General features: G+C 48.9%; 106 protein-coding genes, 1 other RNA gene, 2 pseudogenes and 1 other annotated feature (1 of these 110 running past the window's edge). Of the genes and pseudogenes, 22 read left to right on the top strand and 87 right to left on the bottom strand.

The features are described from left to right. The 4 genes from lgt to ACKTSF_RS04795 all read right to left on the bottom strand — a co-directional run. Window positions 1-428, bottom strand: partial view of a prolipoprotein diacylglyceryl transferase gene (gene lgt / locus ACKTSF_RS04810; RefSeq protein ID WP_407887125.1) — the beginning only. It extends 436 nt beyond the left edge of the window; the window shows 428 of its 864 coding nt (coding positions 1-428); it begins with the start codon at window positions 426-428; its stop codon lies beyond the left edge, outside the window. Window positions 429-433: 5 nt separating this feature from the next. Then, entirely contained in the window at window positions 434-1,369 is a 936-nt protein-coding gene (gene hprK, locus ACKTSF_RS04805; RefSeq protein ID WP_407887123.1) for an HPr(Ser) kinase/phosphatase, read from the bottom strand. 89 nt (window positions 1,370-1,458) lie between these two features. Beyond that, entirely contained in the window at window positions 1,459-1,830 is a 372-nt protein-coding gene (locus tag ACKTSF_RS04800; RefSeq protein WP_407887121.1) for a phage holin family protein, read from the bottom strand. A gap of 1 nt (window position 1,831) precedes the next feature. Next, the gene (locus ACKTSF_RS04795; RefSeq protein WP_407887119.1) at window positions 1,832-2,170 is read right to left on the bottom strand and encodes a PspC domain-containing protein; all 339 of its coding nucleotides are present in this window, start codon (window positions 2,168-2,170) and stop codon (window positions 1,832-1,834) included. 548 nt (window positions 2,171-2,718) lie between these two features. Here ACKTSF_RS04795 and ACKTSF_RS04790 point away from each other — a divergent pair. After that, window positions 2,719-2,886, top strand: coding sequence for a hypothetical protein (locus ACKTSF_RS04790; RefSeq protein ID WP_407887118.1), 168 nt, complete (start codon window positions 2,719-2,721; stop codon window positions 2,884-2,886). Window positions 2,887-3,064: 178 nt separating this feature from the next. Here the strand turns inward: ACKTSF_RS04790 and phoU are convergent, their stop codons facing one another. The 15 genes from phoU to ACKTSF_RS04715 all read right to left on the bottom strand — a co-directional run bounded on the left by phoU (window position 3,065) and on the right by ACKTSF_RS04715 (window position 21,159). Further along, on the bottom strand, window positions 3,065-3,742 hold the full coding sequence (gene phoU / locus ACKTSF_RS04785; protein ID WP_407887116.1) for a phosphate signaling complex protein PhoU: 678 nt from the start codon (window positions 3,740-3,742) through the stop codon (window positions 3,065-3,067). Window positions 3,743-3,753: 11 nt separating this feature from the next. Continuing rightward, a complete protein-coding gene (gene pstB, locus ACKTSF_RS04780) occupies window positions 3,754-4,512 on the bottom strand; it encodes a phosphate ABC transporter ATP-binding protein PstB (RefSeq protein WP_407887114.1) in 759 nt (252 codons plus the stop codon). Window positions 4,513-4,529: 17 nt separating this feature from the next. Beyond that, the gene (pstB, locus tag ACKTSF_RS04775; RefSeq protein ID WP_407887244.1) at window positions 4,530-5,318 is read right to left on the bottom strand and encodes a phosphate ABC transporter ATP-binding protein PstB; all 789 of its coding nucleotides are present in this window, start codon (window positions 5,316-5,318) and stop codon (window positions 4,530-4,532) included. Window positions 5,319-5,367: 49 nt separating this feature from the next. Then, window positions 5,368-6,252 (bottom strand): phosphate ABC transporter permease PstA, encoded by an 885-nt coding sequence (gene pstA, locus ACKTSF_RS04770; protein WP_407887242.1) that lies wholly within the window; start codon window positions 6,250-6,252, stop codon window positions 5,368-5,370. A gap of 2 nt (window positions 6,253-6,254) precedes the next feature. Then, on the bottom strand, window positions 6,255-7,184 hold the full coding sequence (pstC, locus tag ACKTSF_RS04765; RefSeq protein WP_407887240.1) for a phosphate ABC transporter permease subunit PstC: 930 nt from the start codon (window positions 7,182-7,184) through the stop codon (window positions 6,255-6,257). Then, window positions 7,184-8,068 (bottom strand): phosphate ABC transporter substrate-binding protein, encoded by an 885-nt coding sequence (locus ACKTSF_RS04760; RefSeq protein WP_407887112.1) that lies wholly within the window; start codon window positions 8,066-8,068, stop codon window positions 7,184-7,186. Before ACKTSF_RS04760 ends, pstC begins: the two co-directional genes overlap by 1 nt. 389 nt (window positions 8,069-8,457) lie before the next feature. Further along, window positions 8,458-10,293, bottom strand: coding sequence for a DUF5776 domain-containing protein (locus ACKTSF_RS04755; protein ID WP_407887110.1), 1,836 nt, complete (start codon window positions 10,291-10,293; stop codon window positions 8,458-8,460). Window positions 10,294-10,587: 294 nt separating this feature from the next. Then, complete coding sequence (locus ACKTSF_RS04750) at window positions 10,588-11,937, bottom strand: sensor histidine kinase (protein ID WP_407887109.1); 1,350 nt, start codon at window positions 11,935-11,937, stop codon at window positions 10,588-10,590. After that, complete coding sequence (locus ACKTSF_RS04745; protein WP_407887107.1) at window positions 11,934-12,641, bottom strand: response regulator; 708 nt, start codon at window positions 12,639-12,641, stop codon at window positions 11,934-11,936. The genes ACKTSF_RS04750 and ACKTSF_RS04745 overlap by 4 nt, the downstream gene beginning before the upstream one ends. Window positions 12,642-12,644: 3 nt before the next feature. Further along, window positions 12,645-13,814, bottom strand: a complete 1,170-nt coding sequence (locus tag ACKTSF_RS04740; RefSeq protein WP_407887105.1) for a PDZ domain-containing protein — start codon at window positions 13,812-13,814, stop codon at window positions 12,645-12,647. Window positions 13,815-13,968: 154 nt separating this feature from the next. Further along, window positions 13,969-15,085, bottom strand: a protein-coding gene (gene prfB, locus ACKTSF_RS04735; protein ID WP_407887103.1) for a peptide chain release factor 2 whose coding sequence is annotated in 2 segments (ribosomal slippage) — window positions 13,969-15,012 and window positions 15,014-15,085 — 1,116 coding nt in all. Because the reading frame shifts where the segments join, the coding sequence is not laid out codon by codon here. Between the two features lie 252 nt (window positions 15,086-15,337). Beyond that, the gene (gene secA, locus ACKTSF_RS04730; RefSeq protein ID WP_407887101.1) at window positions 15,338-17,701 is read right to left on the bottom strand and encodes a preprotein translocase subunit SecA; all 2,364 of its coding nucleotides are present in this window, start codon (window positions 17,699-17,701) and stop codon (window positions 15,338-15,340) included. A gap of 774 nt (window positions 17,702-18,475) precedes the next feature. Further along, a complete protein-coding gene (gene hpf, locus ACKTSF_RS04725) occupies window positions 18,476-19,030 on the bottom strand; it encodes a ribosome hibernation-promoting factor, HPF/YfiA family (protein WP_020088190.1) in 555 nt (184 codons plus the stop codon). A gap of 138 nt (window positions 19,031-19,168) precedes the next feature. Further along, a complete protein-coding gene (locus ACKTSF_RS04720; protein WP_407887098.1) occupies window positions 19,169-19,846 on the bottom strand; it encodes a ComF family protein in 678 nt (225 codons plus the stop codon). Continuing rightward, a complete protein-coding gene (locus ACKTSF_RS04715) occupies window positions 19,843-21,159 on the bottom strand; it encodes an ATP-dependent helicase ComFA (protein WP_407887097.1) in 1,317 nt (438 codons plus the stop codon). Before ACKTSF_RS04715 ends, ACKTSF_RS04720 begins: the two co-directional genes overlap by 4 nt. Before the next feature lie 78 nt (window positions 21,160-21,237). Between ACKTSF_RS04715 and ACKTSF_RS04710 the strand changes: the two genes are divergently transcribed. Beyond that, window positions 21,238-21,900, top strand: coding sequence for a YigZ family protein (locus ACKTSF_RS04710; RefSeq protein WP_407887095.1), 663 nt, complete (start codon window positions 21,238-21,240; stop codon window positions 21,898-21,900). A 199-nt stretch (window positions 21,901-22,099) separates the two neighbouring features. On the opposite strand, the gene ACKTSF_RS04705 is transcribed toward ACKTSF_RS04710, so the two are convergent. Then, window positions 22,100-23,194 (bottom strand): glycosyltransferase family 4 protein, encoded by a 1,095-nt coding sequence (locus ACKTSF_RS04705; RefSeq protein ID WP_407887093.1) that lies wholly within the window; start codon window positions 23,192-23,194, stop codon window positions 22,100-22,102. Window positions 23,195-23,595: 401 nt separating this feature from the next. Between ACKTSF_RS04705 and ACKTSF_RS04700 the strand changes: the two genes are divergently transcribed. The 4 genes from ACKTSF_RS04700 to lrgB all read left to right on the top strand — a co-directional run bounded on the left by ACKTSF_RS04700 (window position 23,596) and on the right by lrgB (window position 26,547). Then, on the top strand, window positions 23,596-24,036 hold the full coding sequence (locus ACKTSF_RS04700; protein WP_407887091.1) for a CidA/LrgA family protein: 441 nt from the start codon (window positions 23,596-23,598) through the stop codon (window positions 24,034-24,036). 88 nt (window positions 24,037-24,124) lie between these two features. Then, entirely contained in the window at window positions 24,125-24,931 is an 807-nt protein-coding gene (locus ACKTSF_RS04695) for an LrgB family protein (RefSeq protein ID WP_407887089.1), read from the top strand. Window positions 24,932-25,266: 335 nt separating this feature from the next. Then, entirely contained in the window at window positions 25,267-25,716 is a 450-nt protein-coding gene (locus tag ACKTSF_RS04690; RefSeq protein WP_407887087.1) for a CidA/LrgA family protein, read from the top strand. A 24-nt stretch (window positions 25,717-25,740) separates the two neighbouring features. Further along, entirely contained in the window at window positions 25,741-26,547 is an 807-nt protein-coding gene (gene lrgB / locus ACKTSF_RS04685) for an antiholin-like protein LrgB (RefSeq protein WP_407887085.1), read from the top strand. A 193-nt stretch (window positions 26,548-26,740) separates the two neighbouring features. Here the strand turns inward: lrgB and ACKTSF_RS04680 are convergent, their stop codons facing one another. After that, entirely contained in the window at window positions 26,741-27,343 is a 603-nt protein-coding gene (locus ACKTSF_RS04680; protein ID WP_407887083.1) for a helix-turn-helix domain-containing protein, read from the bottom strand. 270 nt (window positions 27,344-27,613) lie between these two features. After that, window positions 27,614-29,449 carry an APC family permease gene (locus ACKTSF_RS04675; RefSeq protein WP_407887081.1) on the bottom strand — a complete coding sequence of 612 codons (1,836 nt, stop codon included), beginning with the start codon at window positions 29,447-29,449 and terminating at the stop codon, window positions 27,614-27,616. 439 nt (window positions 29,450-29,888) lie between these two features. Here ACKTSF_RS04675 and ACKTSF_RS04670 point away from each other — a divergent pair, with 439 nt between their 5' ends. Continuing rightward, window positions 29,889-30,731, top strand: a complete 843-nt coding sequence (locus ACKTSF_RS04670) for a CatB-related O-acetyltransferase (RefSeq protein ID WP_407887080.1) — start codon at window positions 29,889-29,891, stop codon at window positions 30,729-30,731. A gap of 87 nt (window positions 30,732-30,818) precedes the next feature. On the opposite strand, the gene groL is transcribed toward ACKTSF_RS04670, so the two are convergent. The 3 genes from groL to ACKTSF_RS04655 form a co-directional block, all read right to left on the bottom strand. Beyond that, window positions 30,819-32,441 carry a chaperonin GroEL gene (groL, locus tag ACKTSF_RS04665; RefSeq protein ID WP_407887078.1) on the bottom strand — a complete coding sequence of 541 codons (1,623 nt, stop codon included), beginning with the start codon at window positions 32,439-32,441 and terminating at the stop codon, window positions 30,819-30,821. Between the two features lie 67 nt (window positions 32,442-32,508). Next, a complete protein-coding gene (gene groES, locus ACKTSF_RS04660) occupies window positions 32,509-32,793 on the bottom strand; it encodes a co-chaperone GroES (protein WP_407887076.1) in 285 nt (94 codons plus the stop codon). Window positions 32,794-33,060: 267 nt separating this feature from the next. Continuing rightward, window positions 33,061-33,699, bottom strand: a complete 639-nt coding sequence (locus ACKTSF_RS04655) for a redox-sensing transcriptional repressor Rex (protein ID WP_168900013.1) — start codon at window positions 33,697-33,699, stop codon at window positions 33,061-33,063. A gap of 392 nt (window positions 33,700-34,091) precedes the next feature. Here ACKTSF_RS04655 and ACKTSF_RS04650 point away from each other — a divergent pair, with 392 nt between their 5' ends. Further along, complete coding sequence (locus tag ACKTSF_RS04650) at window positions 34,092-36,044, top strand: ABC-F family ATP-binding cassette domain-containing protein (protein WP_407887074.1); 1,953 nt, start codon at window positions 34,092-34,094, stop codon at window positions 36,042-36,044. 308 nt (window positions 36,045-36,352) lie between these two features. On the opposite strand, the gene ACKTSF_RS04645 is transcribed toward ACKTSF_RS04650, so the two are convergent. From ACKTSF_RS04645 to ACKTSF_RS04535, 23 genes are all read right to left on the bottom strand, one after another. Further along, window positions 36,353-37,423, bottom strand: coding sequence for a winged helix DNA-binding domain-containing protein (locus tag ACKTSF_RS04645; protein ID WP_407887072.1), 1,071 nt, complete (start codon window positions 37,421-37,423; stop codon window positions 36,353-36,355). 26 nt (window positions 37,424-37,449) lie between these two features. Beyond that, complete coding sequence (gene tsaD, locus ACKTSF_RS04640) at window positions 37,450-38,493, bottom strand: tRNA (adenosine(37)-N6)-threonylcarbamoyltransferase complex transferase subunit TsaD (protein WP_407887070.1); 1,044 nt, start codon at window positions 38,491-38,493, stop codon at window positions 37,450-37,452. Between the two features lie 305 nt (window positions 38,494-38,798). After that, window positions 38,799-39,440: a ribosomal protein S18-alanine N-acetyltransferase gene (gene rimI, locus ACKTSF_RS04635; RefSeq protein WP_407887068.1), complete on the bottom strand. Its 642-nt coding sequence runs from the start codon at window positions 39,438-39,440 to the stop codon at window positions 38,799-38,801. Further along, window positions 39,424-40,146 (bottom strand): tRNA (adenosine(37)-N6)-threonylcarbamoyltransferase complex dimerization subunit type 1 TsaB, encoded by a 723-nt coding sequence (gene tsaB / locus ACKTSF_RS04630; protein ID WP_407887066.1) that lies wholly within the window; start codon window positions 40,144-40,146, stop codon window positions 39,424-39,426. Before tsaB ends, rimI begins: the two co-directional genes overlap by 17 nt. A gap of 452 nt (window positions 40,147-40,598) precedes the next feature. Next, the gene (locus ACKTSF_RS04625; RefSeq protein WP_407887064.1) at window positions 40,599-41,342 is read right to left on the bottom strand and encodes an acyl-[acyl-carrier-protein] thioesterase; all 744 of its coding nucleotides are present in this window, start codon (window positions 41,340-41,342) and stop codon (window positions 40,599-40,601) included. Window positions 41,343-41,347: 5 nt separating this feature from the next. Beyond that, a complete protein-coding gene (gene rsmI / locus ACKTSF_RS04620; RefSeq protein WP_407887062.1) occupies window positions 41,348-42,229 on the bottom strand; it encodes a 16S rRNA (cytidine(1402)-2'-O)-methyltransferase in 882 nt (293 codons plus the stop codon). Window positions 42,230-42,245: 16 nt separating this feature from the next. Next, the gene (locus tag ACKTSF_RS04615; RefSeq protein WP_407887060.1) at window positions 42,246-42,584 is read right to left on the bottom strand and encodes a DNA replication initiation control protein YabA; all 339 of its coding nucleotides are present in this window, start codon (window positions 42,582-42,584) and stop codon (window positions 42,246-42,248) included. A 26-nt stretch (window positions 42,585-42,610) separates the two neighbouring features. Then, window positions 42,611-43,627, bottom strand: coding sequence for a DNA polymerase III subunit delta' (gene holB / locus ACKTSF_RS04610; RefSeq protein ID WP_407887059.1), 1,017 nt, complete (start codon window positions 43,625-43,627; stop codon window positions 42,611-42,613). Window positions 43,628-43,636: 9 nt separating this feature from the next. Continuing rightward, window positions 43,637-43,966, bottom strand: a complete 330-nt coding sequence (gene darA / locus ACKTSF_RS04605; protein WP_407887057.1) for a cyclic di-AMP receptor DarA — start codon at window positions 43,964-43,966, stop codon at window positions 43,637-43,639. A 25-nt stretch (window positions 43,967-43,991) separates the two neighbouring features. Next, window positions 43,992-44,636 carry a dTMP kinase gene (gene tmk, locus ACKTSF_RS04600; RefSeq protein WP_407887055.1) on the bottom strand — a complete coding sequence of 215 codons (645 nt, stop codon included), beginning with the start codon at window positions 44,634-44,636 and terminating at the stop codon, window positions 43,992-43,994. A gap of 560 nt (window positions 44,637-45,196) precedes the next feature. Next, on the bottom strand, window positions 45,197-46,066 hold the full coding sequence (locus tag ACKTSF_RS04595) for a GGDEF domain-containing protein (RefSeq protein ID WP_407887053.1): 870 nt from the start codon (window positions 46,064-46,066) through the stop codon (window positions 45,197-45,199). Continuing rightward, window positions 46,059-48,209: a cellulose biosynthesis cyclic di-GMP-binding regulatory protein BcsB gene (locus ACKTSF_RS04590; protein WP_407887238.1), complete on the bottom strand. Its 2,151-nt coding sequence runs from the start codon at window positions 48,207-48,209 to the stop codon at window positions 46,059-46,061. The genes ACKTSF_RS04595 and ACKTSF_RS04590 overlap by 8 nt, the downstream gene beginning before the upstream one ends. After that, window positions 48,148-49,401, bottom strand: a complete 1,254-nt coding sequence (locus tag ACKTSF_RS04585) for a glycosyltransferase family 2 protein (RefSeq protein WP_407887051.1) — start codon at window positions 49,399-49,401, stop codon at window positions 48,148-48,150. Before ACKTSF_RS04585 ends, ACKTSF_RS04590 begins: the two co-directional genes overlap by 62 nt. Before the next feature lie 192 nt (window positions 49,402-49,593). Then, window positions 49,594-51,156, bottom strand: a complete 1,563-nt coding sequence (locus ACKTSF_RS04580; RefSeq protein WP_407887049.1) for a hypothetical protein — start codon at window positions 51,154-51,156, stop codon at window positions 49,594-49,596. Beyond that, the gene (wsfD, locus tag ACKTSF_RS04575) at window positions 51,153-52,652 is read right to left on the bottom strand and encodes a glycan biosynthesis hexose transferase WsfD (protein ID WP_407887047.1); all 1,500 of its coding nucleotides are present in this window, start codon (window positions 52,650-52,652) and stop codon (window positions 51,153-51,155) included. The genes ACKTSF_RS04580 and wsfD overlap by 4 nt, the downstream gene beginning before the upstream one ends. 27 nt (window positions 52,653-52,679) lie before the next feature. Further along, a complete protein-coding gene (locus ACKTSF_RS04570; RefSeq protein WP_407887045.1) occupies window positions 52,680-53,816 on the bottom strand; it encodes a glycosyl hydrolase family 8 in 1,137 nt (378 codons plus the stop codon). 952 nt (window positions 53,817-54,768) lie between these two features. Further along, window positions 54,769-55,020, bottom strand: a complete 252-nt coding sequence (locus ACKTSF_RS04565) for a YaaL family protein (RefSeq protein ID WP_407887043.1) — start codon at window positions 55,018-55,020, stop codon at window positions 54,769-54,771. Between the two features lie 10 nt (window positions 55,021-55,030). Continuing rightward, window positions 55,031-55,630 (bottom strand): recombination mediator RecR, encoded by a 600-nt coding sequence (recR, locus tag ACKTSF_RS04560; protein WP_407887041.1) that lies wholly within the window; start codon window positions 55,628-55,630, stop codon window positions 55,031-55,033. A gap of 20 nt (window positions 55,631-55,650) precedes the next feature. Beyond that, on the bottom strand, window positions 55,651-55,968 hold the full coding sequence (locus ACKTSF_RS04555; protein WP_407887039.1) for a YbaB/EbfC family nucleoid-associated protein: 318 nt from the start codon (window positions 55,966-55,968) through the stop codon (window positions 55,651-55,653). Window positions 55,969-55,988: 20 nt separating this feature from the next. Further along, complete coding sequence (gene dnaX / locus ACKTSF_RS04550) at window positions 55,989-57,749, bottom strand: DNA polymerase III subunit gamma/tau (protein WP_407887037.1); 1,761 nt, start codon at window positions 57,747-57,749, stop codon at window positions 55,989-55,991. A 213-nt stretch (window positions 57,750-57,962) separates the two neighbouring features. Next, an RNA gene (gene ffs / locus ACKTSF_RS04545) (signal recognition particle sRNA small type) lies at window positions 57,963-58,049 on the bottom strand. Window positions 58,050-58,152: 103 nt separating this feature from the next. Next, complete coding sequence (locus tag ACKTSF_RS04540) at window positions 58,153-58,683, bottom strand: nucleoside deaminase (RefSeq protein WP_407887035.1); 531 nt, start codon at window positions 58,681-58,683, stop codon at window positions 58,153-58,155. Between the two features lie 27 nt (window positions 58,684-58,710). After that, window positions 58,711-59,313, bottom strand: coding sequence for a class I SAM-dependent methyltransferase (locus ACKTSF_RS04535; RefSeq protein ID WP_407887033.1), 603 nt, complete (start codon window positions 59,311-59,313; stop codon window positions 58,711-58,713). Between the two features lie 199 nt (window positions 59,314-59,512). Here ACKTSF_RS04535 and nrdH point away from each other — a divergent pair, with 199 nt between their 5' ends. From nrdH to nrdF, 3 genes are all read left to right on the top strand, one after another. Beyond that, window positions 59,513-59,740, top strand: coding sequence for a glutaredoxin-like protein NrdH (gene nrdH / locus ACKTSF_RS04530; protein WP_407887031.1), 228 nt, complete (start codon window positions 59,513-59,515; stop codon window positions 59,738-59,740). 224 nt (window positions 59,741-59,964) lie between these two features. Beyond that, the gene (gene nrdE / locus ACKTSF_RS04525; protein WP_407887029.1) at window positions 59,965-62,130 is read left to right on the top strand and encodes a class 1b ribonucleoside-diphosphate reductase subunit alpha; all 2,166 of its coding nucleotides are present in this window, start codon (window positions 59,965-59,967) and stop codon (window positions 62,128-62,130) included. A 183-nt stretch (window positions 62,131-62,313) separates the two neighbouring features. Further along, the gene (nrdF, locus tag ACKTSF_RS04520; protein ID WP_407887027.1) at window positions 62,314-63,309 is read left to right on the top strand and encodes a class 1b ribonucleoside-diphosphate reductase subunit beta; all 996 of its coding nucleotides are present in this window, start codon (window positions 62,314-62,316) and stop codon (window positions 63,307-63,309) included. A gap of 135 nt (window positions 63,310-63,444) precedes the next feature. Here the strand turns inward: nrdF and ACKTSF_RS04515 are convergent, their stop codons facing one another. Together ACKTSF_RS04515 and ACKTSF_RS04510 are read right to left on the bottom strand one after the other, a co-directional pair. Next, window positions 63,445-64,083: a Vat family streptogramin A O-acetyltransferase gene (locus ACKTSF_RS04515; protein WP_407887025.1), complete on the bottom strand. Its 639-nt coding sequence runs from the start codon at window positions 64,081-64,083 to the stop codon at window positions 63,445-63,447. A gap of 106 nt (window positions 64,084-64,189) precedes the next feature. Next, on the bottom strand, window positions 64,190-65,092 hold the full coding sequence (locus ACKTSF_RS04510; RefSeq protein WP_407887023.1) for a 3-hydroxyacyl-CoA dehydrogenase: 903 nt from the start codon (window positions 65,090-65,092) through the stop codon (window positions 64,190-64,192). Window positions 65,093-65,274: 182 nt separating this feature from the next. On the opposite strand from ACKTSF_RS04510, the gene ACKTSF_RS04505 reads away from it, so the two are divergent. Continuing rightward, entirely contained in the window at window positions 65,275-65,853 is a 579-nt protein-coding gene (locus tag ACKTSF_RS04505) for an LOG family protein (RefSeq protein ID WP_407887021.1), read from the top strand. A gap of 205 nt (window positions 65,854-66,058) precedes the next feature. Here ACKTSF_RS04505 and ACKTSF_RS04500 read toward each other — a convergent pair. The 27 genes and pseudogenes from ACKTSF_RS04500 to ACKTSF_RS04370 all read right to left on the bottom strand — a co-directional run. Then, window positions 66,059-66,214: pseudogene (locus ACKTSF_RS04500) on the bottom strand (transposase); the annotation flags it as partial. A gap of 410 nt (window positions 66,215-66,624) precedes the next feature. Continuing rightward, window positions 66,625-69,234 carry a bifunctional lysylphosphatidylglycerol flippase/synthetase MprF gene (gene mprF / locus ACKTSF_RS04495; protein WP_407887019.1) on the bottom strand — a complete coding sequence of 870 codons (2,610 nt, stop codon included), beginning with the start codon at window positions 69,232-69,234 and terminating at the stop codon, window positions 66,625-66,627. Window positions 69,235-69,720: 486 nt separating this feature from the next. Then, entirely contained in the window at window positions 69,721-71,100 is a 1,380-nt protein-coding gene (locus ACKTSF_RS04490; protein WP_407887017.1) for a sensor histidine kinase, read from the bottom strand. A 7-nt stretch (window positions 71,101-71,107) separates the two neighbouring features. Beyond that, complete coding sequence (locus ACKTSF_RS04485) at window positions 71,108-71,803, bottom strand: response regulator transcription factor (RefSeq protein WP_407887015.1); 696 nt, start codon at window positions 71,801-71,803, stop codon at window positions 71,108-71,110. A 390-nt stretch (window positions 71,804-72,193) separates the two neighbouring features. Next, window positions 72,194-72,340, bottom strand: coding sequence for a hypothetical protein (locus tag ACKTSF_RS04480; protein WP_407887013.1), 147 nt, complete (start codon window positions 72,338-72,340; stop codon window positions 72,194-72,196). Window positions 72,341-72,519: 179 nt separating this feature from the next. Further along, the gene (locus ACKTSF_RS04475; RefSeq protein ID WP_407887011.1) at window positions 72,520-75,162 is read right to left on the bottom strand and encodes a YfhO family protein; all 2,643 of its coding nucleotides are present in this window, start codon (window positions 75,160-75,162) and stop codon (window positions 72,520-72,522) included. Window positions 75,163-75,175: 13 nt separating this feature from the next. After that, entirely contained in the window at window positions 75,176-75,823 is a 648-nt protein-coding gene (locus ACKTSF_RS04470) for a phosphatase PAP2 family protein (RefSeq protein ID WP_407887009.1), read from the bottom strand. A 13-nt stretch (window positions 75,824-75,836) separates the two neighbouring features. Beyond that, window positions 75,837-76,778: a glycosyltransferase family 2 protein gene (locus tag ACKTSF_RS04465; protein WP_407887007.1), complete on the bottom strand. Its 942-nt coding sequence runs from the start codon at window positions 76,776-76,778 to the stop codon at window positions 75,837-75,839. 105 nt (window positions 76,779-76,883) lie between these two features. Beyond that, a complete protein-coding gene (locus ACKTSF_RS04460) occupies window positions 76,884-78,278 on the bottom strand; it encodes a sensor histidine kinase (RefSeq protein WP_407887006.1) in 1,395 nt (464 codons plus the stop codon). A 4-nt stretch (window positions 78,279-78,282) separates the two neighbouring features. Then, entirely contained in the window at window positions 78,283-78,981 is a 699-nt protein-coding gene (locus ACKTSF_RS04455; RefSeq protein ID WP_407887004.1) for a response regulator transcription factor, read from the bottom strand. Window positions 78,982-79,123: 142 nt separating this feature from the next. Next, complete coding sequence (locus tag ACKTSF_RS04450; RefSeq protein ID WP_407887002.1) at window positions 79,124-79,744, bottom strand: hypothetical protein; 621 nt, start codon at window positions 79,742-79,744, stop codon at window positions 79,124-79,126. 244 nt (window positions 79,745-79,988) lie between these two features. Then, entirely contained in the window at window positions 79,989-80,354 is a 366-nt protein-coding gene (rplL, locus tag ACKTSF_RS04445; protein WP_407887000.1) for a 50S ribosomal protein L7/L12, read from the bottom strand. A gap of 57 nt (window positions 80,355-80,411) precedes the next feature. Further along, a complete protein-coding gene (rplJ, locus tag ACKTSF_RS04440; protein ID WP_407886998.1) occupies window positions 80,412-80,918 on the bottom strand; it encodes a 50S ribosomal protein L10 in 507 nt (168 codons plus the stop codon). A gap of 25 nt (window positions 80,919-80,943) precedes the next feature. Beyond that, window positions 80,944-81,068: a sequence feature (ribosomal protein L10 leader region), on the bottom strand. Window positions 81,069-81,141: 73 nt separating this feature from the next. Further along, window positions 81,142-81,840 carry a 50S ribosomal protein L1 gene (gene rplA, locus ACKTSF_RS04435; protein ID WP_407886996.1) on the bottom strand — a complete coding sequence of 233 codons (699 nt, stop codon included), beginning with the start codon at window positions 81,838-81,840 and terminating at the stop codon, window positions 81,142-81,144. 97 nt (window positions 81,841-81,937) lie between these two features. Next, window positions 81,938-82,363, bottom strand: coding sequence for a 50S ribosomal protein L11 (gene rplK, locus ACKTSF_RS04430; RefSeq protein ID WP_057732912.1), 426 nt, complete (start codon window positions 82,361-82,363; stop codon window positions 81,938-81,940). A 142-nt stretch (window positions 82,364-82,505) separates the two neighbouring features. Then, complete coding sequence (nusG, locus tag ACKTSF_RS04425; protein WP_020088138.1) at window positions 82,506-83,057, bottom strand: transcription termination/antitermination protein NusG; 552 nt, start codon at window positions 83,055-83,057, stop codon at window positions 82,506-82,508. A 122-nt stretch (window positions 83,058-83,179) separates the two neighbouring features. Then, entirely contained in the window at window positions 83,180-83,356 is a 177-nt protein-coding gene (gene secE, locus ACKTSF_RS04420) for a preprotein translocase subunit SecE (protein ID WP_407886994.1), read from the bottom strand. Between the two features lie 51 nt (window positions 83,357-83,407). Then, on the bottom strand, window positions 83,408-83,557 hold the full coding sequence (gene rpmG / locus ACKTSF_RS04415; protein ID WP_011667355.1) for a 50S ribosomal protein L33: 150 nt from the start codon (window positions 83,555-83,557) through the stop codon (window positions 83,408-83,410). A gap of 74 nt (window positions 83,558-83,631) precedes the next feature. Beyond that, complete coding sequence (locus tag ACKTSF_RS04410; RefSeq protein ID WP_407886992.1) at window positions 83,632-84,201, bottom strand: sigma factor; 570 nt, start codon at window positions 84,199-84,201, stop codon at window positions 83,632-83,634. Between the two features lie 428 nt (window positions 84,202-84,629). Next, window positions 84,630-85,181, bottom strand: coding sequence for an NYN domain-containing protein (locus ACKTSF_RS04405; RefSeq protein WP_407886990.1), 552 nt, complete (start codon window positions 85,179-85,181; stop codon window positions 84,630-84,632). Window positions 85,182-85,203: 22 nt separating this feature from the next. Further along, window positions 85,204-85,974, bottom strand: a complete 771-nt coding sequence (gene rlmB, locus ACKTSF_RS04400; protein ID WP_407886988.1) for a 23S rRNA (guanosine(2251)-2'-O)-methyltransferase RlmB — start codon at window positions 85,972-85,974, stop codon at window positions 85,204-85,206. Further along, on the bottom strand, window positions 85,974-86,390 hold the full coding sequence (locus ACKTSF_RS04395; RefSeq protein WP_407886986.1) for a Mini-ribonuclease 3: 417 nt from the start codon (window positions 86,388-86,390) through the stop codon (window positions 85,974-85,976). Before ACKTSF_RS04395 ends, rlmB begins: the two co-directional genes overlap by 1 nt. Continuing rightward, window positions 86,390-87,802 carry a cysteine--tRNA ligase gene (gene cysS, locus ACKTSF_RS04390; protein WP_407886984.1) on the bottom strand — a complete coding sequence of 471 codons (1,413 nt, stop codon included), beginning with the start codon at window positions 87,800-87,802 and terminating at the stop codon, window positions 86,390-86,392. Before cysS ends, ACKTSF_RS04395 begins: the two co-directional genes overlap by 1 nt. 325 nt (window positions 87,803-88,127) lie before the next feature. After that, on the bottom strand, window positions 88,128-89,618 hold the full coding sequence (gltX, locus tag ACKTSF_RS04385; RefSeq protein ID WP_407886982.1) for a glutamate--tRNA ligase: 1,491 nt from the start codon (window positions 89,616-89,618) through the stop codon (window positions 88,128-88,130). A 150-nt stretch (window positions 89,619-89,768) separates the two neighbouring features. After that, window positions 89,769-90,935, bottom strand: coding sequence for a PIN/TRAM domain-containing protein (locus tag ACKTSF_RS04380; RefSeq protein WP_407886980.1), 1,167 nt, complete (start codon window positions 90,933-90,935; stop codon window positions 89,769-89,771). A gap of 257 nt (window positions 90,936-91,192) precedes the next feature. Next, on the bottom strand, window positions 91,193-92,569 hold the full coding sequence (gene radA / locus ACKTSF_RS04375; RefSeq protein ID WP_407886978.1) for a DNA repair protein RadA: 1,377 nt from the start codon (window positions 92,567-92,569) through the stop codon (window positions 91,193-91,195). Between the two features lie 94 nt (window positions 92,570-92,663). Further along, window positions 92,664-93,206, bottom strand: coding sequence for a dCTP deaminase/dUTPase family protein (locus tag ACKTSF_RS04370; protein WP_407886976.1), 543 nt, complete (start codon window positions 93,204-93,206; stop codon window positions 92,664-92,666). 268 nt (window positions 93,207-93,474) lie between these two features. Here ACKTSF_RS04370 and ACKTSF_RS04365 point away from each other — a divergent pair, with 268 nt between their 5' ends. From ACKTSF_RS04365 to ACKTSF_RS04350, 4 genes are all read left to right on the top strand, one after another. Next, window positions 93,475-93,813 carry a GNAT family protein gene (locus tag ACKTSF_RS04365; protein ID WP_407886974.1) on the top strand — a complete coding sequence of 113 codons (339 nt, stop codon included), beginning with the start codon at window positions 93,475-93,477 and terminating at the stop codon, window positions 93,811-93,813. Window positions 93,814-93,818: 5 nt separating this feature from the next. Beyond that, window positions 93,819-94,505 carry a ribose-5-phosphate isomerase RpiA gene (gene rpiA / locus ACKTSF_RS04360; RefSeq protein ID WP_407886972.1) on the top strand — a complete coding sequence of 229 codons (687 nt, stop codon included), beginning with the start codon at window positions 93,819-93,821 and terminating at the stop codon, window positions 94,503-94,505. A gap of 174 nt (window positions 94,506-94,679) precedes the next feature. Beyond that, a complete protein-coding gene (locus ACKTSF_RS04355; protein ID WP_407886970.1) occupies window positions 94,680-95,486 on the top strand; it encodes an aldo/keto reductase in 807 nt (268 codons plus the stop codon). A gap of 270 nt (window positions 95,487-95,756) precedes the next feature. Next, window positions 95,757-97,091, top strand: coding sequence for a C1 family peptidase (locus ACKTSF_RS04350; RefSeq protein ID WP_407886968.1), 1,335 nt, complete (start codon window positions 95,757-95,759; stop codon window positions 97,089-97,091). 129 nt (window positions 97,092-97,220) lie between these two features. On the opposite strand, the gene ACKTSF_RS04345 is transcribed toward ACKTSF_RS04350, so the two are convergent. From ACKTSF_RS04345 to ACKTSF_RS04315, 7 genes are all read right to left on the bottom strand, one after another. Beyond that, complete coding sequence (locus ACKTSF_RS04345) at window positions 97,221-98,369, bottom strand: hypothetical protein (protein WP_407886966.1); 1,149 nt, start codon at window positions 98,367-98,369, stop codon at window positions 97,221-97,223. 243 nt (window positions 98,370-98,612) lie between these two features. Continuing rightward, entirely contained in the window at window positions 98,613-99,743 is a 1,131-nt protein-coding gene (locus ACKTSF_RS04340) for a glycerate kinase family protein (RefSeq protein WP_407886965.1), read from the bottom strand. Between the two features lie 111 nt (window positions 99,744-99,854). Beyond that, window positions 99,855-101,081 carry a serine hydrolase domain-containing protein gene (locus ACKTSF_RS04335; protein ID WP_407886963.1) on the bottom strand — a complete coding sequence of 409 codons (1,227 nt, stop codon included), beginning with the start codon at window positions 101,079-101,081 and terminating at the stop codon, window positions 99,855-99,857. 247 nt (window positions 101,082-101,328) lie between these two features. Next, window positions 101,329-102,000: a 2,3-bisphosphoglycerate-dependent phosphoglycerate mutase gene (locus ACKTSF_RS04330; protein ID WP_407886961.1), complete on the bottom strand. Its 672-nt coding sequence runs from the start codon at window positions 101,998-102,000 to the stop codon at window positions 101,329-101,331. A gap of 275 nt (window positions 102,001-102,275) precedes the next feature. Beyond that, window positions 102,276-102,635, bottom strand: a complete 360-nt coding sequence (locus tag ACKTSF_RS04325; protein ID WP_407886959.1) for a hypothetical protein — start codon at window positions 102,633-102,635, stop codon at window positions 102,276-102,278. Window positions 102,636-102,908: 273 nt separating this feature from the next. Then, window positions 102,909-103,925 carry a DMT family transporter gene (locus ACKTSF_RS04320; RefSeq protein WP_407887236.1) on the bottom strand — a complete coding sequence of 339 codons (1,017 nt, stop codon included), beginning with the start codon at window positions 103,923-103,925 and terminating at the stop codon, window positions 102,909-102,911. Window positions 103,926-104,012: 87 nt separating this feature from the next. Next, on the bottom strand, window positions 104,013-104,960 hold the full coding sequence (locus ACKTSF_RS04315) for an AEC family transporter (RefSeq protein WP_407886957.1): 948 nt from the start codon (window positions 104,958-104,960) through the stop codon (window positions 104,013-104,015). Window positions 104,961-105,328: 368 nt separating this feature from the next. On the opposite strand from ACKTSF_RS04315, the gene ACKTSF_RS04310 reads away from it, so the two are divergent. The 5 genes from ACKTSF_RS04310 (at window position 105,329) to ACKTSF_RS04290 (ending at window position 110,911) form a co-directional block, all read left to right on the top strand. Then, window positions 105,329-106,486, top strand: a complete 1,158-nt coding sequence (locus tag ACKTSF_RS04310) for an LCP family glycopolymer transferase (RefSeq protein WP_407886955.1) — start codon at window positions 105,329-105,331, stop codon at window positions 106,484-106,486. Between the two features lie 119 nt (window positions 106,487-106,605). Next, window positions 106,606-107,106, top strand: coding sequence for a GNAT family N-acetyltransferase (locus tag ACKTSF_RS04305; protein ID WP_407886953.1), 501 nt, complete (start codon window positions 106,606-106,608; stop codon window positions 107,104-107,106). 611 nt (window positions 107,107-107,717) lie between these two features. Beyond that, window positions 107,718-108,365, top strand: a complete 648-nt coding sequence (locus ACKTSF_RS04300) for an EAL domain-containing protein (protein WP_407886951.1) — start codon at window positions 107,718-107,720, stop codon at window positions 108,363-108,365. A 148-nt stretch (window positions 108,366-108,513) separates the two neighbouring features. Further along, the gene (locus ACKTSF_RS04295) at window positions 108,514-109,644 is read left to right on the top strand and encodes a GGDEF domain-containing protein (RefSeq protein WP_407886949.1); all 1,131 of its coding nucleotides are present in this window, start codon (window positions 108,514-108,516) and stop codon (window positions 109,642-109,644) included. 217 nt (window positions 109,645-109,861) lie between these two features. Next, the gene (locus ACKTSF_RS04290) at window positions 109,862-110,911 is read left to right on the top strand and encodes a diguanylate cyclase (RefSeq protein ID WP_407886947.1); all 1,050 of its coding nucleotides are present in this window, start codon (window positions 109,862-109,864) and stop codon (window positions 110,909-110,911) included. Window positions 110,912-111,520: 609 nt separating this feature from the next. Here the strand turns inward: ACKTSF_RS04290 and ACKTSF_RS04285 are convergent. The 3 genes from ACKTSF_RS04285 to ACKTSF_RS04275 all read right to left on the bottom strand — a co-directional run bounded on the left by ACKTSF_RS04285 (window position 111,521) and on the right by ACKTSF_RS04275 (window position 114,227). Continuing rightward, the gene (locus ACKTSF_RS04285; RefSeq protein WP_407886945.1) at window positions 111,521-111,934 is read right to left on the bottom strand and encodes a PTS sugar transporter subunit IIA; all 414 of its coding nucleotides are present in this window, start codon (window positions 111,932-111,934) and stop codon (window positions 111,521-111,523) included. Window positions 111,935-112,022: 88 nt separating this feature from the next. Then, complete coding sequence (locus ACKTSF_RS04280; RefSeq protein ID WP_407886943.1) at window positions 112,023-112,634, bottom strand: HAD family hydrolase; 612 nt, start codon at window positions 112,632-112,634, stop codon at window positions 112,023-112,025. Window positions 112,635-112,784: 150 nt separating this feature from the next. After that, window positions 112,785-114,227, bottom strand: a complete 1,443-nt coding sequence (locus ACKTSF_RS04275; RefSeq protein WP_407886941.1) for an MATE family efflux transporter — start codon at window positions 114,225-114,227, stop codon at window positions 112,785-112,787. A 629-nt stretch (window positions 114,228-114,856) separates the two neighbouring features. Here ACKTSF_RS04275 and ACKTSF_RS04270 point away from each other — a divergent pair. Further along, a pseudogene (locus ACKTSF_RS04270) lies at window positions 114,857-115,343 on the top strand (RNA-guided endonuclease TnpB family protein); the annotation flags it as partial.

Here is a 115,343-nt window from a genome sequence, read left to right as displayed (position 1 = left end):
CCCCAGCGACCGATACCTTGCCCCATAATAACAGTGGGTGCAGCCACATCGAGCATTAGCCAGACGGGAATGAACCGTGACCGACAGAAAAAGAACACGACGAGCCCAGCTCCAATCAGGGAACCGTAAATGGCAATCCCCCCATCCCAAATGGCAATGATCTCACCAGGATGTTCGGCATAATACGACCACTGGAAGACCACATAATACGTACGGGCCGCAATCAGTGCCGCTGGTAACGCCCACAGAATCATATCGTAAATGTCGTCAGGATTAATTCCCCGTCGACGACCTTCGCGCACCGCTAGAATGACAGCAATGACGACCCCAGTAGCGATGATCACGCCGTACCAGTGTACAGCGATAGGGCCTAAGTGAATGGCGATGGGATTAAGCGCCGCCATGATTGGTGAAAAAATAACGCCCATCTCCCCTATTTATTTTGTGAGTTTTGCTTGATCAAACGATTCAAATTTTCATCGAATACTTTGGTAGCATCGTAGCCCATGGAACGGGCCCGGAAGTTCATAGCCGCGGCTTCAACGATAATGGCCAAGTTACGCCCAGTACGCACTGGAATGGTAATCTTTGGCACGACAACGTCGAAAAACTTCTGTGATTCACTGTTATTCCCTAACCGGTCGAAATGATTGTCATCTTTCCAGGCCTGTAAGTGTACAATGAGATCAATATCCGTTTCAGAACGGACTGCCCCGGCACCGAACAGGTTCATCACGTCGATGATCCCAATTCCCCGAATTTCCAAAAGGTGACTGAGGATGGCGGGTGCTGCCCCGACCAAGGTCTGTTCATCCTGTTGATAGACTTCGACCCGGTCGTCAGCAATCAACCGGTGGCCCCGCTTAACTAATTCCAAAGCGGTTTCACTTTTACCAACGCCGGAATCCCCGGTGATCATGACCCCGACACCATAGATGTCGACCAGGACCCCGTGAACTGACTGACGTTCGGCCAACTTACCTTCAAGAAAGTTCGTCATGTTACTCAAAACCCGCGAGGTCGTCAGCTTTGTTCCCAAGATCGGAATTTCAGCTTCCTCAGCGGATTGCTTGAGTTCTTCTGGTGGATCCAATTGGGTGGAAATCACGAACGCTGGCGTCTCGGGTTGACACATTTTCCGCATGACGTCGAGCATCTTCTCGTGGGTCATCCCTTTGGCAAAGGACGTTTCCGTAATCCCCAGCAATTGAATTCGTTTTGCTGGATAGTAGTTAAAGTACCCGGTTAATTCCAAACCGGGACGTGAAATATCACTGGTTGTAATCAACCGATCCAAGTGCTCTTCACCGGAATAAACATCCAAGCGATTCGCTTTCACAAGATCGGCCACTGTAACACTCTCTGGCATAGGAGTTCCTCCTTATTGCATAGTGAACTACCTTTAATTTTAGCACTTTACCTGGTTGACTCCTACCAAATTCGCCCGTATTGGGTAACTTAATTACGGATGAAATGATCACTGATGATTGCGTTAAATATTGACATAATTATGGCCACAAGTAATGTGACCCCAAATGAAGCGAAGGCAAAACTACTACCCACAAACCAAGACGTTAGTTCCAGCATGATGGCATTAATCACCACACTGAACAATCCCAGCGTCAGTACCGTGATTGGTAGCGACAAGACGAATAGAATCGGTCTAACCACGGCATTGAGTAGAGCTAGCACAAAGCTGGCCACGAGTGCGATCCAGATGCTCGAGACGTAAAAATCATTCTGAAAACCACCGGCGAGTGAACTTTGAAAGAACCCAGCGAGGGCCAGAAAAATGACGGCATTGACCAAAATACGTGTCCAAAAGCGCACATTAATCACCGTCCTTGTGAGAGTCCTTAACATCTTGCTCTGTCACATCGTGAATCACTTTACGCCCGCTATCCTTGGGTGCAGGACTCGCACCACGGAAGAGATCCCGAAAGTTTGGTCCCTCGCCTTCTGCACGTTCCTCTAACGGCATAAATGTGTATAAGATCACGTAAATCGCAAGGCCCAAGATACCGTGAACGAAGGGAATAGCGATGGTGACCAAGACATAGATCAACCGTAAGATATTTGCATTCCAACCAAAATGTTCGGCGATTCCACCCAACACACCGCCCAGTAGGCGATTAGTCCGTGAACGTGTAAATCTTTTTTTTGCTGCCATTGACGGCCACTCCTTTTTTTTAAATCATTAGATTTCCTTTTATGGCAAGAATAACGAAAGCGGCCACTGAAAGCAAGTTTCCAGTGACCGTTCCGTTAAATCTTCATCTTAGGTTAAGCTTTGGAGAGATACAGATGCTGGCTGACCGGGTAGGGGCAATCGGTGAGCGAATGTCCAAAGCCAAGGAACGGTCTCTGAACTTGCTTTGAGCCTCTATAAGCCGAGTTTCAAACCTCTCTAAGTGGTAAAGTTCACCACTTAGAGAACGTTCAACGCTGCGTTGATTGTCCCTACCCTCACAAATCGCTCGGTATCCCCGGTATCGTCAGCTTAGTCCCAGTATACTAATTAGACCTCTGAAGGTTGAAAGTCCCAATGCACCTAGAAAGGCCCAGCTAACAGAGATTTAATCCACAAAATTAGTCGAAAACTACCACCTGCGACTGCCAGAGATTCCGGTTATGATTTGTTTTTTAACATAACATCGAGGTGACAATTGCCGGACTGGCAACGTTAGTCCACGATAGTTGGTCACTGTCTACGTAGGCGTGAGTGAGCCAAATTTAGGCTCAGCCGTGGGATTTTCCAAGCGGGTTAACTTGGAAAATGGCGACTTTGAAACGCGGGTTGGGCGGTTCAAAGCGAGCTGGCAGACCGCTTCTCAGGCTGGCGGCGTCCTGCCCACAGCGTTCCAGCCTAAGTTTGGTGAACGGTAAGCCGGCTGGTTTAGACGACGCTGCCTAATTTTGGTCTCACTATCGTTGTTGCAACAGCCATGATGCATATTTTAGACCTTTTAACCTTCAGTTAAGCCTGTAATACCAAAACAGCAGTCCAATTGACTGCTGCTAAACGTGCTTCTATTGGGTGACTCAGATAAGAATGATTCGTCAGCTAGTTGGGACTGTCTGAATTAGCAGGATTAAGTTCGATGATCTCGCCAGACTTCAGGTAGACAATCCACTCACATACATTTGTCACGTAATCCCCGATTCGACTCAGGTCTTGCGCCACATTGAGATAGATGGAGGCCCCAGTCTCGAAGGCCGGATCCAGTCGCATTTGTTGATAACTATCTGCTCGAATCTGATGGTTCAACTGATCTAGCTTGCGATCGACTTCCGCAAGCTCACGCGCGCCATGCTCATCCTTGTTAACGTAAGCGGCCAGAACATCACGAATCATTTGCGTTGTGATCTGACTCATCTCACCGATCAATTGCTCGAGAACCGGAATCTTTTGCTTACTCCCAAATTTAATCGCAGAATGGGCAACATTTCTCGCATGGTCCGCTGCTCTCTCTAATTCCGAGACTGCTTTCAGGATCGTCACAATTTCCCGTAAGTCGGTGGTTACCGGTTGATACAACGCAATCATTTCAAAGGTCTTCTGTTCCAATGCAATTTCTCGTTGATTGATCTCGTGATCGTGGTCAATTAACTTCTGGGCCGCAACAGCATCGCGGTTCATAAAGGCGTCAACCGCCTGCTGCACGACCTCGCTGACCAACATGCCCATTTCCGTGAAGTCAGCGTCTAGCTCTGCCAACTCATCATCAAACAATCTGCGCATAACTTGCCTCCTTAACCGAATCGGCCGCTGATATAGTCTTCCGTCTGCTTTTCAGCGGGATTCATGAAAATATTTTTGGTTTGGTCCACTTCCACCAACTCACCGTTCATAAAGAAAGCGGTACGATCCGCAATTCGGGAGGCTTGTTGGAGATTATGGGTTACTATAATAATCGTATAATCGTGGCGTAAATTCAAGAGGGTTGTTTCAATTTGGCTACTGGAAACAGGATCCAAGGCGCTGGTTGGCTCATCCAAGAGGATAATTTCCGGTGACACGGCGAGGACACGTGCAATGCAGACCCGCTGCTGTTGTCCACCAGACAGGGCCAATGCACTCTCGTGGAGGTGATCCTTGACTTCGTCCCACACGGCAGCCTGCCGCAAGGATTTTTCAACGACCGCATCCAACTTTTCCTTGTCCTTTTCACCGGCGATCCGCAGACCGTAGATGACGTTATCGTAAATGGAGAACGGAAACGGGTTAGGCTGCTGGAACACCATGCCGATTTCCTTACGAATCTGAACGGTATCGGCACTCGGTGCGTAGAGATCCTGATCCTTAAACTTAATGGTCCCAGTAATCGTAACGTTCGGAATCAGATCATTCATGCGGTTGAGCGTCCGTAAATAAGTGGACTTCCCGCACCCCGATGGTCCAATCAGTGCCGTGATCCCCTTGGCATCAAAATTCAGATTGATGCCCTTCAAAGCTTCTTTATCACCGTAGTATAAATGTAGATCTTGGGTCGTTAAAATTTCCTTACTCATTTTCAATTTTCCTCCTCTTAACCGAAGTTCCCCGAAACGTAATCACTCGTGATCTGGACCTGTGGATTAGTAAATATATGGCTCGTGGTATCGTATTCCAATACCCGCCCCTGATTAAAAAATGCCGTATATTCACTGATCCGTCCAGCCTGTTGCATGTTGTGCGTGACAATAATGATACTGTAATTCTGCTTAAGTTCTAACAACGTATCTTCTAACTGACTGGTTGACACTGGATCCAAGGCACTTGCCGGCTCATCCAACAACAGAATGTCTGGCTTGACCGCGATGGCTCTGGCAATGCAGAGTCGCTGCGCCTGCCCCCCCGACAACGCCAGCGCGCTCTTATTCAAGTCATCCTTGACCTGATTCCAAAGGGCTGCCTGCTTCAGGGAGGTCTCAACGATCTCGTCAAGCTCATGCTTGTCGGTCGTCCCTCGCAGCTGTAATGCAAAGGCGATGTTATCGTAAATGGATTTGGCAAACGGGTTCGGTCGTTGGAAAACCATCCCCACGCGCCGCCGCATCTCGTAAACATCGATGCTTGGCTGATTGACATCGACACCACGGTACATGATACGTCCCGTCACCGTGGCAATTCGATCGTTCATCCGATTCAAAGACCGCAAGAACGTCGACTTTCCGGACCCGGACGGCCCAATCAACGCCGTAATTTGATTGCTGGCGAACCGCAAGTCCCCCTCGGAGATTGCTTCTTTCTTACCGTAATAAACGTGAAGATCCTCCGTGGACAAAATCGTCGGGTGTTCCGCATCTGCTGGCTGCACAATGTGGCGTTCCAACATTTCCGTGGTGCCCTGAACATCGTTACTTAAAAACATGGCTGACCCTCCTTTACGCTGACGTCAAACGCTTGTATAACCGCTTGCCTAAGTACCGGGCGGCAAAGTTGAACAGTAAGATGGCGAGGACCAACACTGCCGAGGAACCGGATGAAATTGCCTTGGCATCTGGCATGATCCCCTCGGAGTTGATCTTCCAGATGTGAACCGCCAACGTTTCGGCCGGCCGCATTGGATTCAATGGGCTGGAAATATTGAACGGATTCCAGTCGGTGAAGTCCAACGCCGGGGCGCTCTGCCCCGCAGTGTAGATTAAGGCGGCAGCCTCACCGAAGACCCGCCCAGCACTCAAGATGACCCCAGTCAGGATACTGGGGACAGCTGCGGGTAAAATGACGCGGGTGACCGTTTCCCACCGCGATAATCCCAGAGCCAGTCCCCCCTCACGCTGTGTTGTATCAATCGTCCGTAAGGAATCCTCGATGCTCCGCGTCAACAGTGGCAAGTTGAAGAAAGTCAGGGCAAATGCTCCCGAGAGAATCGAGAACCCCAATCTCAACTTAACGACGAAGAACAAGAAGCCGAAGAGACCAACCACCACGGATGGCAGTGAACTCAAAATTTCGATTGCCGTTCGGATCGTCGTCGTGACCCAATTATCTTTCGCATATTCATAGAGATAGATGGCTGCTCCCAACGCAATCGGAAAGGAGATCAGCATGGCCAAGATCAAGAGATAAAATGAATTATACAATTGAACGCCAACCCCACCGCCTTTTAGAAAGGCCTTTGCGGGGGCCGTCAGAAAGTGCCAGCTCAACTGTGGCAGGCCACTGACCAGAATATAGCCGAGGAGTGCCAACAAAATCAAGACAACTAACCCGGCAATGCCGTATAACGTCCCAATTGCCACTTTATTTTGCGTTTTTGGATTCATCACTATTGGAGACGCCCCTTTCGACCGATCAAGCGAACGATCAGGTTAAAGACTAATGACATGAGCAGCAGTACCAACGCTAATGACCATAGAGCGTTGTTCTGCAGGGAACCCATGACGGTATTTCCGATTCCCGTAGTCAATACGGAGGTCAGCGTAGATGACGGGTCAACTAAACTCCCTGGCATCAGTGCAGCGTTCCCAATCACCATTTGAACGGCTAGCGCTTCACCAAAGGCCCGAGCCATCCCGAAGACCACTGCCGTCATCAACCCAGGGGTCGCTGCACGGAGGACCACTTTATAAATGGTCTGCCACTGCGTTGCCCCCAGAGCCAGTGAGGCCTCCCGGTAATAGCGTGGAACCGCACGTAACGCATCGACGCTCATTGACGTCACCGTTGGTAGAATCATGACGAACAGGACACAGGTTCCGGAGAGAATCCCAAACCCGCTTCCACCGAAGATGGCCCGCGTCGCCGGAACGACAACGGAAAGTCCAATGAACCCGTAAACGACGGATGGGATTCCCACCAAAAGTTCAGTGACTGGTTGTAGAATCTTGGCGCCCTTATTCGGCGATATTTCATTCATGAAGACTGCCGTGCCAATCGCAAATGGTGTCGCCACGATCGCTGAAAGTACCGTAATCAGGAATGACCCCATAATCATCGGCAACGCTCCAACTTCTGGTTTTCCATTAGCGTCCGTCACGCCAGGATTCCAGTTCTTGCCAGACAGGAAATCCCAGAGACTGACGTGGTTGGTAAAGAAGGTTGCGAGTCCCTTGGAGGCGACAAACCCAATGATACCGACCACGACCGCGACAATTAGGATCAGTGCCGAAAAGCTGACGACCTTACCCCAGATTTCTAACTTGGCTGCCTTGGAATGGCGCTTGAGCTGTTGCTCCAGTTGCTGGGTGGACTTCATCATTTGGCACCTCCTAACTGCTTAATTTGGCCGTTAACGTTACGCTCGACCTTCATCTGATCCGGTGACAAATAACCTAACTGTCGAACCAGCGTTTTTTGAATGGCTGGTGACTGCACGTAACGAATGAAATCCTTCGTTAAGCCTGTCGGTTGCCCTTTGGTGTAGAGATGTTCATATGACCAAATTCTCCAGGCGTTGGTCTTGACATTGGCCTCCGTTGGGGAAACCTTGTTCAGAGAAACGTCTTGAACCGTATTATCCACGTAGGAAAAAGCCACGTAACTGATGGCTCCCGGCGTAGTCGCCACAATTTGGCGCACCATACCGGATGAGTCTTGTTCTTGTGAGGTTTTCGATTGATGACCAGCGAGGCCGAATTGTTCAAAGGTCGCCCGAGTGCCACTTCCTTGCGCGCGGTTGATCAATACAATAGGGACATCGGCGCCACCAACCTGTTCCCAGTTGGTGACCTTACCCGTGAAGACCTGAATCAACTGGGCTGTCGTCAGATTGGTGACCCCGACTTTCTTATTCACAATCGGCGTAATGCCCACAACAGCCACCCGATGGTCGACTAACTCGTTCGCCCGGATACTCTTCTGTTCGCCCGCGAAGAGGTCAGAGTTCCCTATCTGGACGGCGCCCTCTTGAATCTGGCTCAGCCCCGTCCCGGTTCCACCACCTTGAACGTTGATGAACGTTCCGAGATGATCATTTGTATACTCTTCACCAGCTGCCTCTACTAAAGGTTGTAAGGCCGTGGACCCTACCGCCGTGATAGATTCACCCGCGTGACTGACCTCGCGCGTTTGGTAAGCAAAGAGGCCTAGACCTACGATGACCAATAGGCCCAGCCCCTGCCACCAGCGTTTCTTCGACATACCGCTACCTCCTATCGGCCGGATGTCGCCACCCGACCCTTTCGAAAATAAGTATACCGAACGAATGTAAATGTCATGTAGACGTATTGTAAAGGTTGTGTAAATATAGCCCAATCATGCAACTTTTTTTGGGCAAATGGGTGTCTGCCCCTGACAACTGGTATGGTTAACTACTGATTGGCTAAATTTTATTGTCTGAGACCGTCATAGGTTCCACCTGCTGTGGCAGCCACCGGTAACAATGCCCCACTAGTTAAATCGTCTCATAAATCTCTTACATCAGCCTTTTTATGCCACAAAAATAGCCTGGGGAAAACACCCCAGACTCTTTTTTGGCTCTCCAAAGCTATATTGCTGAAACGTGGGACAGAAGCCAGCTGTCCTCACACTTACTTAATCGTCTTCACCAACCGTGGATTCCCAGTGATGTATCCACCAGTCACCTGATAGCGTAATGTGTCACCCTTGCTAAAGTTGTTGGCATTAGAATAGTCCCAGCCTTGAACTTTGAAAACGGCCTGTGTTTTCTTGGTATAGTGACGATTACGACTCGTTAAGTTTACGTTTTGGTAGCGGTTCAAGGCTTGTTTGGCCTGAACCCGCTTGGGCATCGTCTTTTTTCCAGCTTGGACCAACGTCTTGTTAGTCGATACGTAGCGGCCATTGCTGAGAACGAATCGCGTTGTCAGATTGTGTTTCACAACTTTTTTAACCGTTAAGGCCTGCCCTTGACGATAGTGCGTGGCCTTTCCCGTCAGATTTTTCTTATTATATGCATTGATTCCTCGTGGATTGATGACCGTCATCTGCTTGTGTTTTGTCCCATAATAAACGGGCGCCGTATACTTACGGTTAGTCGTCACGTAACCGGTCTTCCCCGCTGTCTTGCTGTGGTGATTGACGTCCTTAACCTTATATCGAGCTACGCCATTCTTAGACTCTGCGTATCCCTTCACAACGAACATCGGCCGATTCAAACGTGACTTTCGCTGGTACCACTGCTTGCGGGCTTGCTTCGTAAAGGTTGCCTGCCGGTAAAGGCCAATCTTCTTTGTGGCGTAGATGACCGTTCCCTCGGGTACCACCTTGTCACCATCCCCGCCGGTCTGCAGGTCAGCACGATAAACGTAGGTCACAGTCTGTGCTGTACTAGTGAATTCCCCAGTAGCGTTAGCCGGTGTCTTAATCAACGTATACCCTTTAACTTTAGCTACCTCGGCCTGGTAAGCACTGCCGAGACTTCCGGTCAACGTCTGACTCGGTGCCACCTGAGTGCCGTCTTCAGCCACGTAATGGACCGTAACTGGCTGACTGGTCACAGGAGTCGGATCGGGACCGGGCTCAGGCGTCACCACATCCTCATACCAGGAACTAAACGACCTGAAGTCCGTTGAAAGCAGGCCATCATATTCATATGTCCCATCAGCCTGCAAATGCAGGTAATCCGTCATCGGTTTAGTAGCCAAGGCCGTAAACTGGCGCTCGGTGGCAGCTGGATCAATCGCCTCTGCCTGCTCTTCCGTGAAGCCAGTTAAATGATAATCTCTGAGATACGACTTATAGTTTCCAGTCATAATTTGGCGAAAAATTTCTGGATTGGTGGCTAATGTCCGTTCGACTGTCTTCATGACAGTCGTACCTAGGGCGATTTCGGCCAGTTTGGGCTTGAGATTAGTCTCATAATCCGTTTGAACTTCCGACTGCGTTATTTTGCCGAGACTAACCTTTGCTCCGGTGCTAAAGTCCCAGGCAAAGTAATAGGCCATGACCGCATTCGTCTTGACACGCTCTGCTCCAGTCGTCCCCTCTTCACTTCCGCCATCTCTGATTATATAATCATAAAAACTTTCCCCGGGGAGCAGCGAAATCTGTGCACTCGCAATATCCGAAAAGCTATTGGCAAACTCTGCCGCCTTATCGTCATTAGGATACTTAGCAATCATTTCCTTAATAAATCCCGGCTGCTCTATCTGAGCCCGGGTCACACTGTTTCCCCAATCAGGGTACCAATAGAATTTTTGGGTTCCCTCCTTGCCACTGATCAGCGTGTAGGGCATCCCTACAGAGCCAATCTGATAAGTTTTTTCAGCAGCGGTTGTTTTGGCAATCGGTTGTGTGCCGGTTACCGTCGTCGTATCTGCCAGTGCAATACTGGGGCTCACAATCCCCCCTAGTAAGAGTAATGTTAATCCTGAAACTGTAAGACGCTTCATCGTCTTATTCATTTAGCTCACCCCATAAACTTTATACTAGTCTATCCAGGGGTAGTATATCATGGTTAGCTTAATTAGTCGCGCTAATTTCTCTGTTAAAATAGCATTCGTCGTCTTTCTACAACGTCATTTAGAGCAATGATATACTTTCTAAAAAGCTTGCACACTATTTTATATCTGTGCAATAATCATGAAAGCACATCATCACAATCCCGATAGCGTCCAGGAGGCCAACAAAAAAAGCGGACGCATCACTATCGATGAGAACCGCCATGATATTTGCATAAGGCTTTCAATGATTATCGTTTAACTCGGGGCACTCACCGGAAAGGTCATCGTCACCGTAGTTCCCTCGTCCAATTGACTTTGCAGGTCAATCTTGCCGTTCAAAGATTCCACTAATTCACGGACAATTGCCAAGCCTAAACCACTACCGCTGACCCGTTGATTGGAATGGGACACTTCGGCTCGGTAGAACCGCTCGAATACCCGTAGCTGATCCTGCTGTGAAATACCCACGCCAGTATCTGCAATCCGCAACGACCACGTTTTAGCCGTTACAGCTGCGGTGAGGGTGACGCTACCCCCAGCCCGATTGTATTTGATGGCGTTGCCCAACACATTTTTCAAGATCTGATCGAACTTGTGCTGGTCGGTCACCGCGATCAAATCAGCTGGTACTTGATTAACCAAGGTCACCTGATTGACGGCAGCCAGTGGTTTCAACAGAGATGCCTGCATCTCAACCTGCTGACCCACGGGTACCTTGGCGGCTTCCACGGCATTCCCTGATTCCAAGTGTGAAATCGTCAAAACATCGTTGATCAGCTCCACCAAGCGTTCACTCTGCTGGTCGATAATCTCCAGAAATTCAGTAAGCTTTTCAGGATCATCTTTAGCCCCAGCTAAGAGTGTCTTGGCAAAGCCTGAAATAGCAGTCACCGGTGTCTTCAATTCATGTGATGCATTGGACACAAAGTCCACCTGCATTTGTTCAACAGCGTAGACCTCGGTCACATCATAGAGCAACACCAAAACTTGAAAATAATCCTGTGAGGTCTCCGTATAGATCGCCTGGGCATCAACCGTCCGCTCATTCGGGGTTCCAGGCAGCTTTAAAATGCGATGCTTTGTCGTTGCCTCACTCAATGCCGAATTGATCAGACTAGCCAATTCGAACTGCCGGACATCCTGCGTAAAAGGATGTCGTCGTGGCGAAATCTGCTGCTGTAGGAATTGTTCCATCGCGGGATTCGCCAACTCGACCTTGCGGTAACGGTCAATAACCATCACGCCAATTGGAAGGTAATCCAAAAGCGTCGCAAATTCCTGATTCTGCCCGGCTATCTTGCGTTGAATCTTACGCTGGTGGGTCTGTAAATAATTAATTTGCAAAGCTAACTGATAGAAGGGATCGTGGGGCGACAGTAAAACATGTGCAGGCGTCTCCTCGTGCCGAATACCCTCAACCTTTTTGGTGAGAATGCTGATACGCTGGTCACCCCAGCGCAGGAGGTAACTGACACCCCCCATCTCAATCAGTGCCAACGACCACGCAATCAGAAGAGCGACCCCCAATTGTGAGGGCCGCACACACCAAACAAGTAAGCTGTTCAGGCTCCCACAAATCACCAGCACGGCGAGTAGCCGTCTCATGACTGCACCTCAAAGGTGTAACCAAAGCCCCGGACTGTCTTCAGGAGAACGGGATGCTTCGGGTCAATTTCAATTTTTTCGCGTAAATGAGACACGTGGATATCAACCATCCGCGTTTGCCCACTGTAATCGAATCCCCAGACACCTTCAAGCAACTGTTCACGACTCCACACCTTTCCTGGCCGTTTGGCAAAGAAGAGTAAGAGTTCGAATTCCTTAGGGGTCAGGTCAATCGACTGGTCGCCACGTTTGACCTGGAACTTATCCTGATCGATGGTCAGATCAGCCACTTGTAAGCGACTTGTAGCTGGCTTGGTAGGTTTCTCCTCCGGCTCATCCTCGTGATAACGGCGCATGACCGCTTTCATTCGGGCAATCACCTCACGAGGGCTGAAAGGCTTGGTGATGTAATCATCAGCCCCCAGTTCGAGTCCAAACACGGTGTCGAACTCACTGGCCTTAGCCGTAATCATGATGATGGGTGTGCTGATTTTTTCCTGCCGCAACCGTTTGGTTACTTCAACACCATCTAACTTCGGTAGCATTAAATCTAACAGAATGACATCAAACTTCTCGTGCAATGCCAAATTCAACGCCTGCTCACCATCAATTGCCGTAACCACCTGGTAATCTGCTTGTTCCAAGTTGTACTGCAGCAACGTCACGATTGCCGGCTCGTCATCGACGACTAGGACTCTGCTCATGGGTTATTCCTCCTGATCTCTGAATAGAACGATACCGATTTCGTGTGGCGCGCCGGCATAGATCGCCGTCTCCGTCACCTTCAACTCACCCGCCATGTTCCGAACTTTTAGATGACAGTAAGTTGGATTAATCAGTAACGCCTCGTAAAAGGATGTTTCACTGTCGATTGGCTGGTGATTACATTCAAGAATAATATCACCAGCAGCCAGATCAAGTTTTACTGCCGGCGTCTGCGGTCGAATTGCGAGAACCCGAACCCCATCGTCAACTTGAGAATACCAGAATTGTTGGTGTTCGTCATAACGTTTCGCCCGCCATAGGACGATGGCGTAACCAACTAACAATAAGACCAATAGTGCTGGAAAATCTTGTGGACGCGCGGTTGTCCAGCCAAAGAAGCCCATAGCAATGACTGCCAACCAAATGAGTTGCTTGGCAAGTTTTTGATAAACTTCTCGTGGCACCTGCCGAAAGACGGTAAACCGTAATCCAACGAGTAGTGGCACCACTAAAATGGCAAAGGAATGACCATGAATGGTCAAGAGTGGCCAAAAGGCCCAGTGACTGGCAAACCAATCCCCTGGAACCAGCGTCACCATTGGCAATACCAGAAACTCGCGCCACGGATACCCAGCGATTCGTTTTCCACGCTGCTTCGCATAGATTCGCGGTGCGGTGAACCGACCGCCGTAATGGGATAACCAGTGCCCGAGAAAGAGAAAGAAGAATGCTGCCAACCACAAGTAATTCTGGACTGGAATTTGACTAGCTTCGCCATTTCCCCAGATCAATCCGGTTGGCGCCAAACTCGGCCAATCGGTTATGTAAGCTCCCCCAAAGTAAGTGACAAGCGAACTCACCACGATTAACGTTAACGGCAATACCGTCGTTGGTAAGATAAGCAACGTCACGGTCGCCAAAATTTCATAAATCACGATCCACAACAGTGGCAGACTAAATCCCACCGCCAAATTTATCACTGAAAGGCCCAGGCCCAAAACAACACCCTGAGTCAAAAAGTGACGTAATTCAAAATGATCACTGTAGACGGCACTCCCGAAGTTCCGCCGTTCGTGTTTGATTCGTGAGCGACTCGTCACCCACAATCGCAGCACCGCGACCCATACCATGAGTTGTAGAAGGTAACTGCCACACGCTATAAATATCCGCATGTCATCGACACCTTTCTTGAAAAAAATAACTGTCCCCAGTATAGCATGAAAGAAAAGCGGGCCGCACGACATTCGTGTTACCCGCCTAATGATTTTGACTTAAGACAACTATCGCTTGCGATCACCAGTCGTTACTGGCCATTCATCACGCGTCCTAGTCTGGATTTTTCTGACTGAGTTGCCATTGCAGGTAAGCATCAATAAAGGGATCGAGGTCCCCATCCATGACGGCCTGCCCATTCCCCGTTTCGTAATCCGTCCGGTGATCTTTAACCATCGTGTACGGGTGGAAAACGTAAGATCGAATCTGCGACCCCCAACCAATATCCATCTGTTCGCCTTCGATAGCCGCCTTTTCCTGCGCCTTCTTTTCCTCTTCACGTTCATACAACTTAGCCCGTAACATCCCCAATGCCGTTTGTCGGTTTTGTAGTTGTGACCGTTGAGCCTGACTCTGCGTGACAATTCCGGTTGGTATATGGGTAATCCGCACGGCTGATGAGGTCTTGTTAACATGTTGCCCACCGGCACCGGAAGCCCGGTAAACATCGACTTTCAAGTCGGCAGGGTTGATGTCTACGTCCACGGTATCATCCAACTCTGGTAAGATATCCACGGAGGCAAAGGACGTGTGACGCCGACCTGCTGAATCAAATGGTGAGATTCGAACGAGGCGGTGAACCCCCTTCTCGGACCGCAAATAACCGTAAGCGTTGTGACCGGCAATCAGCAGTGTCGCACTGCTTAAGCCAGCAACTTCACCCGGTTGGTAATCCAGCACCGTGACCGTGAAGGCGTGCTGATCCGCCCACCGCGTATACATCCGCATGAGCATTTCGCCCCAGTCCTGGGATTCAGTGCCTCCCGCACCCGGATGAATTTCCAGAATCGCATTGTTTCGATCATACTTCTGATTCAACAATTGATTCAGGCTGTACTGATGTAAGGCATCCTGAGCAACCTTGAAATTCTGTTCGAACTCCGCTTGCATATCCGCGTCGGGTTCTTCTTGCAGCAGTTCAACGGCAACTTCGAGATCATCAATCTGAGCATCGAGGCTTTCAAACTCCTCGACCTTCTTCTTCATTTCATTGGTTTCATCAATCAACTTCTGGGCAGACTGAGCGTCATTCCAAAAATCGGGTTGCGTCATCTTGCTTTCATTGATACTGATGCTCTCACTCAGGGCATCAAAGTCAAAGCGACCCCCTAAAGCCGGCAAGTTGTTCCTTCATGGTCGCAATGTTACGTTTAGCATCGCTAAGTTCCATAGTGGTTGGCTCCTTTTTTAATGATTTTGTGCTTTGTACTTTTGTGTTTTGTGTTTTGTGTTTTGTGATTTCTCGGCTACATTGCCGAAACGTGGTCTCCGAGGCAGCCGATTCCGCTTAACCCCGCTAAGCCAAAAATCCAGGCCCGGGATTTTCACCTTAGCGACGTTAATGCTCGTCGGCTAACCAGCCTTGGAGACCACTCTTTTCTAAAAAACGAGGCCGGAATCTCTCCCCGCCTCGTCTCCCGTACTAACGGGTAATATTTTGTCGAATTTCTGACTTCATGAATAATCGGGTGGCATCGTAATCGATGTCAGAGATCATTTCACCGAACATCCGGAATCCTTCTTGTTGATATTCAACTAATGGGTTCAATTGACCATAGCCCCGCAGACCAATCGATTGACGCAATTGATCCATGGTGTCGATGTGGTCCGTCCAGTGGGAGTCCACACAACGTAAAAGCACAACCTTTTCGAATTCCAACATTTGTGCTGGATCATAGAGTTGCTTTTGCTTTTCGTCGTAAACATCTTCGGCTAAGCCCATGAAGTAGGCCTTGATCTCATCAGCAGACTTATCCTTCAATGCATCCAGACTGATCTTTTCTGGTGAAACCATCGCGGAGATTCCGAAGTCGAGTAACGTGTCCAAATCCCAATCGGCCTGGTCGCCTTGCGTGTGCAAGTTAACCACCCGGTCAACGGTCCGTTGGATCATTGGCATCAAGACCCATTTGAGGGACTTGTCTTGGTTAATGACTTGGTTCCGTTCGCCATAGATCACATCACGTTGTTGACGCATAACGTCATCGTATTGCAGCACGTTCTTCCGGGAATCGTAGTTATTCCCTTCAACCCGCTTTTGTGCGGATTCCACTTGCCGCGTGATCATCCGGCTACGAATAACCGCATCTTCACCATCAACGTTCATCCGTTCCAGGAAGCTCTTAACCCGTTCGGAACCGAACCGGCGCATTAAATCATCTTCCAGAGACAGGTAGAACTGCGTCATACCAGGGTCACCTTGACGACCGGAACGGCCACGAAGCTGGTTATCAATCCGCCGTGACTCGTGTCGTTCAGTCCCAATAACGGCTAAACCACCAATTTCAACGACGCCGGGTCCCAATTTAATATCGGTCCCCCGCCCAGCCATGTTGGTCGCAATGGTAACAGCGCCACGTTGGCCAGCGTTCTGAATGATGTCGGCTTCTCTCGCATGATTCTTAGCGTTCAAGACCACGTGCGGAATGTTTTCGTCATCCAACCGCTGAGAAATGTATTCAGACGTTTCAACGGCAACGGTCCCAATCAACATCGGTTGGCCCTTTTCGTGTAACATCTTAATCTCAGTAACGACAGCATCAAACTTGGATTCCAAGGTTGGGTACAACAGATCAGGTTCGTCGACCCGGACAACCGGCTTGTTGGTTGGCACAGAGATAACATCCATGTTGTAGATTTCTCGGAATTCTTCCACTTCGGTCTTCGCAGTACCCGTCATCCCGGCAAGCTTCTTGTACATCCGGAATAAGTTTTGGTACGTGATGTTGGCCATCGTCTTGGTTTCTTCTTGAATCTCGACGCCTTCCTTGGCTTCAATGGCTTGGTGCAGCCCGTCGGAGTACCGACGACCTTCCATAACCCGCCCAGTAAAGGAATCAACAATCAGAACTTCGCCGTCTTGGACCACATAATCCTTGTCCCGCAGCATGATGAAGTTCGCCCGTAAGGCTTGGTCCATATGGTGGGTCAAGGCGGTGTTGTCCGTGTCGTATAAGTTCTTCAGGTTAAAGTACTTTTCAGCCTTTTCAATTCCAGTGTCGGTCAAAGCCACCGTCTTGGATTCAAGGTCGATCTTAAAGTCTTCTTTTTCATGCAACGTCTTGGCGAAACGGTCGACCCGCTTGTAGAGGGCACTCGTTCCTTCAGACTGACCCGAAATGATCAATGGCGTCCGCGCTTCATCAATTAAGATGGAGTCAACTTCATCGACAATCGCAAAACTCAAGGGACGTTGCACCATGTCTTCCTTGTAGACAACCATGTTGTCCCGGAGGTAATCGAAACCAATTTCTCCGTTGGTGGAATACGTGATATCAGCCTTGTAGGCCTCACGCTTTTCTTCAGGAGACTTTTCAGCAGAGTTCAACCCTACAGAAAGACCCATCCAGTTATAAAGTTCACCCATTTCAGTGGCATCACGAGCGGATAAGTATTCGTTAACCGTCACAACGTGAACCCCTTCGCCAGCTAAGGCGTTCAGGTAAACGGGCATGGTTGCGGTCAAGGTTTTCCCTTCACCGGTCTTCATTTCGGCAATGTTACCTTCGTGAAGCACAATTCCCCCCATAATTTGGACGTGGAATGGATAGAGGCCGAGGACCCGCTTTGCGCCTTCACGAACAGCAGCGAAGGCCTCAGGCAATAAATCGTCCAAGGTTTCGCCGTCTTGATAGCGTTGCTTTAATTCTGGCGTTTTTGCTTGCAGATCTGCATCTGGAAGCTTTGCGTACTCATCAGCGTAAGCACCGACTTCATCCGCTAATTTACTGAGGCGTCGTAAAGTCCGTCGATCACTTTCGACCCATCGTTTCAAAATATTTGCCATGTGAGAATTCCCTTCAGTACATTTTAATAAGTCTGCGTCAACCACTCCCGGCTTACACCGGCAGTTTGTGGATCCAACGCCGAACAGCGCTGCCACCACAATTACGCCAAATCAGACTGGGTGATATCCCCAATCCTAAGGAGCATTGCTGCCCACAGGTTGCTGGGCGGACAGCTGAATAATCTTAATAAAATCACGCATTCTTTTGCAAGAATAGTTCCCGTCGCCTTCAAGTTAAACTCGCCGCGCACGGGACAGTGATTTCAAACGTTTATTTTGGCAATAAATCAATCTACATTTTAACACTAACCCAGCCAATATGAAACTTTTCTAATCATGTAAATACCGTAAAACCGCTTTCTTTCGCACGATTATTGACTAAAATAGTCACTAAACTATCACCCTTATTGACGCCAGACCTGAAACGACTTCCGCCCTATTGGGAATCGTATCGTTTCAGCAAGCTTGCACCTCAGAGTAATCCTATTAATTTTACCAGATTAACCGCGGAATGTATCGCTTTTTGCATAACAGTTGCTTAACAATCCCATGACAGGTAGGCATATGGATTAGCCCCCTTAACGGTTCGGCAATATCGGCAACACGGGGCAAACCTGCCGGCTTACCGTTCACCAAATTTAGGCTGGAACGCTGTGGGCAGGACGCCGCTACAGTTAGATCTACGTCCACAAGCAAAGGCGCATTAACGTTCTCGGTGCAAACTAAAAAGCACCACACGAGGCGGTGCTTCATTAGTTTAATTAACATTATTGGTTATTGGTCATCGGCTTCGATCAAACCGTAGCGGCCGTCATTACGACGGTACACAATGCTGATGCCGTTCGTTTCAGCATCTTCATAGATAAAGAAGTCATGGCCTAACATGTCCATTTGCAGAACAGCCTCTTCATTATCCATTGGCTTCAACGAAACGCGCTTGGTCCGAACAACCTCTAACTCCTTACCTTCAGCTGGTTCTGGCTCCGCAGCTTCGGGTGCGAAATCAAGGTTTTTGTAACCTTTTTCCCGGGACTTACGGTTAACTTTGGTCTTGTACTTGCGAATTTGCCGTTCCAGCTTATCGGTAACCAAATCAACACTTGCATATAAGTCCGGAGAAGTTTCCTCTGCCCGTAATGTCAAGTATGGGAGTGGGATTGTTACTTCAACCTTCGCTGTCTTGTTTTGGTAGACCTTCAGGTTGACATGCGCAATTGCCTCAACTTTGTTGTCGAAATATTTCTCCAACTTGCTGATACGCTTTTCAACGTAATCCCGTATTGCGTCAGTAACTTCGATGTTTTCACCACGAATATTAAATGTGAGCATAAAACTTCTCTCCCTTCAACCAAGAAACACTTGGCTTGCTCAGCATCAGAAGGACCACTCTTCTAATATGCTTTGCTTACTATTATTATAATAGAAAGCCCTATCAGAAACAATTATTCTCACGAAATTTAATGTCGCTCAACGTGCTAAAGTCAAGCTAGTAACCGCTTTCGCACCTCCCAAATAAATTTGGCTCGCTGCATGGCGCAAGGTTCTCCCAGTCGTATAGACATCATCTAGCAATAGCACCCGTTGATTCACAATGATTTTCGCCGCAGCAGCGTCCAGCATAAATGGCTGGGGCGTCACTAGTCGTTCTTCCCGAGTCTTAGCCGATTGGGGTTGAGATTTGTGATCTGCCTTCACACGTAGCACCTGCTGATAAGGCTGGCCACGCAGCCATCCCGTAACCTGATTAAAGCCCCGGGTCAGCCATGTCTGCTGATCCACCGGAATCGGAACCAAAACATCATAGGCCTGCTGAGCTAGCGCCTGATACAGGGGGGCCTGCAGTACTTTTCGCAAAGCGTAATCCCCTTGAAACTTATACTGTTGCATATAGGCCTTCATCCCCGCATCGTACTGAAATAGCGCCCGATTCGTTAACGTTTCTGATCCCCATCGCTCGCAGTCATGACAACGAATCGTCGTCGCCTGCTGACGGCCACACGCTGGGCAATGCGCACCCGTAATCGGTGTCAAGCGATCCTGACAGCTGGGGCACAGCGCTGGAACTGGCAAAGGCCGCCACCGTAGCAGATCCTGCAGCGTTACGGGTGACTCGAAAGTTCGCGTACACCACACACAGGCTGTCACGGTCGTCTTCCTCCCCGTTGCTTGCCCTGTCGATTGAGTCGTGCAATCATGCTCTGTGCATGCCGGACAACCCGGGTCTGCGTTTGGACGTAACAGGTCACCTCGCCACCTGGAAAATCCGCGCTTCGACCAGCCCGACCAGCAATCTGGACCAAAGCTGCCGTTGAAAAAATAGCATCGTCACCCCCTAGAATGACCACCGCAATATCAGGAAAGGTCACCCCGCGCTCCAGAATTGTGGTGGTCACCAGAAAGGAGACCTTCTGATCACGTAGCGCTTGAACCTTGGTCGTCCGTTCTGGATCGGCAGCGTGAACGCTGACCCCACCACGAATTCCCTGCTGGGTCAATGCGCCCATAATTTCAGGCAGATCCCGCACATGCGGAACAAAAAGTAAGAAACGTTGTCCTTGTCGTAAATAAGCCAAAAGTTGTCGGATAAGTCGTCGTGGCAGTAGTCCTTTACGCAGCTGCTCTCGCCAGTGCCACGCCAGTTGTACCTGCAATTGTGGCAAAAGGTAACCGTGGTAGCGTAACGGTAAATACGTCGTGACCAGTGTCCGCTGACGAATCTGGCGTTGCAACTTTTCTCCGGGCGTGGCGGTGAGATAGAGGTGGTGGCCCGTGGGCTTTTCAGCACGGGTGATCGCCAGCTGCAGCAGCGGACTCGTCGCCAGTGGAAAGGCATCGACCTCATCGATAATAATCCAATCGAAAGCGCGTTCAAACCGCAACAACTGATGCGTCGTACAGATCGTCAATTGGCTATACTGATAGGGTACCGTCTGCTCACCATACAGGAGGCACTGGCTGACCGCTGCAAACGCTGCTTGAATTCGCGGGGCTAGCTCCAAACAAACATCCACTCTGGGCGAGGCCCAGGCAATCCGCCAGCCTTGAGCCACCGCCCATGCCAATGCCGGGTAGACGATCTCGGTCTTTCCGGCACCGGTCACAGCCCACAGTAGTTGATCCTGGCTGCGTTGAACGTGCCACCGAATACTTTCGGCGGCCTGTTGCTGGTCCGGACTCAACTGGCCAACCCAAGTCAACGGTGACTCTGGTAGTGAGAACCGATTTGGCTCTGGAATAGTGTATAATTTAGTGCGTGAGGTCACCCGTCCCAGCTGCAAGCATTGACGACAGTACCACGCGCCGTTCGGCAACTGGTTCGAGTCTGCTAGCCATTGCTGACACCGTTGGCACTGATAGTGCTGTCCGACTTGCTGAATAGCCAGCTTCCCGGTTCCCAATTTGGCTGTAGATGTGTTAGCTGGTAAGCGGCGGCCAAAGTATTCTGATAAATCAATCATAGCGTTCCTCCCATCTGGTGGTACAGGAACTAACTCCGTAAAAAGCGGCGAAATATTTTTCGAGAAAGGTGTTTTTTTATGGAAACCGACTACTTAACGATTCAAACGACCGGCCGACACGCCTTAGAAATCAAAAAATCCCGATTCATCACCGACATTGCCCGTATTTCGACTGAGGACGAGGCCAAGGCATTTCTGGACACCGTCAGCAAGCGCGAACCCAAGGCCAACCATCATTGTTGGGCCTACGTTTTGGGTGAACACGATGAGATTCAACGGGAAAGTGATAACGGTGAGCCTTCAGGAACCGCTGGTGTTCCCATTCTAACGGTGCTACAACGCAATCAGCTCCACAACGTGATTGCCGTCGTCACCCGGTATTTTGGCGGTATCAAGCTGGGTGCTGGCGGTCTAATCCGTGCCTACAGTAACGCCACTTCAACGGCAATCGAAGCCGTTGGCGTGGTTAAACGCGTGCGGCAACGTGCCCTGACCCTGACGGTTGATTACGCCAATTACGACCGACTGAGTCATTACCTGACCGAAGAAAAAATTACCACGCTCGATACCACCTACACAGATGCCGTGGCGGTAACTATTGCTGTTGATCTGGATAAAGTTGAGGCCACGCAACAGGCGATCACGGACCTCCTCAGTAATCGGCTGACGGTTACCATAGGTGAGATCGACTACCACGAGGTCCCGGTCGAAATCCACGCCAGCAATCGGGAAACGGACTAAGTTCACCTCAAAATTGTCGGTTGCTACCTACGATGGCCACAGATTCTGCCACCGCGGAGGCTGAACGACCAAGAGTCAGCATCCCTAAACGTCAAAAAAAGTCTGGGTCAAAACCCCAGACTTTTTTGGCTCTCCAAAGCTATATTGATGAAACGTGCGACAGAAGGCAGCTAACCGTCTTTTATCCCACTCTATTCGTTTAATCTGAATTTTTAGACGTCAATTGCTTCACAATTCGCTTGATCCAGTGCAATAACGGCTGGCGATTCGATCCCACTAACCCAATTGCCTCAACGAACAGTTCCAAACCTATCAGAATGGCAATCGTCAAGAGGACCGAACCCACAATCGTCGATAACGGATACAGCAGTGAAATAAAGGAGAAAATCAGGGCAATTCCGTAAATCACCAGCACCGTTTGCCGGTGTGTTAGTCCCAGTTGCATCAAGCGGTGATGCAGATGGTGTTTGTCAGCATGTGAAATGGGCTGCTTGTTTAAAATCCGCCGAATCATCGCGTACACGGTATCCGTAATGGGAACCCCCAAAATGATCACGGGGATGATTACGGAAATAAAGGTAACATTCTTCAAGCCATACAGTGAGAAACAGGCAATCATGAACCCAATAAATTGGGCCCCGGTGTCCCCCAAGTATATGCGGGCTGGAAAGAAATTATAGGGTAAGAAACCCACCATCGCAGCAACCAAGGCAAAGATCATAATAGCAACCCAAGTATTCGCCACGTTGAGGAAGAAGAGACCAATGATCCCGGTCGTCGTCAGCGCAATAATGGAAACCCCCGTTGCCAGCCCGTCGAGTCCGTCGATCAGGTTAATGGCATTGACAATAGCCACAATCCACAGCAACGTGATAGGCAAAGCCAACCAGCCAAAATGCCAGACACCAATAAAGGGCAACGTCAGGTAGCGCATTCGAACGCCCGCCACAAAGTAGACTTCCAACGCAGCGGCTAATTGGAACATCACTTTCTGACGTGGCTTTAATTCAAAAACATCATCAATCATACCACCCGCGATGATAATACACTCACCGCCGAACAGGCCCCACAACTGTTGCGTCGGCATTTGATCGCGCAAGAGAAACATGGTTGAGAAGGTAAACGCAATGAAGATGGCCAGACCACCCAGTGTCGGCATTGGCACCTTGTTGACCCGTCGTTGATTCGGTTTATCCACCGCACCAATTTGAAACGCAAAGCGGCGTACAAACGGCGTTAGGACTGCGGAGATAATCATGGTAGCAAATAAGCTAACAATAATCTCAAATCTCATAAAGTGTCCTCTTTCTTTTCTACATATCTTTTGCTAATTATACAAATCTCCTAAATTAAACACAACCGCCATTTTAAGAATGTTCAGAAAAGTTAAGGTTTACAAGTGCCCTCAACACTTTTCACAAGCACAACTACACTATTCAGAGCTTAGTTAGTTCAGCGAAAAACCAATGAAAACAAATGCCTAGTAGCATCCGTTAATTATAAGTATATAAATATCCAACAATCGCCGAAACGGCGGAGATTAAGCTTGTGTATTCGGAGCTAGCCCCATATAATGTGGTTAGTTCAGGAGCAATTAAGTTCTTATTGATATTTTTATAATTGGCGCCTAATTACCTTGTGAAATTTTGGCAATTGTTGGTCGAATTTAGTGCTTCATTGAAAGGAGATTTTTCTATGGCTAGCCAAGATAAAGTTCCCCAAACGGAAGTCACCGCTGAAGAGAAGCCATCCCCCATTATTGTGCAGATGGCCATCTTCGCTGCAGTTTTGTTCGTCTCCAGTTTAATTTCACCCCTGTTCCCGCCATCCTTTCCCGTACCGACGCCGGTTATCGGATTGATTATTCTCTACCTGTTATTGGCGTCCCACATCGTCAAGCTACGGAACGTTGAAAAGTTTGGTGATTTTATGATCAGTTTGATTGCCTTTCTCTTCGTCCCATCTGGGATTCAACTGGCCGCCAGCCTTGATATTCTCAAGGCTCAGGGGATTCAAATCGTCAGTGTCGTCCTGATTGCGACGATCGTCATGCTCGTCGTTGTCGCTTACACCACAGCTGGTATGATTTGGATTCGTAAGCACGTTTTCCACCGCAGCGTTGAAGTCAAGTCCTAGCAAAGACGTTGGCACCAACGACATTTTGGTGCAATCTGTCAGTCCCATCACGTTTCATTCTTCAAAAGCATAAAAGAGATGAGTGTCCATGATTATTCTTACAGCAGCACCGCACATGGCGGTCTGGGGCAAGTGGCTTGGTGATGCACTCGGCACCACCGCAGCCGGCGCCTCTGCTGGTAATGCTATCTTCGGTATCTTTCTTTCTCTGTTCGTCTATCTGATTGGTCAGTGGCTCTTTAAAGTGGGCAAAGGGTTCTTCTTGTTCCAGCCCCTCTTCGTTGGAATGGTTCTTGGGATCTTTATCCTATTCCTAATGGCCAAGGTCTTTGGCACCACGACCGCAAACTTTTACAAATCGGCCTACAAACCAGGTGGGGACATTATCTTCTGGTTCCTGAACCCCGCGACGATTGCTTTTGCCATTCCCCTGTACCGGCGCAACGACATCGTCAAGCGTTTCTGGCTTGAAATTACCCTGTCGCTCATCATCGGCCTCGTGGTTTCCCTGTTCTTCATTTACGGGGCAGCACGCGTACTGGGCTTAAATCACGTTGGTATCGCCTCCATGCTACCACAAGCAGCCACGACTGCAATTGCCATGCCGATTGCGGCGGCAACGGGTGGCAATGCGGCTATCACGGCTATGGCCTGTATCCTCAACGCCGTCATTATTTACGCGCTGGGTGGTTGGCTGGTTAAATTCTTCCGGCTCAACAACGACCCCATCGGTGCCGGCCTCGGTTTAGGAACCGCTGGTCACACTGTCGGTTCTGCTAAGGCCTTGCAACTGGGATCCATTCAGGGTTCCATGGCCTCAATTGCCGTTGTTATCATTTCAATTGTGGTTGATATCGTCGTGCCACCTTTTGCCGCCTTTATGGGCTTAAAGTAACGCGAATCGAAAGAGCGCAGACCAATCTCTCACTCTTTTTTTGACCAATCTTCGACATTTAACGATGAAACCAATGGCTTGTGAAAAAATAGTTATCCTGAAAAGCTTTTTGAAACCTAGGCTCGCTACTTGCAGGCTCAATTCACTGCACAAGCCAACGTACAAACCGCGTCATACCACAGATTGTCCTTGTGCATTCCGCTCAAATCCCATATAATGATTATGAGCGATTGAGAGCGGTTTCACAGCAAGTTTCACGTTGCCTCTGCCAAGGTCTTCTTTGTGAAATCTCCGCAATCGTCGCAGTATGCTTCGACTCGAAAGGAGATTTTATCTTGGCTTCGACTAACCACACCACGTCTCCGGGGGCTGTCGAGGAACACCCCACACCAATTCTGGGCCAAATGAGTATCTTCGCTGCCATCTTATTCGTGGCAAGCCTCATTTCACCCCTGTTCCCAGCCTCCCTTCCCGTGCCTACGCCAGTGATTGGGATCGTGATTCTCTACATCCTACTGGCCACTCACATCCTAAAATTACGTCAAGTTGAAAAATTCGCTGATTTTATGATCAGCCTGATTGCTTTTCTCTTCGTCCCTGCCGGTGTTCAACTCGCCGCCAGCCTGGATATTTTAAAGGCCCAGGGACTTCAAATTACTGCGGTAGTGCTTATCGCCACCATCGTTATGTTGGTGCTGGTCAGCTACACCGCCGTCGGGTTGATCTGGATTCGTCAGCACCTGTTCCACCGCGCAACAGCGGCCGAACAGGAGTCGACCCTTTAGCACCTAAATTAAGAAGGTTATAAAATGATTATTTTAGCGGAAAACCCCAATTTAGCGTTGTGGGGCAAATGGCTTGGCGATGGTCTCGGGACCAACGCTGACGGCTCCACCGCTGGTAATGCCATCTTTGGCATCTTCTTGTCACTCGTCGTTTACTTAATCGGCCAATGGCTCTTCAAAATCAGCAAGGGATTCTTCCTCTTCCAACCCCTATTTGTGGGGATGGTTCTGGGAATCTTCGTCCTATTTCTCCTCGCCAAAACCTTTGGCACGACCACGGCAAACTTCTACCGATCGGCCTACAAACCCGGGGGTGACATCATCTTCTGGTTCCTGAACCCGGCAACGATTGCTTTTGCCGTCCCCCTATATCGACGAAACGATATCGTCAAAAAGTATTGGCTCGAAATCATTCTGTCCCTGATCATTGGACTCAGCATCTCGTTATTAGTGATTTACGAGGCCGCTAAGCTCATTGGACTCGATACAGTAGGGATTGCTTCAATGCTGCCGCAAGCCGCCACGACGGCCATTGCAATGCCTATCTCCAATGCCATCGGTGGCGTTGGAGCGGTCACTGCGACTGCCTGTATCCTGAATTCAGTCATCATCTACGCCTTGGGTGACTGGCTAGTCAAGTTCTTCCGGATCGACAAGGATCCGATTGGCGCTGGGTTAGGGCTGGGAACTGCCGGTCACACGGTCGGTTCGGCCAAGGCTGTGCAATTGGGCTCGATCCAAGGATCCATGGCTTCGATTGCCGTCGTCATCATTTCAATCGTCGTCGACCTCTTAGTTCCGCCATTCGCTTCTCTGGTTGGCCTGCGCTGAGACGTCAACAAATAGGCTGCCCCCACAGATGCTAGAATCTCTGGCAGTCACAGGCAACTGCTCTCAATCTGTGAACCCTGTTAATCGAGGGTTGAACATCGTTCGCATACTTTCAATCTTCAGAAAAAAAGCGACTCTTCCACGCCTGTAATGGCCAGAAAGAGTCGCTTTGTGTTTGCGTGACACCTTAGGATTATGAAACGACCGGCGCCTTGAAATGCCCGACTTCAGCGTAGAAAATGCTTCCCCAGCAGCAGGCCGCATAGAGCGTGAAGTCCGTAGCCCATCCAGAGCGCTGCGTAGTCCAAGCCCAAACCGCACCAATCGTGGCCAGAACGCCTAACAGAACAATCCATATCCGTCGTTTTTGCCACCGGGTATAGCGGTCCTCCTGAACCAAGGTGTTGGCAAAGGCTGTCATCTTATTTAACGCCAATATATTCAACAGAGCCGTTAACAAGAAAATACCCGCGACAGAAGACAACTGATCCGCAAACATGAGGACAGTGATCGAGATGAAGTTGATCACAGATAAATTATGCAGGGGCGGTTGAATGGCCTGCAAGACATCCGATTTTCGCAAGGTATCCGTCATGCCGTGGTCCTCTTTCAGCAGCGTGTCTAACGATAACTGATAAATATCACTGAGTTGCAGCAGGCTGTCAATGTCTGGATAGCTGTTCCCCGTTTCCCAACTCGAAATGGTCTGCCGTGAGACGTGTAGCGCGTCTGCGACCGTCGCTTGTGTTAAGTCTTGTTGTTGCCGTGTTTGTTTTAACCGTTCCCCGAATTCCATGGTGGTGCCCCCTTGTAATAAGTGCCCTTAGCATAGCAAAGTTCTAGCAGCTTGCCTAGCAAAGGTTCTAAGCATCGTTGATTTAACGGGATTTATCCTGATCACAAGCGATTAGGTCTCTGAAAATACCGCCAGCCACACTGGCTGACAAAAGACACTAAAAAAAGCCTGGGGACACCCCCCAGACTTCTTTATTGCTCTTCAAAGCTATCTTGCTGAAACGTGGGACAGACGGTAGCTGACGCCGTTTGTCCTACTCCCCTCAGCCCACTACTCTTTCAAGTGATAGTTATACGTCGATACGATAATATTTTCCCGTGAATTCAGCGTTGTCCGTAAGCGCAATGCCGTTTGGTTATGCAGGATATTTTGCCAAGGATGCCGTGGCACGAACTGTGGCACCAAGACCGTCGTGGTAAAGTTTCGTTCAACCGCCCGTTTGGCAATCACGTCACAGAAACGTAGCGTTGGTGTCGCAATGGATCGGTAGGACGAGTGAATATCCACGAACCGAATATCCGGGAACTCCTCCTTGAATTCCTGCGCTGTCTTATGTTCCTTCTCTGGATTCTCATCGAAGGACACATGCATCGCAATCACATAGTCCCCGATGGACCGTGCATAGTTGATGGCACCAGCCGTCACTCGTGTTATGTTGCTAACGAGGACGATAACCGTTGCACCATCATACTCATGCATATCGGCCTTGGTCTTCGCTGCCACCCGCAGTTGCCGTGCAACCTTCTTATAGTGCTGGTGAATCCGGTTGAACAGCAGGAGTAACAGCGGCATGATGATCAGGTATGGCCAAACGTTGACAAAGCGCAAGAATAACAGAATGAGAACCAATGTTAATGAAATTAACGCCCCAATAAAGTTGATAAAGGCTTTGCCCATCCAAAAGCCCTCACGTGTTCGGAACCAGTGGATGATCATCCCGGATTGTGACAGGATAAATGGCACGAAAACCCCAATTGCATACAGCGGAATCAGGAGTGTCGTTTGCCCGTGGAAGATGAAAATCAGGACGATGGCCCCAACCGCCAGGGAAATGATTCCGTTGGAGTAACCCAACCGGTCCCCCCGGTCCAAGTACGCGTGTGGTAAGAATTTATCCTTAGCCAAGTTATACGCCAGAATTGGGAAAGCCGAAAACCCGGTATTGGCCGCAACGGCTAAAATCAGTGCCGTGGATAATTGCAGAAGATAGTAAATGGCCCCATGGCCAAAAACGCCGCTCGCAATCTGTGAGAGGACCGTTTGACCGGCCTGTGGTCGAACCCCCATATAGTAACTGAGGAACGTGATACCGCCAAAGAAGATGGCCAAAATCGTTGCCATAATGGCCAGTGTTGCCGCCGCATTATGACTCTTCGGCTTCTTGAAGTTTGGCACCGCGTTACTGAGTGCTTCAACCCCGGTCAGGGAGGAAGACCCAGACGAGAACGCCCGTAAGAACAGCAACAACGTCATGCCGGAAACAGAGCCACCTAACCGTGCCGAAGCATGGAAGGTGATGTTCCCCGTCACGATATTGTAGAAGCCGACACCGATCATGATGAAAATCATCAGAATGAAGAAATAAACTGGTCCCGTCAGAAATGCCGCCGACTCCCGCATTCCCCGTAGATTTAACAGCATGATGCCAATCACAATAAGGACTGAGATCAACACCGAGTATGGCGACAACGCTGGAATCGCTGAGGTAATGGCCTCGGTTCCAGATGTCGTTGAAACGGCCACGGTCAGCATATAATCGACCAACAATGATCCTCCGGCAACTAACCCCGCCGATTGCCCCCAGTTGGTACTGGCAACCACGTAGGCACCACCACCGGATGGATAGGCATGAATGATCTGTTGGTAAGAAAGCGTGATCGCAAACAGCAGAATTAAGACCAACGCCGCAACCCACAATTGATACATCAAGGCCGCCGCGGATAAGGTGATTAAGACTGTAGTAATTTGCTCAGTACCATAAGCTACGGAAGATAACGCGTCAGATGACAGTAAGGCTAGTGCCTTAAACTTGGTCAACGCCTGACCGCCTTCATCCATGGTCTTTAGGGGTTTACCAATTAAAACCCGCTTTAAATAACGCCACATGACTACTTACCCCTTATCTCCATAAATAATGAAAACGGGTCTACACCCGCTTTTTAAAGTCTCTATAATCGTTTCAATTTCAAACGCAAACGTAATTCTACTACAACTAGCTCCACAATACCACTCTTGTTCAGCTTAGCAACTAAGAAAACTGCAAATGATGTGGTCATGAAATTTGCCTACTCTTTAAACTTTGTTGCCCCACGGCATAAGAAAGCGCTTCATTTACTATTCAGCGTTTTCACAAAAATTTGTGAGTATTTGCCGATCCCGGATACGGCTAAGGATCCGGCCACTTTTAGTTACGGCCGTCAACCCCTATTGCGACTGAACACCTGTTAATGATAAATATATTAATTAGCTAAACAAACTCATCCTCTCACAAGCTTATCACCTTTTAGGGGATTTATAGTATGATGCGTACAAAGGAAGTGCAGTCATGTCTACCCTAATCAACGGCGTTACCTTTTTTCAAGACAATTTAGTGGCCTCTCAGTCACATCGTCGAAAGGTAATCCCCTTCACCCCGGCGATTGCCGATCTTCTTGCCACCCATCATATCTATACAGTAGCTCGAAAAAGCAATGGTCCACGTCTTCACCCCGACGATTTTCTTCAAGTTCCAGTAGCACTACAAGCTGAAACTTACAGTATCTTTCTGAAGGGTAACCACCTCTTTAGTATGGGCGCCTTCAGTTCTGCCAACAGTGATCTTCCCGTGAACACCATTGTCGGTCGCTACTCTTCCATTGCCCACAACGTCGCTCGGATGCAGGGCAGCCATCCCACAGAGAGATTCACCACGTCCATGCTGACTTATGGTTACTGGGTTGATGCCTTCAATGACTATCTGGCTGATACCCACAACACATTTGATTGCAGGCCAAACCCCATTCCCAATGGTCGTCCACTTATCATTGGGAATGACGTCTGGATCGGTCAGGACGTTCTATTTGCGCCCACCGGTGTCACGATTGGTGATGGTGCAGTGATTGCTGGCGGTGCCGTTGTCACCAAAGATGTGCCCCCGTACGCTGTAGTGGGGGGCGCGCCCGCTCGTATTTTAAAATTCCGCTTTTCCACCGCAACGATTGACCGATTGATTGCTCTGAAATGGTGGCAATACGGTTTCGGCGATTTCCACGGTGTGGCCCCCGATGATGACATTGAAACCTTCATCGACAAGGTTGGTAATCTTGTGGCAATCGGTGAGCTTCAGCCCTTCACACCACCGACAACAACTCTTGCTGACCTAACAAAAGCCAGTAAGCTCACCGTCTAACTGACTAACCTAACATAGCGCAAAGAAGCCAACCGACAATCGCCGGTTGGCTTCTTCATTTCACACTAGCGAGCTAGTGATTAAGTTTTACATCATGCCGCCCATACCTGGGTTAGCAGGAGCTGCAGGTGCTGGGTTGTCATCTGGCTTGTCAGCCACAACGGCTTCAGTCGTTAACAACAGCGCAGAAACGGATGCAGCGTTTTGCAGAGCAGAACGGGTAACCTTGGTTGGGTCGGTGATCCCGGCCTTAACCATGTCTTCGTAGTTATTATCGGCGGCGTTGTAACCAATGCCTTCCTTTTCACCCTTCAGGTGTTCAACAACAACGGAGCCTTCAACACCAGCATTTTCAGCGATTTGACGAACGGGTTCTTCCAATGCACGGAGAACGATGTTAACCCCGGTCAATTCATCGCCTTCTGCTTCAACAGCAGCAACATCCTTGATCACATTGATCAAAGCAGTCCCACCACCAGCAACGAAGCCTTCTTCAACAGCGGCACGCGTTGCGTTCAAAGCATCTTCAATGCGGTATTTACGTTCCTTTAATTCAGTTTCAGTTGCGGCACCGACACGAACAACGGCAACCCCACCGGCTAACTTAGCCAGACGTTCCTTCAACTTATCACGGTCGAAGTCAGAAGTCGTTTCTTCGATTTGGCCCTTGATTTCAGCAACCCGGGCAGCGATTTGATCCTTGGCACCAGCACCTTCAACGACCGTGGTGTTATCCTTGGTAACGTTGACCTTTTGTGCTTGACCCAATTGATCGATAGTCGTGTCCTTCAGGTTAAGGCCCAAGTCATCGGTGATGACAGTCCCACCAGTCAAAACGGCAACATCTTGCAAGGTCGCCTTACGACGATCACCAAAGCCAGGAGCCTTGACAGCAACAACGTTAAAGGTCCCACGCATCTTGTTCAAGACCAAGGTAGGTAAGGCTTCACCAGTGATGTCATCGGCAATGATCAAGAGTGAACGGCTTTGTTCAACAACTGATTGCAGTAATGGCAAAATATCCTGAATGTTAGCGATCTTCTTGTCAGTGATTAAGATGTAAGGATTGTCCAAGTTTGCTTCCATCTTGTCGTTGTCGGTAACCATGTATTGTGACATGTACCCACGGTCGAATTGCATCCCTTCAACAACGTCTAAGCTGGTATCAACACCACGGGATTCTTCAATCGTGATGACCCCATCGTTACCAACCTTTTCCATAGCGTCAGCAATTAGCTTCCCAGTTTCTGGGCTAGCTGATGAAATAGAAGCGATTTGCGCGATATCTTCCTTAGTCTTAACGTCATGGGACATCTTGTGTAACCCATCAACGGCAGCCTTCGTAGCTTTTTCGATCCCACGACGGATACCAACAGGGTTAGCACCAGCAGTGACGTTCTTCATACCTTCGTTAACGATAGCTTGCGTCAAAACAGTGGCAGTGGTCGTCCCATCACCAGCGATATCGTTGGTCTTAGAAGCAACTTCAGAAACCAACTTAGCACCCATGTTTTCGAAGTGATCTTCGAGTTCGATGGACTTAGCAATCGTTACCCCATCATTCGTGATGGTTGGGTTGCCGTAGCTTTGTTCCAGAACCACGTTACGTCCCTTAGGTCCAAGGGTTGTCTTAACCGTATCAGCTAACTTATCAACACCGGCAAGCATCTTACTGCGAGCGTCTTCAGAAAATTTTAATTCTTTAGCCATTTTAAAAATTCACCTCATACTAAAATTTTTGAATTATCTTGGATAGTCTTCTTAAGTGGAAACGGGATTAATCAACGACTGCGACTAAGTCCTTTTCGTGTAAAACAAGGTAAGTCGTGTCTTGATACTTAACTTCGGTACCGGAATACTTGTCGAACAATACCTTGTCGCCAACCTTAACAGTTGGGGCTACCTTTTCGCCATTGTCTAACACACGGCCATCACCGACAGCGACAACGTTTGCCGTTTGTGGCTTTTCTTGAGCGTTACTTGCGAGCACAATACCGCCAACCGTGGTTTCTTCTTCTTCTGGTTGATCCAAAATGACGCGGTCTCCTAATGGTTTTAACACTTGAATCCCTCCAATGAACTTACTTATTAGCACTGTTAGCACTTGACTAACATAAGTGCTAATCAACAATATCTAATATATGGTTTTTCCCTCTAAAAATCAAGGAATTTGACAAACAAATTCCTCGATTCAGTACGCCAACCACGCGCTATCCTGTGTGGCTGAGAGGCTTAGCGAATTTCAGATTTTCCAATAGTCAGCCATTTGGTCTAGACGTCCTGTTCCAAAAAAAATCGCAATCCTCAGATGAGGACTGCGATTCAATCATTAGTTTAGATTATTGTAGTGTTCCAGGAAATAAATCAACGTTTGAAGCTCGTTGGTCAAGTCCACGTTTTGCACGCGAACGCCCTTCGGTACGGTGATCCGCAGTGGTGTGAAGTTCAAGATACCTTTGACACCGCCAGACACGGCCTCATCGGTTACCTCTTGTGCCACCTGGGATGGTACGGTCAAGATGGCCACTTCAATCTGTTGTTCTTCCAGTTGCGTGCGTAAATCAGTCATTGGATAGATGGGCACACCACTTTGAATCGTGTTGGCAATCTCTTGCTTCACGTCAAAAGCAGCACTGATCCGCACGTTACTGTCCTGATGAAAATTGAAGTTGAGTAAAGCGTGGCCCAGATTTCCCACCCCAATCAGGGCCACGCTGGTTAAGCGGTCCTGATTCAAAATTTTCTTAAAAAACTTGATTAAACTTTCAACATCATAACCATAGCCCCGTTTACCGAGGGCTCCAAAATACGAGAAGTCCCGACGAATTGTTGCGGAATCGACCTTAACGGCTTCGGACAATTCAGTCGAAGACACCCGGGTTTTATCTGCGTCTAATAGGATGTTCAGGTAACGGTAGTAGATGGGCAAGCGCTTGGCTGTCGCCCGGGGAATTTTTTGTTCTGTCAAAAACGAGACCTCCTAATCAAAGAAACTGGCTACCGTTCACAAGCGATAGCCTCATATTTAAATAATTGTCTGGATTGTGAAATCAACTTTCTTATAGATTATAGCATAACCGTTCATCTTGTGAAAGAATTTGCAAGTTTTTTTCACTATTTAAATCGTAATTTCGGTCTCTCTCGAGAATATGCTAAAATAGTGGGTATCAGTGTTCCCTGTCTTCCTTTGTTGCTAAGGTAATTTCACCCACAATTACCGGAAACCGCGATACCTCATCTCAAATTATCGGCGGTGTTTAAATTCAAGCAAGCTGGCAACTTCGTGACAACGGCGATCTTTCAATGCAATCCTAACTCTAAAAACTAACATACAAAACCACTAAAGGAGGTTGGCTTACCGTGATTCTTTTACAAGTCCAACAAGTTACCCGGCGCTTCGGTGCCGCCGTCCTGTTCGAAAATGTCAGTATGGACGTCCCTGAGCACGGACGGGTGGCCCTCGTCGGCCGCAACGGTGCCGGAAAATCAACCCTATTAAAAATGATTGCTGGCGAAACTACACCAGATATCGGTCAGATTACGACTAAGCGTGGCCTGACCTTGGGCTACCAAGCGCAGAACGCCGGCCTTGCCTCAACCAAGACCGTCTGGGACGAAATGCTCAGCGTCTTCGCTAAACTCATTGCCATGGAAAATCGGATGCACGAGCTGGAACAACAGATGAGTGATCCCACCGTGACCGCTGATCAGGAACAATTCGCGCAAATTTCAGCAAGCTACGATCAGCTCCAGCAGGATTTCAGCGACCAGAACGGTTACGGCTATCAGGCAGAAATTCGTGGTGTCCTTCACGGATTCGAATTTGACGAAAGCTACTATGACAAGCCAATTAATGAACTTTCCGGTGGACAGCGAACCCAGCTGGCACTTGCTAAATTACTTTTGGAACGGCCCGACCTCTTGATCTTGGACGAACCCACCAACCACTTGGATGTCGAAACATTGACCTGGTTGGAAGGCTACCTGCAAGGTTACCCTGGTGCCATCCTCGTCGTCTCCCATGACCGGTACTTCCTCGATCACGTTGTCAACGACGTCTATGATATGGCACACGGTGGCCTCGACCACTACCCTGGCAACTATTCACACTACATTGCCGCTAAAGCGGAACGGTTGCGTTTAGCTTGGAAAGAATATGACAAGCAGCAAGCCGAGATCGGTAAGCTAGAAGACTTCGTCAACAAGAACATCGTCCGAGCATCTACCACCAAACGGGCACAAGCTCGGCGCAAGCAATTGGATAAAATGGACAAAATGGTTCGACCTGAAGGCGACGAAAAAGCCGCCCGTTTCAGTTTTCGACCGAAACGCCAGAGTGGCAACGTCGTGCTGGATGTCGTCAATGGCGCCGTGGGTTACGACGGTGAGATTCTAGCGGCGCCAGTTACCCTAGACATTAAGAAACATCAGGCCGTCGCCATCGTCGGCCCCAACGGTATCGGAAAGTCCACCCTGCTCAAAACGATCCTCGGTCGGATTCCAGCTATTCAGGGACAAATTATCTTCGGTACCGGTGTCGATACCGGTTACTACGACCAGGATCAGGCCACACTGCACGACAAAAAGTCCGTGCTGCACGAGCTGTGGGATGATCATCCCACAACACCCGAGGGCGATATTCGCTCAATTCTCGGGAGCTTTCTCTTCACCGGTAGCGATGTCGACAAGAGTGTTCATAGCCTAAGTGGTGGTGAACGGGCGCGCCTGCTGCTGACAAGATTAGCCTTGCAACATGACAACTTTCTCATGCTGGATGAACCTACCAATCATTTGGACATCGACAGCCGAGAAGTCTTGGAGACTGCATTGAATGACTTCGATGGCACCATCCTATTCGTTTCTCATGACCGCTATTTCATCAATCAAGTGGCAACTCAAGTCGTCGAACTGAGTCCTGAGGGCACTACACGTTACCTTGGAAACTACGATTACTACGTGTCTAAGAAAGCTGAACAGGACGCATACGCCGCCAAGGAAGCTGCCGAGGCCGAGGCTGCCCACCCCACGATCGATGTTCCCAAGCAAACCCAGATTGACTACCAGGCACAGAAAGATCAGGCAAAAGCAAAACGTAAGCTGAGTCGTCAGGTCACCGCCTTGGAAGATCAAATGAGTGACTTGGAAAAACAAAAGACTGTTATTGAAACCGAAATGAGTAAGGAACAAAACTTTAACGACGCCGGCAAGCTCGCCGACCTTCAGGAACAACTTACGGCCGTGACCACGCAGCTCAGCGAGACTGAAGATACTTGGACAGAGAAGAGCTTGGAACTGGAAGCGTTTGACGATTAAACCATCTAAACACGGGAGAGTGGGACAAAAGACGGTTAGCTGGCGAGCATTAAGGCTGATAGCGGAGTCAGCTGCCTTCTGGCCCACGTTTCAGCAATATAGTTTAGGAGAGCGAAAAAAGAGTCTGGGGTTTTGTCCCAGGCTCTTTTTTCATTTTTCTAAGTGGATTAACTTGGAAAATGGCAACTTTGAAACGCGGGTTGGGCGGTTCAAAGCGAGCTGACCGCCCGCTTCTAAGGCTGGCGGCGTCCTACTCACGGCGTTACAGCCTAATTTTGGTGCACTAATTTAGACCATGTAGCCAACTGTCAGGCTTTGATAAACCCGGCGTAGTCGAGCTGTAGGAACCGTGCTATCCGATCGAAGTCTTCCTCCAACTGATTGCGGTCGAACGGCCCCCAACTCTCGACGATAAAGGTAATCTGCTGCCGGTTGATTCGTGTCGTCCACTTGCCCACCACAGCACCATTCGCGATAATCGGTGCACGGAGGATCCCGTTCTTCGACCACAATCGTTGGCGTACTTGCTCTGGCGCCAACCAGGACTTATTCCGGTACCCCGTCATTGGCGAGCTAAAACTGGCCGCAATCACGGTCAGATGAGCCACTTGATCCGTGATCGCCGTAAGTTCTCCGCTGGAAACTGGGGCAATCGTCCAGAGCTGCTCCTGGTCAACCGTCACAGGTGTCAACTCCGGTAAGACCGTTTGCCAGGCCGACCGAACCTGGCCGACCTTAATGCCAGACCACTTCACGAAATCGGCCATTGTGGCTGGACCAAAGCCGTGCAGGTATCGCCGAAGCAATTCCGTCGTCGCGGTCTGCTGATCCCGTAATTCAAGGGTTGGCGGTGCCAGTAACGTCCAGTCCTGCCCGATAACTGCCGGTGCCATCTGTAACCGCCCCTGCGCCGTCAATACCTGCAGGACAGCATAGTCAAAGTTGTGTGGGCGATCGACATACCAATCAAAGGTTGCCTGCAGGTATTCGGTGTATGCTGTCCGCGTCAGCTGACCTTCTTGCTGCAGCAAGTCATCGATTGCAGTGGCCGCCGCGCGCACGTGAGCTTCAGCGCCTAAAAAATAAGCCTTGGGCAAACGTTCCTTTTGACGCGCGGACACGACTAGCCGTAAGTCCGTGGGCGTCAGCAAATGAATTGTCCAGCGTTGCGCCCACGACCGTACAATGCCATGTTCCTGATAAAACGTCAGGAGTTTCGATCGTTTTATTCCCGTTTGCAAAGCCACGTTGAGCTCTGCGGCGCGTTGGTTCTGTGCTTGAATACCCACACTATTAAAAAAGGGCGCCGCAACTTCAGCGCTCGTTGTTAACAATCCCTGTTGGTACAGGCGATAGGCAAACAATTCGGCTTGATTCATGGGACGTCCTCCTCTAGTTATCATAATTATTTTACAGAATCTGTTGCCCAATCAAACTCCAGGCTTGGGTCGGCGTTCAACGTGGCATCTGCGAAGACGCCATGTTGGTAGGCCACATAGGCGAAGGCCCCAATCATGGCAGCGTTGTCTCCACATAACTTCAACGGTGCCTTGACCAGGTGAGTCGTTGGGTTGCTCTGCAAATCACGTTCTAACCGTTCACGCAGCCCTTGATTGGCGGCAACCCCACCAGCTAGGATCAGCTGATGCACTGGATAGTCAGCTAATGCATGCTTGGTCTTTTCGGCTAATACGTCCACAACGGCTTGCTGGAAACTAGCGGCGAGATCCTGTTTGCTTAGCGTTTCACCGATCTGATCAGCATGATGCGTCGTGTTGATAAAGGCACTCTTCAACCCACTGAAGCTAAAGTCAAAGTTGTCATCCTTTTCCATGGCACGAGGAAATTTAAACGTATCTTTCCCCTGATGTGCCCATTCGTCAACGGTCTTCCCGGCTGGATAGTTAACGCCCATGACCCGGCCAACCTTGTCGTAAGCTTCACCGGCAGCGTCATCCCGCGTCTCACCGATAATTTCAAATTGATTCTCAGCTGGCATGTAGACCAATTCAGTATGACCACCGGAAACCAGCAAAGCCAATGCTGGAAATTCGATAGGTTCCACGTAACGGGCCGCGTAAATGTGCCCGGCCATATGGTTGACCGGAATCAACGGTAAGTTGTGGGCAAAGGCAACCGTTTTGGCAGCCGTGACACCAATCAACAGGGCACCAACTAGCCCGGGACCGTATGTCACCGCCACGGCGTCCAAGTCAGTGTACCCCACTTCAGCCTCGGCCAAGGCATCCTTGATACACAGGGTTACCTCTTCAATATGATGCCGACTGGCAACTTCGGGAACGACCCCACCAAACCGTTGGTGACTCTTGATCTGGGTCGCCACGATGTTAGACAAAATCTTATGGCCGTCCTCGATAACGGCGACACTGGTCTCGTCACAACTTGATTCAAATGCTAAAATTAAATTTCGCTTTTCCGTTGGACTCACTCCTCTTCCTGTTCTTCGTACTAACCAACCATAACGGCCGCTTACTTATATCTATGATTCCCATTTTTTTGCTGTCTCGCGCAACCATCAAATTGTCTGGACCTAACCAAAACTAAAATGACCTTTTCGTTATCTAAGCTTTGGTTGGTGCCACTTGCTAGATTGGTTGTTCGCTTAACAAATCACGCTTCAATTCCGGCATTAACTATACCATGAAACGGCAAAAGTTCCTAAACGCTGTCAACGCTCATTGCACACAAAAAGCGGGTGGCCCCAATGCCTAGCCCGCCTTGATGTTGCCGTCGTTAATTCTGTTCACGCGTTTGCGGTTCCGTATTCTGATCCTGCTCATCAGCCTCTGCCGCGGCCTCGTCCTCATTTTCATTAAGGTATAACACCATATCGGCTGCGTCTTCGTGATCACCGAAGTAGTAACCCCGCTTGACACCGGTCTGTTCAAACTGCAGATCACGATAGAGCCGTTGCGCACTCTTATTAGACACCCGAACTTCCAAACTGACCGTCTTATAGTTCAGTTTACGGGCCTTTTTGATCATGATTTTCAACAGAAATCGACCAAGCCCCTTGCCTTGATACTCTGGCAGGACAGCAATATTGGTAATGTGCGCGTCTCTGTTACGTTCGTCAAAAGTACTCCCAATGAACGCCAGTAGCTTGTCATTCTTACGGATAACCAAGTACAACCGGTCCTTTTCTCGCCGGAGTTCGTTAGCAAAAGCCGTCGAATCCCATGGCGCTTGACCAGCATACACGGCTCGCTCGATTTCAATCATTTCTGGAATGTCAGTAAACAGGGCCTTAGCCACGAAATACGTGACGTCGTGAATTTCGACCCGATGATTTTTAACGTCCATGGTCTCCTCGCGTACGACTTCTCGCCGACTGCCAAATACATTTTTATACCAATTTTTAAATTTTTTCAACATACGATTCGGTATCCTCTTCTGGGTTCTTAGCACGCCATTCGGCTTCGGCTTGCGTCAAACGTAGGTAGTTCGGCACGAACCGATCAACATCACTCACGGGGGCCAACTGCTGCCCCAGCAGGCCAATCGTCGCCACTTGTGGTAAATTCAACCACGGACTGATTGCCGGCGTGGCGGCAGAAATCGTGGTCGCAATCAAATCCTTAAAGTTAGCGGCATCACCCAGGAACCACACGGGTTCACCGTATTTGTTGACGGCAGCAAGAAACTCCGCAACTCCGATGTGAACATCCGCAATCACTACAGTTGGCACGCCATTCTTGATCCGATATAACCCAGCGAATGCGTTTTGATTCCGCGCGTCAAAGATTGGCGCGACTAATGCCCCCTCGACCGGCACATTGGCGGCCAACGTTGCTAAGCTGGAGACGGCGACCATGTCAATATTTAAGGTTGCAGCCAACGTCTTAGCGGTCGTCACGGCGATGCGAATCCCCGTGTAGGAGCCAGGTCCCGCCGCAACCACGACACGATCCAAGTCGGTCGGCTTTAAGTCTGCCATTGCCAAGAGCCGTTCAATCTCTGGCAACAGGTATTCCGCGTGTTTCTGATGAACCGTAACTGTGATGGCGGCCAGCACTGTGGCATCATCCAAGACAGCAACACTGAGCGGACGGTTCGATGTATCAATTGCTAAAATCTTCATTTTGCTTGGGTTCCCCTTCATGTGTATGGTGACCACAGCCAGTAACGAAAATGGTAAAAGCGGCGGCTGGTTTTACCGGCCCGCCGCTTCCCAATGACCAGTTACTTACTTTTTCTCGTGTACTATTCATATCAGTGTCTTATATTACCACAAAGACTGGCGCGGAACATCTTCTCTGCCTGTCTTTATGAAAAATAATCATTTAACACTTAAGGTTGAAAGTTCCAAAGTACTCATTATGACTGTTGTAGCAATGATACTGGGCCTAAAATTAGGCAACATTGTCCAGTCATCGCCTTACCGGCCTTACATCGTGGGACGACCTGTGAGACGACTGAACTTGTCGGCTTTCAGGCGAGCTGGAAGCCCGTTCCTTGGCTGGAACCGTTCCCCACGCCAAAGTGCGTCTTTCATGGTATCCGCATTCATCGACACAGCCGTACGTTGTCGCTTTAGCGCCGTGGCTGCCAGTCAATCGTGGCTAACACCGCGGTCGTTGCACCGATCTTCACCGTGTGCTGGGTCGTCGTAGCGTGGCTATGCGCAACCTCACTGGTCACCTGGTGGCCATACTTCACTTCATTTTCAAAACGAATCCGAACGTCGACGGCCTGATGTTGGCGCAACCATTCGGCCGGCAGGGTATCCAGCATCCAATCGAAGTAGTGGGCGTTGTTCACGTGGCCATTCTCATCGATGTCGAAATACCGCACCGTATACGGTTTGGCAACGCTGGTAGCCGTCTGATCGACCTTTTCCGGCCGAGGTAACCGTGGCAGTCGTTTGACTGGTTCGGTTCCGTAGGGTGCCATAATAGCCGTCGGGATCGTGGCAATCTTGCGAGTCGCGTAACTCATAGTCACCCAGATTCCCTCCCCATAAGCCAACTGGTTGCCTTCAGAATCGAGCAACCAATATTCCCGGTAGGCAAAGTATTTATTGAAGGCCGTTGCCCGCGTCTTGAGGGTCACTGGATCTCCAATCTTGGGAAGTCGATCAACTTGCAAGTGATACTGTGTTACAACCCAACCCACACCGAGACTGTGAATATAGTCAGTGGTTAATTTCAACGCAGCGTTCTGATCTTCAGAGACCAAAACGAACAGGTTGATCAGCATGGCGAGGGTCAAGTGACCGGTGTCATCCGTTTCATAGTAGACGACCCGGTGGGGTTCACTGAATTCATTTTGGGCCACGCAGGTCACTCCTCATCTAAATGGTGGTAACTTCGATAAACATCTTGTTTCTTCATGCCGCGGAGGTTCGCGACTTCCTTGATTGCCGCATTAGGCTTGTCACCAGCCGCAATCAGGCGATCGACCTGTGTCTCAATGGGTTCGCTGAGATCAATAGCGGCGGTCGCCGTGGTTGTTGGATGATCATTGCCCCCAACCAACACAACGAATTCACCCCGCACCGTATCCGTGGCGGCCCATTCGGCGAGGTCACTCAGACGCCCACGTAAAAATTCTTCATAACGCTTGGTGAGTTCACGACACAGAACGGCGGGGCGGTCTTCCCCCATCCCCGCAGCCAAATTCGCCAATGTCTTCTTCAGACGATGGGGAGCCTCATAAAAGATCAGGGTTTCAGGACGCTGTGCCAATTCATCGATTTCGGCACGCTGGTCCTTCGGCTTGCGATCCAGGAAACCGTAGAAATAGAACGGTTGTGGCGCTAAGCCCGAAGCAATCAGCGCCGTCAGACCCGCGTTGGCACCTGGTAATGGCACCACCGGAATGTGTGCCTCAATGCAGGCATTTACCAGTTCGTGGCCAGGATCTGAAATAGATGGCATCCCTGCATCACTAACTTGCGCAATCTGCATGCCCTGTTGAAGCTTCGCAATCAATTGCGGGATACGTTCCTGCGTGTTGTGTTCGTGAAAACTAATTTGTTTGGTCTCAATTTCAAAATGATTTAAGAGTTTCTGAGTATTACGGGTATCTTCGGCGGCAATCAGATCGGCCGCCTTTAACGTCTTGACGGCACGAAAGGTCATGTCATCAAGATTGCCAATGGGTGTGGGCACCAGGTATAAATGGCCGCTGTCTGCGGCTTGAAAACTACGTTGACGTTCCATGTGTGGTGCGGACCTCCTATTGATCACGATAGATAACTTCTAGACAAAAGGCACATTCCTCGTCCTGCTTCCGCCTCGTCCCGTAGAATTCCCGGCAGACGTGAAAGCCTTCTTCATACAATTTTTCCAAGATCTGTCGCGACTTTGACAAGCCCTGTGGTGTCTCGGGGGCCTCGGGCAAATCACGTTGGAGCTCCCGCAGAAGATCGCGTAAGTGTTGGTTTTCAATTTCCAACTCGGCATTTTGCTCGAACACCTGGGTCATCTCGGCCTGTAAGTCAGTGAATTGGGCGAGCACGTCTTGTATTTGGCCCTCGAGCTGCTTAAATTGATCGTATACTTCTTGTTTTTCCAAGTTGCTACCCCTCCAATGCTGACTGTTTAGCGCGGAATCTGCGCTAGAATCTGTAACGTTAAGGCCTCTAAGATGCCCTGAAAATTCATGTTCCCAGCAAGCTGACCCCGGGTCTCCAAACTCAACGTCATAATAGCAACAAGCCGGTCAATACTGAGGCGCTGGGCCATTTGCCGGCTGACCTGTGCAACCTGTGGAAAGGCCAACTGATCATCGGCCACACTAGCATTCTGCTGACGCAAGACATCGTGCCAAACCTGTACGACCATATCTAGGATGGTTCCTTGTAGATCACGATTGCTACCCAAAGGTAATAGTTCAGTCTGTACCCGCACAAAGGCCCGTTCATCACCAGCGCAAGCCGCGCTGAACCACTGCCCCACGCTCGCCTGAGCCGTCTTCAACCAGTCTTCGGTCGTCAATGCCTTGGCCGCCTGAACACTTTCCGTCAGGGTCGTCAGCAGGTATCGTTGACTGGGGACAATACCCGCAGCAGTTAATGCATCGGCTAATGCTCCAGGCGCAACCCGCAGAAAATCCACGACCTGCGTCCGCGACAAAATCGTGGGAAGAATTAGATTTTTATTCGCCGTCAGCAGCAGTGCGACGGTATTCCCCACGGGTTCCTCAATAAACTTCAGGAGACTGTTAGCCGCACCCGTCGTCATACGATCGACTTGATCGACAATGAAGATCTTTTGGTTGCCTTCAACGGCACTCTTGGTAAATTCGGATTTGAGATAACGGACTTGGTCCACCTTGATACGTTGCCCATCCGGTACCACCGACACCACGTCAGGATGATCTCCCGCTTGAATTCGCTGGCACTCTGGGCAATGACCACAGGGTAGACCCGCATCATTCACATGGGGACAAAAGAGCCGCATCGCAATGACCGTCGCCAGCTGCTGCCGACCAGTCCCGTCAGCCCCGTTGAATAGATAGGCGTGGGCCAAACGGTTCTCGGTAATTAAATTCATAAAATGACTCAGCAGCTGCGGTTGTAACCGTTGTGCCGTTGCTACGAGAGATTCTTCGGTCATGGGTGCCCCCTAAAATTGGTGAAACTGATCGACGGGCAGCACGAAGACCGTGGCGCCACCGACCTGAACTTCCACCGGATACGACGACGTATTATCTAACTGTGCATCCAAGTTAACGGGTGGGGTCATGAACTGCTGACGCGTGTGGCTGGCCGCCTTGATCATTTCCAAGACTTCATCGACCCGGTTCTCTTCCACACCAATCATAAACGTGGTATTTCCAGACTTCAAGAATCCTCCAGTGGTTGATAATCGCGTTGCACGAATATTCTTATCGATAAACTCATTACTGAGGCGATTTGCGTCTTTATCCTGGACGATAGCGATTAATAGTTTCATTGCTGTTCCTCCCTCAAATGCCGGTTTAGAAATAACGTGTTGCGGTCTGTTTGATCAATGTTAAGGCTTCTGCGACCACTTGATCAGGTGATTGGGTCGCATCGATTAATTTGATGCGTTCTGGATGAGCCTGTTGCAATCGTAGGTAGGCCGCCCGCACACGGTCGTGAAAGGCTGCCTGTTCAACATCTAGTCGGTCGACTTGATCAGCCTGCCGATGTGCTTGAATCCGGCGAAGCCCAACCTCGGCTGGGACGTCGAAATACACCGTCAGGTCAGGCAGTAACCCATCCGTGGCGAACGTGTTCATCTGGGCAACAGCATCCTCACCAATTTGACGACCAGCGCCCTGATAGGCAACGGAACTATCCACGTAACGGTCACAGAGAACCAACTGATCAGCAGCGAGTGCTGGCAAAATCGTCTGCGCGATGTGTTGCCGTCGAGCCGCGGCGTACAACAAGGCCTCCGTACGGTAATCCATATCGGTATTCGCGCGATCCAAAATGATTGCCCGAATGCTTTCTGAAATGGGATTGCCCCCCGGCTCACGTGTAATCGTCAACCGGTCCCCTAATATGGGTTGAATCTTAGCAGTAATGGCCGCGAGAGCGCTGGTCTTACCGGCACCGTCGGGTCCTTCGAAGCTTATAAATGTTCCTGACAACATACTCGACCCCATTTTTGATTGAATACTTATATTGTACTTGAATTGGGAATTGATGTCTATTTTACATCCTTTGAATCTTGAAATCGTAACCGACCACCCGACCAGGTCACCAGTTGCAGGGAAGCCATCCCCTAAAGTCGCTATTTTTGAAAGTATTCTGAAGGTTGAAAGGTCTAAAATATCCATCATGACTATTGCAACAACGATAGTGAGACTAACGTTGCCAGTTCGGCGATTGTCATCTCAACGTCAGGTTAAAGAACAAATCATAACCGGAGGCGGCCAGAGATGTAGGTAGCTGTGACGACGGTGTTAGCTGGGAACCAGCTTACAGCGTGGGACGCGTTTGGAGACTGACGATTTTTGGCAGGCTTCAAATCGAGACGGAGGACCGCTTCTCAGGCCGCAGACGGTCCCCACGGCAGCCGGAATCTCTGGCAGCCGCAGGTAGCAATTTCCAACTAAATTTGTGGATTAAATCTCTGTTAGCTGGGCTTTTCTAGGTGTACTTGGACTTTCAACCTTCAGAAGTATTCCTGAACTGCCACCGTGAGTGCAATCTAAACATCGTACTCCGTTTCTTTGATGCCGGCATTCATGAGATCATACGGATTCTTCATCTTTTCTGAGTCCCAGCTAGCAACCCCCACGACCAACCGCACCTCTAGCGTGGACAGGTTATCAGCCGTCGCCAATGCCTTATCAAATTTTTCCTTAATGCGTTGGCCGGCGATCCCCGCGCCTTCTGAGTTGGTAAAGAGCAATACCCCCCAGGTGGGATTCGTCCGGTCCAATAGATAGGTAATATCGTTGGTTCGCATGGCGTCCTTGATCGTTGCAGAAACCAACTGCAATAGTGCTCGCAGTTGGTCGTCACTGATCATACTCCGCATTTCCTGAAAGTAGCGAATCCGAATAATCATGGTTGTCACTGGCAGATCAAAACGTCGATTGGTTTCCGTAAAGACGGCCGTATCTTCAATGAAAGACACCGTGGTTCGCAAATTGGTAGACTCGTCAAACGCCCCCCGTTCGACCAGATCACTCCGTAATTTCACATTATCTGCTTGTAGTTTGCGCAAGTGATCGGTCATGCCGTAAAACGAAATTGACAGTAGCAAGGGCAGGACCATCCAGAACATGAGGCCCCACGCCAACGTATCGGCATGCGTCTCGCTCACGTAGATGACAATTAACGCCTGGGCAAACATGAATGCTAAATTAAGCAGTAACCCCGTGATGATCCCCCAAAAATACGTAAACAGAATTAAACAAATTGTGACCGCCAAAAAGCTCACGTTAATCATAAGATAATGCGTCTGCGTAGCCGCCATCCCCAGTGCCAGACCACTCACCATCATCAGAAAGGCAATCAGGTAAATATCGGTGATCCACGTTTCCCGGTTGGAATTGTTCGAACGATTATTCATGACGATCCCCCTTCCGACGACGATGTAGCGCTCCGTGTTTCCAGAGGAGTAAGAACAGCGCAACGGTGACAACACCAATCATCAACAGCGCCATGCCCAAATAAAGCAACTGCTGTGAATGTCGACTGAGTTGTTGTTTCGCATTAACGGTCGTATCGATCAATTTATTTTTCTTAAACCGATAATTGCCATGGTTATTATCCGGATCCACAACAATGGCATCCCCCGTGTACTGGGAAATATTGCGTTGATAGTTGATCTGCGTTGAGGCCAGATACGTCCCATTAGCACTCGCTCCCGTTACCACGAGGAGTCCCTTCTTCCGGTTGTACGGTGAACGCAGCAGTTGTGCACTCCCAATGGTCTGACCGTATCGCTGCTCAATACTGAGTTTCTCGTTAGAAAGGAAACCCGTTTCAGCAGAATTATATTTGAAATATAAGTGATTATTCAAATGATGAATCAATCGATTTTTGGTCGGTGTCCCGAATGCAATCACGTTGGCGTCGGCCATGGTTGCTTTGCTGGGCTGCCGGTCGTAAAACTTAATGGTCCCACGATTATTCTCCGCATAGTTCCCAATTAAATTAAAAATATTGGTCAGCGTCTGATAATCCGTCCCCGTCATCGTCGTTGGTCGTACAACGGCAATATTATCGTAAGTTGAATTCTTCAAGAATAGATTCGGATAGTTACTGAACAGCAAATCGTTACCCGGTGCTGTCTTGATTCGAGCTACCGATGACGGCTCAATGCTGGCCCAGGGCGTATGGGTGTTGTCTTGTGTCCCGGACGAATCACTCATGGGCAAATCTAGTGCCACTCGTACGGTAAAACTATTACCCAAGGCCATTCCTCTGGGTAATGCAACCGTCAAGGTATCATTATCCGCTCGTGCTGAGCTCAGCCGCTTGCTCCCAATAGCGGTGTCATTAACGTACACCGTGGCCAGAGAGTTTTTAAAATCCAAATTACGCGCATACCGTAAATGAATGCTAATTGTTGACCCATCGGCGTTATTACGGTCAACTGGCAAGCTCACGAAGTAACTACGCTCCTGGTGATTGGCCCCCGTGATCTTATCGGCACTGGTGGTTAATTGATATTTGCCATCATAGTTCAATGTGGACGTGAATGTTTGGGTCCCCGCCGTGATGGTTTCTGTCGCCTGTTTGGCCTCCTTCATCAGCTCCGAATTGGCCACGAAACGGGCCGCCTTTTCCAGCAACGTTCCCGTCGTTGCCGTCACGACTAAGTAGTGTTTCCCCTTAGCATCGTAACGTTTGATCTGAGCCGCATTGCGCAAGTCAGTACGCTTAAATAGTTTCTGGAAGCGCGCGGGTAGATGTTGGTATTCAGCCATCACCAACTGATAGTCAGCAGCTTGACCTGCGGTAGTCTGAAATTGGGCCACCGGAATTTGTTGATTTTCGGTCGTAATGACCCGTGATTCTCCAGTCAGCGCATACATACTGGCAGACAACTCGGCATTGTTAGCTTGATTGGGAACCGTAATGTAAGCATCGCGGTTAACAATCGTATCCGGTCCAGAGAAATGGTCATAAAAGGAATCAATCGTTTTGGTCGGGGCCTTCAAGGCATACTGGAAGTTCACCGCAGAGCGACTATCGACCGTCAGCCAATTAGCCGGTGTTTGGGTCAAGCGATAATCCTTCTTCCCCGCCTGATTAAGAATCTGACCACTGATCTGCAACTCATTTTCACCCGACAATAATCGCAACGGAATCTTGATGGTCTTGGTCTGAAGCCCGGTCTGCTTCTTCGGGCGAAATGACGCGAACTTCACGCCACCCAGCGAAACGGTAATGTCGGATAATTGCCGACTCGACAGCTGGGAAACCTGATAATTCAGATTCAGTGTTGCTTGTTTAACGTCCCAATAATCCATCTTGATGAAATAAGTACTCATCTCGACTGATTGTCCTGATAGACTGGTCGTATTGTTTTGAAAGGGCTGTGTATAGGTCTTCAAAGCAACTTTACTTTTGGCGTTAGCCGGGGTAGACCCCCAGAACGCGCCACAAAAAGCCAATCCAAATAACGCCAGAGTGATCAAAATTTTACTGATAACGTTTCGTTTTATACCATTTTGCTTGCTGATGAAAGACTTGTTCACGAATATACCCCACCATTCCGTAAGCGGCAACTGCCAGCCACATTTGACTATAGACAACGTACATCAACATAATAATCATCAGATTTCCCAGTGTCATTTCCCCCTTCTCCGTGGTAATTGTCACGTAGGTACTAATGACAAACAAGAGAATCGCGAAGATCCACAGCGCATTGTTGAATCCTAACAGATTAGAATGCGCAATTCCGGCAACTGACAAGACAAACACCGTGTCGGAAAGAATCAGCGAAGTCATGAGGAGAAAGTACACCGATAGGAAGTACAACAGATCAAAGCGGATCCTGCGACCACTCTTTCGAAAAATTAAGGGTAAATTCTTCAAGATAACGTAAATGTTTCCCTTGACCCAGCGCGTGCGTTGATGAAACCACACGTCCAGGGTCTGGGGTTCCTGTTCCCAGGTGACCGCCTTAGGTTGAAAATTGATCTGGTAACCAAGCCGATACACCCGAAAACTAATTTCGGTGTCCTCGGCCAAAGCTTTGGTATCCCAGCCACCGATCTTATCTAGCAATGATCGCCGAATCACGTAATTGGTCCCGGGAATCGTACATAACTTGAAGAGGCGCAAGCGACCAGCCTGGGCCATCCACTGAAAGGACAACGTCTCGACGTTGATGAATCTGGTCAACAACGATGCGTTTTTATTCCGCGTTCGAAATTTTCCGATCACCGCACCGTATTTGTCATTTTGCAGTAACTCAGCAACTAGATAGCGTAACGCCGGTCGTTCAGGCGTATTGTCCGCGTCATAGACGGAGATAATACTGCCCTTGGCTTTCTTGAGAGCAATGTTTAACGCGTTAGACTTACCTTTTCCACCCGTCACCTTGTCCGTATTAATGACCTCGAGATTGCGGTCGGGATAGGTGTCTTGAATCTGTTTCAACAGCGCTGCCGAATTATCACTGGAATTATCGTTGATCACAATAATTTCATAACGATCATTGGGATAGTCAAAGTTCAGTAAAGACAACACCGTCTTCACAATCACAATACCCTCGTTATGTGCGGGAACCATCACGGAGACAAACGGCGCGTCTGCTGGTAACTCGGGGGCCGGTGTCCGAACATCCTGAAGGTATTGCGTGTAACCTGCCATGGTTAGGATCAGATTAACGACCAAGATCCCCCAAATCACTAGAATCGAAACAAAAACAAAATAATCCAATACACTCAAACAATCACCGTCCTTCCGACTTGATGCACATTCCGGCTTAGGGGCCGTGTCTGGCCCCTTCACTTATTACTAATGTATTTTTTGAAGATTTTGTCTCATTTTTTTCCAAAACATCGACAATTTTCAGGTTAATGGCTAACTCGTTATGACCCGCAAGTATTGTCCACGCAACTGAACCAACACCCACAGGCGTCACTTACGCCGAAACATCCGCCGATAAATTCGTCGACCAAGGAAGAGAAAGATCACGAGAATCACCGTTGTCACGGCGAAGAAGACCAGTAGGATGTTCCCTTGAATCTTGAAGTAGCGATCCAACGCCACGTGACGGGTCTGCGAGAAATGATACTTGGGAATCCCAGTAGCTTCGGTACCCACGGTGACGGGACTACCATTCAAATAATAGATTCCTTGCCGGTATTCGAAGGTTGCCGAAGCACTCACAATCTTGGTTTTGAGCTGATCCTGTGGTTGATACCAATTAACATTTAGCTGCTTAAGTTGGGCGATCACAGCCGTCAGCTGCTTGTGGTTTGTCGGGAATGGCACCGTTAATGCCGTAGCAACAGGAAATTTCAGCCGACTTACGGCCACCTGTTGGCCATTTTTCACCGTTAATAGTGAGTTCAAGCTGAGTCCCGTCCACGTGCGCTGGTAAGTTGCTCCCCGATTATCCTGATTGGCGAACGTCGTGGTCGTGGGATTGGGCAGAAGTAGGACATTGCTGGCCCGCGCTAACCCATATCGACGAAAGATCCGATCCTGATTCCAGTAGACTGGTGCACTGATCCCAACTGGCATCACCTGCCGTTGCCCAAGCTGATTAAGTTCCTCCACCATCGTTTGTTCCAGTAATGGCCCGCTTTGCTTATTCGCAGCGCCAACAACTGGCGTTTGTAAAAAGATGATGCCTTGGTTATTTTCCACGATTCGTAAGGCTTTCGTGAACTGAGAAAACGCAGCTAACGATGTATTATCGGCTACCGAAGTCGTACTAACAGCGAAGGGAATGCCAGCAGCATTTAACTGCTGGGACAACTGTGTCAGTCGCGTTAAATTGCTATACGGCGTCACACCAGTAATCGTTAGGAGTGGCTGTTCCCGTTGTGTCCGGCCGAAGAGTTTGACAATCGTTTGTGCTGCCAGTACCTGACTAAACCCAGTGGCCTCAAAATAGGGTAAGTACCCGGCCTTGCCAACTACGGTTCCATACGAATAGCTCCCAATGCCTTGATTCTGTGGCCGCAGTGTCCCGTAACTTGTGCCCCGCTTAGTCTTCAATAGCGTGATATCTTCACTAAAGGGGAGCAGTTGCTCTTGACCCCCTGCGCATAGAACCAGTTGCTGATGATACACAGATCGCCGTGTTGCTTGCAGCCGATGGGCCTCAGCCGCGCTTAAATTTTGACCGATATGTAACTGCTTCCCGGTGAATTTCTGACGATCACGCGTAAACGCCGCATTCCTTAAACTACCTTGGGGCCAGTTGACCAACGTCACCACGCCGGCATATTTTTTGGTCGTCAGCTGCCCCGCATAGTAATCACTGAGCCGTTCCGTTTGTGTGTTCACCCCTGTACTGGCAAATATCTGCTGAATCCCAGCCAATTTCTTTTGTCCATTGACTGTCGGATTTAACGCATCATAAACGATCAGCACTCGTTTACTAGCGGCCTGCCCGGATACTGGGACACCCCAGGTCAGGCCAAACGCTGCCAGCAAGATGAACAGACCAATCACTAATCGTTTTTTCACGAGTCCTCCTCCTCTACGTCCCCCTCGGAATGCCACAGCCGATGGTTCAACAGGTCCGAAATCAGCATGATTATTATCAGATCCAGGCTAACCGGCACCATGAATAAATGTTTTGCCAAATCGGCGTCCCCATCCCCAATAATCGAGATGATCGGGACGAAGATGAAGACGGTCAGGAGTCCCAGGACCAGGAAGAACCGTACAATGTTGACTACCCGGCGGTGAACCAGATCGTTATATGCGCCAATCAAGAACACGATCAGCAGCGCAAGCGTTAGGAGAATGTCAAACGAGAATTTCTGGGGGAAGAAAGCCCCGGCAACACTGCTGAAACCGGTGAAGTAGGTAACCTGCGCACCGGCTGGTTTTCCGCTCGCCTGCTGATAGTCTCCGACCGCCTTAACCTGAGTAATCATCATGTCACCGGCAGCGACATCCAGCAACGTGTGAAACTGGGGATAATGGTGTGCGTAGTACAAGACGATCCAGCCAAAACCAGTCTTGTCATTAAGGCCACGCTTGACAGACTTCGCACTAGGACTGATGGCCGCAAAATTCTTAGGATAATAATCCTGATTACGCATCAACGCATACTGTTCATCCACGCCCCGCTTGGCGATTTTCTTGCTAGGATCATCCGTATGCAAGAGCACACCGTGGGTAAAAGCCTGATACTGATTAATATCGTTGAATTGTTTAGTGATTAGCGTATACGTCAAGACTCCCGTGATCAGGATACCGACAATACCACCAACGATCCAGAGCCACTGTGCCCGCTTCTTAAAGATAAAGAACAAGCCAATACTGGTAACGGTATAACTCAATGCGAGTGGCGCATTCTGTTGCTTGTTCGCAATCAATAGCATAATACTGACAAAGTACACAACGGTTAGTATCCGGGGGTGCCAATCTGGCCGTCGCGCCACTAACAGCAGTGCCGAGAATGCATAGAGCATTAATACCAACATTCCCGGTTCCGCAAAGAACGAGTTGAAATACAACGTAAACGAAGAATCGGCAAAAACAAAAACGATGAGTAAGGCAATTAGGTAGCTTCGCAGTTCCCGATAGGGCGTGGTCATCGCCATTGTCAGTAAATACATACTTCCCAGATACGGCAGGTAGTAGACGAGGCCCATAAAGCGTAAGTCAAAAATTGTCTTGCTATAAAACACCTTATTCAATAGAACCGCGAGTTTGACAAAGATCGGTTGGGAGGAGAACACGGCCGCCGTTGTGTCGTTGTAGTACTGCATAATGCCCAGCTTAGGTGTCACATAGTCCAGCATATGATAGCCCTTCAACCGGTAGAGCCCGTTGACAAACTGTGCTCGATAAAAATCACCATTATCAGCAAGTCCATGGAACGGGGGAATAAAAAGGAGGTACCCAGCAATCACAGCTGCCAAAATCGTGGCCAGTAAGGCTGGTGAGCAATGCCGCGCACACCAACGCCAAAAATTTAGCCATTTTAATTTAATCCCATCAACGGTCACGGTCCTCCTCCTTTCACCATTTTACTTTTACATTCCCGCTGCATTGAGGGCAGTTAGATTACTATACGAGTAGCTTTGATGAGTCTTCGCATCACCGATACCACCTTGAATGATCGATGTCTGATTAACCTGCCCAGACCAGACCATGTGCATCGCAATTCGGTAATTGGCCTGGTCATTCGCAGTCGCAAAGATCATCGCGGCCAGAGCGTAGTTCGCAGTCGATTGGCCACCGTTCGTCACACTCCCCGCCGTTGAATAACCGTTATACAGTTTCTGAGCCTTAACTTGTTGCGCCAGCCAAGTCCGACTGGTGGCCTTGAGTTGACCGACCTCTGCTAAATGTAAAAGGACTTCCAGTGCTTCAGATGTGTTCAGGTTCTTCGTAGCATAGGTTAAATCTGCCCAACTAAAGCTTGCCGCGTACAGAGGGAACACATTCCCCAAGTATCCGCCACGAACGACCTTGAGTTGTTCGTTATAAGCCTTACGTCCGGACTTAGTCCCCTGTTCATAGTATTTTAGCGTTTTAAAATCAAAATAAGCGAGACTGGTGGTCTTGGCCGTCTGTTTCGTCTGCGGATCATAATAGTCGTAGAGCTTTCCATTCTTCAACGCACCCGCCTGCAACGCTGCGAAGTGATTAGCCGCCGTCTGACGGTAATACGTTGAATTAGTCTGCGCATCATACAGGTTTAAAGCCCGAATAATGCGTAAATCATCCAAGGTGGCGTTCACTGCAAACCGTTTTTTACTTCGAGGATCGTAGCGGTAACTAAACTGGCCACTGTCACCAAACGTCTTGACCGTTTCTCGATAAAATTGTCGAAAGGCGCGATATTGGTGGTTCTCAGCCAAATATTGCAGCCACATTCCGGCGGATTCGCTCAATAACTCATGGCCAGTTGCCGCCCCAACTTGTCGCGTTTTAGTATCCACGTAGTTGGTATAAATCCCTTGCTTGGTCACCATTTTTGACTGTATAAAGTTTGCCAACTTTTGTTGGTTCTGCTGATCGGTCTTCGTATGTAAAGTCACGCCGCGAACAAAGGTCGTTGGTGCTGCTTTGGGTGGCGTTGCCGTTGCTGTCTTGGCCCGACACCCACCCAATAATAGCAGGCATCCTACCGTAAGAATGGTCAAGCGCCACTGCCGTATTTTCATGCCATCTTCCCCTCTTCAAGTTTGGCTAGTCAACACGCAAACTCGCTTTCATCTTACCATGTTTTTTTGATAAAAATATACCAGTTAATCACAAAAACGTTGATTAAAAATATTCATCCTAAGATAACGAAAAACTTATCATTTCCCTATCACCCATTGCTTATCTCTAAGCTTGCAAATGCTGGGTTACACTATTTACGATTTGAATGCATAAACCATCACTGCCAGTAGTTCCACCCTCGTCGACTGCCAGCATCTGGTTATACAGGCTATGCATATTTACGCCGTTGAATGATCATCAAAAAAGCCCTCGGATTATCATATATGATAATCCGAGAGCCACAAATTATTTTAACTAAAGGTTGAAAACCAAAATGCACCTAGAAAGGTCCAGCTAACAGGGATTCAATTCACAAAATTAGTCGAAAATTGCCACCTGTGGCCTGAGAAGCGGTTCTCCGGCTCGGTTTGAAGCCTACCAAAAGCGGCAGTCTCCAAACGCGTCCCACGCTGTAAGCTGATGCTCGGCTAACACCGTCGACACAGCTACCTGCATCTCTGGCCGCCTCCAGTTATGATTTGTTTTTTAACCTGATATTGCAGTGACAACCGCTGGACTGGCAACGTTAATCCACGATAGTTGGTCACTGTTTACGTAGGCGTGAGTGAGCCGAATTTAGGCTCAGCCGTGGGATTTTCCAAGTGGATTAACTTGGAAAATGGCGACTTTGAAACGCGATTTGGGCGGTTCAAAGCGAGCTGACAGCCCGCTTTTCAGGCTGACAGCGTCCTACCCACCGCGTCCCAGCCTAAATTTGGTGAACGGTAAGCCGGCTGGTTTAGACGATCTTGCCTAATTTTAACCTCTGTATCGTTGTGACAACAGGCGTAATAGGTGTTTGGGAACTTGAAACCTTCAGATTTTAACTGTTTCACTCATTTAGGTGTTAAATTAATCGCGAAATACCGCCGCTGAGATGTGCTTTCCCTTGACCCGCCGTAGCCGTGCTTCGCGGTACAAGAACAGGTAGGTTTGCCGCGCCAAAGCAGTATTCGCCGTCATTTCGTTATCGGCGTCAGCAATGGCTTCTTCCGTTTGCTTCGCGTGGTCCCAACGATCCTTAGCGTCATCGATGGATGCTAAAAGCTGTTCATCGTATGCTGCCTTCAATCGGGGAAATTGGCGTTTCTTTCGTCCAAACATAGTCGCCCTCCTACATCTCTGTCCGGCCTTCAACAGCCTTAAACAGCGTCATTTCGTCAGCGTATTCAATATCGCTTCCCACGGACAAGCCGTGAGCTAAACGCGTCACTTTAATCCCCGCCGGCTTGATCAACCGCGACAGGTACATTGCCGTGGCTTCACCCTCAGGCGTGGCGTTCGTCGCGATAATGACTTCCTTCATCTCAGGATTCTTCTGCAGGCGGTTAATCAGACTGGTAATGTTCAAGTCTTCCGGCCCTTTACCTTCGATCGGCGACATCACGCCTTGCAAAACGTGATACAGGCCGTGATACTCCTTCATCTTTTCCATCACCATGATGTCCTTGGCCTGCTCGACCACCAACACGTGACTTTGGTCCCGTGTCTTATCGGCACAGATGGCACAGGGATCACTCTCCGTGATGTTCCCACAGATTGAACAATAGTGCAGGTCCCGCTTTGCTGAGACCAATGCTTTGGAAAACGCCGTGACATCGTCGTCCGCCATATCAATGGTAAAAAATGCCAGTCGAGTCGCTGACTTTTGGCCGATGCCCGGCAGCTTCATGTAGCTGTCGATCAACTGCGCAATGGGTTCTGGGTACTGCATGTCACAACGTCCTTTCTACCTTACATACCAGGAATATTCATCCCTTGGGTGTACTTACCTAACGTTTGCTTCGTGGTCGCATCGACCTTGTTCAGGGCATCGTTAACGGCTGCCAGAACCAAGTCGGCTAGCATGTCGGGGTCATCGGGATCGATGGCTTCTGGCTTGATGGCTAGGTCAGTCATCTTCCGGTCCCCGGTAAAGGTAGCTTGAACCATGTCGTCTGGTGACGTTCCGGTGAAGGATTGCCCGTTTAAATTTGCTTGGTCCTCTTCCATCTTCTGTTGCATTTGCCGCATCTGTTTCATCATGTTTCCCATATTTCCCATATTCCGCATTAGTATCATCCTTTCAAAGTTTAATCTTGTTTAACGTCAACAATGTTCTTACCAAAAAGTTCTTCGGCCTTCGTCACGACCGGATTGGCTGCGGGCTTGTCCGACTGAGTCTCTTCCTCATCGTTAGCCTGTAGCTCATCACGATGTGTAGTCAGATAATTCTTTCGAATCACTGGCCACTCGTCCTTGGGCACGAAGACTACTGGCAGCGCCGACCCAATCATTCGGTCGAGACCGTTCTCCAGCGCATCAGTCAGCTCATGATCGGTCGTCGCCCGTTGATACAGGAATGAATAGTCAAAAGCCACAATGACCCCTGAATTTGCCGCCGCCACGGGCTGTGAAACCTTCATGACGGCCCGCTGTGTGACAGTCAAACTATTGAGTAAGTCAGGCCAAACTTCCTGAAGCTGATTGAGCTTCTCACGAGTCGCCGATCCCAGCACCGGATAGATCTTAGCCAAGTTAACCTCTTTGGTAGCCGGTGACTTGGTCCCACGTGGCTTCGCCTTGGCGGGTGCAGCGGCCGCGGCTGCCGGTACCTGCTCGAGGCGTTTCACAGCCGACCGCAACTGATCGATCTCGTGTTGAAGTTCGGTGACGTTGGCATTACCCGCCACTGGGGCAGGTGACGATGCCTCCGCATTTGGCGTTGCCACTGGTACCGTAGCACTCACTGGTGTGGCGTTCTTCTGCCCCCCAATTTCGGCCAACTTGATGGTCAAGATTTCCAGATAGACATCGGGGTGCGTCGTAAAGCGCATCTGCTGCTGAATGGCATTAAGCTCATTGATCATGGCGTACATGGTCTGAGCCGGTGTCTGCTTAGACAGCGTCTGAAAGTCCTCACTGACACTCCCCATCTCGGCCTCTTCGACCATCTGTGGTGCCTGCTGATAGAGCAACAGATCCCGGGCATAACTGATGATGTCTTCGGTGAACCGTTCGGCATCCTTACCCGCCTCTAAGACGGACTGTAAACTCGCCAAAGCTGATTTGGTATCACCAGCTAGAACCTGTGAAATGTAGGTTGCTAACAGCTCATGTGTGACGCTCCCGGTGACCAACAGGGCATTGTCTAGTGTAATCTCATTGTCCCCGAAGGACAACGCCTGATCCAGAATGCTCAGAGCATCCCGCATCCCGCCCTCGGCGGCCTTGGCAATCACCTTCACGGCCTGATCGTCGTAAGTGACGTCCTTTTGCTTAAGGATGTAGATCATCCGCGCGTAGCTGTCGTTGGCCGCAATCCGTTTGAAATCAAACCGCTGTGTCCGTGAAATAATTGTCGCCGGAATCTTGTGCGGCTCCGTCGTTGCCAGAATAAAGATCACGTTAGCTGGTGGTTCTTCCAACGTCTTCAGTAAGGCGTTAAAGGCTCCCGTAGATAGCATGTGGACTTCATCAATAATGTAGACCTTGTAGTCGGCCACAGTTGGGGCATACTTGACCTTATCCCGAATGTCTCGAATCTCTTCGACCCCATTGTTGGAAGCCGCATCGATTTCAATGACGTCGTTTAGTGTCCCATTTGTGATGGCCTTACACGTCTCACATTCATTGCAGGGTTCGCCGTCGACCTGATGGTGGCAGTTGATTGCCTTGGCAAAAATCTTCGCGGCCGAGGTCTTCCCAGTGCCCCGCGGCCCAGCAAAGAGGTACGCGTGACTGATTTGATTCGTTGTAATGGCATTCTTCAGTGTACGTGTGATGACTTCTTGCCCAATCATGTCATCGAAACGCTGCGGGCGCCAGACCCGGTAGAGTGCTTGATAAGCCATGCAATCGGTTCCTTTCTTCAATAATTCTCAGATAAATTCGCTGTTCATAATTATAGCCTTTTTCCCTACCGTCTGTCACGGATTGTTGGGCTGGTTTTAGCGGAAATTAATTTTACTGTTTGAAACCAAGCGGCCACATTGTGATTCCGTCAGATAGAATTTGAAGACAGAAAAGGAGCTGCGACAAACGTCACAGCTCCTGCTTAATTGCTCATAAACTTGAAGCACAAAGCGAAGCAAACTTAGTGCTGCTTCCTTCCGGACCTGACACAATTCATAAGTCCGCCCTTGCTTCAAGGCCTTAACGGCAATAACTAGTGTATCATGATTCGCTAAGCCTGTCTAGCAGCTTGTCAAAATTATCATCTGAAATACCACAGACCTCAACGACCATCACAATCGGTTAGTCTTGCGAATCCTGCACCGATGTCATTGCCTTACGGGCCTTCTTAGCCGCCTTCTGACGTTTTCTCGCAGCCCTAAAGAACGCCACCATCCGTTCGCCGGCATCCTTGGCCATCAGCCCTTCGTGAACCGTGACTGTGTGGTTGAGTCGCGCGTCCGTTAGCGTCTGATACAGACTGTCCACGGCCCCTGCCTTGGGGTCGCGGGCACCGTAAAAGACTTCTGGGATCCGGGCATTAATAATGGCACCGCTACACATCAGGCAGGGCTCGATGCTCACGTAGAGTTGACAATCTTCGAGACGCCAGCTCTTAAGTGTCGCACAGGCCTCTTCAATAGCACGAACTTCGGCGTGAAGCGTGGCGTCGTTGGCATGTTCCCTGAGATTGTGCCCGCGACCCACGATCTTGCCATCGTGAACGATGACCGCCCCAATCGGCACTTCTCCGATTAGGCCAGCTTGGTCCGCTTCAAACAAGGCCTCTTCCATATAATGTCGTTGCAGTGGTGAATAGGAAGTGTCACGCATCGAACCCCTCCTTTCCGGTCGATTAGGTTAATTTAGCGTACTTTCTAAAATATAATAACCTTTATCTTTCTTGATGATTTCGCAATTGCCAAACGTGGCCTTCATGTTCTTTTCAGCCGATGGTGCCCCTTGCTTCTTCTGTAGAACAACGGTCAACGTTCCCCCCGGCAAGAGGTGCGCCTTAGCGCCGGTCAACATGGTCGTGACGACCTGCTTTCCCGCACGAACGGGTGGGTTCGTTAGGATAGCAGCGTAACGCTCCGTGACGTGTTCGTAAATATCTGACGTCTTGATTTCCACGTTTTCGATCTGGTTGGCCACGGCATTCTGCCGCGCTAGGTCCAGCGCCAACTCGTTGACGTCAACCATTGTAACTTGCCGTTCCGGCCACTTCTTAGCCAGTGCTAGGCCAATGGGACCGTAACCGGTACCCAAGTCTAGCCATGGGCCAGCTGGCGTCTTATCAGCGTTAAAGGCTGCCAATAATGCCCGTGATCCATAGTCAACTTGGTTCTTGGAGAAGACCCCGTTGTCGGTGGTAAACAACAATTCGTTGCCTAAGAGGGTAAACGGCCAATGGTGTTCCTCATGTAAAACATCTGGATTTTGTGTATAATAGTGATTAGTCAAATTCTCCGCCACCTTTTAAGTCTATTTTACCTTAGTTTTTTGGCGGAAAACAAGAAAAATAAATTTAATCCATTCAACACCATATTTAGTAGTTATTGTATTTGCCAACTACCAAATATGGTGCTTTTTTTAATTGCTATTTTCTACATCTGGTGTACACTTAATTCATTGATATTGAAATTTAAGGGATGTGGCAACAATGAAAGTAACAGTATACTCAAAGAACAACTGCATGCAATGCAAGATGACGAAACGTTTTCTCAGCGAACACAACGTGGCGTTTGAGGAACGGAACATTAATCAAAATCCAGAATATGTGTCTTACCTAAGAGACCACGGCTTCCAAGCCGTACCAGTTGTCGAAGCACAGGGACTTCCTGCTTTCTATGGCTTCCGGCCAGACCAATTGACCAAGATTGCGGGCTAATTGAAGTAAGCACAAACCCGTCTTGGCGACGTCGTGTTTGTTCACGGTGTCGCCATTTTTTATTTGATTTTTCATATGTTAGCTAATTGTCATCTAAATATGGGTGATTGGACCAATCACATCTGTTTGATTGGCCCACAACAGGCGAAATCTCTGATAACTGCAGGTGGCAACTGTTAGACCAAAGAAGCAATGACATTAAAGAGAAGGAAGAGATGGCGAGTATGAGTTTAAAGAATTTAGGCGACGTCACGTACTACGACTTAAATAACGAGATCAATATCCCCGTCGATGGGCAGATTCCATTGAATAAGGATCAGGAAGCCTTACAGGCCTTCTTGACTGAAAACGTGATCCCTAACACTAAAAAGTTTGACACGCTGCGTGATCGATTCGACTACCTTATCGCCGGGAACTACGTTGAACAACAGGTCATCGAACAGTATCCATTTGACTTTATCGCGGATCTCTACAGCTACCTGAAAGCGCAAGATTTTCACTTTAAGTCCTTCATGGCCGCCTACAAGTTCTACGCGCAATACGCACTGAAGACCGACGACAACGACTACTACTTAGAAAACTTCATCGACCGCGTGGCTATGAATGCCCTCGACTTTGCCGGTGGCGACCAACAATTGGCTCACGACCTTGCCGACGAAATCATCCACCAACGCTACCAACCCGCAACGCCAAGCTTCTTAAACGCTGGCCGGGCACGGCGTGGTGAACTGGTTTCCTGTTTTCTGATTCAGTCCACCGATGACATGAACACCATTGGTCGGACCATCAACTCCGCGCTACAATTGTCCCGTATTGGTGGTGGGGTCGGCATTAGCCTCTCCAACCTGCGTGGTGCCGGCGATCCTATCAAGCACATCGACGGTGCCGCTTCCGGCGTGGTCCCCGTCATGAAGTTACTGGAAGACAGTTTTTCCTACTCTAATCAGCTAGGCCAACGCCAAGGAGCCGGTGTGGTTTACTTGAGCGTGTTCCATCCCGACATTGTCGCTTTTTTGAGTGCCAAGAAGGAAAACGCTGATGAAAAAATCCGACTCAAGACGCTGTCACTCGGTGTCACGGTTCCTGACAAATTCTACGAACTCTGTGAACAGGACGCCGACATGTACTTGTTTAGCCCCTACGATGTGGAACGCATCTATGGCAAGCCGTTCTCCTACGTGGATATCACGACGGAATACGACAACATGGTCGCTAACCCCGACATCCGTAAGAAGAAGCTGAAAGCCCGTGAACTAGAAACGGAAATCGGCAAGCTTCAGCAAGAATCCGGTTACCCTTATATCGTCAACATCGATACTGCTAACCGTGAAAGTCCCATTGATGGCCGCATCGTGATGAGTAACCTGTGTTCTGAAATCATGCAGGTTCAAACGCCATCCACAGTCAACAACAAGCAGGAATACATCAAAATGGGAACCGACATCTCCTGCAATTTGGGATCAACCAACATCGTTAACCTGATGACTTCCCCCGACTTCGGTCACTCTGTCGAAACCATGGTTCGCGCCCTGACATTCGTCACCGACCATTCAGATATCGACGTCGTGCCTTCGATTCAAAAGGGCAATCACCTCGCCCACACGATTGGTCTGGGTGCCATGGGCCTTCACAGTTACTTTGCCAAGAACCACATGATGTATGGCTCTAAAGACAGTATCGGGTTCACCAGCGTCTACTTCATGTTGCTGAACTACTGGACACTCAAGGCTTCCAACGAAATCGCCAAGGAGCGGCACGAAACTTTCCACAATTTCGACAAGAGTACCTATGCGGATGGGAGCTACTTCGACCGTTACACGGAACAAGACTGGCGGCCAAACGCGGAAAAGGTTCAGGCCTTATTTAAGGACGTCTGGTTACCTTCTCCTGAAGATTGGGCAGCGCTCAAGGCAGCGGTCATGCAAGACGGGCTGTACCACCAGAATCGGATGGCTGTTGCGCCTAACGGGTCGATCTCTTACATCAACGATACCACGGCTAGCCTCCACCCCATCATCAACCGGATTGAGGAACGGCAGGAAAAGAAGATTGGGAAGATCTACTACCCAGCCCCTTACCTCGATAACGATACCATGCCTTACTACAAGTCCGCTTACGACACAGATATGCGACGAGTCATCGACGTTTACGCGGCAGCTCAGAAGCACGTGGACCAAGGCATGAGCCTGACGTTATTCATGCGCTCGACGATCCCTGAAGGCTTGTACGAATGGAAGAACGGTCGGACCGATAAGATGACGACGCGGGATCTCAGTATCTTACGCAACTATGCTTACTGCAAAGGCATCAAATCCATTTACTACGTACGAACGTTTACCGATGATAATAACGAAGTCGGCGCCAACCAATGTGAAAGTTGTGTTATTTAGCTAAAGTTAATGAAGGGCGGTGAATCCGCGTGTTGTTCAGTCCAGTGGCCCCTCCGGGATTCTGTGCTTGGCAGCATTAGCGGAAGTCACCGCTTTTTGATTAACGTTTTCACTAGCTAAATGTGGTAAGCTTAACCCAACACTTGGGTTAGACACTGGTAAAAAGATAAAGGAGTGGCTGCAATGGCAAGAACTGAAAATTATAACGCAATTAACTGGAACGCGGTTTCTGACGAAATCGACAAGGCAACTTGGGAAAAACTAACGGAGCAATTCTGGTTGGATACCCGAATTCCCGTCTCCAATGACTTGGATGACTGGCGGACACTGGATACCGATCACCAGTGGGTCGTGGGCCACGTCTTTGGCGGACTGACCTTACTGGACACGCTACAATCGCAAGATGGGATGGCGGCCCTACGTAAGGATGTTCGAACCCCGCATGAAACAGCGGTTTTGAACAACATCCAATTCATGGAATCCGTTCACGCCAAGAGTTACTCCACAATTTTCTCTACACTGAACACGCCCGACGAAATCGATGAAATCTTCCAATGGAGTGACTCCGAAGAATTCCTACAGAATAAAACCAAGCGAATCTTCGACCTCTACCACGATGACGAGCATCCTTTAAAGAAAAAGATTTCCAGTGTCTTCCTGGAAACGTTCCTGTTCTACTCTGGTTTCTTTACGCCGCTGTATTACCTGGGTCACAACAAGTTAGCCAACGTTGCCGAAATCATCAAGTTGATTCTGCGGGATGAATCCGTCCACGGCACCTACATTGGTTACAAGTTCCAACTCGGTATGAAGGAATTAACCGACAACGAGCAACAACAAATGAAAGACTGGATGTACGACTTCCTTTATAAGTTATACGATAACGAAGAAAAATACACGCACACCCTCTACGACCAAGTTGGCTGGACGGAACAAGTCTTGACCTTCATCCGTTACAATGCCAACAAGGCACTAATGAACCTGGGCCAAGATCCACTCTTCCCTGATACCGCCGAAGATGTGAATCCCGTCGTCATGAATGGGATCTCCACATCGACCGCCAACCACGACTTCTTCTCCCAAGTGGGGAACGGCTACCTATTAGGTAACGTCGAAGCCATGAACGACAGCGACTACAACATCAGTGAACCAAAAGATCCTGACGATCCTAGCAAATAAAGCAGACCGTTCAAAGAAGCCGCAAACGCCAAGCCACCATATGATGGCCCGCACGTTTGCGGCTTCTTTTGCTTTTATAGGGGTTATAGATTGCTACCTGCAGCTCCTATCCAATTAACCATTCAGGCTCCCAAATTACATCAACGCTGCAATCGCGGCAACGGTTGGTGTTGCACGCGTTAACGCCGGAATATGTGTCGTGATCCACGCGATGTCACGATCCCACCACGCCAACTTTTCCAAGGCTGCGATCACTGCCGACTCAAATCGGGGACGAATCAGTGTCGCTGGATTACCGCCGATGATTGTGTACGGTGCCACATCCTTGGTCACGACGCTGTTGGCCCCCACGATAGCACCATCACCAATCGTTATACCGGGCAATACCGTGACATTTTGTCCCAGCCAGACGTCGTTGCCGACCACCGTGTCTCCTTTCAACGGCAAATCCGCCAGTCGGGGTGTAAATGCCTGCCAGTCCCCACCCAGAATGTTAAAGGGATAAGTCGACGCCCCCGCCATAGCATGATTGGCCCCGTTCATCACAAACTCAATGCCACTGGCAATCGCGCAAAATTTGCCGATCACCAGTTTATCACCTAAAAACTCATAGTGATGGGTCACATGCTGTTCAAACGCCAGTGGTGCCACCGGATCATCGTAATACGTGTAATCGCCGACTTCGATGTTGGATCGTTGAATCACATTTTTGAGAAACACGACTTCCTTAATTTCCGGATTAGGGTAAACCGCATTCACATCAGGAACTGTCATGGCTAAACCTCCTCGTCTTCAGTTACCCTCAGTGTACCGACCGCCCAAACGGAACGCAATACCCAAATAAAATGGCCATACCATCGGGGGTTGGCCATCATTTACCCTATTTTCCCTGGACAAATCCTTCCCGCTGGAACGCTGGGTTGGGATACTCGTAGAACCCCGCACCGGTCTCCTGCCCCAGTCGGTGATTGTCGATCAATTCAATCTTAATTCGGTGAGCTACCGTAACCAGACCCTCGCGTCCCGGTTCGGCACTGGCACCCAGCATCAGCTGATAGACCGTCTGTAGCCCAATCTCATCGAGCACTGCAAACGGCCCACGAACGGCTCCCGTTGCCATCATCCAGGTCCGATCAATGGTCTCGAAGTCGGCCACGTCCTCGACCCACAGCATTAGCGCCGTACTCAAGAAGGAATCCAGCATCGCATTTAAAATATAAGCAGGATGTTCCTTCTGCAGTTGAATCGGAATCATGCCAATGCGCCGTACAAAGGCCACCACCTCCTGGTAGACGACCGGGTCCGTACCAGGATGTCCCATCACCTCAGCCAGATGATTGACCCAGACATGGTTCGTAAAATGCAACGCCAAAAATTTTCCAGGTCGCCCAGTAATCGCCGCAAATTGACTGGGAACCAGCGTCGATGTACTGGTCGCAAAGATCGTCTTCTGTGGGGCCACCTTGGACAATTGGGCGTAAAATTCATTCTTTACCCCCACTACCTCGGGGACGGTCTCAATCACCAAATCGGCATCTTCCACTGCTGTCTCCAAATCTGTGGCGTAGCGCAAATGATCGTTGGTCGTCTTGATCACTGCTGGCGTCGCCTTACGCTCTCGCATGTAGATCCGATCCCACGTGGCCACCCGCCGCTTCGCCGCAGCACTGGCTGCAGGATTGACATCATAGATGGTCACGTACAGGCCACTGTACGCAATTTGAAACGCAATCTGACTGCCCATCGTCCCACCACCAGCGATCACAACTTTTTCGATTGCCATTACCCCTCACCCTTTCTAGTGACTTCCCCAACGAACACTCACTTGCTAAAACTCTGCCAAATTTGGCCTAGGCCACCCGTCATTTTGCGGTATAATGGATTGTAAGTTACGCGCCAATACTTGTTTGAAAAATGATAGCGTCATCCGGCGCGCCACTGTCTAAATTCAGGGGGTCAATTCCTATGCCAAAAATCAAAAACGTCTGCGTCTTCTGCGGGTCCAACCACGGTTATGATCCAGACTTTCTCAATCAAACGAACGCGCTGGGCCAATATCTCGCCGCTAACAATCACCCCGTCGTCTACGGCGGTGGTAAGGAGGGCCTGATGGGCGCAATTGCCAAGTCCACCATGGATGCCGGCGGAGAAGTTATCGGCATCATTCCTACCTTTTTAAGTGAAATGGGCTTGGCTGAAACCAACGTCACCACGCTGTTAGAGACCAGTACCATGGACGAACGGAAGGATGAAATGCTCCGCCAATCCGATGCCTTTATCGTGCTCCCCGGTGGCTTTGGCACGTTTGAAGAGTTCACGACCATGCTATCTTGGAGTCAGATCAACGTTCACCAAAAGCCAATTGCTCTCTTCAACATTAACCATTACTTCGATGAACTCGTGGCCATGATGCAGAAGTGCTGTGACCAAGGCTTCGCACCGCAAGAAAATATGGATCTCTTCATTGATGCGGCTTCGATTGCTGAAATTTTCGCAGGCTTCGCAACCTTCCATCACCAGTTGCCCTATAAATACACGAACTAGCTTTTAGCTATTATTGGCGTTGAGAAATTTTGCCTGTGGCTGTCAGGGATTCTGTCGCTATCACGGCTGGCGCCATCCCTAACCCAACACACTAGCTGAAGCGATGCCAGCGTTCTTCATTTTCACTGGTGATGCTCAAATTTAATACGAGTTAGGCAGAATTCCCTTATTTTCAAACAAGGGATGAATGCCATCATGCTTTTTGTTATTTTATGATATTGTTTTCCACGGTCTCCTTGCTCATGTCACCCAAGGTACTCATGAAGTAACTAGGAGACCAGAGATGCCCACTCCAAAACTTTTGGCTTTTTATCTCGGAATGTCATTCAAAGAATAAGCGCGCTGCCCCTCCCTCTTTGGCATTGTAAACGCCTCGTGCCGGTACTTAGTGACCCAGACCAAGTGGAAGGGTTTAGCAACCTTGTAAGAACTGTGTCCGTCTGGAAACCTGCGGACCTAAAAGGCTTTGGTAATTAGCGGATAAGTCCTATTCGTAGGCAAACGCTGTATCTAAGCAAATTGTGGCCGCCATGCCATGGGGTGTAGTGACCACAAGCGTCCGTTTTTAAACGGGCGTGGTTGACTCTAACTGAACGGGCTTAAATGCGCGCTCTTTTTTTACGCTCTTTTTGTCTGAACAATATTGCCCAATTCACAGATACACCCACTGATCAGCCACTATCAAGGATAAAGCCCAGTCTAAGTCGGCTACATCCCTGGCTGCCGCAAGCGACTGGTTTGAAACACCCCCAATAGCTGCTATCTAACCAGTTAACGGCGATTCTGCCAGTTGATCTCATCGGTCAGCCAGCGATCCAGCCAGCGCGGCACTAGCCGCGTCCTTGGCCCCGTCGCCGGTCGGTTAATGACCAGCATCAATTGGAGCATCGTGAAGATCAGTGACGCTCGCCGCCGATAGGCTAAATATTTCGGCTGCCAAGTCGTCACATACTTTTCCTTGTACGCCCGTAGTCCTTGAAAGCTGTAAACGCTGGACCCGTACTGATAGATTAGATGGGCCGCCCGCTCCTCAATAAAACTAAAGTTCGAGACCCCCACGTTGGCCAGCGGTGCCATCCCTAAATTAAAAGCAGAGTAGCCCTGATCACGGCACAGCTCAAACAGATACACAAACAGGCCATCCATAATCCCCGAGGGCGCCGCGTGGCTCTCTCGCATCAAATCAATCGACGTCATCTTCCGGTCACCCGTCGGCATCAGATTGGCAAATGCCACAATTTCACCGGCGGCAGTCTTCATTACAGCAATCGGTGCCTCATCAAGGTAGGTTCGATCAAAGAACCCCATCGAGAAGCCCTTCTCCGTCTGTTCTCCCAGCCACGAATTCGAAATGGCCTGCAGTGCCGCAAAGTCTTTGTCACTGAACGGCGGCTGTTGAATCTCACAAGTATACCCCTCGCGACGGAACTTATTAACCAGTGCACGTTCCCCACGGTGGCCCTTTCCCACAAGGCTAAACGTCGTCAAGTCAACGTGACCCTCTTCGCCCACTTTGATGAAGTCAAAGCCCATCTCGTGAAGCCGCAGCGTCAATGACTCACTAATCTCGTAAAAGACCGGCCGTAACCCGGCCAGGTCGGCGTCATGCATGAATTGTTTGAGCGCCGGCGCTAGTTTTTCCTGATTGCCAATCGGTTCACCCATGACCAGAAGCTTATCAGCCCGCTGCCGAAATAGAATCAGTAGTTGGTCTTCATCGCCTTCCCGATAAAAGTACAGGTGCTTATCCCGGAGGAAGGCCAGATGACTGACCTCATTGCCGCCGAATTGTCGAATCAATGCACGTACTCGCGGTCCATCAAAAGCCTGATACAGCCATTCCTGCCGTGAATGGGATAGATAGCGATAGATGCCCAACAGAATCAGCAGGGCCACCAGTAGGCCACCCAATCCGTTCAGCCAGACTTGCATCGACGGAACGAGCCAGCTCTTTGGTAACCAGGGCCGATGATGCCCTTGGAACATGTACAATCCCAGCACGGTATACATCAAGAAGGTCCCCACATAGATACTGCCATCGATCAATAGACCGCCCCAGGAATAGTGGAAACCCTCGCGGTACAATTCCGGTCGTGCAAAGATCAGACAAGCCAATACTAAGCCTAACAGAACGGCCAGCCCACCAGGAAAGTTCTCCCGCCAAAGCGTGTTGCCAATCGCAATCGTTAAGACCACTAGTGTCGGCCAAAAGACCCGTTTGACCCGTGCGCCAACACCGCGTGCCAGCCCAATCAGTAGAAAGGCCACGATAATATTCGAGACTTGATCCAGAAAGTAAAACATATAAGGGACCAATCGAATGTAAAGATGATTGGTTAAGACCACGTCCGGAATCGTCGCGTACAGGAGCATCATCACGCCTGAGAAATACATAAAGGTCGTCACAAATAGATGGGCACCCCGCCGCAAGGTTGCCACTGGCAAGCCATTTAAGAAACGATTGATCTTACGACCGGCATCATGGAAAAAGAGACCGACCCCCACGCCAAACGGGAAGAGGTAATAAAATAATCGGTATAACAGCAACCACCCCGCCGCATCCGCGCGGCTGACCCCCAGCATTCCTAGTCCCAAAATCATGAAGACGTCAAAACTCCCCAAGCCACCGGGAATCATTGAGACGACTCCCGCGACCGAGGCCACCACGAACATTGGAAATACGGCAGCTAGATTTAATGGCAGTCTCAATGCCCAACCAATCAGAAGAAAGAAGAGCGCACAGCTCCCCCACTCCAGACTGGACCCTACGATCAACCGCAGTTCACGCGTCCAGGTTAGATCCCTAAAGAACTCACTGTCGTTAAATCTCGTGAATAAGAACAAACCCGGAAAATACAGGCCGCCGCCCAGAAGCCAGAACCAATACCCCTGATACGGCTGGCCTATGTCAAAACCAAAGAGTAACAGGAGTGCGACCCAACATGATAGGGACAACCCCGCCAGGAGAAATAGGGCAATCTTTGAGATGGCATACACCACTTGTTTCTTCGTGGCTGCTGCCGAGTAGAAGTTTGCCCGCAAACTCGCCCCGAGGAGACCACCCATACCCATGAGATTCGTAAAAGTATTGGTGACCCACCCACTACGGACGATGTACCCCGTCGAGAATTCACCGGGTAAAAATTCTACAATCGTGAAGTCATAGATCAACATTGGCAAGACTGCCACAAAGCCGCCTACCAAAAGGAGTCCCAGTGTTCCCCAACTCAGCGACGCCAAAACCGTTTGGACCTGTTGCCCACTAACTTCATGCGCCACGCGACCGATCTCACGGATAATAAAGAGCAATACGGAAAACATAAACAGCCCTTTAATTAACGTCATGTGCTTTTGAAGACCCGACCATAGTCTTTTCCCCATCATAAATTCCCCCTGTAGTTCTTCATTATCGCAATGGCCAGATTGAAACACAATCAAGGCAGAGTCGGAAACAGCCGTTAGGTTACCTGACTTACTAGACGTTAAAGGAGCCGACGTCCCCACGCACGGCTCCTTTCTGATAGGCCTAACGACACGACCTGCTATTCTGCTTGTTGTCTTCCCATACTCCGTTGACCAATCGCTCAATTACTCGTTAAATTCTATTTTCCATAGCCGCATTCCCCAACACGACTTTATCCTGGTTCATGCAAGCTAGCCTTCCCGGAAAGGACCGCTATTTCCCCAAAACGAATGCACAACACCAGATGTTCAATTGCCGTTAGTCGGTGGTAGACAATGGTATTCCCCAAAGACTTTCGTCATTGCCGTGTATCCGTCTCGCCTTCCCAGAAAAAAGTTCAACCACAATTGAATGTCTCAATCATAGCTGAATTTGTTCATTTTAAAAACTTACTCTAAAAGAAATTATTCTGAGATTTTCTCAGATTGATCATCTGCGCGAGGCAATGTCACCACAAATTGACTGCCGCGGGGAACGTTGTCAATGACGTCAATGCTTCCGTGATTCAGGTGCACCAACTGTTCGACGATGGCCAGGCCTAAACCGGTACCCGCAATCTCTGGTGTCCGGGCCGCATCGGCACGGTAGAATCGTTCGAAAACGTGAGACTTATCTGCCGCACTGATCCCCATCCCCTCATCCTTAACGTAAATGCGATGAATGGTCGCCGTCGTTTCCAAATCAACGGTGATGGTCGACGTCGCTGGCGAATATTTAGCGGCATTATCGAGTAGCGCCGTCAGCACCTGCTCCAAACTTTCCGCGGCCCCCAGGACCACAGCCGCCGATTGTGTGCCGGTTATCGTGAGCGATTGGTGAAGCAATGGTCGTTCACGGATTGCCACTGCGGCAATCACGTCCTGCAGGTCAATCGGCACCAGCTTCAAGACGGCCCGGTCAGCCCGCGACAGGGTCAGGAGACTATCCACCAAATTCTTCATCCGGATTGACTCCTCACTGATGTAAGCCAACGACTGTGGGACAATCTCAGGATGCTCGGTCGCGCGGCGCTGGAGAAGCTGTACCTGAGTCAGTACAGCAGCAATCGGTGTCCGCAGTTCATGGGCGGCGTTCGAGGTGAACTGCCGCTCCTGTGTAGTGTGCGCGTTGACTGTTTCCAAGAGCGCATTAAAACTCTCGGCCAGTTGATTAACCTCAACCGGTTTCACCGGAACTGGCAAGGCAATCCGCCGTTCTCGTTGTTGCGCCTGTTCCTGAGCGGCTGTGTTTAAACTCGCCAACGGCTGTGTAAGTTGCCGGGCGAGCGACCGGACGTAAACGCCCCCGATCAGAATGGTCGCCGCCATGACCAGTAGAACTACGACGATCACCGACAACAGCGTCGCCACGATTGGCATAAGGTTTAGCCAAATTTCTAAACGATTCCCATGATAGTAGCTTTTCCGGTAGTACGTTAACCCATACCCCTGCGTGTAGCTGATGGCATTGGTTCCGAACATTTTGTGTGACTTGTAACTCAGAAAATCACGGGTAAATGGCGAATAGTAATATTTTACCGAGCTGGCACGGGGATTCGTCACCCGGACATTGGTCTCAAACGTATTAATAGCGCTATATCGCCGCCACCAATGCCAGTCGGGTTGGTCATCAATTACTGAATGTTGCAGTCCCTTCATCAAACGCGTAGCGGACTGCTGGGTCTGGTGAATCTGCTGAAAGCCGACCACCGTGATGATGGCGGTCCCCATGAGTAGCGTGGCTATGATTAGCAGTCGGATCACCCGTTTATGAATCTCACGAGCCGTTGTTTGTGGTTTAGCCATTCTGCGCTCACCCCACATATTCCGTGGAGAGAACGTAGCCCACGCCACGAACTGTGTGAATCAGATCATTAACGTTACCCGCCGCAAGCTTGTGCCGCAAGTAACGGATGTAAACGTCGACAATATTGGGTTGGCCTTCAAAGTCCACGCCCCAAACCTGATCCAGTAAGTCATCGCGGGTCAGCGTCTCGCCGGCATTCTTCATGAGACAGAGTAAGAGATCGTACTCCCGTTGGGTCAACTGAATCAGATCGCCACCGTTTCTAACTTGGCGACTGCGCGTGTCGACCATCAGCTGCCCTACGTGTAGTTGCTGCGTGGCTGGCGTCGTCGTCTGACGGTGCCGTAAAATCACACGGACCCGCGCAAGCAATTCCTCTAAATCGAACGGCTTAGTAATGTAGTCATCCGCTCCAGTGTCTAACCCCGTGACCTTATCACTCACGTAGTCGCGCGCGGTCATCATAATGACTGGCAGATCATCGTTGCGTCGAATCCGTCGCAATACGCCGAGTCCGTCCAGCTTGGGCAGCATCCAATCCAGAATGATCAAGTCCAGTTGCCCCCGATTGTTCTCATACACTTCAAGCGCACTGCGACCGTCTTTGGCGTTAAGCACCGTGTACCCCTCAAACTGCAGATCCATACTGACCGATGCCAACAACGCCGCATCATCCTCCACCACTAAAATCATGTCACTCATCGCGAGTCCTCCTACCTTAAGTTGCTATGTCTAGCTTACGCCACAAGTAAGCCCGTTGACCACGCAATCCGTGAATCTTCAGGATTTTTCAACAACTGCCAAGTAACCGTGTAAGCCACTAGCCTCAGACATGTAAAGAGTGGCATAAAAGGCGGTTCGCCGGCTAAAATGTTTGCGTTACTCTTGCGACAGTAGGAATTATCACGGCTAAATTAGTGAAAACAGCCGCACTCCAGCTTAGATTGTACATGGCCATTTCAACCACTGAACCCCAGGTGGTTGTTAGAATTTAAGCTTAAAACAATAATGTTTCTTTAGGCATAGTCCATGTTACCTTGAATCAACTATGGTAGCCGAGAGGTCGGCAGATATGGACTCAGGCGCGTCGTTCTACTTAGCTGGTGGGTGGTTTTCCCACTGGCCTAGTAGAAAACCAAACTTGGAGACTCGGTTCTTTCGAGGCTTCAAGTTGTGTTCGCACCAATCCAGCCCATATCTGCCGGCCGGTAAGGCGATGGTTGGACGACGTTGCTTCATTTTAGGCCCAGTATCGTTGTTGCAACAGCCATAATGAATGCTTTGGAACTTCAACCTTCAGTTATCAGTTTTAAGCGGAGTCAACTGCCTTCTGTCCCACGTTTCAGCAGTATAGCTTTGGAGAGCAAAAACGTCTGGGGGATTGTCCCAGACGTTTTTACACGTGTCGCTTGCTCACACTATTTCGATGACTTGCGCAGATGCCGCGACCGTTCACGGTGCACACCAGCCTCGTCAATACGCCACCACCAGGCTAGCCCAGCAAAACTGAGCAGACTGACGAGGGATATGCCAGCACCCAGACGGCCCCCAGGTACGTGATACGTCAACGTCACCGTGTTCTTGCCATTCTGCAAGGGTACCCGCGTCAAGCCATCTAGAACCCGCGTGGTCTGTACACGATTGCCATTGACCGTTGCCTGCCACCCCGCATCATAGGGAATGCTCAGGTAAAGATCACTGCGCGATGGTGTCCCCGTAACGTGTCCCTGAAGGCTCGTCTTCACGGGACTGCTGACCGTCTTCACCGTCAAGCGTTGGCGCCGAACCGTCTGGAGCAGCCGTGCAAAATCTGCCTGCCGCAAACTAGCCACCTGCGTATGGTAAATCGCCTGTGAATACTTCGCTGCAAAGGTCACGGAGATCGTTTGTCCACGCTTGAAGTTACCCAGCTTCACGAGTGCCGTCTTGTCGTTAGCATTCGTTGCTGGTGCAACGCTGACCCCATTGACCTTCATCGTCGCATATTTTGTCTGTCCACTTGGCACCCACAGATAGGCTGGCCCGGTTGCCTTCATCTTCAAAGACAATTGATGATGGTACTTATAGGTTGTCTTCACACCCTTAACCTGTGACACCACCTTCACGTGATCTGCAAGTTGGGCCGCCTGCTGTAGGTAAGCGTGACGCTGCGGACGTAAGGCTTGCATGATCTGTTCTTGGTTCTGCAGTGCATCACTGGTCAACTGTACATTTTGCAATGCCGTTGATACCGCGAAGCCCATGCCAGAATAGCCCGTTGTGCGCGTCTGCCAGCTACTGTTGTTTCCCAAATGAACCGTGTCTTTAACGCCCAGCAGTAGCTCTGTCAGTGGTGTCAGCCCAACATCACCAATTCGACGGACATTATCGCTGAACATCCCTAACTTTTCCAAAGTTGTACGGGTACTCTCGCTCAATGTTGAACTGTAGCCCGATATTCCATGGAAGTTAAACGTTAAACTATCATTGTAATTGTTGTAATTACCTTGAAATGCCCGATTGATGAGGGCATTGTCATTCTGTACCCGGTAGAGCTGACCATCGGGATCGTTGACCTTAGCCATCTGTTGATTTTCCTGACGGTAGGCTTGCGCGTATACTTGCTGGTTTCCAAATTTACTCGTGCCCATGGCCAGAATGAAATTCCCCGCAACTTCCGTGATGACCAAACCGCTCAACAACCATTTCCGCCAAGCCGCACGCGTTCCAAAGATCACCGCAGCTGTCACAAAAATGTAAACTACAGAAATGCCAACGCTCTCCCAATGAACTTGTTGAATACCGGTAAAGTAACTGGTCAGCTTGGCAGAACGCCCACTGACCAAGCGCAACATAATTTTAACAGACGCCGCGCCACCCACAACTAGGGCAGCTTGAATCAACGGCAACTCCCACTGCCAAGATCGCTTGATCTGGCGAGGTTCTGCCTGCCACGCAGCGAATCCCAGCATTACCATCACAAAGCTCAGAAAGAAGACGTTGCGGAAGGGAAAGCCAGCCGGTGCCTGCATAAGATGCCAGATGGTGTTGAACAGGCGCACCCACATTCCCAGGAATAGCGCGAGGAGTAACGTTGCCGCTGACCACTTCTGGCGTCTCGAGAACTGTGCGTGACAGAAGTAGACTACTGTCAGCAAGACCACAGCACTCGTCACAAAAACAGTGGGCGCATGCATTAACCGTTGTGAATAATTGGTGGCACCCACCCCAAACTGGGTAAAGAACTCAGCGCCAAATTCAGGAGTTAAGTGAAAATTCAAGAGTTTGGTGGCCGACTTAGCCGTTAATAACATCCCCAAGCCAGTCGGAATTAAAATAATAGCTGCACTCAAACCGCTCAAGGCTCCGGTCAGGGCAAAACGCCCAATTCGACCATACCAGGGACGACTGCCTACTTTGCTCCCCTGCCAATTAGTCAGCACGTACGCAAAGTAGAGGAGACTGAAGAGACAGGTCATATAACCCAAGTAATAATTGGTCAGAATACTAGCCAATAAACTGCCAAAGAAAAGTACGGGCCGCCCTTGATCGACCAACCGATCCACTCCAGCAGCCACTAATGGCAACAGAATGAGCGAATCCAGCCACATCAGATCAAAATAGTTAACAGCCACAAAGCCACAGAAACTAAACGCCAAGGCAAAGACCATTGTCATTCGCTGTGTCGTTCGGAAATGCCGCTGCAGGTACCAGGTCATCGTTGCAGCAATTGTCGCAATTTTAACCATGATAATGACACTTGCCGCCATGGGTACTTGCGCCGTTCCAAAGAACAAGACGATGAGGTTAAAGGGACTCAACAGGTAGTAAGCCACCGTTGGCACTAAGCCACTCCCCAGAGATTGCGAGAATGTGTAGAAGTGAAAGACTTGGTACCGCAACGCGTGCCGTAATGCCGTCAATAAGGGAATATACTGCGTTCCCATATCACTCATTAGTAGACTGTGATTGCCAAACGGTGTAATCCGCCAGTACATAAAGACTGCTGCCATGATAGCGAGGGCAACAACCCAAGCCAGTCCCGTATTCTGCCATAACCGTTTTCGAGAAAATTCTGCCATCCGTTCCCTCACCTCATTCCATAACTTTTTCAGGCTGATGCTTTCCTCGTAAGCGTTCGAAGACGCTGAGTACCTGAAGCCACCACCCACTAGCTAACAGCAGACTCCCTAGAACGTCGCTGGGAAAGTGATCCCGCAAACCTAACCGAGCGAGTAATACACCAAGTACCCCGATAACGATGATCGCGACTAACGTCCAGTAAAGCCAATTGCCTTTTAGAAAACTGAGCAATAAAGTTACCACGATACAAGCGACTAACATCGTGCTAAAAACATGACCGCTGGGAAAGCTGAAACCTGTATCGGCAACGATCTGTTGCGTCGGTCGAAGTCGGCCAACGAGCTGCTTGATCACCAGCAACAGCGCATCGCCGCCAATGATTGCGGTCAACACGGTCAAGCTCCATCCTCGCTGATGAATGCGCCACAGAAATAGTGCCAAGAGCACCGCGAAACCACCAGTGATGGCCGGACTCCCTAACGTGGTCAACCAATTCCAAAGCCGTACGTGTTGTCCCAACCAACTTGTCTGAAAACCGCTGAGCCACTGCCGGTCTAACGCCATTAAAGGCGCGAATTGTATTTTAACTAAAATTGCAAGAATCCCAAATAATCCCAAGGTGCCTAGCGCGAGTTGCTGATTACGCTGATTGACTGCCATCTTCAAAATCTCCTTACATCTTTTCTTTAACCAAATATTGTGGTCGGTGCTTAGTCTCTAGATAGATTCGCCCAACGTACTTCCCCAGAATACCCAGGCAGAGCAACTGCAAGCCACCCAACATCAGGATAATGGCCACCAGTGAAGGCCACCCTGCCGTCGGATTACCAAAAATGAGTGCCCGAATCACAATCCAAATCATGCCCAGGATTGACGCAACAAATGCTGTGCCTCCTAGCCAGGATGCAATGGACAGCGGCACTTCCGAATAATCCATGATACCCTCTAGTGAATACGAGAGTAATTGCTTCATCGACCAGTGAGTGTGACCAGCCACGCGATCCTGATGATGGAACGTGAGGTATTTCGTCTTAAACCCCACCCAACTGAAGATCCCCTTGGAGAAACGATTGTACTCTGGCATCGCGATCACCGCGTCTACCACAGACCGCCGCATCAGCCGATAGTCCCGCGCACCGGGTACGATTTTCACCTGTGAAATGCGATTGATGATGTGGTAGAAGGCCGTGGATAACTTTGAACGTAACCACGGCTCACCTTGTCGATCGGACCGCTGCGTGCCAATCACGTCGTAATCCGTCTCGGCCAAAGTCAAAATCATCGTGGGTAATAACTCGGGGGGATCTTGCAGGTCAACATCCATGACAGCCACAACATCCCCTTGTGCTGCTTTGAGCCCCGCTAACAGGGCCGCTTCCTTGCCAAAGTTACGTGAAAAGTTAACGTAATGGACTTTATCAGCATGTGCCGTATGCAAAATCTGAAGTTGTTGGAGCGACTCGTCCGTTGAGCCATCATTAACGAACCAATATTCCCAACGATATTGTTCGCGGTGATGGTCGAATTCCGTGAGAATTTGATCCACACGTCTGAAAAATAAAGGAATACTTTCCTGCTCGTTATAGCAGGGCACGACGATTGAAATTAATTGCATGGCACTTTCCTCCTTAGGCCACAAAAAAAGACTTAACTATCATGGCAATTGAATAACTCCATGATAGTTAAGTCTGGCCGCCCTTAAAACGGTGGTGAAAAGTGATTACTCTGAGATTTTATCAGAATCTGCTGTTATCCTTGGAAACTCAAGGATAAAGCGACTCCCTTCTGGCTGATTATCGACCACGTGAATGGTTGCCTGATTCAGAGCGACCAGTTGGGCCACAATTGCCAGTCCCAGGCCAGTCCCCCCCACTTGTCGCGCACGGGCTGAATCAACTCGGTAAAAGCGTTCGAAGACATGTGGCTTGTCGGTATCCGCGATGCCTAACCCGCAATCCTCGACGCTGACCTGAACCGCGGTTGCCGTCTGTGTAAACCGTACGGTAATAGGCTGATCCGCTGGTGAATATTTACCAGCATTATCTAAGAGTGCTGCCAGAATCTGTTGAACACTCTCCGAATTTCCGTGAATCACGAGCGACTGCAGGCCGACCACCTCAAGTGATTGGGACAACACAGCCCGTTCCTCCGCAATAATCTCGCTGGCGGCCGCCGCTAAATCAAAGTAATCCAGCTTGAGCACACCACGGTCGGCTCGTGATAGGGTCAATAGACTATTGACTAACTTTTGCATGCGACTGGACTCATCATCGATAAAATTAATTGAGCGCGGGATCAGCTCCGGATGGGCCTCCCCCCGTCGCTGAATGAGCCGCACGTGGCCCCGAATGGCCGCAATGGGCGTCCGCAACTCATGGGCCGCATTGGACGTAAACTCCCGCTCCTGTTGCGCGTGCTCATTAATAGCCGTCAGAAGATCATTAAAGCTTCGGGCCAATTGATTCACCTCGCTGGGCTGTTCGGGAACCGGCAATGTGGCCTTGATGGTCCGCGTCCTCGCCTGCTCCTGAGCAGCCACGTTCAGCTGGGCCAAGGGCTGTGTAATTTTATTTGCCGTCAACCGAATGTACGCCCAACCAAAAACAATCGTAAGTAGCATAACGGCAACAACTACCCCAACAACCGAGAGTAGAATTGTTGTAATTGGCGACAAATTGAGCCAAATCTCCGAATGGATGCCTAGCCGTGTGCCACTCCGATAATAGGTAAATCCATATTCAGGTGTATACATGATCGCCGAAAATATCGGCATCTGGTAGTGCTTCGCTTTTAAAAATTGCTGCGTATTCGGGGAATAGAAGGTCGACGGTGCATTTCCAATCTTACTATTGTAGACCCGCACATAGGTATTCTTCGTATTGATTGAACTATGCTTTCGCCAACTATTCCAATCGGGTTGATCGTCGATAATCGAACGTTTCAGACTGGCCATCAATTCAACAGAGGATTGTTCACTCTGCTTGACCAATTGAAAACCAACCGTACCCACAATGGCTAGTCCCATCACCAACGTCAAGACAGTCAGCATGCCAATGAACCGTTGTCGAATCTGTTGGGCAGTCGTCATTTCCCGTTTTGCCTTTTTTGCTTTCAACGGCTCACCCCCGATAATCGGCGGACAGGACGTAACCCACGCTTCGAACGGTGTGGATCAGTGGCGTTGACGCCTGCTCTTCGTCGAGTTTGTGCCGCAAATACCGCACGTAAACATCGACCACGTTGGGTTGTCCTTCAAAGTCCACGCCCCAGACGGCATCCAACAACTCATCACGGGTCATAGTTTGCCCGGCATTTTTCATCAAAAACAAGAGTAGCTCGTACTCCCGCTGCGTGAGCTGAACCAGATTGCCATTGCGTTGGACCTGCCGAGAGCGCGTATTCAAGGTAATATCACCGACGTGTAATTGGCTATCAGCGCTTTCTTGATGATGGCGATGGCGTAAGATCACCCGAATTCTGGCCAATAATTCCTCAATCTCAAAGGGCTTGGTGATGTAGTCATCCGCCCCGGTATCCAGTCCGGCAACTTTATCCCCCACGTAATCACGCGCCGTCATCATAATCACCGGCAGATCATCGTGCTTTCGAATTCGCCGCAGGACCCCCAACCCATCGAGTTCCGGTAGCATCCAATCCAAAATAATCAGGTCAAGCTGACCACGATTGGTCTCATAGATCTGTAAGGCCTGCTTGCCATCAGTGGCATTAAGGATCGTGTAATCTTCAAACTGCAATTCCGTTGTTAGCGACGCGAGTAACGCCTCATCATCTTCAACAATCAATACCGTTCCAGCCATAATTTTCCTCCGTTCACTGTCATTCCCCTTTAGAATACGCAAGTTTGTCGCTAAAAGCCACAACAACGCGCCAACTTGCTTGAAAACTTAAGGAATTTCGCAAAAAAAATGACCGGCACACGGCCGATCACTTACCTTTAACTTAACCTATACCGATTGGCGGTAAACCTAACGAAACCATCGTCAATAATGCCATCGCCAGCCAGGAACACTGCCAATCGCGGGTGGCTTGATAGATACCCGCGACAACGCCACTGACAACTAAGGCTGAGAGGTTATCACTCAGTGAGCCCCAAGAAACCAGCACGTAGCAAATGATTGGCAGTAACACGGCTGCCCACTTTGGAAAATCCGGCAGTCGGTTGAGCCGTTCTTGTAGGATCCCCTGTAGTACCCATACGAACAGCAGCGACGACACAAAGACGGCAAATCCACTCAGTAGGAGCTCCACAGTCAGCCCCGGAATCAATGGCACCGTCAGCGTGGACGGGGCTAGTGTAAAGGCGATAATTGCCAACGCTATACCACCCACACCGGAAGCCGCCACCGTCCACCACACGTGGCGTGGCGTAATGGCCTGCCGCAACCATAGACTCGTATGATACCGATAAAACCACCAGATTGCGAGCGCACTGATGACCATTAACACCAATGTGACCAAAATCCGAATTCCCGCATTGTTAATCATGCCGTGAACGCCGGGCCACTGCACCAATCCCAACACAGGAATACTTGAAATCAATAATAGCACATATAAACTCAAAGCAAAGCCACTCCAAAACCATAACTGCGGCAAAAAGCCCTTGCGCAAATTAAACTCCCCTTTTCCCCGATCATTATGTATCGCAAAGAATGACACCAATAACCATCCTCTACGTTTCCTTATTATAGCATGCTAACCTAATCGCTAGCTTATCCCCGCTAACGGAATGGCTCTGCCAAAATAGAGGAAAACAAAAAGCCACCACCCAAAGGTAGCGACTTTTCTAATTTCGAAGTGAAGGTGATTACTTAAGAGTAACCACACCACCAGCGGCTTCAAGCTTTTCCTTGACGTCGTTAGCTTCGTCTTCTGAAAGGCCTTCCTTGATGACAGATGGTACGTTGTCAACAAGACCCTTAGCGTCCTTCAAACCTAAACCAGTGATTTCACGGACAGCCTTGATAGCCTTAACCTTAGCGTCACCAGATTCAGTTAATTCAACGTCGAATGAATCCTTGGCAGCAGCCTCGCCACCAGCAGCACCGGCTGCAGCAACTGGTGCAGCAGCAGAAACGCCGAATTCGTCTTCGATACCCTTAACTAAGTCGTTAAGGTCAGTAATTGATGCTTCTTTAAGAGAAGCGATGATAGCATCTTTATCAAAAGCCATGTTATTTTCCTCCAATAATTGGGTTTAATTTTTTATGTTTCATTTTGAATCAGGGACTTAGGCTGCGTCGCCTTCGTCACCCTTTTCAGCAATAGCCTTAACAGCGTAAGCCACGTTCCGTACTGGTGCCTGTAAGACATTAGCCAGCATAGAAAGAAGGTCTTCACGACTAGGCAAGGTTGCGTAAGTGTTGATTTCGTCAACGGAGACAATCTTGTCTTCGATGAAACCACCCTTGATTTCAAGGTCATCAACACCATCAGCAAACTTCTTCAAAACCTTAGCTGGGGCAATTGCATCCTCGTCAGAGAAAGCAACGGCAGTAGGGCCAGCAAACAGATCGTCTAAACCTGCATAACCGGCTTTTTCAGCAGCCCGAACCAAGATCTTGTTCTTGATAACGCTCATATGAACGCCTGCTTCACGCAATTGCTTCCGTAATTCAGTTGCTTCTTCAACAGTTAAACCACGGTAGTCAACAACGATAGCACTGACGGCGTTGTTAAATTTTTCAACAACCTCATCAACTTTTTTTGCTTTAACAGCAATAGCTTGTTCACTCAAATTATTTCACCTCCCGGAAAAGTTTGGTGGGATAAAAAAATCCCTATGCCACCAAGACATAAGGAGTCAAAAGTTTAAGTAAACTTCTGCCTCGGCAGGAAATTAAGACCATTAGGCCACCTGAGTCTTAGGTAGGATCTATTAAATACAACTTCAATAGCATACAATACTTCGACATCACTGTCAATGCACTGCAAGGGATTTTTTTAATTCACGTTTTAACTTAGGCTAATAAAGAAGCCAAGTCAACGTCGACACTAGGGCCGAACGTTGAAGAGATTGAAACGTGTTGAACGTAAGTCCCACGTACAGCAGCTGGACGAATGCGAGCAATCGTTTCAGCAATGGTCTTCAAGTTGCCGGCAAGTTTGTCAGCATCAAAGGAAACCTTACCAAATGGAACAGCAACGTTACCATCCCGGTCAGTCCGGTAAGTAACTTGCCCGTTCTTAGCATCGGAAACAGCCTTTTCGACGTTCATCGTAACAGTCCCCGTCTTAGGGTTAGGCATTAAGCCCTTAGGTCCTAAGACCCGACCTAAACGACCAACTTGGGCCATCATGTCTGGCGTTGCAATAGCAACGTCAAAGTCCAACCAACCGTCTTGGATACGTTCTACTAAGTCTTGTTCGCCAACAACGTCAGCACCAGCCGCTTCAGCAGCCTTAGCTTGGTCACCCTTAGCGAATACGATTACCGTGGTTTCCTTACCGGTACCATTTGGTAATACTAGTGCGCCACGGAGTTGTTGGTCCGCTTGCTTTGTGTCAACGTTAAGCTTGAAGGCAACTTCAACAGTTGCATCGAACTTAGCGAAATCCATCTTCTTAACTAAATCAACGGCGTCGCCCATGGTGTAGACCTTGTCAGCCTCGACCAATTTAGCAGCGTCTTGATACTTTTTACCTCGTTTGTGAGCCATTTTGTGTTTTCCTCCTTGCAAATGTGGTTGTAACGGATAAACCTCCCACTTGACACATTTCATTTTCGTGAAGTGTCCGACTATCCGAAAACTGAGCTTAACCTTCGACCGTGAAGCCCATGCTCCGGGCAGTACCTTCAATCATGCGCATAGCTGCTTCAACATCAGCTGCGTTTAGATCTTGCATTTTAGTTTCAGCGATTTGCTTAACTTGATCCTTGGTTACCGTAGCAACCTTTTTCGTGTTAGGTTCGCCGGAACCACTTTCAACACCAGCAGCCTTCTTCAACAGTACAGCTGCTGGAGGAGTCTTGGTGATGAAATCAAAGGAACGATCTTCATAGACACTGATCACAACAGGAATGATCATACCAGCTTGGTCAGCTGTACGAGCGTTGAATTCCTTAGTGAAGCCCATGATATTGATACCTGCTTGACCTAAAGCTGGTCCAACTGGGGGAGCTGGCGTTGCTTTACCCGCAGGAATTTGTAATTTAACGACATTAGCTACTTTTTTAGCCACGAGACAATACCTCCTTGAGTCCGTGTGTGGTAAGTGGGGCTGTTAGTTTGCCCCTCCCACTTTGAAAAATATGCATCACGCATACCTGAGAATCATACCACACTTTACTAACTGCAACAAGTTCTTTTCTGAAAAAGCCGGATTAGCCCAGGATAGGGTCGACTTGATCAAAGTTGAGTTCCGTGCTGGTTTCCCGCCCGAACATATCAATGTTAACCTTCAACTTCATCTTTTCGTTGTCGACTTCCGTGATCTTACCCACTAAGCCACTGAAGGCACCATCCACGATGGTTACGGAGTCGCCAGGGGCAACGTCCAATTCAGCGTGACGTGCAGAGATCCCTACACGACGTAAGATGCGTTCAACTTCATCAGGCAACAGTGGTGTTGGCTTACTCCCTTGTCCATGGGAACCCAAGAACCCGGTAACCCCGGGCGTGTTCCGAACAATGTACCATGCTTGGTCACTCATAACCATTTCAACTAAGACATAACCAGGGAAGGTCTTTTCCATAGTGACCTTGTCCTTACCATTCTTAACTTCGTGTTCTTCTTCTTCAGGAACAACGACACGGAAAATATTATCCTGCATCCCCATTGATTCGGCACGGGATTCCAAGTTTGCCATAACTTTGTTTTCGTATCCGGCGTACGTGTGTAACACGTACCATTGCTTTTCAGCTGACTCAACCATGTGTGGTGCACTCCTTTAATAATTGACTTTTTCGTCCAAAATAAAAAAACTCCGCAATACACGAAGTTCCTGTTGCTACTTAATATACCATATCTGGCCGTGTTTGACCACTGACAATTCACCTAGGCGATGAACTTTAAGCCGTACTGAACAACCCAGTCAACGACCGCGAAGAAAATCGCGAAGAGTACGGAAATGCCAATAACGGTACCAGTATCATGCCGAGTTTGCTTAGCACCGGGCCAAGAAACTTGCTTCATTTCCTGTCCGACCGCCTTAAAGAAACGGAATAAACGCATGGTGTTGCCTCCTAATATATTGTAGTGTGTTTGTCGTGACGATCATTTACATTAACGGGTTTCGCGGTGTAACGTATGCTTCCCACAAAACTTACAGAACTTCATAACCTCTAGACGCTTAGTGCGGGTCGCACTTGCTGTGATGGTGTAATTCCGCGACCCACATACTGAACAGGCCAGAGCAATTTTCCTTTGAGCCATCTTGCCACCACCTTTAATCAAATCATGTTCAACTCATACTGGAGTAGTTTACCATTGTCTTTCACGCCCGTCAATCATTCGGCAAAGACTGCCCGCAGCTTTATCTGACTTCTATGGGCTGCGCTGGTGACCTGAGCCAGTGACAACGCCCGATCCCGACTGATCCCCTGTAATGACTGCCCCTGTAGAAGGTCATTGAACACCCCCCGCTCGACGACCGATAGCCGTTCGCCTACCTGTCGGATGGCATCCTTTACTTCCAATCCTTCCCTTAAGACCCCACGCGTATCCTTGACCGTTTCACTAATAAATATCCGGTTGGCCTCCAAGGAAACTGCCAAGCGATCCTCAACTCGCTTCTGCGTTTGACTCTGTCGAATCAAGTCATACACCCGAAATAAGAGTGCCCGGCGGTAGAAAGCGCCGAAGCTCTTCATCCGTTCAATCTCGTAGCGCTGCACAACCCGACAGAACACTAGCAAGGCCTCTTGGTCCCAATCATCACGGTCATGGTCGGGAATGAAATACTTGCTCTGAATCTTAAACAGTACCGGCCGATAGCGCTCAAATAAAATCAATAATGCAGGCGAATCCAACGACTCACGAATGAGAAATAAGAGCTGCGTATCACTTAAATCGATCAATGGGAAAGCCTCCTTAATGGGTCTATTTCTAGTCTAAAGGAATCCCTTCCCAGTGCCGAGCGAACGGACGTTTAAATAAAATTTATCTTTTTATAATTCGCCTCATTTTTTGGCAAAACTGGTTGCACGCGACGCTTTCTAAACATCAGTGGCCGTCACCAACCGAATCATTAGTTGGCGCATTGTCCTTTCAAAGCTCACGCCATATTTCCTTATAACACGCAAAAAGCCACTTAGCCAACCATTTCAGTGGTCGATCTAAGCAGCTTACTACGGCGTTTACCACATATAAACTAACCAACTTGTGGCAACCGATAACAATTTTATCATTAGTCATTAAGTGTCAGAAGGACAAAAATAATGATCAAGCCCAATTAGCAAGGTTCATCTGCATTAACTGACAGCAGTCTACGTAGCCGTTTTGTGAGCTAACGTTTGGACTGGCGATCACGGTCAGGGCGCGCCATCATTTGGTCCCGCAACTTTTCCAGTTTGTATAACTGCTGGTCATTCCACGGCGACTTACGTACTAACCCCTTATCCGCGAACTCACGGGCGGTCTGTTTAACCTCGTTCTGTGCCCGCTCGATGTCCCGCAACAGTTCTCCGGCAGGGATCCGCAGGGCACCTTCCGAAAAGATGGTCCACTGTTCCGCCTGATCACTGGTCGCAACCGTCACTTGCGTAAACCGCGTCTGCCGTTCCTTGGCCAGCTTCTCGATATAGCTGTCCGCCGTCTCATCACGGTTAGTCCAAACAACTTCCAAGTCGAATTGCTGGTAACTCTTCGAAATACCTGGCACGTACATCGCGTCAAAGACCACGGTAATCGAGGCGTCTCGCAGCTTTTTATAATTTGCCAACATGGACAGGAGTAAATCTCTGGCCTCCGGTAACCGATCACTGAGCTTTAGCCGGTTGAGCTTGGGCCAGTTGCCGATCATGTTATAGGCGTCGACAATAAGAATATCTTCCTTCATTTTCCCACGCTCATCCCTTCGTTCAGTGTTGGACTGGGTGCCGTGAACTGAAGCCTTGATACATTAACAGGCCGGCAGCCACACTGGCGTTCAAACTCTGTACGGACCCCACCATTGGAATTGTCAGCATTTCGTCAACGGTCTCCTTGAGCAAGCGAGAGATTCCCTTGCCCTCGTTACCGATGATCAATCCAACGGCACCTTTAGCATTCCAGTCCCGATAGTCGGACCCTTCCATGTCGGTTCCAAAGATCCACATACCGCGTTCCTTTAAGTCGTGGACCGTGTTGACCAGGTTTGTGACTCGCGCGACTGGTACCGTTTCAATAGCCCCGGTGGAGGTCTTAGCAACGGTCGACGTTAAGCCAACCGCTCGCCGCTTCGGGATAATGACCCCGTGAACACCACTGGCATCAGCCGTCCGCAAGATGGACCCCAGGTTGTGGGGGTCTTCGACACCGTCCAAGATCAAGAAGAACGGTGCTTCACCAGCGGCCTCAGCTTTGGCAAAGAGGTCATCAATACTGGCATATTCAAAAGCAGCCACACCGAGGGCAACCCCTTGGTGATTCTGGTGATCCGTTAGTTGGTCTAACTTTTGCTTAGGAACCTCTGAAATCACCAAGTGACGTTTCTTTGCCAATTGTCGAATCTCATCGATAGCTTCAGCCTTCAGACCGCTCTGTAGAAAAACTTTGTTAATGGTTTGTTGACTACGTAACGCGGCAACGGCTGGGTGCCGGCCGATCACAAAGTCATTGGATACGTCATTCGTTTCGTTTTCTGGATTCATTATTCAGTCCGCCCCGCTTCTACTTGTTCAATGCACCATTTACCCAATTCATTGACCCGATCTTGTTGCCCACTGAGCGCTAAATAGCCCATTAAGGCTTCAAATCCCGTGGAGATACGGTAAGTCACGACGTCCGTGTTTTTGGCGTGCGTGTAGCTCTTGGCATTGCGCCCACGTTTAAACATCGTCCACTCGTCATCGCTTAAAATGCCGTCCCTTTCCATCAAGTCGATTAGCGCAGCCTGGGCCTTTGCTGAGACATAATGGGTCGCCTTCTTCTGCAGATGGTTGGGCTTAGCCAGGCCCTCCGCAATCAAGTGTTGCCGAATAATTACTTCGTAGGCCGCATCGCCCATATAGGCCAGTGCGACCCCGTTTAATTGTCGAAAATCGACGTGTTCCGCTTGTTCAGTCATTAATTTTCCTTTCGCCAACGCGTCCCTTGGGGCGTGTCTTCCAAGATAATTCCTTGGTTCTTTAGTTGCTCACGAATTTCATCACTACGTTCAAAGTTCCGGTTCTTTCGGGCAGCCAAACGCTCATCAATCAACGCTTGAATCCGATCGTCATTCAACGTGTCGGCTTCCGTCAGTGAAACACCAAACACACTCAGCAGGTCGACCAAAGTCTGGCGAATAAACATCAGCGTGCCACTGAAAACCACTGGCCGTTCCGCATACACGTTCCCCAACCGAGCTAGGTCATGAACCTCAGCGACCCCATTTTGCACGTTAAAGTCGTCGTCCATGGCGTCGTTGTAGTCGGCAATGATCTGCCGAATCTCCTGCTCGATCTTTGGATCATTGCCATCCTCGGCATCCTTCAGACGGTAACCCATGTTGTTATACGACGTTTGAAGCCGTTCCAGATTCCGAGCAGCCGTGTCTAAGTTCCGCTGGCTGTATTGGATGGGCCGCCGGTACTGAGTCGTTGCCATGAAGAAACGCAACGTTTGTGGGTCGATGGTCTTCAAGATATCGTGGACCGTGACAAAGTTCCCCAGTGACTTACTCATCTTTTCATTTTCATCGCCGACCGTCACGAATCCGTTGTGTAACCAGTAGTGGACAAACGTCTTACCAGTCTTGGCTTCACTTTGCGCGATTTCATTTTCATGATGGGGAAAAGTCAGATCCTCACCACCACCGTGGATGTCAAAGGTATCACCAAGGTAGTGCGTCGACATGACGGAGCACTCGATGTGCCAGCCTGGTCGACCAGCCCCCCAAGGAGATGGCCAGGAAATTTCACCCGGCTTGGCACCCTTCCAGAGGGCAAAGTCGACGGGATCTTCCTTACGTGCCGTCTCTTCATTGTTGGTGTGCTGGGAAGCCCCTTCCTCGAGTTCATCTAAATTCTGATGGGATAGCTCGCCATAATGAGCAAACTTGTGTGCCCGATAGTAAACATCCCCGTCAACTGGATAAGCGTAGCCCTTGTCGATCAGGTCCTGCACAAATTCAACAATTTCCGGAATGTGCTCTGTCGCCCGCGGATTAGCAGTCGCTGGTTCAATGTTTAACGCGGCCGTATCCTCCTTGAAGGCCTTGATGAACCGGTCTCCCAATTCGGGAACGGTAATATCTAATTTTTTGGCTTGATTAATCATTTTATCGTCGACATCGGTAAAGTTGGAAATATACTTTACTTGATAGCCACGGTATTCGAAGTAACGTCGAATTGTGTCAAAGGCAATGGCACTCCGCGCGTTCCCAATATGAATATAATTATAGACGGTCGGACCACACACGTACATGTTAACCACTCCGGGAGTGATCGGTTCGAAAGTCTCTTTCTGGCGGGTCATGGTATTAAATACTTTGAGCATCGCGAGGCTCCTTTCGCGTAACCTATTTAAGAATGCTTTATTTTGCTTCGTTTCGACATCACTGAATGGCGGTGAGATTCGCCTCTAACACACGAAATTAATGAAATTGCAGCTCATTCACTTTCGAGCGTGTTAATTCTCATCAGTCGCTTGGTGGTCAGTATTAGCCGGCGAGGGGTCCTGAAGATAATCAGGGCCACCCGTGGGTGCGAATGACCACCCTCAGGATGTCGAATGAGTTAGCTCCATTGTAGCATACCAGAGCGGTTAGCAAAAAGCCGAATGGACGGCCAATGGCCCCTCATTCGGCTTCTTTACCAAAACGTTAGCCTTCGAGTTGGGCCAAAGTTTGGTGAATGTGTTGTAATGCAGTCTTGCGACCAACTAATTCGATTGATTCAGGTAATTCTGGACCGTGCATTTCGTGGGTAACGGCAATCCGGATTGGCATCCATAATTGACGACCCTTGATACCGGTCTTGGCTTGAACTCGTTTAATCACGTGGAAAATTTCAACGGAGTCAAACAGATCGAGCTTCTCGATTTCTTCAGCGAACGCCTTTAGGACAACCGGCGCCGTATCATTACTGATTTCTTCTAGAGCGTCTCCCGAAACCTGTTCTGGTTCTTCGAAGAACACGGAAGCCATGTCAGTGATCTGTGCCATGTAACTCATTTGTTGCTTGTAAAGGTTAATCAATTGACGTGACCATTCGATAGTACTGGTATCTGGGTTAGCAGGGATTTTGCCAGCCTTGATCAATTGCTTCAAGGCCAAATCCATGATGGTACTTGCGTCAGCATCCTTCACGTACCGGTTGTTTAACCAGTCCAGCTTGTCACTGTCGAACGTTGCGGGTGATGAGCTCAACCGGGTTTCATCGTACATCTTGATAAATTGCTTACGGTTGAAGATCTCATCTTCCCCAACTGGCGACCAGCCCAACAACAAGATGAAGTTGAACATTGCTTCTGGTAGGTAACCGAGATCACGGTATTGTTCGATGAATTGGAGTACGGATTCGTCACGCTTGGATAACTTCTTACCCGTGTCTTTGCTGATGATCAAACTCATGTGACCGAACTTAGGGGCTTCCCAACCAAAGGCTTGGTAGATCATCAATTGCTTCGGCGTGTTGGCAACGTGGTCATCCCCACGGAAAACGTGGCTGATGGCCATCTTGTGGTCGTCGACAACAACGGCAAAGTTGTAAGTTGGCATCCCATCGCGCTTAGCAATGACGAAGTCCCCACCAATAGTATCAGAGTTAAAGGAAACGTTACCCTTAACCATGTCATCCCAAGCAAAGATTTCGTCCTTAGGCACGCGGAAACGAATAACTGGCTTCAAACCCTTAGCTTTAGCAGCATCAATAACAGCTTGCTTTTCGGCTTCATCCATACCAGCGTATTCATATTCGTAGTGCGGCATTTCTTTGCGGGCTTTTTGGGCTTCACGGTCGGCTTGTAATTCATCTTCCGTCCGGTAAGATTCGTAAGCCTTGCCTTCATCGATCAGTTGTTGGATCAGTGGCGTGTAAATATCGCGTCGTTCTGATTGCCGGTAGGGACCGTAGTCGCCACCAACATCGGGACCTTCATCCCAGTCCAAGCCTAACCATTTCAGGTTTTCCAGTTGGCTTCTTTCACCATCCGCGATGTTTCGCTTAGTATCGGTATCTTCGATTCTGATGATGAACTTACCCTTGTTGTGCCGGGCAAATAAGTAATTAAAGATCGCTGTCCGGGCATTACCAATGTGCAAATGACCGGTAGGACTCGGTGCGTACCGAACCCGAATTGAATTTTTCGCCAAAACGTTTGCGCCTCTTTCTCCATTATCTACGTAATTTAATATTTAACTGTCATCTGTGAGATGACACATTGTTCTTAGTGTACAATGACCAACCGGAAAAATAAAGGTGTGACCCTTAATCTCTCCCAGAAATCTCAAGTAAGCGGTTATCTACCGCGACCGTTTCGGTTTCTTCAGTTGCCCCTTGCCACCGGCATCCTCTTCAATGTTTCTGCTAGAGTGCACGGGCTTCGCGAAAATCATCCGCCCAGCATCGGTCTGGATGGCACTTGTTACCACCACATCCAATTGCTTGTTGATGAAGTACTTCCCATCTTCGACGACGACCATCGTGCCATCGTCGAGATAAGCGACCCCCTGTTGCCGTTCGGTTCCGTTCTTAACCACCATGACGTGGAGGTTTTCACCTGGAATCACTCGTGGCTTCAGGGCGTTGGCTAAGGAATTGATGTTGAGGACTTGAACGTTCTGGAACTGAATGACCTTGTTCAAGTTGTAATCGTTGGTGACGATCACCCCACCATTTTCCTTGGCCAGTCGAATCAACTTGCTGTCGACTTCGGGAATATCCTCGAAATCGCCCTCGTACATTTCAATCGGCATGATGTTTTCGTTCTGGAGTTTATTTAAAATGTCCAACCCCCGGCGTCCACGAACCCGCTTGATTGAGTCGCTGGAATCCGCAATGTACTGTAATTCATACAACACAAAGTTGGGTACCAACAACGTTCCTTCTAGGAACCCCGTCTTGGCCAAGTCGTAGATCCGACCGTCAATCAAAATATTGGTATCCAAAATCTTGTAGTGATGGAAATTGGGTTCCGTTTGTTTATCGATGACTTTCTTGGACTCTTCTTCACTGGCTTTCTTGCTCCGTGACTGGAACAGCTTGCGCCATTCTTCGGCACGTACCTTGCTCAGTCGTGTCCCAATACGGAAGCCAAGATAACCAAATAGCAGCATCAGAATCCATGGAATAAAGGTACTGATGAAGAACGACGGCACCCGGAAAAGAAATGACGAAATCAGCAAAGCCAATGCCAAACTAATAATCGCACCCAAGCTTCCAAAGAGAATCGTCATTGGATTCTGCTTATTGAGATAGGCTTCAAGTTTATTGACCACCCGCATGATCAGTCCAGCAAACAACAACCCCAGAATGAGGAAAATAATTGCACCAACTAAAATGTTAACTAAGATGTTGTTGACGAGCGGACTGGTCATTCCAATGATGTGCCAGAAACGAGAAAGGTACGCAACTCCCATGACCCCACCAAGGATGGCGAAAATCACGAGAATAACTGTTTTTTTACGCATACGTTCACCTCCTTTCAAATTAATTTATTTGTAATACTGACTAAACTAAATCTGATAGTGACAGCGCCTCCGAACTGGTGAAAACGCACTGTGACGCTAAGAGGCGTCCACAGCTGTATCCATTTCACCAGCTTTACGACTTCAACATCCCTTCACAAGACACAACCAATCGAAATTATTTGAAACACGTCAATGTCTCACAAACCAACTTGTCACATGACATCCTATAAGTGACCACTACCTAAAACGTTAACGGATCAAATATCCAGTGCCAGCTTTAGCGCTTGTCGCAGGGTTGAGACCCCAACGACCTTAATGCCGGTCGGGGGAGTCCACCCTTGCATGTTGTTCTTGGGGACAAAGATGCGCTTAAAACCGAGCTTCTTGGCTTCTGCTACCCGAGATTCGATACGGCTCACTCGGCGAATTTCACCGGTCAACCCAACTTCACCCACAAAACAGTCGCGAGGTTCCGTCGCCGTGTCGCGGTAACTGGAGGCGATGCTCATCGCAATCGCCAAATCAATCGCTGGTTCATCCAGTTTCACCCCACCAGCGGCCTTCAGGAACGCGTCCTGGTTCTGAAGCATCAGGTTCGCCCGTTTCTCCAATACGGCCATCAGTAAGGCCACCCGGTTACGGTCCAGCCCACTCGATGTACGTTGTGCATTTCCGAAGACTGACGGTGAAATCAAGGCTTGGACTTCAACTAGAATGGGCCGAGTCCCTTCCATCGAGACAACGATGGCCGAACCAGTCGCGTCCTCGAGACGTTCCTCCAGGAATATTTCCGAAGGATTGGCCACCTCATAGAGACCGCCTTCACGCATTTCAAAGATCCCTAACTCGTTGGTCGAGCCAAACCGGTTCTTAACTGCTCGTAGAATCCGGTAAGTGTGATGCAAGTCCCCTTCAAAGTACAACACGGTATCCACCATGTGCTCCAGAATCTTAGGCCCTGCAATTGCCCCACCTTTGGTCACGTGACCCACGACAAAGATCGTAATGCCATTGGTTTTGGCAATCTGCATCAGTTCACCGGTGACCGCCCGAATCTGTGAAACAGACCCGATTGCCGATTCAATCCCCGGTGCCTGCATCGTTTGAACGGAGTCAATAACCACGTAATCTGGCTGCATTTCCTCAATGTTGGCGCGAATACTGGCCATATCCGTTTCCGGATAGAGATAAAGGTTGTCACTGTTAACAACCAATCGATCGGCACGCATCTTGATCTGCGAGGCACTTTCTTCTCCGGAGACGTAGAGCACCTTGCCCCCAGTCGCACTCAGCTGACCCGACACTTGGAGCAGCAGGGTCGACTTCCCGATACCGGGATCCCCACCAATCAGAATCAGTGAGCCCGGCACGATACCGCCACCTAACACGCGATTGAGTTCGTCCATCTGTGTCTTGACTCGCATCTCCGTCGTGTGTTTGATCTCATTCATCAGTTGTGGCTTAGAATGCTCGCCAGTCACCGTCGTTCGTGTTGATTGAGGCTTGGCTGCAGCCGGTGTCACCACCTCTTCAACCATGGTATTCCACTCCCCACAATTGGGGCAGCGTCCCAGGTACCGGGGGGAGCTATAATCACAATTCTGACAGACAAATTTTGTTTTCGTTTTAGCCACGTTCATCCCCCTTATCCGTTTACTTTCAGCACTTTCATTTTAGCATATCTCGGGGGTGTTTCCCCACTAGTCTATCAGCTTCAAATGTAAAGATTTAATTGCGATCAGAAGACCCAAATCCACCACTCCGTTGCTGGCTTGGAATCCGTTCCCCATCAGCTAGCAAGAATGGCATAAAAATCCCCTGCGCAATGCGTTGTCCCTTCTTGATCACTTGGTCTTTCAGACCGACATTGACTAGCTGGACGAATATTTCGCCCTCATTCTTTTCATTATTATAATAGTCCGCATCGATCACGCCGACCCCATTAGGCAGAATCAGGTTGTGCTTCAATGGATTGCTTGAGCGGTTCGCCAGCAAGAGAACCTCACCAGGTTCCATGTAGGCTTTGACGCCAGTAGGCACCAGCCAAGGCTTCAGGTTATGCTGACCAGCAACCAGTTCCTCAGTCGTTAGCGGATCGCGGTGCCAGAGCCGTTTGAATGCGTGGAGCAGGTCATGCCGCCAAATAGAGGGCAACGTAAAGTCCTCGGCACACTCGAAATCATACCCCGCAGCCTGTTGCGTGGTTCGGTAGGGTACCTTGATATCCTGACCTTCATACTTGCTGACAATTTCAAATCCTCGATGCATCATGACACTCCTTTTAAATTCTAGATTAATTTCAATTGGTAGCCTTTAACTTTTCTAACTGATGACGGCATTTATTAACACCATAACCGTCTATTCTAACACCCTGTAATCAAAATACAAACACGCTCAGATTTCGACTAACCTCTTACTAGAGTACCTACCTTTCCGTAAGAATACCAGCAAAATTATTCGCCAGCGAAAATTAGTTGACAAGGCCCCGCGGATAGACCAAAATTAGGAGTGAATCTGGTCACGAAAGGAGCAAGTAACCATGACGATCACGGAACGTCCAGGTGAACTGACAATTGTTGATGGTAGCCGGCTGCTGGCAAGTCTGCACTACCTTTGTTTAGACAAAGCCACTTGGGTTCTCGAACAAATCTTTGTGCGTCCTGCCCAGCCCGCTACCGCGTTAGCCGAGCAACTGATAAAACGTTTTACCAAGCTGGCAACTACGGCTCAAGTTCGCGTGAAATTGCTGGACCCGTACGCCAAGCGTTACTTCGCGACCCACCCCACCGATTTCCTAGCGGTGCACCAACTACCCGTTAGCGGTGCGGATGCCGTGCAACCAGTTACCTTACACCCAGATCACATAGAAGAGGAGTAGTTAAGATGGATCAAAATGCATTAAAAGCCCTCGTTGGCCAAGAAGCCGTCAAGTACGTGAAGGATGGCATGATTTTAGGAATTGGAACCGGCTCGACCGTTCGCTACATGATCGACGCCTTAGGTAAGCGCGTCAAAGAGGAAGGCTTAAGTGTCGTTGGCGTCGCAACGTCAGACCGTTCCGCTAAGCAAGCCGAATCCCTTGGCATCACCATCAAGCAATTGGATGAAGTTGACCACCTCGACTTAACCATTGACGGTGCCGATGAAATCGACGACAACTTCCAAGGCATCAAGGGTGGCGGTGCCGCGCACCTTTGGGAAAAGATCGTGGCCATCAACTCCACAAAGAACATGTGGATCGTTGACGAAAGCAAGATGGTTCACCACTTAGGCAAGTTTCCATTGCCATTGGAAGTCATTCCATTCGGTTCCAGTCACGTTCTGGAAAAGTTAGACAAGATGGACTTAAAGCCTAGCTTCCGGATGAACGAAGACGGTAGCCACGTCCTGACTGACTCCAAGAACTACATCATCGACTTACACCTGGGTCGTATCGACCATCCACACGAATTAGCCAATACCTTGAATGGCATCGTAGGTGTCGTTGAACACGGTCTCTTCTTAGACACGGTCAACACGGTTATCGTTGGTCGTCAAGACGGTCCAGAAGTCTTGAACGCTCGCGACTAAGCTTCATTGAATGGATTTTAACGATCATCTGCCAATTTCATCATGATGGAATTGGGCGGGTGATTTTTTAGTTATATTTTTTCACCCGCTATAAGGGTTCATCCATGAAACGACTAGCGCAGTAGTGTATCATAGATAGCATGAGTTAAAATATTTTTAGAGCGAGGTAATTACATGGAAACGACACAATTAAGCAACGGCGTTACCATCCCAATGTTAGGATTCGGAACTTACTTAATTGACAGTAAGGATGTCCCCGCAGCTATCGAGACGGCTTTAGACGCTGGCTATCGGCATCTCGACTGTGCGCACATTTACGGCAATGAACCAGCCGTTGGTGCTGCCATCAAGGCTTCTGGCATTGACCGTTCTGACCTATTCATCACGTCCAAGGTTTGGAACGCAGATCAAGGTTACGACAAAACCCTGGCCGCCTTTGACAAGACGTTAGCCGACTTACAGTTGGACTACTTGGACTTATACCTGATCCACTGGCCGAACGAAAAAGACTTCGACCTGACCTTGGATACTTGGCGTGCCCTAGAAACCCTCTACCAACAAAAGAAGGTTCGGGCCATTGGCGTCTCAAACTTCTCTGAAAGTCAACTTGAACAAGTCTTTGCCATGGCTAAAGTTAAGCCAATGGTCAACCAAATTGAACGTCATCCTTACAAGGTGCAAGCCGAATTAGGCAAGTTCAACACGGATAACGGTCTGATCAACGAAGGTTACTCTCCCATCGGCCACGGTCACTTGATTCTCGAAGACCCAGTGATCACCAAGTTGGCTGCAAAATATGGCAAGTCACCAGCCCAGATCGTTTTACGGTGGCAAGTTGACACTGGTTTCGTGGTCTTCCCTAAGTCCTCAAAACCAGCACGAGTTAAAGAAAACTTCGAAATCTCCGGCTTTCATTTAACGGCCGCTGAAGTCGCAGAAATTAACGCGCTCGACAAAGATGAGCATCTTAATTACGACTAAACTTTTTGCTTTTTCCACTCCGTAGTCTGGTCATCTGAAGATTACGGAATTCAACTAGCTTTTTAAACTAAGGCGCTCTTAATACCAGTCGTATTGAGAGCGCCTTTTGATTATTAGCCCCCAAGGTGTCGTAGGACATCTCTTATGACGCGTCCAGATTGACTGACGCGTTTGCCCCATCGCTCATTTTTTAAGCAAGTTTTCGGGTATCTATACAAAAATGAGAATATTGGAGTACAATGAGAGAAATAAGTTAGGAGAGTGACGTCATTGAGTAAAGAAATCACGGCGGATCAAACCGCCCGTTATCAACAAGCTTTAGCTGCCGACCCCACCGCAAAGGTGTTGGAACGCGCCGTCAGCCATCAAGGAATCTTAGCAACCTCTGCCGATTACGCTTCTGAAACCGACATGACTCCCGTCTTCTCCATCGATTTGGACACCGGGAAAGTTGCCAACCAAAAGCAAAGTGGCCGTTGCTGGATGTTTGCCGCATTGAATACTATGCGTCATCACTTAGCCGACCTCTTTAACTTGAGTGACTTCGAATTATCTCAGAACTACACCAATTTCTGGGATAAATTTGAAAAAGCCAACTACTTCTACGAAAACGTCTTGGCCACTGCTGACCAACCAACGTCTAGCCGTAAGGTCGCCTTCTTAATGGCGACCCCACAACAAGATGGGGGCCAATGGGACATGCTGTGTGCCATCATTGAAAAGTACGGGATCGTGCCAAAGTCCGTTATGCCTGAAACTTACAACAGTTCTAAGTCTAGCGAACTCAACAGCACACTGAACTTAAAGCTACGAAAAGACGCCGTAACTTTACGCCAATTAGTTGCCGACAAGACCAGCGACGCGGACATTGCCACTGCCAAGGACAAGATGCTCGGTGAAGTTTACCGCTTACTGAGCTTCTCCCTCGGCGAACCTGTCAGTGAATTTGATTTCGAATACCGCGACGATGACAAGAACTATCACATCGACAAGGGCTTAACGCCAAAGTCCTTCTTTGATAAGTACGTCGACTGGGATTTGACCGATTACGTTTCGATCATCAACGCCCCAACCGCCGACAAGCCATACAACCACACCTACACGGTTGAAATGTTGGGTAACGTGGTTAACGGCCGTCAAGTGAAGCATTTAAACGTTACGATGAAGGACTTTAAGGCCTTGGCTATCAAACAATTACAAGCTGGCCAATCCGTATGGTTCGGTTGTGATGTTGGCCAATCTTCAGAACGTCAAAAGGGCATTATGGACACCAAGTTCTACGACAAGGATGCCCTCTTCAACATCGACTTCTCCACAACTAAGGCCCAACGCCTGGACTACGGGGAAAGTATGATGACCCACGCTATGGTCTTGACTGGTGTCGACTTAGTTGATGGCCAACCAACCAAGTGGAAGGTTGAAAACTCCTGGGGTGAAAAGGTCGGTACGAAGGGCTACTTCGTGATGAGCGATGCTTGGATGGATGAATACTGCTACCAAGTTGTCGTCAACAAGCAATTTCTGCCTGACGACTTAAAGAAGACGCAAGAGACTGAGGCGCCAACTGTCTTAGCACCTTGGGATCCAATGGGTGCCCTGGCTTAATCATTTTAAAAGGTTGTCCATCTAAGGATAGACTCGCTTTTAAAATTGGCTGTTACGACTTTCAATCTCTACTTTAATTAAAATAAGCACAAAAAAATTCCGGGACGCTTGTCTCGGAATTTTATTATTCTATTTAAAAGTCAACCGCATCAATTCCGGTCCCCGGTTCAAAATGACATAAGCTTGACCACTGCCGGTAAACGACAAGCCTTCGAACTCACGATGGCTGGCAAAGACCGTCGCCTTCACATCCTTTGGCTTTGCCTTGCCACGATTCAGCTTCGCCAAGGGTACAGAAGAAATGGCATCGTCGCTGACAAAATAAAGACGGTCGTTCTTGGCGTTATACGCAATCGATTGGTGCGTCTGCCCGGGCCGGTATTTCAGCCCCTGCATGACCAAGTTAAAGTGAACGCCCTTCTTGGAAATCGTCCCCCGGTAAACACGCAATGCCCGTTTGCCACTATAACTACTGAAGTAGGCGTATCCGTGCTTATCGAACGTGAGCGTGCTGTTGACGGCTATCTTGGCACCGGTCTTGTTGACCAGCCGGTAGTCCACCGTCTGAACTGGGCGCAGCGTTCGTGTAGAGACCCGCACAGCACTACCATACCGGCCATCTTCCCCACTCGTCCGACTCAGCCAAAGTTGCTGTGTCCGCGGATTCAGTGCTAGCGATTGACCATGACCCAGATCAAATGTGGGCCCAATCTTCATCGCCGCCATCACTGTTTTCTGCTGGGACGTCGTCTTCCCTTTAGAGTACGCGTTAGTGGCTTGCCGGATGAGGGCCATGTTACCCGTCGTTGCGCCAAATTTCTGTCGCAGCTTAGCCAGATCGTATCTCACGATCCACCCGGTACTGGTGGTTCCCGCCTCCAGATAACCCACGTAAGCCGTCTGACCATTCTTCGTCAGTACCAAGCTTTGCGGATTACCCCAATCTCCGGAGCTACGAACTGTGATCGGCAGATAGAGATCAGTCGTCAACGTTGCTGGCGCATTCCCCCGCCGCGTCGTATAGGTCTCTGGACGCGTTTGAAATGTGCCCTGTCGATGATACGTTGTTGACCATGCGTACGTCTTCGGCCGAGATACAAATTCATTTTTATTCTGAACCCACTTTAACTTTTTGGCTTGATAATCACCTAGTGCGTATTTGGTTTTAACGACACTGGCTGCGTACCCTATCTGCGTGGACCCGCCCCCGCCAATCCCTGCAACGACGCCGAAGAGTATGAAGCTCCCCGCAATTATCCATTTGATTCCCCGAATCATCTGAACTCCCCCTAAACTGCTATACAACCAATTGACACGTGGTATGAATCGTCAATCGGTCTCTCCAGTGCTAATGGTACCACTCCCAGGTCATTCACAATTGAAGGAATCGTTAAGACTGGGCAATTTGGTGAGTTAGTTTAAAAAGAGACGCGGTCTAAATCATAACTATGCCAGTAAAAATTATTTAAGACACCAAAAGGGATTGCGACCACCGTCGTAATCCCCTCTTCAAGTTAAAATCTACTGTATAACCCGGGCAATATTTTCTGCCGTCCGGGCCAGATTTTTCTGACCCGTGGCAATTGCCGTCGGTAAATCCACAATCCCCGGTAGAATACCAAAGATGGCATCGATACCGAGTCCATAGAGTTGGTCAATACCTTCCCCAACGTTACCAGCAACCCCAATCACCTTAGCATGCGGACTGGCCGCCTTGACTGCCTGGGCCGTCCCCATTGGCGTCTTGCCATACTGCGTCTGAAAGTCAATGGCGCCTTCGCCAGTGAAGACATAGTCAGCGCCCACGGCCCGTTCTTTGAGATGAGTTTCACGAACTACAATCTCAATGCCCTTTTCCATCTTGGCATCGGTAAACGCCAACAAACCAGCACCCAAGCCACCAGCGGCGCCAGCTCCAGGAAAGTTAGCTAGATCCTTACCCAGCGTTGACTTGATGACCGCTGCGTAATGAACGAGATTCGCATCCAGTACCTTCACCATCTCCGGCGTGGCCCCCTTCTGCGGACCAAACACCGCTGCGGAACCAGTCCTGCCCACCAATGGATTGGTCACGTCCGAAGCAATTCGAACCTTGGTCTGAGCGACTAGTGGATCCACGCCACTCACGTCTATCGTGGTGAGGTCGGCCAAGCCGGCCCCACCACGCGGAATGGATTGCCCAGTAGCATCTAGAAATTTAACGCCCAGAGCCTCCGCCATCCCCTGACCACCATTAGTCGTGGCGCTACCGCCGATGCCAATAATGATTTTACGGGCGCCGTGATGCATAGCATCCAACATAAGCTGCCCTGTGCCATAAGTGGTCGTCCCCAGTGGGTTCGTCGTTTCATCGTTCACGAACTGGATACCACTAGCCGCGGCCATCTCAATGACCGCAGTCTGTTGATCTCCGAGCAAACCATATTCGGCTGAGACCGTCTCTTCCAACGGGTTTAACACGGTTGCTTGGCAAAAACTTCCCTGTGTCGCATCGACCAGGGATTGAACCGTGCCTTCGCCACCGTCCGCCATGGGCACAATTTCATAGTCGGCATCAGGAAAGACCCGCTTCAGCCCAGTATGTATCGCCTCGGCAGCTTGTTTAGCCGTTAAACTCCCCTTAAAAGAATCGGGCGCAATCACAATTTTCATAAACGCTATCATCCTTTCCATTACACTAGAATAACGTAAAAATCACGCCACCACCATTCATCAACTAATGATGGTACAAAAAAGCCGGCAATTATGCCGACTTCTCAGATTCTAATAGAGTTTACTTGCTGCATTAACACTACGGAAAGTGTTGAGTGCCAGGTCTTCCGTTGACCACGTTGGGAACATACCACCCTTATAGTAGTTATTCGACAACAGCACGACTCCAGTCTTCCCGTTACGACTCAGGGCGTACGTGCCTTCGTAGTCATCACCTACACCGTGACCATAGTAGCCCACACGGTCAAGGTGGTACATCCCACCAGCATAGTGTGCCGTGGTTGACTTGCTTTGATGCAGGGTATTTGCACCACTGTGGCGTTTCAACAGCGTTCCCTGGATCAGTGCCCGTTCAGTTCTGAAGACATCGCCAGCGGACATTGTGGCGTTCCCTGTCGCAATCTGCACGGCCATATCCTTTGCGGATGGCACGTGAGGCTGTGAATAGTTGCCAGGAACCGTCCCACTATAACCGATTGTTGTTCCCGGGTGTTTAAGCTGTGCGAAGCTAGAATGATTGAGATTTAACGGGGTCACCACGTGTTCATAATACAACTGATAGTAAGATTCGTGCGTGACTTTCCGTAAGATTCCGGCCAGCAGTGTATAGCAGATGGGTTGGTAATTGAACTGATTGATTTTAGTGCGATTGATGCGCGTTTGCTGGACGGCATATTTATAAACTGCAGGTTCCGTCAGTGTCGTCCCAGGGTTCATTTCACCACTGATACCGGCTTCCATGTCGAGCATCTGCCGAATCGTGACGCGATTACTCCCCTTGATCTGCGGGTAATACTTACTGAGTTTATCCGTCAGGTGCAGTTGCCCGGCTTGTGCGGATCGCATGACCAGTGTCCCCGTGATCGATTTCTGAATGGAGTTGATCAGGAATTGTGACGTTGGCTGGTTAGCTTGCTGTTTCTTCGCGTTGGCCTTGCCAAAGGAGCGCTGATAGACCACTTTGTTATTCTTGACCACCAGGGCCGTCCCAACAAATTTTTTAGCCTTCAAGCTCTTGGTAAAGCGCGCCGCAAACTGGGGATGCTTCTTCCCTTTATTCTGTTTATCCAGTACCGTTTTTTTCTTTTGCCGCAGCTGATTACTGCGCAAGGCATCGTACGCAATTTCCTGTCGTGTCTGCTTAGCATGCAGCTTATTTGTTGTGCGAACTGCCTGCTGGTCCTTGGTATCAATCTCGTGCATGCCAATGACCAGACCGGCAATCCCTACGATCACCGCTACCAGGATGGCCCAGTGCCCCAAATTACGCTTATTCACAATCCTCAATCCCCCTAGAAATTAGACCCTACTCAATTTTGTAATTAGTTAGCCACCCACACAAATCGTCGAACTCCCCTCGACGTTCTGTGCGAACCGAGCTGCATAATTATCTTGGTAATGTGGTTCACCAATTACTTACGGAAAAGTCCCTGCCTCTGATTATACGAAAAGGCTGGCTAAACACAATCTTTTCTGCCGATTGTGTCCGCCAACCTAATTATCTTAGTATTTCGTTAACTAATTATTAAAGAATTAATTTTTTGAGCACATTCAGGTGTTCATCAAAATCGTATTGAATGGGTTCACCATTGGCAACTTCAACCTGGCTAATGTCCGCATCCGCAACACCATCTAGATATTTGATCAAGGCCCGCAACGTACTCCCATGGGCAACGATAAGCTGATTCTGACCCTCTAACAGTCGAGGGGCCACCTGATCCACCCAGTACGGCATCAACCGATGATAGGCCATCTCAAGGCTCTCACCCAAGGGCTCGATGTGAGGGCCGAACCGATCGTACCGAGTATCCTGCACGATGTGGTCCAGCTGTGGTGGAATTGTTTCAAAGCTTCGCCGCCAAATCTTGATCTGCTTGTCACCGACTTCTTCACGAACCCGATCCTTATTCTTCCCCCGAAGTGCGCCATAGTGGCGTTCATTGAGCCGCCATGACTTGTACTCCGGAATGTAAAGCTGATCGATGGCCGCCAGCACAATGTTCGAGGTCACGATTGCGCGCTGTAGCATGGAAGTGTGGAGTGCACCAAACTGAAGCCCCGTCTGAGCGACCAGTTGACCAGCGGCCTGCGCCTGTTGCCGGCCCTTCGCAGTCAGTGGGACGTCATTCCACCCCGTAAAAATGTTATCTCGGTTGGCGACACTCTCGCCATGTCGTAAAATAACCAGCTTTGCCATTCGTCACGCTCCCTTTCCCTCTATAAATTACCACGACAATCATAACATAGCCGCGGCCAGGTTTCGTTTAATTTGTGCAAAAAATCACGGACAGCTACCGTTGACGCCCACACACCGTTTACTGTTCACACTGATTGGCAACCACAGCAATGACCACCTGAAAATATCGTCACACATCTTGGGTTACGCAACATAAAAAATCAGTCCGAGTAATCATCGCCTGATTTCTAGAACTGATCGTTTGAATGACCTTTGAACTGATAGTGTCACTTCGATTAACGGATTTCAACTTGCAAAAAAATTATTTTATTTTTTGGATCAAATTGATAAGTATCAAATCCGTGAAAAGCAAATAATTTGCCATTACTTTTACGTCCTGCGACTGCCCATTCCGCTTGATAGTTGCCATCACTGATACTGACTTGACAAAGATGTCGTAACACTTGATTGTCCTTGAAAAAGTGCTCAAAAAACGCAGAAATTTTAGTTGGATTGTCAACAACCACCCCATTAGCCCCCTTAACAACGGCATTACTGGCAAAGAGCGCGATGATTTCATGCCGGGCTTGGTCACTACTGGATGCCAAGTCCGATAATTTAAAGTAGCGTTTGATCACTTCTGTTTTTTGATCCATGAAAATCCCTCCCTCAAACACCTATTTAGTTTAGACGGAATCACTAGCAAGTAAAGTCGTCTCACAAGATTGCCACTCATTTTTTCATTAGGCTTACTTATTGAGAAACAACACGTCACTGACGTCAATTGTCAAGGCTTTCAACCCTATTCTAATTATTGCAATTAACCTAATTAGCGCAAAAAAATAGTAGAAATCAACTGTTGTCCAGCAATCTCTACTATTCGTCGCCTGAGCATTTGATACGCGCTCAAGTTCTCATTTAAATTAAAATTAATCCGTTGATTCCGTTGAGGAAGACTTCACGTGAGCTTCGGCCCGCGCACGGAGCTTGGCAGCTGCCGTCTGCGTCTCCTCTTGGAAATCGCTGGCTGGTACGGTGGCCTCTTGATCCGCCAATTGAGATTCCCGAGACTTGACTCGGTTCCCCATAAAGGTGACGACTGACCCCAACAGAATAATGACGATTCCAATAACGGTATTCGTCAAAATTCGTTCATGAATCAGTATGGCGGCTAAGATTGGTGCCAACCCCGGCTTGATGAAGAAGACCAAGGAAGCAGTGGAAACATCGGAACGTTCCATCGCCAAGAAATAGAAGGCAAACCCACCACCGGTCACACAAACCCCAATGAAGAACAATAACCAGAAGTACTCCAGACTAACGTTCTTCAGGATTGGCATTGCGGCAAACTGGCTCAACCAAGACACCTGGCGCATCCCACCGGCAACAGCGGGGACGTGACTCAATAACATCAACACTAACAGCTCAAATGACCCAGCAAAGAAAGTAAAACAGGTCATGACAATCCCATTAAAGTGATGCCGCACGGAGCCCCACCGTGAAACGATACTGTAGAGTCCGAATGTCAGGGCGGAGCCGATCGCTAAACTTAACCCAATTGGATTGGACAAGTGCGCGGGATTGACAATGACGATTAACCCGATGATTGAGATGACAACCGCAATTAAGTTTGCACGACCGAGCCGTTCGTGTAAGATCAAGTAAGAGAAAATCAACGCGAAGACGGGGTTACAACTGAATAAAACGGCAACCGTTGAGGCTTCGTCGACTGAAATGGCTAACTGGTACAGCGTCATGGAGACAATGACACAGACGAATCCGGTTAGGAAGAACAGGCTCCAATCGGAACGCGTTAAGTGGTGTTGCTGCTTGCTCAACGCTCGTAAGGCGATTGGCAACAGAATGACTCCCCCAATGAAGAATCGAATCAGGTTGAGTTGAATGGGATTGAATGCCCCACCAGCCGCCTTCAAGGCGATTTCCATTGAACTAAACATTAAGGTTGAAAATGCGACGTACAACAATGTTCTTCTCAAAACGAACCTAGTTCCTCCCTATGTAAAACCTAACAACTAATGAATTTGCTGGACGATTACCATCAAGATCGGAATCACCACTAAACTTAGGAGGGTCGTTTCGGTTACCATGATGGCCGCGTAATCCGTATCGGCGTGGTAAAGTTTTGCCACTACCGGTGCGTTCGTCATTACGGGCATCGCCGCTTGTAAAATAAAGACTTGCTTCATTAACACAGGCATCGGCGTTGGGATGACCAAACAGGCCATCAATGTCGGTGCGACTAAGAATCTACCAAATAAAATCCCTAAACTATCTCGGTTCAGTCGGATATTCTGAACGCCAGCACCGGCAATCGCTGTCCCAATAAAGATCATCGACAGCGGTACCGTGAGTCCACCGATATAGCTAAAATCCTTCATGATCCACGTGGGCAATTGAATGTCGAGTAGGACCAGCACAACCCCCAGCATGAAGCCTAACAGGGGTGGTGAAAAGATCTTCTTCAGCGTCGTCACCAGGTTGAATGTTGCGGTGCCCTGACCATCCCGCTGGATCAAGTAAGCTCCCAGTGTCCAGAAAAACGTGGTATTGGCCATGTAATAGACCAAGACGAACGGCATACTCTTCGGTCCAAACAGAGCTTCGTTAACCGGCAGTCCGACGAATACGGTATTGGAATTGGCAAACATCGCCTCAAACAACCCCCGTCGTTCCGGATGAATCTTGAAACCATGAAAAGCGATCACCGATAATCCAAACATGATTAACATGGAAACGATGGGAAACCGCAGATCCGGCAGTGTCGACTTTAACGTTTGCGCCGAGAACTGGGTCGTAATCGTACTGATCATATAGGCTGGTAACGCAATTTGCGTGACCAGTCGGGCAATCAGCCGGCGCGATTGCTCGTCAAACCAACCGCGGCGAGAAAGAATATAACCTAAACCAATCATCACCAGGATAATTAAAACACCTGAGATGCTTCGAACAAAGACGGCCATCAGTCACCCTCCTCGCCGTGCGTCATAAAATATTAACGATTCTTAACTAACTTGAGTCATTATAGCACGGGTCTGAAAATTGGCAGATCCGTAACCGGTTACAAACGCCCATATGCCATGCTTTAGCCATCCTTGACAAGCTTTTTAAAATAGCTTTTATCTTCTATACTCCTTACCATTTTCCCTAGTTTTGGGCCAACCAAGCGTTTACGAACGGCCTTTTTTGTGGTCTAATAAATTAATTGAGTCCGCAAACCAGATTTCCAGGGGAACTTTTAAAATTTGGTTGCGCTGGCCGACTCCGAACGCTGTTTCGTGAGCGCCAGCAGTGCGTATACAAAGATTTTAATGAGGATGAGGAAATAACTATGCCAAATGATAATGAAAGTAGACGTCACCGATCACCAGAGGACTTCGAGCAAGTCTATGACCGGCGTGCTGACCGTAACTCACACTTTAAAACGCCGCAAGTTCACCCCCATCGTCCCGTGATGTGGACGGTCGTCATTGTCCTATTGGTGATGCTGACCGGTGGCCTAGCTTACGGCTATCAAGCTTGGAATTCAGCTAAGAAGACTTTTAGTCAAACCTACGAGTCTTCTAAGGCGGCCAAGAGTCGTAACGTCTCTGCTGTCCTGAAGAAGAACCAGCCCTTCTCCATTCTACTGATGGGAACCGATACTGGGGCATTGGGACGTTCTGACGTGGGTCGGACCGATACCATGATGGTTGCCACAATCAATCCGAAGAACGAAACTGCCTACCTGACTAGTATCCCTCGAGATACGCGGGTTACGGTCGGCTCCGGGGTCAACGCCTCTGTTCAGAAGATCAACGCCGCTTACACAATTGGCGGACCGAAGACAGCTGTGAAGACGGTTGAGGATCTTCTAGACATCCCCATTGACTTCTATGCTATCGTCAACATGGGTGGCCTAGAAAAGATGGTCGATGCTGTTAACGGGGTCGATGTGACGCCAACACTGACCTTCCACTATGGGGCAGCTAATGTCACCAAGGGTAAGAAGACCCATCTGAACGGGAAACAAGCTTTGGCTTATTCCCGAATGCGACACGAAGATCCGCTGGGTGACTACGGTCGGCAAAAGCGGCAACGTCAGGTCCTACAAAAGTTGGTCGTTAAGGCGGCCGGTTTGACTTCTCTCACCCGTTACCAACAGATTTTGACTTCCCTGAAAGGGAACCTGAAGACCGACCTGACCTTTGATGATCTGATGCAAATCCGTGCTAAATACGGTGATGCCTCTCATCACATCAAATCAGAAACGTTACAGGGACAGGATGCTATGATTGACGGTCTCTCCTACCAGGTACCAACTAACGCGGAACTGAAGAAGGTCTCAAACCATATTCGTAAGACCCTGGGTCTGGCTGATACCAAGAGTTTCACGACGGATGCCGATACCTCGGCTTATGGCACGGATACCAGCTATGGTTCAACCACGACTAACTCCGGTTATGGGTCGTCAACTGGATCTACCGATAACGGCAACTACGGTTACTAATCCTTTTAAATTTAGGTCGACTATGCATCGCCTTTAAGGGCGGTGCTTTTTTGATACAGCTGCCGTATACTGAGATCAAGTATTCTTTACTAAAATTCCGAAGTTAGAAGGTGTTCCAATTGACAATCACTGTCTCTCTTTCAGTCGCAGCCGAAGCTTCTGCCCTTCATGCAATCTATCAGGAGGCACGACCTTATTTTCAGCAGATAGAAGGTCGCGACCCGTTGGCACCACTCGGCGACATTCAAACAAGAATTCCAGGAATCCCAGTCGACCGGACTTTCTGCCTAACGTTCTATCACGATAAGCAAATCATCGGTTACGCCTGGATTTTTGCGGAAACCGCTACTAATATTTACTTACTTCACTTTTACATCTCACAAGCCAACCGACGACAAGGCCTGGGAAGTGCTAGCATTCACGCAATTTGCCAGCAGTATCAGCAACAGGGCTATCAAACAATGCGACTAATGGTCTCAGCGACTAACTACCTCGGCTTGAAATTTTGGGTTGCCGTGGGATTCACCCACCTCTGCTACGTGGAAGCACCCCCTGAGAACACACCCACTAAAGGTATTGAATTGGAACTCCAACTGGACCTCACTACCCTCGACGTATAGGCCGGCCTTCCAACTAAGCAATCATTGGGGAAGTTCTGAGCCACCAAGACCAACTTTCTGTGAAATATGATCAAATCCATTCGAAAACTGGGCTCACTTCAACGCTAGGTTAGGACACTCAAAATAGCCACAATCAATCGGTCAATGCCAGCATCCCTTCCTCAATTGTGTCTTGACTGCGCTAGGCAATTGACAAAATAATACGCACTTGTCGAGAATGGCACAGGCCCCTCACCGAAGGACATTAGGCAAATGCAACACAATATCAAAACACGCAAAATTGTATTTTTCGTAAACAACCGTCAGGCTTCCAACAAGACGGTTAAATCTATGGTAAAATTGGTCACACGCCATAATGTCCCAGTCTTTAACGTGACTGAAACTCTGCCTAGGGTGCTGACTACCTAACGTGGATGCGGGGGCAGTATCAGCACTCGTCAAAAATTCAACAAGTAGAGTAATTCATCAAGGGCGTCGCTAGTATACGTCTGGTTTTAATCGAAACGTAAATCAATGGCAACACTAAACGATATATGACGTTGTTCTTCTACAGGAATGCGCTAAAATAAGGTTAATTCATTAAATTGAAATATTTAAAGGAGTCGACCCAAATGTATCGTTTTTTTGTGCAGCCACAGATCAATCAAGATAATCATAAAATATTTGGCTATGAGGTCCTCCTGCGTAAACAGCAGAATGAGACGTGGGTCCTTCCCCAACACTTCACCGACATTTCAGTGGAAGAGCAGGCCAAACTCTTAGAAGAAACGGCTAATGCCTTGAATACAGCGGTCAATCAGCAGGTACTAGCCTTTAACCTTAATAATCAGCAACTACGTGACCCATTCACTTTGGGGGCCATTATTGCGCTTAAAAAGCGGCTGAAACCGGCCGCATTAACGATTGAGCTTACCGAAGCACCAACCCTCCCGGAAGTTCAACTCTTTAGTACCGCCGTCCACCAATACGGTATCGACCTAGTCTTAGATGATGTTGGGACCGGATCGAATACTTACGATAATGTTGAGCACCTGCTTCCCTTTGTGGACCAGATCAAATTCGCTATGCAGAACTTGCGAATGGACGGGCGGGCGCCTGAAATTCCCGACGCCCTGGCTTTCTGGTCAAAAATCGCAAAACATTATCGTCTACAGTTGATTCTTGAAGGCGTTGAAGATGCGAAGGATCAAGCGCTTGCTAAGAAATTCGACATTTCATTACATCAAGGTTACCTTTATGGCAAACCTAGTCTAGTCTAAATAGGGAGTCGTCTGAATAATGTGTTCGGACCGACTCCTTCTTTCTTATTAAATTTTGTACAACTGGTGGTTCCATTAAGTTTTGCGCGTTAATATATAAGTACCACATGTTTTTTTAAGTAGCCAATTATAGAATGGATGACAACACATGACCTGGTCCAAATGGTTCGTGGAGCCCGCTTTTACCAGTATTTTCTTTCTTCTGGGCGTCCTGACCCTCTACTGGTTTTTAACCAGTAAACTAATTAAATACATGGAGAATCGCGGTCAACACCCTGACGCCAACCAAGTTCGAACGATTTTTGGCTTCATTTACATGATTATTCTGCTCATTGTGACACAGGTTTCTGTCACGGGAACTGATCATAGTTGGGTCTTCACTAACTTTCAGATCTTTGCCGTCGTCTTCGTGAGTTACTTTTTGATGCTGGAAATTCGAGTCTGGCAGTTAGCATTGGCCACACTAGTATTCATGGCAATCGACGGGACATTGACGATAGCACTCACTTGGGCGTACGCTATCGTCTACATCGGTTTCTATCTCACCATGAAGCTTATCAAAAACCATCGGCACAGCCCCTGGCGCGACTACTTTGCTTTTGCCAGCACGGCGCTCTTCTTTTCCACCGTTTTATGGTGCCTAATTCTATTACGCTTTCATCTGGATTGGACAGTTGTTGCCTGGGAAGTTCTCTTTAGCTTTCTCCTGCTGTCCATTATGTATATCTACGTTGACTCCCTGTTGGCTGGAGCCGACACGTTAGCTCAGCTGACGTATACCACGAACTATGATGATTTGACCCGGGTACACAACTTCTACGCCTTTAAAAAAGCCTTCGGTCATCAGTTCACGACCGCGCAAACGGAACACCATCCCTTAACCTTAATGCTTTTTGACATTGACCATTTCAAACACGTGAATGATACTTATGGCCATTTGACGGGTGATTATGTATTGACCCACGTCGCTGAATTAATCACCCAACAGCTACAAACGATCGACCCCACACTCATCCTTTACCGCACCGGTGGTGAAGAGTTTACGATTATTTTTGACAACTATGCTATTAGCCAAGCCCGTGAACACGTTGATGCTATCGCCAAAGGTGTGCGGGAATCAGAATTCCGACATTCAGGTAAGACCATCGATATTAGTATTTCAGTTGGCGCTACTCAGTTAAAGACAGCTGATGGGAGTCAGGTCGACCTCTATCGTCGTGCAGATGAAAGTCTCTACTACTCCAAACGTCACGGTCGTGATCAAGTCACAATTGGTTGAAGCTTAGCCTCAGCAAGGACTCGGAGCGCTTGGTTCTGAGTCCTTTTGTCTCGCGTCACAAAAAAATATGACGCAGAACAACGCAAACTGTGACAGGATACAAAGCGCACTAAAAAAAGAGAGAGGATGACTTATTATGACTTGGGCTCAATGGTTCGTAGCGCCTGCTTTCACAAGTATTTTCTTTTTACTAGGCGTTCTAACTTTTTATTGGTTTATGACCGATCGAATCATTAATCACCTTCAAAAAGGCCATCCGGCCATTAACGTCGGTAAAATCCGGACCATTATTGGGTTACTTTACATGGCCATCTTGATTATCGGCGCCCAACTCTCAGTCGAGGGCACCGGAAATGGCTGGGTATTCGTCAATTTTCAAATATTTGCGGTCGTTTTCATCAGTTACTTCTTACAATTGGAAATCAAATTTTGGCAAATGGCTATCGTCATCGTAGCCTTCATGGGGATCAATGGCACCCTAATGATTCCTCTATCCTGGCTATTTGCCGGAATCTACGTGGGGCTGTACTTCGCCATGAAGATGGTTAAACAACATCAACATCGCGCCTGGAATAACTTTGTTGCTTATAGTCTGGTTAACCTCGTCTTTTCAGCGGCCATGTGGACCATCATGAAGTTTCGTTTTGATTTGCATCCGATAACGGTCGGTTGGGAACTGTTATTTAGTTTTTTCTTCATGACCATCACGTTTGTCTACATCGATTCCGTCCGTGCTGGTGCTAACACTCTCGCACAACTCACCTATACAACCAACTTTGATGAATTGACTCACGTTCATAATTTTTACGCGTACAAGAACGACTTCAGTCAGGCCTTTGAGCATGCACAGAGACACCAGAACCCCCTAACGCTCATGCTCTTTGATATCGACCACTTCAAACAGGTGAATGACGCGTATGGTCATCTGACCGGCGACCACGTGTTGGCAACCGTTTCTCAGATGATCATGCAAGAGCTCGCAGTCAATGATGTCAAGCTACAGCTTTATCGCACAGGTGGTGAAGAGTTTACCATTATCTTTGCCAACTACACCTCAACACAAGCACATACAATAGTGGATGCCATTGCTCGTCGCATCAGGGAAACACCGATGCAGGACACGGATGCAACTTTTGATATTACAATTTCAGCAGGCCTTACGCAACTACAATCAACCGATGAAAATCAAGTGGATGTCTATCGCCGTGCTGATGAACAACTTTATTACGCCAAACGCCATGGTCGTGACCAAATATCTGTGGGCTAAGCGTCTCAAAGGACTACTACAATCCGTAGTGGTTCTTTTTGTTTTTCAATCTCACTGTTTTCAGGATTAAACACATGAATTTTAGAAACCGCTTTGCATGGCTCGGTCTATACCAGAATCATAACACAGCTGGCAACTGCGCTGTGTAAAATGTTTGTAAAGGTTTCATGATTCTCATTTTCAGAATTGCCAGTTATCGGAGTATTCTATAAATTTATTTATAAGGTTAATAGACTGTATTAATCTACAAACTATGCTAAGGTTAACTTACCAAAAAAATGAATAGTGGGTGACCTTGAATGGAAGTTCTCTTGCAACCGCAATCTCGTTTTGGTAGCTATACTCATAGGTTTCCTTTCAGTAACACGCCGGCTTCCAATCATTCGGAAACGTCCTTCGTCGCTTATCCACGGACCATTCACATGCCATCAAACCGTCCAAAGTTCCTGTCTCAGCCACTTACACATCCCCCAGCGCCCCATTTCCCAAGAACACCTCACTTTCCGCGTAGAACGGAAAGCTTGGACACTTATCACTACTTTGACTAAAGCTCATCAAAAAAAGTCTTGCCAACTTGGCAAGGCTTCTCATAACTTCAACATATTCGGCTTAATTTCCAGCTTCGCCACGGTCAGACAAATCAAGGTGGCGGACACCTCCCTGCGCTGTGAGAACGAGGTGGGGAACTGCAACATCAAGCGGCTGGTTCTGAACAGCCAATGCCTCAATCAGCATGGGCAAATTTAGTCCTGCAATCAAACCATACTTTTCTGGCGCTTGTGTCACAATCCGTTGTGCGGCATTAAAGGGCGCACCACCCCATAAATCAACCAGAAATAACAACTCCGAAACGGGTTGCATACTCTGAATAGCTGCACGATAATGATTGACCAAATCTTCTACGCTCTCATTGGCCCCCAGAGTCACGGCCATAACTTTCTGCGCTTTACCGAAGATCATCTCGGCACTCTGTAAGATGCCACGGGCAAATTCACCGTGACCTGTGACGATTATGGCAAGCATCCTGCCACTCCTTTGGTGATACCGCAATTGCGGCTTTCTGAAAAACTGTTCGCATCAAATATAGCACAAAATTTTCTGAACAACCCCTCTACAATAATTTCAACATGTCCGTTGCCCGTTCAAACGTCACATCTGGCGTGAAGCCATTCGGTTGTTTACCATTCCAACCTGCAAATCCAAAACTCACATGAGCCGCTTGAGACGCACGAACGTCGTAATCCGTGTCACCAACGTAAATGGTTGTTGCCGGATCTGCATGCAACCGTGCCATTGCCAATAAAATGCCATCCGGCGCTGGTTTGCCGTGGGCAACATCCTCAGCTATGACGTGCTGCGTAAAGTAATCGGCTAAACCTTCGCCGACCACGTCACGATTATACTCAAACTGCTGCTTAGACGTCATCACGGCCAACTGGGCGCCAGCATCCCTTAACTGTTGTAAAGCCGCTTTAACACCCGGGTAAATAGCAACCGTCTCACGATAAGCTTGCGTACGAGGACCCCACAATGCCAAAACTTTCTCAACTTCCGGAACCTTTAGTCGAATCAACGCGTCACGACTCGGAATGCCAAAGGTCGTCGCCAACTCAGCATACGGGCGATCCATCCCCCGCTCATGTAGAATGGCCTGGAGGGATTTAATATACATTGCTTCCGTGTCCAACAGGGTTCCATCAATATCAAAAATAAAGCTCTTCATCTCGTTAAGCACTCCTTGATTAGCGGGTAGCTGATTCACCGAGCAGACTGCTCAGCCAGTCGTCAAGGTCGGTCAGCCACTACCACCTGGTTTTCGTCAAAAAAAGGCAGCCGTTTAAAAACGGCCACCTTTAGTGTATCACGCTTATTGCTAAGACTCTAATTTAGGCTGCGTAACTGCCACCCGTGCTTGGTTCGCCACTGCTTGAGGGACGCTATCAGCCTGTTCTGTCTCTGTCTTACCTTCAACAACATCCACAGAACGCTGTAGGTTTCGCAGCTGTTTAACGGCCCGAATCCAAGATGGCACTAGAATGGCACATGAACCCAGCCAAGCCAGTGGTTCCGCTGAAACGGCACCGGCATAGCCAAAGGCACCAACCATGAATACCGCGGCAAAGACCCGCATGGTCAGTTCACCAACACCAGCTAGCGTTGGTAACACCCGCCGACCAAGGCCTTGGAGAGTATTCCGAATGATAAAGAGGACACTCAGCAATAGATAACTACTGCCAATAATGTTGAAGTAGGTCTGTGATAACCGAATAACGTTTTCGTCAGCGGTTCCGATAATCAACGTCACAATAGGCTTCCCGAAGAAAATAACCAGGCCACCGGCAAAGACAGCAAAGCTCCCAGATAACCAGAGGGTCTTCTTAACCCCTTCCATGATACGACCATATTTCGATGCCCCAAAGTTCTGTGCGGCAAAAGTGGCCATTGTGACACCAAAGGATGACATTGGCAGTGAGCACAATTGATCAACCTTGGAAGCAGCAGTAGAAGCGGCTACAGAGTCTGTCCCTAACGAGTTCAAGGCAGCCTGCATAACCATCGTTCCAATCGCGATGATCGATAGCTGAAAACCCATTGGCATCCCCGTAGAGAAGTGATCCCACAGTTCGTGAAAATCAATTTTAAAATCATCCTTGGAAATATGCAACAACGGAATGGACCGAACGATGTAAATCACACATAGCAAAGAAGCAACTACCTGTGAAATAACCGTTGCCCAACCTGCACCCGCAACACCCATGTGAAAGACTAGAATGAAGAGCAATTCCAATAACACGTTGATAACTGTTCCGATCATTAAGAAGATCAGTGGCGTCCGGGAATCCCCGAGAGCCCGAATAATATTTGATAGTAAGTTAAAGGCCATTGATGCGAAAATTCCAGCAAAAATGGTTCTGATGAAGATTCGCGCATTTTCAAAGATAGAAGCTGGTGTCTGCATCAGATGAAGGATTGGGTCAACAAACGTTAAGGACAATACTGTTAACACTACCGTCATCAGAATTGAAATGACAATGCTCGCAGCAAATGATTTCCGGACACCCTTGTAGTCACGCGCACCATAACGCGTAGCCGTAATGATAGCCAAACCAGCTGTTAATCCTTGCGCGAAACCAATAATCAAAAAGTTGATGGAGCCTGTTGCTCCCACCGCAGCCAGCGCTTTGACCCCTAAGGTTTGCCCCACAACCACAGTATCAGAAACGTTATATAATTGCTGAAATAAGTTACCAATTAAAAGTGGAATCGTAAAAAAGAAAATGAGTTTGAGGGAGTTACCCTTAGTTAAGTCGTTCATGCGCCGACCTCCTTTTAGAATTTTGCCAACCTTTGGCACAGGATGACTACTATAACGCCTGCTAGCCATTTTGTCAGCCTTTTCGCTCAAAAACTATGAAAATTTTCATAATTACGCGATTAATTTTCAATGATACGCTCTTCTTAAGGATTTTTGAAGACCCATTTCACCTGAAAACGATTGCGTAGCGAAAATGTTACCTGTTTGTCATTTAACGGGCACATAAGTCCCTAGTTCTGAGCTCTATGGACCTATTTTAGGCAGATTATTTACAACTTCAAGGGCCTTTACATAATCTTTATTGAAAACAAGTCTAATCACCACCTAGCGTCTTTACACTAGCAAAGCTGGTATCTGTGAGATATAACTATTTTCATTAATCTATATCTCACGGATCGATTGATGAAACTTTCATGAATTACCATTCAACATAATACTAAAACCATCTCAGAATATTCTTTCAGATACTCTAAGTTAACCGTTAACTAACTTTTATTAAAAACTAAGCAGAAAACCCGCGATTTTAATCGCGAGATGAATGCCAGAACTTAAGCCGTCCTTAAACGTACGTTCCCCTATCGGACTGCCAGATATGGTATACTAAATCCAACCTACAGGGGAGGTAGCCGATGGTTAAACTAGGACGTACTATTAAGTTGCGACTCTATCTAGACACGATTCAAGCCGGTGAATTTCTGGCTATGCCCATAGAATATCAGCGGTTAGCAAACATTGTCAGCCAGTGGGTCTTTGATCACGACTTTCCACTGAGTTGGTTGAAAATAAATAACCATCTGTATAAAAAATTTAGACAAGAATCGGCGCTCAATAGTCAGATGGTTCAGTCGGTCTTTCGCACGGTTGTTGCTCGTTACAAGACGGTCCAGAAACAAATGAAACAACATTCTTATCGCTACAAGGCAACCGACAACAAGTGGATTCAAGTTTCGCGGGACTTGACGTGGTTGGAAAAGCCAGTTGATTTTCAGCGGCCTCAAGCCGATTTGGTTCGTCAGAGTAATTATTCCTTCATCAATGGCATGACCCAGATTTCCATCACCACCCTTGGGAAGCGAACGAAGCTAGCTTTTTCCAACAAAGGTTTTGAAGACTACT

The sequence above is a fragment of the Levilactobacillus muriae genome, assembly GCF_045862015.1.
Taxonomy (GTDB): domain Bacteria; phylum Bacillota; class Bacilli; order Lactobacillales; family Lactobacillaceae; genus Levilactobacillus; species Levilactobacillus muriae.
The sequence above is the reverse complement of the archived record's forward strand: the minus strand, read 5'-3'. Positions and strand labels throughout refer to the sequence as shown.

Excerpts from the sequence above, each read along its gene's own strand:
- dnaX (WP_407887037.1), bottom strand. The coding sequence starts at position 57,749 with ATGGCTTATCAAGCACTCTACCGGGTCTGGCGCCCGCAGCGTTTCGAT.
- nusG (WP_020088138.1), bottom strand. The coding sequence starts at position 83,057 with ATGGTTGAGTCAGCTGAAAAGCAATGGTACGTGTTACACACGTACGCC.
- recR (WP_407887041.1), bottom strand. The coding sequence starts at position 55,630 with ATGCAGTACCCAGAACCCATTGCGCAGTTGATCGACAGCTACATGAAG.
- ACKTSF_RS04285 (WP_407886945.1), bottom strand. The coding sequence starts at position 111,934 with ATGCTTGCCATAATCGTCACAGGTCACGGTGAATTTGCCCGTGGCATC.
- ACKTSF_RS04395 (WP_407886986.1), bottom strand. The coding sequence starts at position 86,390 with ATGACTGAACAAGCGGAACACGTCGATTTTCGACAATTAAACGGGGTC.
- rplA (WP_407886996.1), bottom strand. The coding sequence starts at position 81,840 with ATGGCTCACAAACGAGGTAAAAAGTATCAAGACGCTGCTAAATTGGTC.
- rpiA (WP_407886972.1), top strand. The coding sequence starts at position 93,819 with ATGGATCAAAATGCATTAAAAGCCCTCGTTGGCCAAGAAGCCGTCAAG.
- holB (WP_407887059.1), bottom strand. The coding sequence starts at position 43,627 with ATGACCGAAGAATCTCTCGTAGCAACGGCACAACGGTTACAACCGCAG.
- ACKTSF_RS04275 (WP_407886941.1), bottom strand. The coding sequence starts at position 114,227 with ATGAACGACTTAACTAAGGGTAACTCCCTCAAACTCATTTTCTTTTTT.
- pstB (WP_407887114.1), bottom strand. The coding sequence starts at position 4,512 with ATGAGTAAGGAAATTTTAACGACCCAAGATCTACATTTATACTACGGT.
- secA (WP_407887101.1), bottom strand. The coding sequence starts at position 17,701 with ATGGCAAATATTTTGAAACGATGGGTCGAAAGTGATCGACGGACTTTA.
- pstA (WP_407887242.1), bottom strand. The coding sequence starts at position 6,252 with ATGAATCCAAAAACGCAAAATAAAGTGGCAATTGGGACGTTATACGGC.
- cysS (WP_407886984.1), bottom strand. The coding sequence starts at position 87,802 with ATGCTCAAAGTATTTAATACCATGACCCGCCAGAAAGAGACTTTCGAA.
- ACKTSF_RS04380 (WP_407886980.1), bottom strand. The coding sequence starts at position 90,935 with ATGCGTAAAAAAACAGTTATTCTCGTGATTTTCGCCATCCTTGGTGGG.
- ACKTSF_RS04280 (WP_407886943.1), bottom strand. The coding sequence starts at position 112,634 with ATGAAGAGCTTTATTTTTGATATTGATGGAACCCTGTTGGACACGGAA.
- ACKTSF_RS04510 (WP_407887023.1), bottom strand. The coding sequence starts at position 65,092 with ATGGCAATCGAAAAAGTTGTGATCGCTGGTGGTGGGACGATGGGCAGT.
- ACKTSF_RS04745 (WP_407887107.1), bottom strand. The coding sequence starts at position 12,641 with ATGAGCAGAGTCCTAGTCGTCGATGACGAGCCGGCAATCGTGACGTTG.
- pstC (WP_407887240.1), bottom strand. The coding sequence starts at position 7,184 with ATGAAGTCCACCCAGCAACTGGAGCAACAGCTCAAGCGCCATTCCAAG.
- ACKTSF_RS04670 (WP_407887080.1), top strand. The coding sequence starts at position 29,889 with ATGTCTACCCTAATCAACGGCGTTACCTTTTTTCAAGACAATTTAGTG.
- ACKTSF_RS04540 (WP_407887035.1), bottom strand. The coding sequence starts at position 58,683 with ATGCGTGACACTTCCTATTCACCACTGCAACGACATTATATGGAAGAG.
- nrdE (WP_407887029.1), top strand. The coding sequence starts at position 59,965 with ATGAGTTTAAAGAATTTAGGCGACGTCACGTACTACGACTTAAATAAC.
- ACKTSF_RS04760 (WP_407887112.1), bottom strand. The coding sequence starts at position 8,068 with ATGTCGAAGAAACGCTGGTGGCAGGGGCTGGGCCTATTGGTCATCGTA.
- ACKTSF_RS04570 (WP_407887045.1), bottom strand. The coding sequence starts at position 53,816 with ATGAAAATACGGCAGTGGCGCTTGACCATTCTTACGGTAGGATGCCTG.
- ACKTSF_RS04485 (WP_407887015.1), bottom strand. The coding sequence starts at position 71,803 with ATGAGTGACATGATTTTAGTGGTGGAGGATGATGCGGCGTTGTTGGCA.
- phoU (WP_407887116.1), bottom strand. The coding sequence starts at position 3,742 with ATGCGCAGATTGTTTGATGATGAGTTGGCAGAGCTAGACGCTGACTTC.
- ACKTSF_RS04700 (WP_407887091.1), top strand. The coding sequence starts at position 23,596 with ATGGCTAGCCAAGATAAAGTTCCCCAAACGGAAGTCACCGCTGAAGAG.
- mprF (WP_407887019.1), bottom strand. The coding sequence starts at position 69,234 with ATGGGGAAAAGACTATGGTCGGGTCTTCAAAAGCACATGACGTTAATT.
- hpf (WP_020088190.1), bottom strand. The coding sequence starts at position 19,030 with ATGCTCACATTTAATATTCGTGGTGAAAACATCGAAGTTACTGACGCA.
- ACKTSF_RS04490 (WP_407887017.1), bottom strand. The coding sequence starts at position 71,100 with ATGGCTAAACCACAAACAACGGCTCGTGAGATTCATAAACGGGTGATC.
- ACKTSF_RS04705 (WP_407887093.1), bottom strand. The coding sequence starts at position 23,194 with ATGAGATTTGAGATTATTGTTAGCTTATTTGCTACCATGATTATCTCC.
- nrdF (WP_407887027.1), top strand. The coding sequence starts at position 62,314 with ATGGCAAGAACTGAAAATTATAACGCAATTAACTGGAACGCGGTTTCT.
- rplL (WP_407887000.1), bottom strand. The coding sequence starts at position 80,354 with ATGGCTTTTGATAAAGATGCTATCATCGCTTCTCTTAAAGAAGCATCA.
- ACKTSF_RS04645 (WP_407887072.1), bottom strand. The coding sequence starts at position 37,423 with ATGAATCAAGCCGAATTGTTTGCCTATCGCCTGTACCAACAGGGATTG.
- ACKTSF_RS04750 (WP_407887109.1), bottom strand. The coding sequence starts at position 11,937 with ATGAGACGGCTACTCGCCGTGCTGGTGATTTGTGGGAGCCTGAACAGC.
- ACKTSF_RS04755 (WP_407887110.1), bottom strand. The coding sequence starts at position 10,293 with ATGAATAAGACGATGAAGCGTCTTACAGTTTCAGGATTAACATTACTC.
- ACKTSF_RS04710 (WP_407887095.1), top strand. The coding sequence starts at position 21,238 with ATGGAAACCGACTACTTAACGATTCAAACGACCGGCCGACACGCCTTA.
- ACKTSF_RS04565 (WP_407887043.1), bottom strand. The coding sequence starts at position 55,020 with ATGTTTGGACGAAAGAAACGCCAATTTCCCCGATTGAAGGCAGCATAC.
- secE (WP_407886994.1), bottom strand. The coding sequence starts at position 83,356 with ATGCGTTTATTCCGTTTCTTTAAGGCGGTCGGACAGGAAATGAAGCAA.
- ACKTSF_RS04715 (WP_407887097.1), bottom strand. The coding sequence starts at position 21,159 with ATGATTGATTTATCAGAATACTTTGGCCGCCGCTTACCAGCTAACACA.
- ACKTSF_RS04405 (WP_407886990.1), bottom strand. The coding sequence starts at position 85,181 with ATGAAGGAAGATATTCTTATTGTCGACGCCTATAACATGATCGGCAAC.
- lrgB (WP_407887085.1), top strand. The coding sequence starts at position 25,741 with ATGATTATTTTAGCGGAAAACCCCAATTTAGCGTTGTGGGGCAAATGG.
- ACKTSF_RS04325 (WP_407886959.1), bottom strand. The coding sequence starts at position 102,635 with ATGGATCAAAAAACAGAAGTGATCAAACGCTACTTTAAATTATCGGAC.
- ACKTSF_RS04315 (WP_407886957.1), bottom strand. The coding sequence starts at position 104,960 with ATGGCCGTCTTTGTTCGAAGCATCTCAGGTGTTTTAATTATCCTGGTG.
- ACKTSF_RS04290 (WP_407886947.1), top strand. The coding sequence starts at position 109,862 with ATGACCGATCGAATCATTAATCACCTTCAAAAAGGCCATCCGGCCATT.
- rimI (WP_407887068.1), bottom strand. The coding sequence starts at position 39,440 with ATGTTGAAAAAATTTAAAAATTGGTATAAAAATGTATTTGGCAGTCGG.
- ACKTSF_RS04505 (WP_407887021.1), top strand. The coding sequence starts at position 65,275 with ATGCCAAAAATCAAAAACGTCTGCGTCTTCTGCGGGTCCAACCACGGT.
- rpmG (WP_011667355.1), bottom strand. The coding sequence starts at position 83,557 with ATGGCTCAAAGGAAAATTGCTCTGGCCTGTTCAGTATGTGGGTCGCGG.
- rlmB (WP_407886988.1), bottom strand. The coding sequence starts at position 85,974 with ATGAATCCAGAAAACGAAACGAATGACGTATCCAATGACTTTGTGATC.
- ACKTSF_RS04310 (WP_407886955.1), top strand. The coding sequence starts at position 105,329 with ATGCCAAATGATAATGAAAGTAGACGTCACCGATCACCAGAGGACTTC.
- hprK (WP_407887123.1), bottom strand. The coding sequence starts at position 1,369 with ATGCCAGAGAGTGTTACAGTGGCCGATCTTGTGAAAGCGAATCGCTTG.
- ACKTSF_RS04355 (WP_407886970.1), top strand. The coding sequence starts at position 94,680 with ATGGAAACGACACAATTAAGCAACGGCGTTACCATCCCAATGTTAGGA.
- ACKTSF_RS04455 (WP_407887004.1), bottom strand. The coding sequence starts at position 78,981 with ATGGCTGGAACGGTATTGATTGTTGAAGATGATGAGGCGTTACTCGCG.
- ACKTSF_RS04680 (WP_407887083.1), bottom strand. The coding sequence starts at position 27,343 with ATGGAATTCGGGGAACGGTTAAAACAAACACGGCAACAACAAGACTTA.
- ACKTSF_RS04555 (WP_407887039.1), bottom strand. The coding sequence starts at position 55,968 with ATGCGGAATATGGGAAATATGGGAAACATGATGAAACAGATGCGGCAA.
- ACKTSF_RS04465 (WP_407887007.1), bottom strand. The coding sequence starts at position 76,778 with ATGCAATTAATTTCAATCGTCGTGCCCTGCTATAACGAGCAGGAAAGT.
- ACKTSF_RS04480 (WP_407887013.1), bottom strand. The coding sequence starts at position 72,340 with ATGAAGCAACGTCGTCCAACCATCGCCTTACCGGCCGGCAGATATGGG.
- ACKTSF_RS04320 (WP_407887236.1), bottom strand. The coding sequence starts at position 103,925 with ATGGAAATCGCCTTGAAGGCGGCTGGTGGGGCATTCAATCCCATTCAA.
- ACKTSF_RS04470 (WP_407887009.1), bottom strand. The coding sequence starts at position 75,823 with ATGGCAGTCAATCAGCGTAATCAGCAACTCGCGCTAGGCACCTTGGGA.
- rsmI (WP_407887062.1), bottom strand. The coding sequence starts at position 42,229 with ATGGAACGTCAACGTAGTTTTCAAGCCGCAGACAGCGGCCATTTATAC.
- ACKTSF_RS04345 (WP_407886966.1), bottom strand. The coding sequence starts at position 98,369 with ATGATTCGGGGAATCAAATGGATAATTGCGGGGAGCTTCATACTCTTC.
- tsaB (WP_407887066.1), bottom strand. The coding sequence starts at position 40,146 with ATGAAGATTTTAGCAATTGATACATCGAACCGTCCGCTCAGTGTTGCT.
- darA (WP_407887057.1), bottom strand. The coding sequence starts at position 43,966 with ATGAAACTATTAATCGCTATCGTCCAGGATAAAGACGCAAATCGCCTC.
- groL (WP_407887078.1), bottom strand. The coding sequence starts at position 32,441 with ATGGCTAAAGAATTAAAATTTTCTGAAGACGCTCGCAGTAAGATGCTT.
- ACKTSF_RS04595 (WP_407887053.1), bottom strand. The coding sequence starts at position 46,066 with ATGAATAATCGTTCGAACAATTCCAACCGGGAAACGTGGATCACCGAT.
- nrdH (WP_407887031.1), top strand. The coding sequence starts at position 59,513 with ATGAAAGTAACAGTATACTCAAAGAACAACTGCATGCAATGCAAGATG.
- tmk (WP_407887055.1), bottom strand. The coding sequence starts at position 44,636 with ATGTTGTCAGGAACATTTATAAGCTTCGAAGGACCCGACGGTGCCGGT.
- ACKTSF_RS04295 (WP_407886949.1), top strand. The coding sequence starts at position 108,514 with ATGACCTGGTCCAAATGGTTCGTGGAGCCCGCTTTTACCAGTATTTTC.
- ACKTSF_RS04340 (WP_407886965.1), bottom strand. The coding sequence starts at position 99,743 with ATGAAAATTGTGATTGCGCCCGATTCTTTTAAGGGGAGTTTAACGGCT.
- ACKTSF_RS04740 (WP_407887105.1), bottom strand. The coding sequence starts at position 13,814 with ATGCGGATATTTATAGCGTGTGGCAGTTACCTTCTACAACTCATGGTA.
- ACKTSF_RS04370 (WP_407886976.1), bottom strand. The coding sequence starts at position 93,206 with ATGATGCATCGAGGATTTGAAATTGTCAGCAAGTATGAAGGTCAGGAT.
- ACKTSF_RS04795 (WP_407887119.1), bottom strand. The coding sequence starts at position 2,170 with ATGGCAGCAAAAAAAAGATTTACACGTTCACGGACTAATCGCCTACTG.
- ACKTSF_RS04300 (WP_407886951.1), top strand. The coding sequence starts at position 107,718 with ATGTATCGTTTTTTTGTGCAGCCACAGATCAATCAAGATAATCATAAA.
- ACKTSF_RS04330 (WP_407886961.1), bottom strand. The coding sequence starts at position 102,000 with ATGGCAAAGCTGGTTATTTTACGACATGGCGAGAGTGTCGCCAACCGA.
- ACKTSF_RS04695 (WP_407887089.1), top strand. The coding sequence starts at position 24,125 with ATGATTATTCTTACAGCAGCACCGCACATGGCGGTCTGGGGCAAGTGG.
- ACKTSF_RS04475 (WP_407887011.1), bottom strand. The coding sequence starts at position 75,162 with ATGGCAGAATTTTCTCGAAAACGGTTATGGCAGAATACGGGACTGGCT.
- pstB (WP_407887244.1), bottom strand. The coding sequence starts at position 5,318 with ATGTTGGAACGCCACATTGTGCAGCCAGCAGATGCGGAACACCCGACG.
- ACKTSF_RS04515 (WP_407887025.1), bottom strand. The coding sequence starts at position 64,083 with ATGACAGTTCCTGATGTGAATGCGGTTTACCCTAATCCGGAAATTAAG.
- ACKTSF_RS04675 (WP_407887081.1), bottom strand. The coding sequence starts at position 29,449 with ATGTGGCGTTATTTAAAGCGGGTTTTAATTGGTAAACCCCTAAAGACC.
- ACKTSF_RS04365 (WP_407886974.1), top strand. The coding sequence starts at position 93,475 with ATGACGATCACGGAACGTCCAGGTGAACTGACAATTGTTGATGGTAGC.